Annotated in this window: 90 protein-coding genes and 1 tRNA gene (2 of these 91 cut by a window edge); 58 read left to right on the top strand and 33 right to left on the bottom strand. The window is 59.8% G+C overall.

What is annotated here, in order from left to right; genetic code table 11:
- Positions 1–771, top strand: the 3' portion of a protein-coding gene (locus GGR28_RS16490; RefSeq protein WP_183496923.1) for an ArnT family glycosyltransferase. It extends 726 nt beyond the left edge of the window; the window shows 771 of its 1,497 coding nt (coding positions 727–1,497); its start codon lies off the left edge, out of view; its stop codon occupies positions 769–771.
- A gap of 19 nt (positions 772–790) precedes the next feature.
- Here GGR28_RS16490 and GGR28_RS16485 read toward each other — a convergent pair whose 3' ends face one another.
- Both GGR28_RS16485 and GGR28_RS16480 read right to left on the bottom strand, forming a co-directional pair.
- Positions 791–2,746, bottom strand: a complete 1,956-nt coding sequence (locus tag GGR28_RS16485; protein ID WP_183496922.1) for a Na+/H+ antiporter NhaC family protein — start codon at positions 2,744–2,746, stop codon at positions 791–793.
- A gap of 28 nt (positions 2,747–2,774) precedes the next feature.
- Positions 2,775–4,601 (bottom strand): family 16 glycosylhydrolase, encoded by a 1,827-nt coding sequence (locus tag GGR28_RS16480; protein WP_183496921.1) that lies wholly within the window; start codon positions 4,599–4,601, stop codon positions 2,775–2,777.
- A 103-nt stretch (positions 4,602–4,704) separates the two neighbouring features.
- On the opposite strand from GGR28_RS16480, the gene GGR28_RS16475 reads away from it, so the two are divergent.
- The gene (locus tag GGR28_RS16475; RefSeq protein ID WP_183496920.1) at positions 4,705–6,933 is read left to right on the top strand and encodes a T9SS type A sorting domain-containing protein; all 2,229 of its coding nucleotides are present in this window, start codon (positions 4,705–4,707) and stop codon (positions 6,931–6,933) included.
- Between the two features lie 76 nt (positions 6,934–7,009).
- Positions 7,010–7,825, top strand: coding sequence for an N-acetylmuramic acid 6-phosphate etherase (gene murQ / locus GGR28_RS16470; protein ID WP_183496919.1), 816 nt, complete (start codon positions 7,010–7,012; stop codon positions 7,823–7,825).
- Here the strand turns inward: murQ and GGR28_RS16465 are convergent.
- From GGR28_RS16465 to GGR28_RS16450, 4 genes are read right to left on the bottom strand one after another with little or no spacing between them, the layout of a single operon-like run.
- Entirely contained in the window at positions 7,781–8,824 is a 1,044-nt protein-coding gene (locus GGR28_RS16465) for an alpha/beta hydrolase (RefSeq protein ID WP_183496918.1), read from the bottom strand. The genes murQ and GGR28_RS16465 overlap by 45 nt on opposite strands.
- 56 nt (positions 8,825–8,880) lie before the next feature.
- Positions 8,881–10,197 carry a cation:proton antiporter domain-containing protein gene (locus GGR28_RS16460; RefSeq protein ID WP_183496917.1) on the bottom strand — a complete coding sequence of 439 codons (1,317 nt, stop codon included), beginning with the start codon at positions 10,195–10,197 and terminating at the stop codon, positions 8,881–8,883.
- 21 nt (positions 10,198–10,218) lie between these two features.
- Positions 10,219–10,944 carry a hypothetical protein gene (locus tag GGR28_RS16455; protein ID WP_183496916.1) on the bottom strand — a complete coding sequence of 242 codons (726 nt, stop codon included), beginning with the start codon at positions 10,942–10,944 and terminating at the stop codon, positions 10,219–10,221.
- 6 nt (positions 10,945–10,950) lie between these two features.
- Positions 10,951–13,317, bottom strand: a complete 2,367-nt coding sequence (locus GGR28_RS16450) for an ATP-binding protein (RefSeq protein WP_183496915.1) — start codon at positions 13,315–13,317, stop codon at positions 10,951–10,953.
- 112 nt (positions 13,318–13,429) lie between these two features.
- Between GGR28_RS16450 and GGR28_RS16445 the strand changes: the two genes are divergently transcribed.
- The 3 genes from GGR28_RS16445 (at position 13,430) to GGR28_RS16435 (ending at position 16,872) form a co-directional block, all read left to right on the top strand.
- Complete coding sequence (locus GGR28_RS16445) at positions 13,430–13,885, top strand: Dabb family protein (RefSeq protein WP_183496914.1); 456 nt, start codon at positions 13,430–13,432, stop codon at positions 13,883–13,885.
- Between the two features lie 232 nt (positions 13,886–14,117).
- Positions 14,118–16,226, top strand: a complete 2,109-nt coding sequence (locus GGR28_RS16440) for a DUF1565 domain-containing protein (RefSeq protein ID WP_183496913.1) — start codon at positions 14,118–14,120, stop codon at positions 16,224–16,226.
- A 433-nt stretch (positions 16,227–16,659) separates the two neighbouring features.
- Positions 16,660–16,872, top strand: a complete 213-nt coding sequence (locus GGR28_RS16435) for a hypothetical protein (RefSeq protein ID WP_183496912.1) — start codon at positions 16,660–16,662, stop codon at positions 16,870–16,872.
- Between the two features lie 10 nt (positions 16,873–16,882).
- Here the strand turns inward: GGR28_RS16435 and GGR28_RS16430 are convergent, their stop codons facing one another.
- Entirely contained in the window at positions 16,883–17,620 is a 738-nt protein-coding gene (locus GGR28_RS16430; protein WP_183496911.1) for a DUF3891 family protein, read from the bottom strand.
- Positions 17,621–17,777: 157 nt separating this feature from the next.
- On the opposite strand from GGR28_RS16430, the gene GGR28_RS16425 reads away from it, so the two are divergent.
- From GGR28_RS16425 to GGR28_RS16355, 15 genes are all read left to right on the top strand, one after another.
- Positions 17,778–18,536 (top strand): bestrophin-like domain, encoded by a 759-nt coding sequence (locus GGR28_RS16425; protein ID WP_183496910.1) that lies wholly within the window; start codon positions 17,778–17,780, stop codon positions 18,534–18,536.
- 10 nt (positions 18,537–18,546) lie between these two features.
- Entirely contained in the window at positions 18,547–19,314 is a 768-nt protein-coding gene (locus tag GGR28_RS16420; RefSeq protein WP_221233924.1) for a bestrophin-like domain, read from the top strand.
- A gap of 79 nt (positions 19,315–19,393) precedes the next feature.
- Positions 19,394–20,458: an LLM class flavin-dependent oxidoreductase gene (locus GGR28_RS16415; protein ID WP_183496909.1), complete on the top strand. Its 1,065-nt coding sequence runs from the start codon at positions 19,394–19,396 to the stop codon at positions 20,456–20,458.
- A 23-nt stretch (positions 20,459–20,481) separates the two neighbouring features.
- Positions 20,482–23,217, top strand: coding sequence for an alpha-L-rhamnosidase (locus tag GGR28_RS16410; protein WP_183496908.1), 2,736 nt, complete (start codon positions 20,482–20,484; stop codon positions 23,215–23,217).
- A 62-nt stretch (positions 23,218–23,279) separates the two neighbouring features.
- Positions 23,280–25,211, top strand: coding sequence for a DUF6807 family protein (locus tag GGR28_RS16405; protein WP_183496907.1), 1,932 nt, complete (start codon positions 23,280–23,282; stop codon positions 25,209–25,211).
- A gap of 72 nt (positions 25,212–25,283) precedes the next feature.
- The gene (locus GGR28_RS16400; protein ID WP_183496906.1) at positions 25,284–26,678 is read left to right on the top strand and encodes a Gfo/Idh/MocA family protein; all 1,395 of its coding nucleotides are present in this window, start codon (positions 25,284–25,286) and stop codon (positions 26,676–26,678) included.
- Between the two features lie 47 nt (positions 26,679–26,725).
- A complete protein-coding gene (locus tag GGR28_RS16395) occupies positions 26,726–28,096 on the top strand; it encodes a putative oxidoreductase C-terminal domain-containing protein (RefSeq protein ID WP_183496905.1) in 1,371 nt (456 codons plus the stop codon).
- A 21-nt stretch (positions 28,097–28,117) separates the two neighbouring features.
- A complete protein-coding gene (locus tag GGR28_RS16390; RefSeq protein WP_183496904.1) occupies positions 28,118–29,626 on the top strand; it encodes a M20/M25/M40 family metallo-hydrolase in 1,509 nt (502 codons plus the stop codon).
- Between the two features lie 51 nt (positions 29,627–29,677).
- Positions 29,678–33,913: a hybrid sensor histidine kinase/response regulator transcription factor gene (locus GGR28_RS16385; RefSeq protein ID WP_183496903.1), complete on the top strand. Its 4,236-nt coding sequence runs from the start codon at positions 29,678–29,680 to the stop codon at positions 33,911–33,913.
- A 143-nt stretch (positions 33,914–34,056) separates the two neighbouring features.
- Positions 34,057–35,484, top strand: coding sequence for a glycoside hydrolase family 28 protein (locus GGR28_RS16380; protein WP_183496902.1), 1,428 nt, complete (start codon positions 34,057–34,059; stop codon positions 35,482–35,484).
- Positions 35,481–36,236, top strand: coding sequence for a rhamnogalacturonan acetylesterase (locus tag GGR28_RS16375; protein ID WP_183496901.1), 756 nt, complete (start codon positions 35,481–35,483; stop codon positions 36,234–36,236). The genes GGR28_RS16380 and GGR28_RS16375 overlap by 4 nt, the downstream gene beginning before the upstream one ends.
- Before the next feature lie 239 nt (positions 36,237–36,475).
- Positions 36,476–38,125 (top strand): UxaA family hydrolase, encoded by a 1,650-nt coding sequence (locus GGR28_RS16370; RefSeq protein ID WP_183496900.1) that lies wholly within the window; start codon positions 36,476–36,478, stop codon positions 38,123–38,125.
- Between the two features lie 31 nt (positions 38,126–38,156).
- Entirely contained in the window at positions 38,157–39,605 is a 1,449-nt protein-coding gene (locus GGR28_RS16365; RefSeq protein WP_183496899.1) for a tagaturonate reductase, read from the top strand.
- A 4-nt stretch (positions 39,606–39,609) separates the two neighbouring features.
- Complete coding sequence (locus GGR28_RS16360) at positions 39,610–40,509, top strand: alpha/beta hydrolase (RefSeq protein ID WP_183496898.1); 900 nt, start codon at positions 39,610–39,612, stop codon at positions 40,507–40,509.
- A 93-nt stretch (positions 40,510–40,602) separates the two neighbouring features.
- Complete coding sequence (locus GGR28_RS16355) at positions 40,603–41,559, top strand: alpha/beta hydrolase (protein ID WP_183496897.1); 957 nt, start codon at positions 40,603–40,605, stop codon at positions 41,557–41,559.
- Between the two features lie 115 nt (positions 41,560–41,674).
- Here the strand turns inward: GGR28_RS16355 and GGR28_RS16350 are convergent, their stop codons facing one another.
- Together GGR28_RS16350 and GGR28_RS16345 are read right to left on the bottom strand one after the other, a co-directional pair.
- On the bottom strand, positions 41,675–42,922 hold the full coding sequence (locus tag GGR28_RS16350; protein ID WP_183496896.1) for a glycoside hydrolase family 88/105 protein: 1,248 nt from the start codon (positions 42,920–42,922) through the stop codon (positions 41,675–41,677).
- 31 nt (positions 42,923–42,953) lie between these two features.
- Complete coding sequence (locus GGR28_RS16345; protein ID WP_183496895.1) at positions 42,954–44,261, bottom strand: DUF4861 domain-containing protein; 1,308 nt, start codon at positions 44,259–44,261, stop codon at positions 42,954–42,956.
- Between the two features lie 243 nt (positions 44,262–44,504).
- On the opposite strand from GGR28_RS16345, the gene GGR28_RS16340 reads away from it, so the two are divergent.
- The 8 genes from GGR28_RS16340 (at position 44,505) to GGR28_RS16305 (ending at position 54,154) form a co-directional block, all read left to right on the top strand.
- Positions 44,505–45,521 carry an MBL fold metallo-hydrolase gene (locus GGR28_RS16340; RefSeq protein ID WP_183496894.1) on the top strand — a complete coding sequence of 339 codons (1,017 nt, stop codon included), beginning with the start codon at positions 44,505–44,507 and terminating at the stop codon, positions 45,519–45,521.
- Positions 45,522–45,814: 293 nt separating this feature from the next.
- Positions 45,815–46,489: a tRNA (guanosine(37)-N1)-methyltransferase TrmD gene (gene trmD / locus GGR28_RS16335; RefSeq protein WP_183496893.1), complete on the top strand. Its 675-nt coding sequence runs from the start codon at positions 45,815–45,817 to the stop codon at positions 46,487–46,489.
- Between the two features lie 187 nt (positions 46,490–46,676).
- Entirely contained in the window at positions 46,677–48,722 is a 2,046-nt protein-coding gene (uvrB, locus tag GGR28_RS16330; protein ID WP_183496892.1) for an excinuclease ABC subunit UvrB, read from the top strand.
- Positions 48,723–48,836: 114 nt separating this feature from the next.
- Entirely contained in the window at positions 48,837–49,640 is an 804-nt protein-coding gene (locus GGR28_RS16325; RefSeq protein WP_183496891.1) for an EboA domain-containing protein, read from the top strand.
- A 26-nt stretch (positions 49,641–49,666) separates the two neighbouring features.
- A complete protein-coding gene (locus tag GGR28_RS16320) occupies positions 49,667–50,560 on the top strand; it encodes a TatD family hydrolase (protein WP_183496890.1) in 894 nt (297 codons plus the stop codon).
- Positions 50,561–50,588: 28 nt separating this feature from the next.
- A complete protein-coding gene (eboC, locus tag GGR28_RS16315; RefSeq protein ID WP_221233923.1) occupies positions 50,589–51,437 on the top strand; it encodes a UbiA-like protein EboC in 849 nt (282 codons plus the stop codon).
- 135 nt (positions 51,438–51,572) lie between these two features.
- Positions 51,573–52,766: a metabolite traffic protein EboE gene (eboE, locus tag GGR28_RS16310; protein WP_183496888.1), complete on the top strand. Its 1,194-nt coding sequence runs from the start codon at positions 51,573–51,575 to the stop codon at positions 52,764–52,766.
- A 14-nt stretch (positions 52,767–52,780) separates the two neighbouring features.
- Positions 52,781–54,154, top strand: coding sequence for an alkaline phosphatase family protein (locus tag GGR28_RS16305; protein ID WP_183496887.1), 1,374 nt, complete (start codon positions 52,781–52,783; stop codon positions 54,152–54,154).
- Here GGR28_RS16305 and GGR28_RS16300 read toward each other — a convergent pair.
- The 5 genes from GGR28_RS16300 to GGR28_RS16280 all read right to left on the bottom strand — a co-directional run bounded on the left by GGR28_RS16300 (position 54,151) and on the right by GGR28_RS16280 (position 63,131).
- A complete protein-coding gene (locus tag GGR28_RS16300) occupies positions 54,151–55,632 on the bottom strand; it encodes a glycerophosphodiester phosphodiesterase family protein (protein ID WP_183496886.1) in 1,482 nt (493 codons plus the stop codon). The genes GGR28_RS16305 and GGR28_RS16300 overlap by 4 nt on opposite strands.
- A gap of 78 nt (positions 55,633–55,710) precedes the next feature.
- A complete protein-coding gene (locus tag GGR28_RS16295; protein ID WP_246416795.1) occupies positions 55,711–57,309 on the bottom strand; it encodes a RagB/SusD family nutrient uptake outer membrane protein in 1,599 nt (532 codons plus the stop codon).
- 53 nt (positions 57,310–57,362) lie between these two features.
- Positions 57,363–60,326 (bottom strand): SusC/RagA family TonB-linked outer membrane protein, encoded by a 2,964-nt coding sequence (locus tag GGR28_RS16290; protein WP_183496885.1) that lies wholly within the window; start codon positions 60,324–60,326, stop codon positions 57,363–57,365.
- Between the two features lie 249 nt (positions 60,327–60,575).
- Positions 60,576–61,610, bottom strand: coding sequence for an oxygen-dependent tRNA uridine(34) hydroxylase TrhO (gene trhO, locus GGR28_RS16285; RefSeq protein ID WP_183496884.1), 1,035 nt, complete (start codon positions 61,608–61,610; stop codon positions 60,576–60,578).
- Positions 61,611–61,631: 21 nt separating this feature from the next.
- Positions 61,632–63,131 carry a DUF5691 domain-containing protein gene (locus tag GGR28_RS16280; RefSeq protein ID WP_183496883.1) on the bottom strand — a complete coding sequence of 500 codons (1,500 nt, stop codon included), beginning with the start codon at positions 63,129–63,131 and terminating at the stop codon, positions 61,632–61,634.
- Positions 63,132–63,253: 122 nt separating this feature from the next.
- Between GGR28_RS16280 and GGR28_RS16275 the strand changes: the two genes are divergently transcribed.
- Positions 63,254–63,700 carry a hypothetical protein gene (locus tag GGR28_RS16275; RefSeq protein WP_183496882.1) on the top strand — a complete coding sequence of 149 codons (447 nt, stop codon included), beginning with the start codon at positions 63,254–63,256 and terminating at the stop codon, positions 63,698–63,700.
- On the opposite strand, the gene GGR28_RS16270 is transcribed toward GGR28_RS16275, so the two are convergent.
- From GGR28_RS16270 to GGR28_RS16245, 6 genes are all read right to left on the bottom strand, one after another.
- Positions 63,697–64,278, bottom strand: a complete 582-nt coding sequence (locus GGR28_RS16270; RefSeq protein ID WP_183496881.1) for a hypothetical protein — start codon at positions 64,276–64,278, stop codon at positions 63,697–63,699. The two genes, GGR28_RS16275 and GGR28_RS16270, sit on opposite strands and share 4 nt — an antisense overlap.
- A gap of 31 nt (positions 64,279–64,309) precedes the next feature.
- Positions 64,310–65,029, bottom strand: a complete 720-nt coding sequence (gene msrA / locus GGR28_RS16265) for a peptide-methionine (S)-S-oxide reductase MsrA (RefSeq protein ID WP_183496880.1) — start codon at positions 65,027–65,029, stop codon at positions 64,310–64,312.
- A 78-nt stretch (positions 65,030–65,107) separates the two neighbouring features.
- Complete coding sequence (gene gpmI / locus GGR28_RS16260) at positions 65,108–66,646, bottom strand: 2,3-bisphosphoglycerate-independent phosphoglycerate mutase (RefSeq protein ID WP_183496879.1); 1,539 nt, start codon at positions 66,644–66,646, stop codon at positions 65,108–65,110.
- 59 nt (positions 66,647–66,705) lie between these two features.
- Entirely contained in the window at positions 66,706–67,449 is a 744-nt protein-coding gene (locus tag GGR28_RS16255) for a DUF92 domain-containing protein (RefSeq protein ID WP_183496878.1), read from the bottom strand.
- Positions 67,450–67,560: 111 nt separating this feature from the next.
- The gene (locus GGR28_RS16250) at positions 67,561–68,247 is read right to left on the bottom strand and encodes a hypothetical protein (protein ID WP_183496877.1); all 687 of its coding nucleotides are present in this window, start codon (positions 68,245–68,247) and stop codon (positions 67,561–67,563) included.
- 148 nt (positions 68,248–68,395) lie between these two features.
- Positions 68,396–69,022, bottom strand: coding sequence for a 50S ribosomal protein L25 (locus tag GGR28_RS16245; protein WP_183496876.1), 627 nt, complete (start codon positions 69,020–69,022; stop codon positions 68,396–68,398).
- Positions 69,023–69,211: 189 nt separating this feature from the next.
- Here GGR28_RS16245 and GGR28_RS16240 point away from each other — a divergent pair, with 189 nt between their 5' ends.
- The 5 genes from GGR28_RS16240 (at position 69,212) to GGR28_RS16220 (ending at position 75,083) form a co-directional block, all read left to right on the top strand.
- Complete coding sequence (locus GGR28_RS16240; protein WP_183496875.1) at positions 69,212–69,574, top strand: c-type cytochrome; 363 nt, start codon at positions 69,212–69,214, stop codon at positions 69,572–69,574.
- Between the two features lie 2 nt (positions 69,575–69,576).
- On the top strand, positions 69,577–70,674 hold the full coding sequence (locus GGR28_RS16235) for an anhydro-N-acetylmuramic acid kinase (protein ID WP_183496874.1): 1,098 nt from the start codon (positions 69,577–69,579) through the stop codon (positions 70,672–70,674).
- On the top strand, positions 70,664–71,695 hold the full coding sequence (locus GGR28_RS16230) for an NAD-dependent epimerase/dehydratase family protein (RefSeq protein WP_183496873.1): 1,032 nt from the start codon (positions 70,664–70,666) through the stop codon (positions 71,693–71,695). Before GGR28_RS16235 ends, GGR28_RS16230 begins: the two co-directional genes overlap by 11 nt.
- Positions 71,696–71,794: 99 nt before the next feature.
- The gene (locus tag GGR28_RS16225; protein ID WP_183496872.1) at positions 71,795–72,601 is read left to right on the top strand and encodes a UDP-2,3-diacylglucosamine diphosphatase; all 807 of its coding nucleotides are present in this window, start codon (positions 71,795–71,797) and stop codon (positions 72,599–72,601) included.
- A gap of 109 nt (positions 72,602–72,710) precedes the next feature.
- Positions 72,711–75,083 (top strand): alpha-ketoacid dehydrogenase subunit alpha/beta, encoded by a 2,373-nt coding sequence (locus tag GGR28_RS16220; protein ID WP_183496871.1) that lies wholly within the window; start codon positions 72,711–72,713, stop codon positions 75,081–75,083.
- A gap of 91 nt (positions 75,084–75,174) precedes the next feature.
- Here GGR28_RS16220 and GGR28_RS16215 read toward each other — a convergent pair whose 3' ends face one another.
- On the bottom strand, positions 75,175–76,233 hold the full coding sequence (locus tag GGR28_RS16215) for an App1 family protein (protein ID WP_183496870.1): 1,059 nt from the start codon (positions 76,231–76,233) through the stop codon (positions 75,175–75,177).
- A 235-nt stretch (positions 76,234–76,468) separates the two neighbouring features.
- On the opposite strand from GGR28_RS16215, the gene GGR28_RS16210 reads away from it, so the two are divergent.
- Together GGR28_RS16210 and GGR28_RS18910 are read left to right on the top strand one after the other, a co-directional pair.
- Positions 76,469–77,305 (top strand): lipid A deacylase LpxR family protein, encoded by an 837-nt coding sequence (locus GGR28_RS16210; RefSeq protein ID WP_183496869.1) that lies wholly within the window; start codon positions 76,469–76,471, stop codon positions 77,303–77,305.
- Positions 77,306–77,558: 253 nt separating this feature from the next.
- A complete protein-coding gene (locus GGR28_RS18910) occupies positions 77,559–79,775 on the top strand; it encodes a trypsin-like peptidase domain-containing protein (protein ID WP_221233922.1) in 2,217 nt (738 codons plus the stop codon).
- 6 nt (positions 79,776–79,781) lie between these two features.
- On the opposite strand, the gene ribA is transcribed toward GGR28_RS18910, so the two are convergent.
- The 4 genes from ribA to GGR28_RS16185 all read right to left on the bottom strand — a co-directional run bounded on the left by ribA (position 79,782) and on the right by GGR28_RS16185 (position 84,893).
- Complete coding sequence (gene ribA / locus GGR28_RS16200) at positions 79,782–80,414, bottom strand: GTP cyclohydrolase II (RefSeq protein WP_183496868.1); 633 nt, start codon at positions 80,412–80,414, stop codon at positions 79,782–79,784.
- Between the two features lie 137 nt (positions 80,415–80,551).
- The gene (locus GGR28_RS16195) at positions 80,552–82,975 is read right to left on the bottom strand and encodes a zinc-dependent metalloprotease (protein WP_183496867.1); all 2,424 of its coding nucleotides are present in this window, start codon (positions 82,973–82,975) and stop codon (positions 80,552–80,554) included.
- A gap of 137 nt (positions 82,976–83,112) precedes the next feature.
- A complete protein-coding gene (locus GGR28_RS16190) occupies positions 83,113–83,748 on the bottom strand; it encodes a peroxiredoxin (protein WP_183496866.1) in 636 nt (211 codons plus the stop codon).
- A gap of 62 nt (positions 83,749–83,810) precedes the next feature.
- Complete coding sequence (locus GGR28_RS16185; protein ID WP_183496865.1) at positions 83,811–84,893, bottom strand: phosphotriesterase family protein; 1,083 nt, start codon at positions 84,891–84,893, stop codon at positions 83,811–83,813.
- A gap of 94 nt (positions 84,894–84,987) precedes the next feature.
- Here GGR28_RS16185 and GGR28_RS16180 point away from each other — a divergent pair, with 94 nt between their 5' ends.
- Positions 84,988–85,779, top strand: a complete 792-nt coding sequence (locus GGR28_RS16180; protein ID WP_183496864.1) for a class I SAM-dependent methyltransferase — start codon at positions 84,988–84,990, stop codon at positions 85,777–85,779.
- A 44-nt stretch (positions 85,780–85,823) separates the two neighbouring features.
- Here the strand turns inward: GGR28_RS16180 and GGR28_RS16175 are convergent.
- Positions 85,824–85,897: transfer RNA gene (locus tag GGR28_RS16175), tRNA-Ala, on the bottom strand.
- A gap of 198 nt (positions 85,898–86,095) precedes the next feature.
- Here GGR28_RS16175 and GGR28_RS16170 point away from each other — a divergent pair.
- From GGR28_RS16170 to GGR28_RS16160, 3 genes are all read left to right on the top strand, one after another.
- The gene (locus tag GGR28_RS16170; RefSeq protein ID WP_221233921.1) at positions 86,096–86,566 is read left to right on the top strand and encodes a DUF1573 domain-containing protein; all 471 of its coding nucleotides are present in this window, start codon (positions 86,096–86,098) and stop codon (positions 86,564–86,566) included.
- A gap of 68 nt (positions 86,567–86,634) precedes the next feature.
- Entirely contained in the window at positions 86,635–87,219 is a 585-nt protein-coding gene (locus GGR28_RS16165) for a hypothetical protein (protein WP_183496863.1), read from the top strand.
- Entirely contained in the window at positions 87,219–88,016 is a 798-nt protein-coding gene (locus tag GGR28_RS16160; protein WP_183496862.1) for a LytTR family DNA-binding domain-containing protein, read from the top strand. Before GGR28_RS16165 ends, GGR28_RS16160 begins: the two co-directional genes overlap by 1 nt.
- Here the strand turns inward: GGR28_RS16160 and GGR28_RS16155 are convergent.
- Complete coding sequence (locus GGR28_RS16155) at positions 87,992–88,345, bottom strand: transmembrane 220 family protein (protein WP_183496861.1); 354 nt, start codon at positions 88,343–88,345, stop codon at positions 87,992–87,994. The genes GGR28_RS16160 and GGR28_RS16155 overlap by 25 nt on opposite strands.
- Before the next feature lie 28 nt (positions 88,346–88,373).
- On the opposite strand from GGR28_RS16155, the gene GGR28_RS16150 reads away from it, so the two are divergent.
- Entirely contained in the window at positions 88,374–89,285 is a 912-nt protein-coding gene (locus GGR28_RS16150; RefSeq protein ID WP_183496860.1) for an aldo/keto reductase, read from the top strand.
- A gap of 22 nt (positions 89,286–89,307) precedes the next feature.
- Here GGR28_RS16150 and GGR28_RS16145 read toward each other — a convergent pair whose 3' ends face one another.
- Entirely contained in the window at positions 89,308–90,534 is a 1,227-nt protein-coding gene (locus tag GGR28_RS16145) for a metallophosphoesterase (protein ID WP_183496859.1), read from the bottom strand.
- A 101-nt stretch (positions 90,535–90,635) separates the two neighbouring features.
- Here GGR28_RS16145 and GGR28_RS16140 point away from each other — a divergent pair, with 101 nt between their 5' ends.
- Entirely contained in the window at positions 90,636–91,391 is a 756-nt protein-coding gene (locus GGR28_RS16140) for a head GIN domain-containing protein (protein ID WP_183496858.1), read from the top strand.
- Positions 91,392–91,406: 15 nt separating this feature from the next.
- Here GGR28_RS16140 and priA read toward each other — a convergent pair whose 3' ends face one another.
- Complete coding sequence (gene priA, locus GGR28_RS16135) at positions 91,407–93,881, bottom strand: replication restart helicase PriA (protein ID WP_319936742.1); 2,475 nt, start codon at positions 93,879–93,881, stop codon at positions 91,407–91,409.
- Between the two features lie 131 nt (positions 93,882–94,012).
- Here priA and GGR28_RS16130 point away from each other — a divergent pair, with 131 nt between their 5' ends.
- The 10 genes from GGR28_RS16130 to GGR28_RS16085 all read left to right on the top strand — a co-directional run bounded on the left by GGR28_RS16130 (position 94,013) and on the right by GGR28_RS16085 (position 107,168).
- On the top strand, positions 94,013–94,516 hold the full coding sequence (locus tag GGR28_RS16130; protein ID WP_183496856.1) for a dihydrofolate reductase: 504 nt from the start codon (positions 94,013–94,015) through the stop codon (positions 94,514–94,516).
- A gap of 75 nt (positions 94,517–94,591) precedes the next feature.
- On the top strand, positions 94,592–95,935 hold the full coding sequence (locus GGR28_RS16125) for a DUF2851 family protein (protein ID WP_183496855.1): 1,344 nt from the start codon (positions 94,592–94,594) through the stop codon (positions 95,933–95,935).
- A 95-nt stretch (positions 95,936–96,030) separates the two neighbouring features.
- Positions 96,031–98,646, top strand: a complete 2,616-nt coding sequence (mutS, locus tag GGR28_RS16120; RefSeq protein ID WP_183497035.1) for a DNA mismatch repair protein MutS — start codon at positions 96,031–96,033, stop codon at positions 98,644–98,646.
- A 36-nt stretch (positions 98,647–98,682) separates the two neighbouring features.
- A complete protein-coding gene (locus GGR28_RS16115; RefSeq protein WP_183496854.1) occupies positions 98,683–100,128 on the top strand; it encodes a dihydrolipoyl dehydrogenase family protein in 1,446 nt (481 codons plus the stop codon).
- 24 nt (positions 100,129–100,152) lie between these two features.
- Positions 100,153–101,931, top strand: a complete 1,779-nt coding sequence (gene treZ, locus GGR28_RS16110; RefSeq protein ID WP_183496853.1) for a malto-oligosyltrehalose trehalohydrolase — start codon at positions 100,153–100,155, stop codon at positions 101,929–101,931.
- 19 nt (positions 101,932–101,950) lie between these two features.
- Positions 101,951–104,230 (top strand): malto-oligosyltrehalose synthase, encoded by a 2,280-nt coding sequence (gene treY / locus GGR28_RS16105; protein ID WP_183496852.1) that lies wholly within the window; start codon positions 101,951–101,953, stop codon positions 104,228–104,230.
- A 117-nt stretch (positions 104,231–104,347) separates the two neighbouring features.
- Positions 104,348–104,980, top strand: a complete 633-nt coding sequence (locus GGR28_RS16100; protein WP_183496851.1) for an outer membrane beta-barrel protein — start codon at positions 104,348–104,350, stop codon at positions 104,978–104,980.
- A gap of 85 nt (positions 104,981–105,065) precedes the next feature.
- Positions 105,066–105,635 carry an RNA polymerase sigma factor gene (locus tag GGR28_RS16095; protein ID WP_221233920.1) on the top strand — a complete coding sequence of 190 codons (570 nt, stop codon included), beginning with the start codon at positions 105,066–105,068 and terminating at the stop codon, positions 105,633–105,635.
- Positions 105,632–106,216, top strand: a complete 585-nt coding sequence (locus GGR28_RS16090) for a hypothetical protein (RefSeq protein WP_183496850.1) — start codon at positions 105,632–105,634, stop codon at positions 106,214–106,216. Before GGR28_RS16095 ends, GGR28_RS16090 begins: the two co-directional genes overlap by 4 nt.
- 25 nt (positions 106,217–106,241) lie before the next feature.
- Entirely contained in the window at positions 106,242–107,168 is a 927-nt protein-coding gene (locus GGR28_RS16085; RefSeq protein WP_183496849.1) for a DUF4097 family beta strand repeat-containing protein, read from the top strand.
- Between the two features lie 90 nt (positions 107,169–107,258).
- Here the strand turns inward: GGR28_RS16085 and GGR28_RS16080 are convergent, their stop codons facing one another.
- Entirely contained in the window at positions 107,259–107,984 is a 726-nt protein-coding gene (locus GGR28_RS16080) for a DUF697 domain-containing protein (RefSeq protein WP_183496848.1), read from the bottom strand.
- A 122-nt stretch (positions 107,985–108,106) separates the two neighbouring features.
- Here GGR28_RS16080 and GGR28_RS16075 point away from each other — a divergent pair, with 122 nt between their 5' ends.
- Positions 108,107–108,400 carry a hypothetical protein gene (locus GGR28_RS16075; protein WP_183496847.1) on the top strand — a complete coding sequence of 98 codons (294 nt, stop codon included), beginning with the start codon at positions 108,107–108,109 and terminating at the stop codon, positions 108,398–108,400.
- Here the strand turns inward: GGR28_RS16075 and surE are convergent.
- Positions 108,397–109,236, bottom strand: coding sequence for a 5'/3'-nucleotidase SurE (gene surE / locus GGR28_RS16070; RefSeq protein ID WP_183496846.1), 840 nt, complete (start codon positions 109,234–109,236; stop codon positions 108,397–108,399). The two genes, GGR28_RS16075 and surE, sit on opposite strands and share 4 nt — an antisense overlap.
- A 75-nt stretch (positions 109,237–109,311) precedes the next feature.
- On the opposite strand from surE, the gene GGR28_RS16065 reads away from it, so the two are divergent.
- Entirely contained in the window at positions 109,312–111,174 is a 1,863-nt protein-coding gene (locus GGR28_RS16065) for a tetratricopeptide repeat protein (RefSeq protein ID WP_183496845.1), read from the top strand.
- Here the strand turns inward: GGR28_RS16065 and GGR28_RS16060 are convergent.
- The gene (locus GGR28_RS16060; RefSeq protein ID WP_183496844.1) at positions 111,163–112,056 is read right to left on the bottom strand and encodes a DMT family transporter; all 894 of its coding nucleotides are present in this window, start codon (positions 112,054–112,056) and stop codon (positions 111,163–111,165) included. The genes GGR28_RS16065 and GGR28_RS16060 overlap by 12 nt on opposite strands.
- Positions 112,057–112,083: 27 nt before the next feature.
- Positions 112,084–112,614 carry a helix-turn-helix domain-containing protein gene (locus tag GGR28_RS16055; protein ID WP_183496843.1) on the bottom strand — a complete coding sequence of 177 codons (531 nt, stop codon included), beginning with the start codon at positions 112,612–112,614 and terminating at the stop codon, positions 112,084–112,086.
- A gap of 212 nt (positions 112,615–112,826) precedes the next feature.
- Here GGR28_RS16055 and GGR28_RS16050 point away from each other — a divergent pair, with 212 nt between their 5' ends.
- From GGR28_RS16050 to GGR28_RS16040, 3 genes are all read left to right on the top strand, one after another.
- Complete coding sequence (locus GGR28_RS16050; RefSeq protein WP_183496842.1) at positions 112,827–113,363, top strand: RNA polymerase sigma factor; 537 nt, start codon at positions 112,827–112,829, stop codon at positions 113,361–113,363.
- 292 nt (positions 113,364–113,655) lie between these two features.
- Positions 113,656–114,915: an NYN domain-containing protein gene (locus GGR28_RS16045; RefSeq protein WP_183496841.1), complete on the top strand. Its 1,260-nt coding sequence runs from the start codon at positions 113,656–113,658 to the stop codon at positions 114,913–114,915.
- A gap of 49 nt (positions 114,916–114,964) precedes the next feature.
- A protein-coding gene (locus tag GGR28_RS16040) for a pyridoxine 5'-phosphate synthase (protein WP_183496840.1) crosses the window boundary here: on the top strand, positions 114,965–115,343 show its 5' portion. The gene runs 338 nt beyond the window's last position; 379 of the gene's 717 nt are visible here — the first part of the coding sequence; the start codon lies at positions 114,965–114,967; its stop codon lies beyond the right edge, outside the window.

The raw sequence follows: 115,343 nt of genomic DNA, 5'->3' as shown, positions 1-115,343 counted from the left end.
TGGACGAGCAATCCGGTACTCTACGGGATTTTCGGTAGTACGAATACCCCCGAGCAGAATCTGGCCATTTTTCATCACTACTGGCGGCAGTACATCCCCTACGACCTCCTCTCGCCGGCAGTGTGGGTATTCTTCCTCCTGGGGATGTTTATTCCAGGTAAAAGGAACACGGAAGTTCCGTATGCCCGCTACGTATGGGCCCTTGCCATCATGACTCTGGTGTTCGTAATCCTGCAATGGAATACGATCACCTACGTCCACGACTATTACCTGCTGCCCCTATTACCCTGGATGTACATTGTGGTCGCAGCCGGGGCGAGTCGTTGGTGGGAGTGGACGGGAGGCGGCAGGTGGAAACAAATCGGTAGCGGACTCCTCGCAGCGGCCCTGGTTGCCGCTCCGGTGTATGCGTATTCGCTGCGGACACCACTGTGGTCGCAAAAAGCCAGCGCCTACTATCCGGTAATGCGTGATGTCTTCGCTCACCAAAAAGCGCTGCAGGAGGTGGTCGACGATGATGCCAAAGTGATCGTGCTCAACGATATTTCCGTCCACATATTTACCTGGCTGATCCGCAAGCGGGGCTACGTTTTTCACAGCGATGCGATGCGGCCCCGCTGGATCAATGACTTACACCAGAAGCAGGGGGTCGATTACCTCTACTCCAATTCCCGCAGGTTCGACCAGGATTCGATCGTGCAGACCTACCTTGATTCCCTGGTGCTCCAGGCCGGAGATATTCACGTGTACCGGATCGCCGACCGGAAGTAGTGATCGGAGTGAAAACCGCCTATAGGTCCATTTCCATTTTCTTCCCGAAGATCTTTACGACGAAGTAGAGGACGATTAGTCCGGCCGCCATCAGGGAAAGGCATACCGTCCACCCGCCTCCGAGCAAGGTGGATAGAAAGCCGCACAGCAGGGCAACGGTGCCCACCGTAAGTGCATAGGGCAGCTGGGTGCGGACGTGGTCGATGTGGTTGCAGTCCGAGGCAAGACTGGAGAGAATGGTGGTATCAGAAATCGGGGAGCAGTGATCGCCCAGTACGCTGGCCGCCAGCACGGTGCTGATGACGTTGTACAACAAACCGGCCGCGTCGGGCTCGTCCCAACCGGCCAACATCGCCACGGTCCAGGTCAGCGGTATAGCAATTGGGTACAGAATAGCCATCGTACTCCAACTACTGCCCGTACTGAAACTGACCACGGCGGCGAGTACGAAGATCACGGGTTGGAGGAAGTAGGGATTGAGCGCTTCCCCCAGCAACTCGATCAGGAAGGTGGCCGTGTGCAATTCCTCGGTCGTGAGGGCCAGTGCCCAGGCTAGGGTAAGGATCATTACGGCGGAAAACATGGCCTTGAAACCCGCGGTGAGGGAGCCGATCGTTTGCTCGACGTTCATGATACGCTGGGAGACGGTCAGTACGAGGGCCACGACCACGCCGCTCATGCTGGCCCAGAGCAGGGCGGTGTAGCTGTCGGCGGCCCCGATCGTGAGTCCGAGTTTGGCGAAGAAGCCTCCGTCCAGGGCGCTCCATACCGTGCCCCAGTCGTTGGTGTTCATCGGGGTATCGAGGGAGGCGGAAAGGCTGGTGAGTCCGGTATCGAGCAGGCCGATGATCGTCATGACCACCACCGTGAGCACGGGGATGGCGGCATTGCGGGCCCGCAGCGGCGCACCCGGTACGGGATCGAGGTCCTCCTGCTCGCTTACGGCGGCTTCTTCCGTACTTACTCGCTTCACCATACCGGTGGTGCGGGCACGCGTTTCGGCGGTGAACATGGGGCCGTAATCCCGGCGCTGGTAAATGAGGTACAGGATAAACACCAGGGTAAGGATGGGGTAGTAGCTGTACTTCAGCGATTCGATAAAGATGGCGTAGGGTGTCGTGCCGGCAAAGTGCTCCACTTGGTCGATGCCGTCGCCGATGTATCCCAATTCCGCTCCAATCCAGGTCGTAATAAAGGCGACCGAAGCCACGGGGGCAGCCGTTGAATCTACGATGTACGCCAGCTTCTCGCGACTGATGCGGAAACGGTCCGTGACCGAGCGCATCGTATTCCCGACAATCAGGGTATTGGCGTAATCGTCAAAAAATATCGCTACCCCGAGCAACCAGGTCACGAACTGACCGCGCCGCGGATTGGTCGCATACTTACTCATGCGGTGCACCACGCCCGCCATACCCCCGTTGCGGCTGATGATGGCCACCATGCCACCGATCATCAGGCTGAACACGATCACAGACAGGTGGCCGCTGTCGTTGAGCGCATTAATAATGTAGGTATCGATGGTCGCCAGCAGCGACTTAATCACCCCGAGGAAGAACTCGAACCGTAGTCCACCCGCAATGAATGCTCCCACCCAGATCCCCGCAAACAGGGAGATGATCACCTCCTTGAAGATGAGCGCCAGTCCGATCGCGATCAGCGGCGGGAAAATGGAAAGCCACAGCGGAATATGTCGCAAGCGTCCTTCCCCCATATCCTTGCTCAGGTGGTAAAGCTCGGTCTGTTTTCCCGACTTGATCAGTTGGATGCCGGGTTCCACTGCGAGTAGCACACCATCATCAATAGGAGTTGCCTCGACCACTTCGCCGTTCACCGTGAACCTTGCTCCTGCGTCCCCGCCCCGAATGACGATGCCCTGGTCGTTGGCGCTTACGTTTTCGAGCTGGGCGTGTAGTTGAGGGCTGCCCAGCGAACAGAGCAGGCAGACAAACAGGGTAAGCAACGGTTGGGGCATAGCGGGGGGTTGGCGAGGCCAATATACGCTACTCCTTTACGAAACGGACCGAGCCGGATGCGCTGCCCACGTTCAGGCGGGCGACGTAGAGTCCTGACGGCAGGCGATCTACGGGAAGTTGGAACGACTGCTCGCCCGCGGTCCGTTGCCCGTAATTCCGGCGCTCTACGAGGCGACCGTCGCGGGAGAAGATGTCGAGGGTAGCCGCTTCGGCCTGATCCAGGGTCAACCTCAGGGTGAGGAGATCGGTCACCGGGTTGGGTAGGGCCGCAAACTGGAGCAGGGGCCGCTGGGGGCTGAGGCCGTCGATGATGCGGGAAGAAGTGTAGATGTCCAGGTTATCAAACACGTAGGTACTGCCGGTATAGGAATTCGGGGCGAAGAGCAAAATCATTTTGCTGACGCTTCTGGCGGGGGCGCTGGCATCCGGCTGGTCCAGGAGTGTAAAGGTTAATCTTTCCCAGCTGTTCTGCACCGTGGTCGTGGCTTTGTACCGGCTGTGGCGACCCGTGGGGTAATTATCTCCCTGAGCGACCTCCGTTTCCAGCTGGAGCAGGATCTCGGTGCCGACCGGTGCGTCCGTGTAGAGATCCATGGAGAAGCGTGTTTCGTCCGTTACGAATCCATTCGCTCCCGTAAAACCGGTCAGGTTATAGACGAGCACATCGTACTGGGAACCGCCATCGCGGACGTAGCTGCCCACCCGGGCGGAGGCGTTCATTTCATTCGGAGCTGGATTGTCCGCCTCGGTGAGCGTACCCGTAGAAAAGTTGAAGGTGATCGCGGCTTCGTCGTCAAAGTTTTCCAGGCTGCTTTCCCGGAAGTATTCCGCACCGACGCTGACTTCCGTAGCAAGGGCCTGCGCGCCACAGTCGAGGGTAAACTCGGCGGTGACCATGCCGCCCATGGTTCCCCAGTCGACGGTAATTTCCGAAGTGCCCTGTCCGGACACGATGGTCGCTTCGGCGGGTACCGTCCAGTTGATCGTGGTGCCGGCCGGTACGCTGCCTACGGAGTACGTTTGTCCGGTAGCCCGATTCTCAACCGTGCGCGCACCGGTGAGGTGGGGGCGGTTTCCTCCGTACACCCGTACGTAATCCACCTCCATGGTAGTAGGGAAGTCGGATGCCGTAACGGCACCTCCCAGATTGCCGCCGACGGCCAGGTTGAGGATGAAGAAGAAATCCTGATCGAAGGGCCACTGCTGGGGGGAGACGTCGCTCCGGGTCTGAGTGGCGTAGAGTACCCCGTCCATGAACCAGTCGATGGTGTCCTTCCGCCACTCGATGGCAAATTCGTGGAACTCGTCGTACACGGGCTCTTCGAAGTCGATGGCGGTCGAGCGGTAGGAGTTGTTGGGCCAGGCCTGGCCGTAGTGAATGGTGCCCAGCACCTGGTTGGGTTCGTTGCCGACGTACTCCATGATGTCGATCTCGCCACTCTTGGGCCAGGTGCCGTAGACCTCATCGGTCGAGAGCATCCAGAAGGCGGGCCAGCTGCCGCGGGCGGAGGGCAGTTTGATGCGGGCCTCCATGCGGCCGTAGGTGAAGTCCTGCTTGTCGCGCGAGATGATGCGGCTGGAGGTGTAGTTGCTGCCACCCACTGTCTCGCGGCGGGCGGTGATCTTGAGGGTGCCGTCGCTGACTACGGCGTTGTCCCGTTGGTACGACTGCAATTCGTTGTTGCCCCAGCCGCAGAGGTTGCGGTCGCAGCCGTCGCCGATCTCGTACGTCCAGTTGTCGGTGTTGAGGGCGTCTCCATCGAATTCGTCCGACCAGACCAGTTCTGGGCACTGGGCAACTAGGGCGGAGGAGCTGAGGAGGGTGAGGATGAACGCAAGGTAGATGTGTTGCATGGGATGGTTTTGTGACACAGTCCCGCCAATTTAGCGCAATAAGGGCTCACCGGACAAACTAATCGCCATTGCGACGCTTAACTTGCGGTAGTCCCCATACGCCATGTTCAGACCGTTCCTGCTCCTTCTGCTATTCAGCGCCTCGCTTTCCGCTCAGTTCACCCTGCAACCCGCCTTTCCCCAAGTCACCGGCGCTGGGGGACAGGAGCTTCCCCTGGCCTGGCTCGGCGGCCTCAACGCACCCCAGTACAACAGCAGCGACCTCGACGGTGACGGACTGGCGGACCTGCTGCTCTTCGATCGCGCCGGCGATGCCCTGATCGCGCTGCGGGGCGACGGCAATGGTGGCTACACCCTTGCACCCGAGCTGACGGTCGGCTTCCCTACGGACCTGAACCACTGGTTGCTACTCCGCGATTACAACAACGACGGTGCCGATGACCTCATCACCTACTCCGCGGAGTTCGATGGCTTTCGGATATTTCGGGGTAGGAGAACGGACCAGGGCCTGCTCACCTTTCCTTCCGCACCGACCTACGCTGGACTTAGGTACCCCCTCGATAACGGAGGCACGACCCCCGTATTTATCACCGGAATAGATTATCCGGCCTTCGACGACCTCGACGGCGACGGTGACCTCGACCTCCTCACCTTCAGCGTGGGTGGAGGTTACGTGGAGCACTACCGGAACCAGAGCGTGGAACGGGGATTCGGGACCGATACGTTGATCTATACCCTGGAAAGCGAGTGCTGGGGAGGATTCTACGAAAGCGGACTTACACCGGAACTGGACCTGGGAACCGAGCCCGGCGAGTGCTACAGCAGCCTCAGTGGAAGTGCGCCGCCGGTCAAACCACGGCACGTAGGATCGACCATCCTCACCCTCGACGCCGACGGCAACGGGCTGAAGGACATCATGCTCGGCGACATCTCGTTCGAATACATCGTCCTCGGGCTGAACACGGGTACCCTCGACCAGGCATTCATTTCGGAGCAAGATCCCACCTGGCCGTCGCCCGGCGTCCCCGTCAACATCCCGTTCTTTCCTGCCGCTTATCACCTGGACATCGATCAAGACGGCCGCAGGGACCTGGTTGCTTCCCCCAGTCAGACCCTTAACGCCGAGGACATTAACGTAAGCTGGTACTACCGCAACGTTGGTACGGAGTCGGTGCCCCAATTTGAGTTTCAGGACAGCCAGCTGCTCGTAGGCCAGAGTATCGACCTGGGGACCGGTTCCCTGCCGGCGGTGTTCGACTACGACGGGGACGGCCGCCCGGATCTCGTGATCGGCAACAGCGAAGCGTACGGCCAAACGACCACCCTGAACAGTAAGCTGCGGCTCTTTCGCAACGTCACGCCACCGGGTGGGGAAACAGCCTTTGCGCTCATCGACGACGACTACCTGGGAATGAGCCGGTTCAGTACCACTACTTCGGCCTTCGCCCCCGCCTTCGGTGATCTCGACGGCGACGGCGATGTAGACGCCGTGGTGGGGGAGCGTTCCGGTCGACTGATCTACCTAGAAAATACCGCCGGCAGCGGGCAAGCCGCAACCTTTGCCGACCCGGTATTCAACTACGGGGAGCTGGACGCCGGTCAGTTGTCTAAGCCGGCCATCGCCGACCTCAACCGCGATGGACTCAATGATCTGATCGTGGGGGGCTTCGACGGGCGCATCCGTTTTTATCGCAACGTGGGGTCGGTGGGTGAGCCCCGCTTCGATCCTGATCCATCTGCCCCCGGAAATTTCCTCCAACTCGGCGGGATCAACACCAACGTACCGGGAAGCTCCACCGGCCACCCTACACCGGCCATCGTTACCTACGACGATCGTTTCGTCCTAATCACCGGTAATCGCGCCGGCACCCTGGAGGCTTATTCCTTTTCGGACTACACGACTGATTTTACCCTGCTCAGCGACACGGTAGCGGGCCTCGACGTAGGTGGTTTTTCCGCCCCCGCACCCGGTGATTTTGACGGCGACGGCTTACTTGAAATGATCGTCGGCAACCAGCGGGGCGGCGTCAGTTTTTATAGTACGGACTTGGTCGCCGAAAGGTCCACGGGCCTCCTCAATCCGGCTCCACCAGACTTCGTTTTTACTCTTTCTCCCAATCCAACTTCGGGCGTGCTCCGCGCATCAGATTTGCCGGGGACGCAGGTGCAGTGGATAAAAATTTATAGCAGTGTGGGTCAATTGCTCCGGACGTTCGATGCTGCGGGTCAGTCGGGGTATACGCTCGATCTCTCGTCAGTGACACCCGGGCTTTACCTCGTTGTGGTGGAGGGGGACGCGGGGAGAAGTGTGGCGCGGGTTGTTGCACATTGAAGCAGCGGGTCGGCTGAAGCCGACGCTACTGTGGGGGAGTTACCGTACTTTTCCCCCTTACCATTCCCCATCGACCATGAGCGACGCATCCTTTCAACGCATCACCGAGCAACCCGGGCCGTACCATCACCTTGAGACGCGTTCTTCCGGTGAATTGCTGGCATTGATCAACGAGCAGGATCGCCTGGTGGCGCCGGCCGTTGGAGACTGTATTCCCGAGCTGACCGTACTGGTGGAGGCTATTGTCGAACGCATGGAACGGGGAGGTCGTCTGTTCTACATCGGTGCCGGAACCAGTGGGCGACTGGGCGTACTCGATGCCAGTGAATGCCCGCCCACCTACGGAGTGCCCCCCGGAATGGTGATCGGGTTGATCGCCGGTGGAGACCGGGCCCTGCGGGATGCCGTAGAGGCCGCCGAAGACAGTGCCGGACAAGCTTGGACCGACCTGGCCATTCACACCCCGAACGCCGACGATACCCTCATCGGTATTGCCGCTTCGGGAACGACGCCCTACGTGATTGGCGGATTGAAAATGGCAAAGGCGGCAGGGTTGCTTACCGGTTGCGTGACCTGCAATCCAGGTGCGCCCGTTACGCAGGTCTGCGATCATCCCATCGTTGCCGCTGTGGGGCCGGAAGTGGTTACGGGGAGCACGCGGATGAAGTCCGGCACCGCTCAGAAACTGATCCTGAACATGATCACCACCACCGTGATGATCCGCCTGGGCCGGGTGCGCGATAACCGGATGGTAGACATGAAGCTGAGCAATGCCAAGTTGGTAGATCGCGGGACCAAAATGATCGTCGAATCGACCGGCTTACCGTACGAGGAGGCCCGACAGCGCTTACTCGACGCCGGGAGCGTGCGCGACGTAATCGATCGGATGTAGGGTTTCCATGGCGAGTACCTCGCGACAGAACTTGACCACCGCTTGCTGGGCGGCCTGCCAGTCTTCGGACTTTATGTCGCTTCCTACGAAGTGGGTCTTCGGGGTGGGGAGCGGCAGCAGTTCTTTCTCTGCAGTAGGCGTAGACAGTTGTTCGTGCACCTCGGGGTAGCTGGCCACCTCGACGTGCTCGTCTTTGACGAAGAAATTTTCCTTGTAAAATAGGGTCAGCACGGGGCAGCTCACTGCCGCAAAGGTTTCCGGCGTCATGGTCGTCTGAACGAGCACCTGAAGCTCCACCAGGGCTTCGGAGGGGTAGATGGTATCGAAGTACTGGGCGGCACCGGGTTCTTCGTGGCCGATCTTCTTGTTGCTGCCGAAGGAGGCCAGGTACGCCAACTCGTGTCCCCAGGGCGACATCAGCAGCGACGCGCCCGGCTGGTCGTCTTCCACGTTGGGTCCCATATTGATGAGCGCGTGAACCTGGTCCGGAAATTCCGCCGCCAGTTTAAGGGCCAGGGTGCCGCCCGTCGACGTGGACATCACGATGACCTTGCGCCCGATCGACTTACCGATGGCCAGGGCTTCAAGGGCGTCTTCCCACGCCCCTTCGGGAGTAAAATCGCGGAGGGCGGCCTCCTCCACCAGTCCGTGCCCCGACCAGCGGCCGAGAAAGACATTCGCTCCGAAAATTGCCGGGACGTTCACGTTCACGGGATAGCCGTCGCGGTAGCTACCCCCGAAGCCGTGGAGGTAAACGAAGGCATATTCGGTGACTGCCGGCTTGGCGTCGGCCCAAACGATGCGGGCCTGGTTATTGGGGCGGGTGGGGGCAGCGGTTTCCTTGCGGGCGATGTAGTCTTCGAGCAAGGCCGGCTGCTCGGGCACCTCGGGTAGGGTAGTGACGTAGGTTGGTACATCGATCTTCGGACCGAGGAAGTAGGTCGCAATGACAATGAGGACGATCCCGACGGCGATATAAATCATTTTAGCGGATGGCATAAGAATAGTTGAACGGAAGGCCGGTTTGCATTGCTCCTGCGCGCCCGCCCACCTGCTCACGCTTCTTTTTCAACCGGAGCCTCCAACAGGGTGGGGGCTTTCCAGCGTTCGTACCCGACCGGGGAGCTAGCAACTTTACGGATGGCGGAGGTGGTACGCTTTTTATCGGCTACCATGGCCAGGGTCATGATAAGGCTGGTGCCAATAATGATAAACAGCAGAATACCCGGCTCGAAGTTAGGAATATTGGCCTCGGTCGGGATCGCGTAGAACAGCAGCACGGTGATGAGTCCGCGAGGAGCAACAAACAGCTGCGGCAGGATATCGGTGCCGACGAAGATACGTAAAATGATGAACCGAATGAGGTAGATGCTCAGGATGATGAGCAGACTGACAATGGCCACGTCCACGCTCAGCAAGGATGCCAGCGAGATGGTGACGCCGAAGATCACGAAAAAGAAGGTGCGTACCACGAAGGCCGTCTCAATGGTGACCACGTGCAGTCCCTCGTAGATGTGCAAGGCTTTTTTGTAATTGAGCCACTTGCGTAAAGGCCCCTGAAAAAACAGCCGCATATTGGCGATCAACAGGCCGAAAATGAGCACGATGATCAGCGAAGACAGGTGGAGTTTCTTGCCGATGGCGTAAAGCAGCAGGAGCACGGCGATGAGCAAAAAGAGCTTGACGTGGCTTTTGATGTTTTGAAAGACCAGCACGATGGCGTAGCTGGCGAATAGGGAGACCACGATGGTAATGAGTACGTTACCCAGATAGGCCAGTCCGCCCGTACCGGTGTGTTCTACGACGTCCAGTGTTTCTCCGGCCGCCGGTGTGATGGGCAGCTGACTGGTCAGGAAATAGAATAGCATGATGCCGAGGATATCGGAAAAGGTGCTTTCGTAGATGTGGAATTCCTTCTTGTGCCCCTTCAGGCCCGTCACGCTGGGAATAATGATGGCGCTAGAAAGGATCGACAGCGGCGTAGCGTAGAGCCAGGCGCTCTGGGTGCTCATGCCGTCGATGAAGTACTCCAGGATGATGGCCGCTACCCAAGTGGAGGCGATGAGTCCCAGCAGGGCAACGGTGAGGGCTTTGCCGATAGCGAGGAATTTATCGCGTTCCAGTTTGAGCTCGAGGGCGGCTTCGAGCACGATCATGATCAGGCCGATGATGCCCAAAATTTCCAGGATGGGAAAAAAGTTCAGGTTGCCGTAACCAATTGCGTCCAGGCCGATCTTAATGATGATGCCGAGCACGATCAGCATCAGAACGGAGGGCACGTTGGTCCGCTTACTCACCTCTCCGAAGAAAAAGGACAGGATGATGATGACGGAGGCCTGAATAATGAGGAGGTAGGGATCTACTTGTTCCATGGGAAAGTGGTGGTGGGAGACTTAGCGTTTGGCGATGGTAGCGGGGTAGCCCCACTCGTTAAACAGGGTGAGCAACTCGGAGAGGTGCTTCTCTTCCCGGACGGATAGGCGGGCGTGGATGCGTTGCTGGTCCTTGCCCGCAAAGGCGAGGTCCGGCTTGAAACTGCGATCGAGATACGGGGTGGTCGTCAGCTGATCGGCCAGGTGGCGTAGGGGATGACTGATCCCTTCGGGATGGGGCATTTCGAGCTGGTAGTAGCCACCGATGTCCTTACCGGTGATGAGGGAAAAGCCCTCCGTCAGAAGCGTCGTATAGTTGATGAAGTGAAGTCCCTCACCCGTCTGTAGGTACAGCCCGATCCGCCCAATGCGGGAGATAACGCCCTTATGCCGATCCGTGCGCATGCGCTTCCCGACCCCGATGAGGGGATTGAAAAGCACGATGCGTCCGCTGAGGTAATCCCGTAGGCGCGAGAAGCCCGCCACTACTACGATTAACAGCAGCAATCCGTGCAGCAGGGGGTCGATGAAGACGAAGATGACGGTCAGCACGAGTGCGGTGAGCGGCTCATACAGCAAAAGGAAGGGCGCAATGATCCGGTAGGCACCGGCCCGGAAACCTTCGGCGCGTTTGGTCTTTTGCAGCCGGTCGCGAACCATCAGCAACAGGGCGTAGCTGCCGTAGAGGAGAAGCACGGCGAACAACAGGTCCGTCCAGCCAAAATGGGGTTGCAGCAAGGGAGTCACGGACGTTTATTTTGAGTAGGTGAGGTAGGCTTCGGTTTCGAGCATGCGACCGATGTCGTTGACCACACTTTCGGTGATCTCCAGGGTGCTGTCGTTGTTGCGGGTGATGAGTCCGATCCGGATCAGGCGTTGCAGGATGCTGCCGTAGCGATCGCCGTACGCCGGTCCGAAGAGTTTCCGCAGGCGGTAGTCACGGGTCCTTTTCTCCAGCAGGACGGTGGAGAGCAGGGTAGCGGTATCGGGAGAGAGAAAGGCCGGCAGTACGTACCGTTTTGCCTTCGGCTGGTACACGCGCTCCGCATCATACCGTTCGGTAAAGTAGGCCCAGCGATTGATCGTTTCACCTACGTTTCCGTCGGTCGACCGGTAGATCCGCTTCACCATCTGCCCAAAGGCTGTTTCGCTGATGGGCTCCCCCTCGGCGTCTACCATGATCTTGTGGGTAGCACCGTGGCGGATGAGCACCGCGCGCTGCATATCGTCCAGGGCAAATCGGTCAAGGTTAATTTCCGATTGAAAGACCCGATCGAGGTCCAGAAAGCGATCGAGGTGTTTGTACACTGCATTGGAGGTGGACACCAGGTAGAAGATGCGGGCCGAATAATCGTCGATGTGTTCTCCCAGGGCCCGGACATTTGCCGCCAGCGTATGGTCTTCGTCCCACCAGATTTCCAGGTCGTCGATCCACACCAGGGGCCGGGACTGTACGGTGTACTTCTCCACGAAGGATAGGGCTTCCGCCAGGTTGCCGGTGGTTTTAAGTCGGCGACCACCCACGGTTACGACGGAGAAGGGACGTAAGCGAATAGTGAGGGAGGGGAAGAAGCGATTGGTGATGAGTTCACCGAAGAGCGTCTTGCCCGCCAGGCGGTTGCCGGTGAGCATTACGGCACCCCGGAAGCCGACCTTCCAGTTGTCGATGATCTGGCGCAGGTGCTCGGTTTCGTTTTCCCGCCCCACCAGAAAGGACTCCCCGATGTATCCCTTGGTCATGAGGATATTGGTGTATGCGGCATTGTCCGGGGAGGCCGTGCGCTGGCGGATCACCCGTACCGTTCGTTCGCTGATGCTGAGTCGCTCCTCGCGGGCCGCGTCGCCCAGCAGTTTGCTGAGTCCGCTGACGTGGTCGGCCAGCCAGGTCCGGACGCCCGTTACCAGTCGCCCCTGTCGCCGGGTAAACACGTTGATGCCCGACTGTAGGGGGAGCGGCAGAAAACCGGGAACCGGTTGGTACACGGAGGTCAGGCGCAGGTTGGTGTCGATGAGACTTTCGATCCGCTTGCGGATTTCGGCGTAAACCTCCCGGCGCTGAGAGGTGCGTTGCTGAAAACTGCCGAAGGGCTGGGCGAGATCGGCGTTCTTAAAGGTTACGTCGTGGCCGGCCTTGACTTCGGTGGAGAGCAGGAGGGCCCGGTTGCGCACGTTCATGGTCGCTACGTTCAGTCCGTTGTTGGTCTGCTCGCTGAGTTCCCACAGTTCGTACAGCAGGGGCATGACTTCGGCCGATATCCACTGATCCGTGGCGCGGCGAAAGTTGACTTCCTTGTACTTCAGCATCCCGTCCTCGGAACTCACCGTCACCCGCTGTGATTCGCTGAGTTTGGCGATACTGGCGGTGACGGCATTGGTGAAGCGATCGAGCCGCGGTGGTGAGCCTTCCTCGGCAATGTAGTCATCGAGTTTGGCGGCGACAATGCCGGGGCGATCCGGATCGTGGTCTCCCTCGGTGATGAAGGTCGTAATCTCGCGGGCGCGCTCCAACGTTTTGGCCATGACCTCCTCGCTGGCCGAAACGCCGCGGCGCAGCAGCACGCGGAGCTCGTCGAACTGTTCGCTGAGCGAGGTCAGGTTTTGGTATTCTTCCAGCAACTCGGTGCTTTGTCGGCTGATTGTTTCCAGTTGATGGCGGTAGAGGGGCCAGGGGTTGTGCTGTAGTTTCCAGGCACGCAGTTGTCGGTTGCGTTGGTTCTCGTTGCGTAGGAGGGCCTCGTGCTGGGCCGTGAAATCCGCTTCCCATTCGCGCAGGGCATCGCCGAGGACGCGGCGCGACTGACGGTACAGGCTGGCAACCGGCTCCTTACCTGCCTGACCGTCCTTCACCTTGAGGGAGGCAACTTGCAACTGCAACTGCACGTCGCGGTACAGCATTAAAAAGCGTTTTGCTCGTTCGGCCCACACGAAATGGGTGAGGCGGCATTCCAGATCCGTAACATCTTCCTCTTCTCCGACCGGGCAGGCGTCCCCGCGGGCAATCATCGCACGGGCCATTTCGCCGGTCCAGCGGGCCAGTTCCTCGATGGGCGTGGAAGGGTCAAGTCCCGACACCGCCCGGTCGGCGGTTACTTGAAATGAAATCGGCAGATCAGCGGTCATGGTGGGCAAGATAGTGGAAAGCTCCCTGCTTCCCGCAACAGTTAAGGACGCGAACCGCCGATCCGGGGTTCGGTCCGTAGGTAAGGTGCTATATTGGTCAAAATGTAATACTATGTCTCCCTACGCTATTCTCCTTTTCACTTTGCTGATGCTCACCGTCTCCGGATGTCAGGAAGAAATGCCCCCACCCACGATGGAAACGCCCCCCGCCATGGAAGCTACCAACGAAGACCGTCCCGATAGTTTACTGCGACACGCCGTGTTCTTCTCCTTCAAGGAAACGGCCACCCCGGCACAGATCGATAGTGTGCAGCAGGCCTTCAGTGCGCTGCCCGGCCAGATCGACGCGATCCGCGATTACGAATGGGGGGTGAACAACAGCCCGGAAGGACTGAACAAGGGATTCACCCACGCTTTTTTCGTCACCTTCCACAGTGAAGCGGACCGCGAAACCTACCTGCCCCACCCGGCGCACATGGCCTTCGTAAAGGTGCTGGAGCCCCACCTCGAGGATGTCTTTGTCGTCGATTACTGGGCCCAGGTTGACGCTGCCCCCGGGCAGCGGTAGTACGATGCTGCCTCCCCCGATAGCTATCGGGGCGACAGTACAATGCTGCCTCCGGCAGCGCTGGAAGTGTACTCCACCTATATGTTCCGCGGCAGGATGCCACGAACCGCTAGCCCCGCGGCAGGATGCCACGAACCGGTACTTCCGCGGCAGGATGCCACGAACCGCCAAAAGCTTAACCCATATGTGTATCTACTAAGCACCTGCCGGCCCAGCGTTCTACATTGACGGCATGAAATACCTACTGACCCTCAGTTTTCTTTTGACTACGCTGGTTACCTTATTCGCTACCGACTACTACGTAGCTACCGATGGCGACGACGACAATCCCGGCACCCGGGAAGCACCCTTTCGGACCATTGCCAAGGCGTCCTCGGTTTTGCAGGCGGGAGATGTTTGCCTAATTCGGGGCGGCACTTACCGCGAAGTACTCTCACCGGTCAATGCCGGGACCGCGGCCGCACCCATCACCTACCGGGCATATGCGGAAGAGTCCGTCACCGTGTCCGCGACCGAAGCGATTACGGAATGGACTAAAACCGCGGACGACAACTATTATTCCGCCGCCGTATCCATGAAACTGGGCCGACTTGACAACCTGTACTTCAACGGAGAACGGATGGACCTCGCCCGCTGGCCGAACAACCTAGATCACGATCCCTACACCATCGATGCGAACCCGGTCACCGGAGGCACCGCCGGGAGCATCGACCTTTCCACAGCTCCTCCCGGCGACTGGAGCGGGGGCTACATCTGGTACCTCGGCGCCCACTCCGGTACCAGCTGGACGCGGGCCGTCACCAGCGTAGCGGGACAAACCGTCAATTTCGCGGCCGTGGACATCACTAAATGGCCCTTCAATCCCCACAATCCGACCCTCCTCCGCAACGGCAACCGGGGACGGGCCTACCTCATCGGGTCCCTGGCCGGTCTGGACCATCCCCGGGAGTGGCATTTCGATACGGCAACGAATACGCTCCGGTTCATTCCCCCCACCGGCGTGGATCCGGGTGCTGGCACCGCCGAGTATACGGCCCGCGAACAAACGATCCTGCTCGAGCAACCCCACATAAGGATCATCGGACTGAAAACATTCGGGGGGAAAGTGCACGTCAGGGCATCCGACTGCGTGATCGAAGACAATGTCATCACCCACGGACTACAGATGATCGACGAGCTCGACAATACCAGCGCTCAGGTGGGATCGGGCAGTGTGCATGTGCAGGCTTCCAATACCATTATCCGCAACAACCTGATCGAATACGGCTCTCACAACGGCATCTTCGTACAGGGATGGGGCGGCGTGTCCGATGTAGTGGTGGAGCAGAATGAAATTCATAATTTCAACACGGTGGGGATCCACGCCTCCCCGCTCCGGATCAATTGCGATCGTGCGGTCGTCACCCACAATACCCTCTATGCGACCGGTCGGGATGGCATTTATATGCCGGGATTAGAGACGGAATTCGCCTACAACGACGTCTACGATTGCATGCGGATCAACAACGACGGCGGCATGTACTACGTAGTCGGCAATGCCAACCGCAAGAACAGCTCCATCCACCACAATTGGTTCCACGATTCCCACGGTCCGGAATATGCCGACGGCCGCACCGCCGGAATCTACCTCGACAACAACAGCAAGGGGTATGCCATACACCACAATATGGTATGGAACATCAGTTGGTCGGCCGTGCAGATGAACTGGGACGCCTCCTACAACGACATCATCAACAACAGCTTTTACGCACCGGAATCGGCCATGGGCATCTGGCTGAACGGATATGTACAGAGTGACAACCGGGTCATTAATAATTTCAGCACCGTCGGCGATTGGGAGGGGCAAACCGAAACCAATAACCTTATCGTAAATACCAACCCCTTCGTAGATCGCGGCAGCCGGGATTTTAGGCCCGCACCAGGGTCTGACTTGATCGATGCCGGAATGGAGGTAGCGGGCTACACCGAAGAATACGTAGGAGCTTCCCCCGATATTGGCGCTTACGAGTCTGGCACGGACGCCTGGATTCCGGGAGCGGCTAGGGCCGGCGATGCGACGACCTCCCTGTTTTCGTCAGCTGCTATCCCCCGCATCAAAGTGTCCGTTTTCCCCAACCCCGCGGCTTCCGTAGTGTATGCCCAGCTTTACTCGGAGGGGGAAGGAAGTGGCCGGTGGATGCTTCTCGCGGCAGACGGGCGTACGGTTCGTAGGGGCATTCAGGCCTTTTACGGTGGCGTCAACCAAATTAAAATTGACGTAGCGGATTTGCCTTCCGGAACTTACGTACTGTCCGGCCGAATTCGTGAGGCGACCTTCTCTTCCAATATTTCAGTGAATTAGGCCGAGCCGTTTATATGGATACGCCAACACAAGTGATTGGGTTTCTCGGCTTCTCCTACCGAGGACGGCGGGGACGCAGGAGCAATAAATTATGTGAACAGCTAAAGAAAGGGGGGTAAATACTACTTTTTCTATTGTGTGCTGTGGTAAATATTCAAGGGAGTTATATCTTTCTGTCTCCATATATAGCATGAAATGGTCTGAAGACCGAGGTATTAACCACTTTGGTTCACGTCGAGGTCTGATAATACACAGGTGGGTAGAAGTAGCTGAGATAAACGCCCACTTCACTCTGCTGACGGCGTATCTTCGCCATTTAACTATGCGCAATGGTAATTGTAATGGTTACCATGACGCGCTTGTATGTTGCCGCACCTACTCATGTAACGGGCTCAGAGCGAAATACGCAGGCCGTTATTGAAATAAACCCTTAATGAAATTATTCTCTACCGTCGCCCTTGTTTTATCCGTGGTATTCCTGGTACTATGCGTTATTATCTACCTGAGTGGAAGCCAGGTAGTGGAAATCGGCGAGGTGATGCCATACGTCACCGTTTACGTACTTCTGAACCTTATTTATGCAATAGCCAGCATCGGATTTATGCGCAAATCGCGCCGCTGGCGAAGGGGAACCAGCCGGGGCTGACCCACCGTCGCTACTGCTCACATAAGTTCCAACTGCGCACCTCAGCCGGAGTGTCCGCGAGCTTTTTCCCCAACTCTTCTCCGCTCTTGAAGCTGAGCTGGTCCAGGACGAAGGATTCTACCGAAACGGAAAAGCTCGCTTCCTCAAATGGCCAGGGACGTACCACGACTTTGCGTGATTCATCTTCCTGGCGCAGAAAGATCGACTCGCCCATTGCGTCGTTTATTTCCAATTCGCGTCCCGGGGAGGGAGCCTCCTCGCCGCACAGGATAAGCGACAGGCGGTCGCAAAACCGCAACTTGCCGTAGGTAGTTTCCAGTAGATCCGCCGCCCAGGCCCGGGAATGAAGGATCTCCGTTCGCTTGGTAGAGATTTGGCGGAGCAATTTCTTTAAACGGGCGTCTACCGGTTGTCCGGAATACAGGAATTCAAAGTGACGGCCGATCAGCAGGCCGGTCCAGCCGTGTTTCCGGTAGGCATCTTTCATTAATCCTTCGGCCTGCTCGCTGCGCTGTGCCTCGCTTAGTTTCAGCAGGGTAAAATCCTTCGGTGCCCCCCGTTCCGTCAGGTAATCCCCCGCCGCAAAATCGAGCTGGTGATCGTCGTGTTGGGCGACGGCCAGAACGGTCGGCAGGGCGAGCTCCGGCGGCACGGTGGAGGGCAGGTGGGTATACAGCTCCGCGGCGAGTAGTCCGTGGGCGGGGTGGAGGGTGATGCGCCAGCCGGTGGGGTGGGGACGTACGAGCATATGATCCGGAAATTGCTGCGGCGGCGGAAAGGTTTCGGCCGTGTACCCGTAACCTAAAAGCCGGCCGGAATGATCGTTTTAGGCGGACTGAATCCCACACGGAATCGTGTTGTTACATCGGTCGGCCGGATTATCTTCGCCTCCCTAAACCGCCTGCATGTACAACCTCAACAGCGTCGTTATCGTCGCTATCCTGTTCTTTTTAATTATCGGAGCCGATGTTCTTGGACTCCGGCTGGGGCAGCGGGCACGGGATAAGTCAGACAGCGATGTGAAGTCACAAACCTCCGCCATTCAGGGAGGAATTATCGGTATGCTGGCGCTGATTCTGGGCTTTACCTTTAATATGTCGATTCAGCGCTACGACAGCCGGGCCGGCGCGGAAGTAGAGGAAGCCAACGCCATCGGTACGGCCGAGCTCCGCACTTCCCTGCTCCCCGAACCCTACGCTACCGAGGCGCAGTCTGCCATCGACGACTACATCGACCTCCGGCTGGAGAGCAGCCACATCGACCTCACGCGCGTATCCGAACGCAAAGCCCTGAATGCCCGCACCAACAAGCTCCAGCAGCGCATTTGGGACATCGGGGTAGCCGCGGCGGACGAAGCGCCCAACCCGGTACGGACGGGCTACTTCCTGACCGCCGTCAACGACATGATCGACGCTCAGGGTCGGCGACTGGACGTGCTCAACCGCCACGTGCCCCCGGCGATCTTTTACCTGCTCTTTATTTTCTTCATTGCTACCGGTGCGCTGATCGGCTACTCGACCGGTCTGGGAGAACGTCGCTCCCGCGTCCCCGCCCTAGTCCTTAATCTGCTGATCTGCCTGCTGGTGTTCATCATCATCGACCTCGACCGGCCCCGCCGCGGCGTCATCGAGGTGAAGCAGGACAGCATGGAAGCCCTCCGATAATTCACCTCCCATGGTCGATATGTATAGCCTGAACAGTGTTTTAATTGCGGTCATCCTATTTGTCCTCATCGTCATCGCCAATGAGCTGGGACTGCGGATGGGAGGATACTACCTCGATCGTTCGGACAGCGACGTCAAATCACAAACCTCCGCCATCCAGGGTGGGGTGCTCGGTCTGCTGGCCCTTATCCTGGGCTTTACCTTCAGCATGTCAATCCAGCGCTACGACGAGCGTTCCGGGGCCGAGGTGAACGAAGCCAACGCCATCGGTACCGCCGAGCTGCGGACCGCCCTGCTGCCGGAACCCTTCGACGGTCAGGCGCAAGTCGCCATCGACGAGTACATCGAACTGCGGCTCCGCAGCGCCGAAGTCGATCTTACCCACCGCGAAGAACGCAAAGCACTAAACCGGGAAACCTCCGCCCTGCAGCAGCGCATCTGGGACATCGGCGTAGCGGCCGCCGACGCCAATCCCAACCCCGTCAAGACCGGCTACTTCCTCCAGGCCGTCAACGAAATGATCGATGCCTACGGTAGCCGCATCGACGCCCTGCAACGCCACGTGCCCCCGGCGATTTTTTACCTGCTGTTCGTCTTTTTTATGAGTACGGGGGCGCTCATCGGGTATTCCACCGGACTGGGGGAACGTCGCTCCCGCGTCCCCGCCCTGGTGCTGAACCTGCTGATCTGCCTGTTGGTATTTATCATCATCGATCTGGACCGGCCCCGCCGCGGCATCATCCAGGTGCGGCAGGATAGCATGGAAGCGCTGCGGTAGCGGACGGCGGGACACCCAACCATTTCGGCGGCATATTGTATTCGTAGGCCCCGCCCGGGGCAGTCGAAACCCTACCGATATGTCTAGCAATCCTCCCCACCAACTCGCTTACTCCGTCCTCGAACTCGCCGCCGTCGCCGAGGGGGATCAACCGGCCGATACCTTCCGCAAAAGCCTGGAGCTGGCCCGCCACATCGAGCAACTCGGCTACACCCGCATGTGGGTATCGGAGCACCACAACATGGCCGGCGTTGCGAGTTCGGCCCCGACCATCCTGATCGGTTACCTGGCGGGCGGTACGACCACCCTGCGGGTAGGTTCCGGCGGCATCATGCTGCCCAATCACTCGCCGCTGGTCGTAGCCGAACAAATGGGCACCCTGGCCTCGCTCTACCCCAACCGAATCGATCTGGGGCTGGGACGCGCGCCGGGCACCGACCCGGTTGCCTCCCGGGCCATTCGCGGGCATCGTTTTGACGCGGCCCACGACTTCCCCCGCGATATTCAGCAACTGCAGACCTACTTTTCCGCCGAGAACCGAAGTAGCCAGGTACGCGCCATTCCCGGGGAGGGACTCGACGTGCCCATTTACATTCTCGGGTCCAGTACGGAAAGTGCGTATTTGGCGGGCCTGCTTGGTTTGCCCTATGCCTTCGCCAGTCACTTCGCTCCGGCGCAATTGCTACCCGCTCTGAAGCGGTACCGCGAAAACTTCCGGCCGTCCGCCGTCCTCTCCGAGCCTTACGTGATCGCCTGCGTGAACGTGGTGGCCGCCGATACGGACGCGGAAGCCAACCGGTTAGCGACTACCCTACAGCAGGCCTTTCTGGGGATCGTGACCGGCAAACGGCGACTGATGCAGCCCCCCGTCGACTCCATGGACGCACTCTGGTCGGAGGCCGAGCGGCAGTACGTCGGGCAGATGCTGTCCGCCTCATTCTTCGGAAGTAAAGCCACCCTGGAGGAAGACCTGCGCGAATTCACCAAGCTTACCCGGATCGACGAACTGATGGTGGCCTCCCATATTTTCGACCACGGCGCACGATTGCATTCGCATACCCTACTGGCGGAGGTGATGCAGGGCGTGAGGGTGCCGTTACAGGAAAGTACAGGACAGTTTACTAACGGCGGATCAATACCTTAGGGGGTTCACCATTGCACTCTCCTATGCGATTTTTGCTCCTTCTACTGTTTCTCGGTCTTGGCATCATCCATGCCCAGGACGTTTCCGTAACCAACCTCCGCTTCGAGCAGCAAGAAAATACCTTAGGGGTAGGGGAAATTCACCCCCGACTTAGCTGGCAATTGCAGTCCGATCAGCGCGACATCATGCAGACCGCCTACCAGATTAGGGTAGCGGCCAGTGAGGCGGATTTGGTCAGGGGGCGCAGGCTTATACATGACTCCGGAAAGGTCGATTCCGACGCTTCCGTGCTCGTTGATTACGCAGGACCGGCGGCGGGGTCGCGGGAGCAACGCGTATGGCAAGTCCGGGCCTGGACGGGTAGTGACCAGCCCACCGAATGGAGCCAACCGGCCCGGTGGGAAACCGGTTTGCTGGAACCCGCGGACTGGACCGCCGAATGGATCGAGCCCGACCTGACCGAAGCAGAAGACCGGTCCATGCCCGCCCCCCTCCTGCGCCGGGAATTTGACCTGGGTAACAACATCGTCTCCGCTCGGCTTTACATCACGGCCCACGGCGTGTACGAAGCAAAAATCAACGGCAAGCGGGTAGGGGACCTGCTCCTCACCCCGGGCTGGACGGTCTACGACGAGCGGCTGCAGTACCAGACCTACGACGTGACCGATCACCTCAGGAGCGGTCCGAACGCCATCGGCGTAGCCCTGGGCGACGGGTGGTACCGCGGCTACCTGGCCTGGGCCGACGCCCGCAATCACTACGGTACGAAACTGGGCCTGCTCGCCCAGCTCGAAGTAACCTACCGCAACGGCAAGACCGAGCGCATCACGACCGACGGCGACTGGCGGGCCGGCACCGGCGCGATCCGCAGCTCCGACATCTACAACGGGGAGGTGTACGACGCCCGCCGGGAGCAAAGCGGGTGGACGGAGCCCGGATTCAGCGCCGAAAACTGGGCCGGCGTACGGGTGGCGGACCACAGCAAGGAGATACTGGTGGCACCGGTCGGCCCCGGAGTGCGGGTCACCGAAACGCTCGATCCCGTAGAACTGATCGTAACTCCGGAGGGGGATACCGTACTCGACTTCAGCCAAAACCTGGTGGGGCGGGTCGCCTTTTCCGTGTCCGGACCGGCGGGAACCACAGTGACCGTAGAGCACGCCGAGGTTTTGGATAAGGAGGGCAACTTCTACACCACCAACCTGCGCGCCGCCAAGCAACGCATCGACTACACCCTGGCGGGCGGGGCCGAAGAAACCTTTCGGCCGCAGTTCACCTTTATGGGCTTCCGCTACATCCGGGTGAAGGGGTGGCCGGGCACGCTTTCCCCGGATCGGTTCACCGCCGAGGTCATCCACTCCGACATGAGGCCCACCGGCACCTTCACCTGTTCCGACTCGCTGATCAATCAGCTGCAGCGCAACATCCAGTGGGGGCAGCGGGGAAACTTCGTGGACGTCCCCACCGATTGTCCCCAGCGGGATGAGCGGCTCGGATGGACGGGCGACGCCCAGGCGTTCGCCCGCACCGCTACCTTTAATTACGACGTCTCCGGATTTTTTCAGAAGTGGCTGAAGGACCTCGCGGCCGATCAGTTGGAATCGGGCTCCGTGCCCTTCGTCATCCCCCACGTACTCGGAGCGAATGCCGCCGGCGCGGCCGGGTGGGCCGACGTAGCGACGATCGCCCCCTGGACGATGTACCTGGCCTACGGCGACCGGCGCATTCTCGAAGAGCAATACCCTAGTATGCAGGCGTGGGTGGGGTATATGGAGGAAAAGGCCGGCGAAAGTATGCTCTGGAATACGGGCTTTCACTTCGGCGACTGGCTCTTCTACTCCGCCAACGACGACAACGACGGCCGCTCGGCGGTAACCGATAAATACCTCATCGCCCAATCCTTCTTCGTCTACTCCACCGACCTGTTGGCCCGGACCGCGGAAATACTGGGAAAAACAGCGGACGCCACCCGCTACCGGGAACTGGCCAAACAACTGCGGGAGGCCTACCTCCACGAGTACGTCACTCCGGGCGGCCGACTCGTCAGCAGCACCCAGACGGCCTACGTGCTCGCCCTGCACTTCGACATTCTTCCGGAAGATCTGCGGGAGCAGGCCGCGCGGCGCCTGGTAGAAAATGTCCGCTCCTACGGCCACCTCACCACGGGTTTTTTGGGTACGCCCTACTTGCTGGAAGTGCTTACCCGCTTCGGCTACCTCGACGATGCCTACCAACTGCTGGAGCGGAAGGAATACCCCTCCTGGCTCTATCCCGTCACCCGGGGCGCTACGACCATCTGGGAGCGGTGGGACGGCATCAAGCCCGACTCTACCTTCCAGGCCATCACCATGAATTCCTTCAACCATTATGCCTACGGGGCGGTGGGCGACTGGCTCTACCGGACCGTAGCCGGACTGGATACCGATGCAAGCGAACCGGGCTACCGACGGTTGAAGTTGCGTCCCCGGCCCGGCGGCAGCCTGACCGACGCCACCGCCGAACTGCTTACCCCCTACGGTCCCGCCGCCAGCGGATGGCAACTGTCCGATGCCGGCCTGACGGTCAACATCACCGTCCCACCGAACACGACGGCTGAGCTCGTGCTACCCGACGCTACGGCGGAGCGGGTTGAACTGGATGGTGAACTACTTACCGGTGGGAACGGGGTCCACGAGGTGCAGCAAACGGATAAGAACGTTACGGTTCTATTGGGTTCCGGCAGCTACCGGTTTTTCGTGCCAACGGCTCTGGGTAAGTGACGAACGTTAACGAATGAATGGTTTTTCCTACTTTGGTCTGCTCCAACACCTACTCGTCGAGAATGCATCAACATATTTTTTCCCTTGCCCTTTTGGGAAGCGTCACCCTGATGGGACAATCCGTCACCCCAACCTTCTCGGCCTCTGCCGGTGCGTACGACCGCACGGATACTCCGCTGTGCACCGAAGTGCCGGACAGCCTCTGGTCCAATCGCGCCACCCTGACCCTGTACGAGGTCACGGACGGGGAAGACAAAGCGGTGACCGCCCAGTGGGATAATCGCCAGTTGTGTTGGATCATGACCGGGTCGACACCAGCCGGTACATCGCGGAACTACCAACTTCGCCAGGCTTCCGTGACTTCCCCTGCTCCTGCGTTCACCGCCCAGAATGAGGACGGGGCCGTACGATTTGCCGTGAACGGGAGGGAAGTAATGACCTACCAGTACGCCCCCGCCGCGGTACCCGACGGCGTGGATCCGATCTTTTCGCGGGGCGGCTACCTTCACCCGCTGCTCTCGCCGAGCGGCGATACCCTTTCCCGCATTCAGCCACCCGACCACTACCACCACTACGGCGTGTGGAATCCCTGGACGCATACCGAATTCAGGGGTAAGGAGCTGGACTTCTGGAACCTGGTGCGCGGACACGGAACGGTGGAAGCACAGGGTGTGAGTGAAGTGACGGACGGCAACGTCCAGGCCGGACTGACCGCCCGCCACGCTTACCTGGCCTACCGCGACAGTGCCGTGGCCGAAAATCCCGAACAACTGCTGGAAGAGACGCTCGATCTGCGCGTACTGCCGGCAGACGACGACAACTACCTGGTCGACTACACCACCAGGCAGACGAACATCACCGGCGAACCCTTCACCGTAAAGGCCTACCGCTACCAGGGCTTCGGCTACCGCGGGCGGGCCAGCTGGAACGACGACAACGTCGAGCTGCTCACGAGCGGGGGCAAGAATAAATCCGACGGTAACGCGACCCGTGCGCGGTGGATGAAGGTCGAAGGCCCCACGGAACACGGCCGCTCGGGCATCCTCTTCATGACCCACCCCGGCAACTACAACTTTCCCGAGCAGATTCGCATCTGGCCCACCGGGGCGAACGGGGGAAAGGAGAACGTCTTCGTTAATTTTAATCCGGCCCAGGACCGCGATTACGTCATGCGACCCGGCGGCACTTACCAACTTAAGTACCGCATGCTCGTCTACGACGGCCAACTCGACACCACGACCGCCAACCGCTACTGGCAGGACTTTGCCCATCCCCCGCGGGTGCGGTGGAACGATGATAATGGTCTGGCGGGTGCGCGGGTACTGCTGTATACCAAGAACGGCAAGGGCTTCGTGCACGACAACATTCCGGCCAGCATCGTGGCCATCGAGCAGATGGGTAAGGACAATGGCTTCGAGGTAGTCGCCACCGACGACCCGGGCATGTTCACTCCCGATGGACTGGAAGAATTCGACGTGCTGGTATTTTCGAATACCAACAACGACATCTTCGACACCCCGGAACAGGAGCAAGCCTTCAAATCGTACATCGAGGCGGGTGGTGGCTTCGTGGGCATTCACTCCGCCTGCGGCTCGGAGCGCGACTGGCCCTGGTTCTGGCGCAATCTGGGCGGCAAGTTTCACCGCCACGCCAAACGGCAGGATTTCGATGTGCTGGTAGTGGATTCCGATCACCCCTCCACCGACTTCCTGCCCGCCACCTGGCACATCAGGGACGATGAATGCTATTACCTCAAGCAGCTCAATCCCGCCATCCACGTACTGCTCGCCGCCGACCTCGGCACCGTCGATGACGAGGAAGGTAAAACCACCTACCCGGCCGACACCTTCGGCAGCACCTTCCCCACCTCCTGGTACCACACCACCGACGGTGGGCGCCAGTGGTACACCTCCCTCGGTCACCGCATCGAGCACTACTCCGACCCCCAGTTCCTCCGGCACATCCTCGGCGGTATCCGCTGGGCCGCGGAGTAATTCATTCCCTCTCCCCCTCAATCCCTCTCTCCTTTAATCCTTCTCTCCCCTCGTCCCCTCAATCCCTGTCCTATGAATCGTCGATCCGCCATCAAAAAATCTCTCCTAGCCACGGCCGCCACCGTCGCTTTTCCCACCATTGTTCCTGCCTCCGTACTCGGTAAGAACGCGCCCAGCAACAAGCTGCACATCGCCCAGATCGGCTTCGGCCGCATCGCCCGGGGGCATGATCTTCCCGAGACGATGAAGAACGATATGGCGCGGGTCGTCGCCGTTTGTGACGTGGACAGTAAGCGCAAGGAACTCGGCAAAGCCTACATCGAGCAGTACTACCGCGAGAACAAGGGCAGCGATAAGTTCATCGACGTGAAGATGTACGACGACTACCGGGAGTTGCTCGCCAGTCCCGACATCGACGGCGTCATCATCAGCACTCCGGACCACTGGCACGCCCAGCCCGCCATCGAGGCCGCGCTGGCCGGGAAGGACATTTACCTGCAGAAGCCCACCTCCCTCACCGTGGCGGAGGGACGGATGATGAGCGACATCGTTCACCGTTCCGGAGTAGTGTTCCAGCTCGGCAGCCAGCAGCGTTCGACCGACCCGTGGCCCCAATTTCGGCGCGCCTGCGAGCTGGTCCGTAACGGACGCATCGGTAAGATCGAGCGGGTAGAGATCGGCCTGCCCAGCGACCCGGCGGGCGGAGACCCGACGCCCATGCCCGTCCCCGAAAACCTGAACTACGACATGTGGCTCGGCCGCACGCCCTACGTCCCCTACACCCTGGAAAGAGTGCACCCGCAGGACGATTTTTCCCGTCCCGGCTGGCTGCGCTGCGAGCAGTTCGGCGCCGGTATGATTACGGGCTGGGGGGTACACCACATCGATATCGCCCACTGGGGCATGGGCACGGAATTTACCGGTCCGATCGAACTGGAAGCCACGGCCGAGTTTCCGACTGAGGGCCTGTGGACCGTCCACGGACCCTACCACGTCGAGAGCAAGTACGCCAACGGAGCCACCATGATCATCGACGGAGAACTGCCCAACGGCATCCACTTTTACGGAACGGACGGGGACATCTTCGTATCCCGTGGCAACGTCGCCGTCACGGCCAACGACCCGGACTTCGGCAACTCACCCGCCTTCAAGACCTCGCTCGATAAGGGGCAGCTCGAAATCGGTGAAGACGACATCCGGCTTTACGACAGTCCCGAACAGCACCGAAACTGGCTCGAGTGTATGAAGTCGCGCGAACTGACCATCTCCCCCGCCGAGGTGGCCCACCGCTCCTGCACCGCCTGCCTGATCTCCCACATTGCTATGAAGGTGCCCGGTAAACTCCACTGGGACCCCATCAACGAGCGATTTAAAGATAACGACGCCGCCAACCGGATGCTGTCGCGGTCGCAGCGCTATCCCTACGGCTACGAAAACATCCCCGTGTTGGCCGGCAATGCGCGCTAAGTAAAGACCGTCCTGTAGTTCCCGACGATAACCGACAAACTCCCACCGTGAGAATATTCCCCCTATTTATCCTGACCACCATCATGGGCTGTGCTTCCTCCAATCCACCGGCCAACGATCCGACGACCACCGGCTTCCGGGGCGGTGCCGGTGAGGTCAAACTCATCACCCTGGATCCCGGCCACTTCCACGCCGGACTGGTGCAGAAAAAGATGTACGAGCAAGTCGATCCGACGGTGCACGTCTACGCTCCCCCCGGCGACGACGTGCAGCAACACCTCGGCCGCATCGAACGCTACAACTCGGGAGACAATCCGACCGCCTGGAAGGAGGAAGTGTACACCGGACCGGATTACCTGGACCGCATGCTAGCCGACCGCGCCGGCAACGTGGTGGTGCTGTCCGGCAACAACGGCCGCAAAACGGAGTACATCGAGGCCGCCGTCGACAACGGCCTGAACGTGCTGGCCGATAAGCCCATGGTGATCGATCCGGCGGAATACGACCTACTAAAGTCCACCCTGGAGGAAGCGGAGGAAAAGGGCCTGCTCGTCTACGACATCATGACCGAGCGCTTCGAGATCACGACGATGCTGCAGCGGGCGCTATCCCAGCAGCCCGAGCTATTCGGCGAACTGGTGAAGGGGTCGGTCGACGAGCCCGCCATCAGCAAGGAGAGTGTGCACCACTTCAGTAAGGAGGTTTCCGGTGCGCCGCTCATCCGGCCGGCCTGGTTCTTCGACGTGGAGCAGCAGGGCGAGGGAATCGTGGATGTAGCCACTCACCTGGTCGACCTGATCCTGTGGGAAACCTTTCCCGATCAGCCCATCGGAGTCGAAGACGTGGAAGTGGTAAGGGCCCGGCGCTGGGCGACCGAAATGGACCTCGGTCAGTTCTCCCACGTGACGGGATTGAGTGAATTCCCCGATTACCTGCGGCCGCGCATGAAGGGCGACAAGCTCGAAGTCTTCGCCAATGGCGAGATCGACTTCACCGTGCGCGGCGTACACGGTAAGGCCTCCGTGATCTGGAATTACGAAGCCCCTCCCGGTGCCGCCGATACCCACTACTCGATCATGCGGGGCACGAAGGCCAATCTGGTCATCCGCCAGGACGCCGCCCAGAAATATACCCCGACGCTGTACGTCGAGCCGGTAGGGGCACTAACGGAGGAAGTCTTGAAGGCCGCAATCGAAGAGCTGCAGGACCAGTTTCCCGGTATTGCCTACCGCGGGGCCGACTCGGGTTACGAGATCACGGTGCCAGCGGATCTCCGCACCGGCCACGAGGACCACTTCGGGCAGGTCACGGAACAGTACCTGAAGTACCTGATCGACGGAAAAATACCCGAATGGGAGCGGACGAATATGCTTACGAAGTACTTTGTGACCACCGAGGCTTATAAGATGAGCCGTTAATCGTTAGTCCCAAACCAACCTATGCGTTACTTCAGCCTGCTTTTACTCTGTGTTCTCTGCTCCCGCGTCCCCGCCCAAACCTCCGCCCTCTACGAGCGCACGCTGAGTAGTCTGCCGCAGTTCATCGACTTCCTATCCCTGTCCAACGACGCCCACATCGAAGGGCAACTGGAACCGAACCTGCAGTGGCTGGAACGGGAATACAGTAAGCGGGGATTTACCACCCAACGGCTACCCAACGAAGGCATTGACCTGCTGCTGCTCGGCTTCCCGGCCGAAGATGCAAATGCCGAAACGGTACTCTTTTACGGCCACGTGGACGGCCAGCCCGTCGACCCCAGCAAGTGGGTGCTTGCGCCGCCCTTCAACCCCGTCTACGGAACCATGGCGGTGGATGAGGCCGGCAGCATCCAGTACGAAAACGCGGAACTGACCGCGCGACCCGACACCAGCGACGTACGGCTTTTCGCCCGCTCCAGCAGCGACGCCAAGGCTCCGATCATGATGTTCCTGGTGGCCTGGGATCAGATGATCGCCGACGGAAAACGCCCGGCGTATCACGTAAAATTCATCGTCGATCCGATGGAGGAAGGGAGTAGTCCCGACCTGCCCGGCGCCGTCGAAACCCACCGGGAGGCCCTCGCCGCCGACCACCTAGTGATCCTCGACGGACCCGTACACGCGATCAACGAGCCGACCCTGGTGGGGGGAGCCCGGGGAATCGCGACCGCCCGACTGACGGTTTACGGTCCGCGGCTGCCCCAGCACAGCGGACACTACGGGAACTACGCGCCCAATCCGGCCCTGCGCCTAGCCCAGTTGCTGGGTTCCATGAAGGACCAGCAGGGGCGGGTCACGATCGCCGGCTACTACGACGGCATCGAGCTGGACGAAGCTACCCGCGAAATGATGGCCGGCGTACCCGACGATCCGCGGCAGATCCGGGAGGCCATCGGATTCAGTGAGCCCGACGGGGTGGGGGAGAACCTACAGGAGGCTCTGCAGTACCCTAGTCTCAATATCCGGGGCATGTCGAGCGGCTGGGTGGGCAGCGCGGCGCGTACCATCATTCCCGCCACCGCGGTAGCCAACCTGGATCTGCGACTCGTGAAGGAAAGCGACGGCGACCGGCTGCTCGAATTGGTGGAGCAGCACATCAAGAATCAGGGCTTTCACCTCATCCCCGACGGGCGTGAACCGACCGATCAGGAACGGCTCGACTACCCCCGACTGGCCAGCTTCAGCGGGCGGAGCGAGTACGGCGCCTTCCGCACTGACCTGAACGGACCGACCGGCACCTGGCTGCAGCGGGCCCTGACCAATACTTTCGGTGAGCCGCCGGTACTGGTCCGCACCATGGGTGGCTCGGTTCCGATCGCGCCCTTCGTCAACACCCTCGACGTACCCGCCATCGTACTGCCACTCGTTAATCCGGATAACAATCAGCACAGTCCGAACGAGAATATTCGTCTCAGCAACTACTTCCGGGGGGTAGAAAGCCTGTACGGGGTGCTCGGCACCGGGCTGTAGCCTTACGGCCGGGTGCGTTATCTTGCTTTTTCGGGCTTCATTCGATCGAACATGCACCAACGTTATTCTCCGTGCGGATTTTCCGTCGCTTCGCTCACCGTCATGGGAGAGCGGCGGGGACGCAGGTGCGGTGAAAGTTGGCAGAAAAGCAAGCTGTTGGGAATACTGCTCCTTGCACTGATCGGCCTCTCGGGGAATTTGCTGAACGCCGCCGATCCATATTTTCCCCAAACCGTAAATCCGCTTTCGGAAGCGTGGCGCTGGCGGCAATTTCCCGAGCTGGACGGTGCCGGCGTTCGCTGCATCGTGGAGACTCCCGACCGGAGGGTGTTCGTGGGGGGCAGCGAGGGGGTGATGGAGTACGACGGCTACGGGTGGACGATCCACCGCGAAGCGGGTAGCCCGACCGAAGCTCCCGTAGATCAGTTGCTGGTGACCCGCGCCGGATCGGTCTACGCGGCCAGTCAACGGGGCATATATCGCTACGACGGTACCCGGTGGGAGACGCTGCTAGCCACTTCCGACGAGTTCTCCTTCCTCTCCCTCAGTGAAATGGGGGACGGCAGCGTAGTGGCCAGTTCCACCCAGGGATTTATTCACCTACAACTCGACGGCGGGCTGACCTTTTTTACCTCCGCATCCCGGATAGAAGCGCTGCGGGCTTCCTTTCCCGGGGCACGCTGGATCGCGCTTCCGGCCGCGGTACTCAGTGAAGCCGGTGACTTTCGCGACGGTTCCGATGCGTTGGAGGATAGTAAGGGAAACGTTTGGTTTGCCGTTTCTACAGAATTGGAGGTAGGCAAACTGTTACGGTTCCGCTGGTCCTCCGTGCGGGCGGACGGCCTGAGCGACTTTACGGTGACGGAGAGCGGTCCCGATCTAATGATTGGTGAAGAACAGCGATTGCTGGAGGCAGCCGACGGGAGGATCTGGGTCATCAATTCGAGCTCCGACCGGGGGATCCTGGTGTACGATGGCAAGGAGTGGGAGACCATATACCTGAATCGTCGCTTCGGGGGCGATGAGTACATGACGGACATCGTGCAATCGGACGACGGCATCATCTGGGTGAGCACCATCGCCAAGCTCTTTGCCTACTTCCCCGGCGGCAACTGGGAGATGTACAAGGCTCCTCAGTATCCCATTCCGGCCAACCGGGTCATCCTGCAGCGCAACGGCCGCGGTCAGCTGTGGCTGGCCGGCTATAAGTCTAAGTTGCTCCTGCTCGATCTGTCCTACGACCGCTGGCTTACCTATGCGGGGCTCAGCTTTCAGTTTGCCGATGGTGCCGGTGAGGAGTGGTTCGTCGCACACGATAATCGGGTGGTGCGGAGGATCGGCGACCGGTGGACGGCCTACGGAAGCGCCGACGGCCTCATGGATACTCCCGTCGGGCTGCTGCACACGACTCACGGACAGATTTGGGCGGCGGGATCGCACCGGGGCCGGGCTGCTACGGCACGCTGGCGCGACGGCCGGTGGGAAATGCACCGCCACCCGACCCTGTCCTGGGGCATCGATTACCGCGCCATGTTCGAGGCCAGCGACGGTACCCTGTGGTTCGGGGGCAGCGTGGACGCACGGCCGCAGGATGGGTTTACCAGCGGATTGTTGCAGCTGCCCGATCCGCTGGATGACGAGCTGAACTGGATCCAGCATCCCACTGGGACGAACGGGTTGACGCAGGCGAACGTGTACGGTATCGGGGAATCGCCCGATGGCCGCATCTGGATCGGGGGAAGCAGGTTGCTCTTCTACGACGGCGAACGATGGGAACCCGCCGCGGACGAACGGCTACGCCAGTACGTCAATTGCCTGCACAGCACCCCGGACCGGCTACTGGTGGGTTCCCGCTACTACGGTCTGTTCGTGTATGACGGAACGACCTGGTCCAACTACACCACCGCCGACGGCCTTACGGGCAACACCATCATCAGCATCGATGCCCTGTCCGACTCCATTACCCTGGTCGCTACCGAAAACGGAACGTGTGCCTTCGACGGATCTTCCTGGACGCGCAACTTCTTTCCGGAGCAACTCGACGTCGACTTCGAGGGGGGAACCATCCGCCACACCGACGAGTACATCTGGATCGACCACGTATCGCGCAACTGGAAGCGACAGGCACTGAACGGTAGCCGCCTGAGCAGCGACCAGTACGATTTTTATTCGACCCGTTACCGGCCCTCCCGGACCCCGCCGGAGACGTCCATTGCCTTCTATACGGAGCGAGTACCGGCGGATGGAAACGGCATCGTTTCCTGGTCGGGAAAGGACTACTTCGGGAAGACCAGGAAAGAGCACCTTACGTATTCCTACCGGTTGGACGGGGGCGACTGGATGCCCTTCTCTCCCGCCGAAGAATTTGCCTTCACCGATCTGGGCCACGGACCGCACCGCATTGAGGTGAAGACCCGGGACCTCGATTTTAACGTAGATCCGACCCCGGCCGTGGTAAACTTCGAGGTGCTGGCCCCGGTCTGGAAGCAAGCGTGGTTCCTGGGCCTGATGTTGCTGTTTCTGCTCACCTTCGGCCTTTACGAGTACCGGGTGCACCGCAAGAACGCCAAACTGGAAACCGTCAACGTCTCCCTGCAGGACCGCAATGAGGAGATTCGCCAGCAGCGCGATCAGCTCGAGGGGCTGGTGGGGCAACTCGAAAACCTTTCTAAAGCCAAGTTGGGCTTCTTCACCAACATTTCGCACGAGTTGCGAACGCCGCTGACCCTGATCCTGGGGCCGATCGACCAACTCGTGCGGGAACAGGATCGCTTATCGCCTTCACGCCGCCAGCAGTTGCAGGTGATCGTACAGCGAAACGCCAGACGCCTTCTGGCACTGATCGACCAACTGCTCGAGATTCGCCGCATCGAACAGAGTGCGCTGGAGATCAAGCTCAGCGACGTCAAGCTCGCCGAGTACCTCGGCAGCATCACCGAACTCTTCGAAGACCTTGCCCTGCAGCGGGATATTTTTCTTGAATACAGCCATCACGGCGAGGACACCTTCGTTGCCCTCGATGTCGATAAGGTGGAAAAGATTCTGGCCAATCTGTTGTCCAATGCCTTCCGCCACACCCCGCCGGGCGGCAGTATTCGGGTAAGTCTGACGACCGTTACGGCTGAGGCGGTCGGACTAAGTGGGTTTTACGACAAGTACGTTGAGATTCAGGTGGAAGACACCGGGAGCGGCATTAGTGAGGATAAGATCGCGCTCATTTTCGACAAGTACTTTACCTCGCCCAGCGGGGCGTCTACGGAGTCGGGTACCGGCATTGGCCTCAGTTACACGAAGGATCTCATCTACCTCATGCAGGGCGACATTCGGGTCAGTAGCACTCCGGGTCAGGGATCCCGCTTTACGGTCTACCTACCCTTCGTTCCGGGTCGTCCCGTCGATCACTCGTCGGAGCCATCCGGTGGGCCGAGCCTGTCGGCCATCCGCCAGGAAACCGCCATGCTGCTCAGCGGTTACCAGGAATCGGAACGGGAGGGGGAGGATGCGGCGGCAGAGGTCGACGATCAGGCGCGGACGGTACTCGTCGTGGAGGATAATCCGGACATGCTTCAGTTCCTGGCGCAGCTGTTACAGGACAAATACCGGGTGGTGACCGCCGTAAACGGAAAGGAGGGGCTGCAGCTGGCCCGCCAGCAGTCCATCGACTTGGTGGTCAGCGACGTGATGATGGGGGAGATGGACGGCGTCACGCTGTGTCACCAACTGAAGGACAATCTCGCGACCAGCCACATTCCCGTCGTCCTACTGACCGCCAGGGTGCTTGATGAGAACAAAGCCTCCGGGTATTCGCGGGGGGCGGACGACTACATTACGAAGCCGTTCAACCCGGAACTGCTGCTGCTCCGCATCGAGAACCTGCTGGAGCAACGCCGCCGGTTGCGGGAGAAGTTTAACCTGGATTTTCAGCTTACCCCGGAGTCGGAAGTGGTACCCTCCCCGGACGAGGAATTCATGAGTCGGCTGGTTGGGCTGCTGCAGGAGAACGTCTCCGAATCCGACTTCAACGTCAAGGCCATGTGCAAGGCGATGCACCTGAGCCACATGCACTTCATCCGCAAGGTGAAGCAGCTCACCGGCAAAAAGCCCATTGATCTGCTCAAGTCTTACCGCATGAAAAAGGCCAAGGAGCTCCTGGCCCAGAACAGCCTCACCATCGCCGAAGTGGCCTACCGGGTGGGGTTTGATCTGCCGAATTCATTCAGCCGTACCTTCAAGAAGGAGTTTAACATCACCCCCAGCCAGTACGTACAGCAACAGCAGGAAGCGTAGCACGCCATGTGAATTTGGGCTACACGAATGATGATCGGTGCTGGGCACATCCGGCCGCTTCCCGGCTATATTTGGGGTATGCCGGCAAGTGGCGCTTTGTCCGGTTAGCCCGCTTTATTTTTCGCTACAGACGATCGTGTACCATGACTAAATTTTCGTGCGGCCTTGCCGCCCTGCTGCTGTTACTTCATTGCCAATCCGCTCCGGCAACGGGAGGGGAGGGAACCGCCACGGTAGCCGACCCCTGGGCGGGAATGGAGCAGATCCTAGAGGACATTCAACCCCCCGAGTTTCCGGACCGCACCTTTAATATCGCCGCCTCCGGCGCGGTAGCGGACGGGAGAACGGATGTACTTCCCGCGATCCGTAGGGCGATTGACAGCTGTTCCGCGGCCGGCGGCGGTCGGGTCCTCGTCCCGGCGGGTGAGTGGTTCGTGAAGGGGCCCATTCATTTGCAGAGCAACGTCGACTTTCACGTTTCTGATGGAGCTACCGTGAAATTTAGTACCGTCCCCGAGGATTACCTGCCCGCCGTGCACACGCGCTGGGAGGGGGTCGAGACCTACAATTACAGTCCGCTGATCTACGCCTACGAAGCCGAAAACATCGCCATCACCGGCACCGGTACCCTCGACGGCCAGGCCAGCAACGACAACTGGTGGCCCTGGTCCGGATCCGACCGCTACGGCTGGCGGGAGGGAATGCCCAGTCAGGCCGACGAGAGCAGCCGGCCCCGACTCTTTGAATGGAACACCCGCGAAGTACCGCTGGAGGAAAGGCGTTTTGCGGGCATTAGCTACCTACGCCCAAATTTTGTACAGCCTTACAAGTGTAAAAACATCCTGATCGAGGGGGTCACCATCCGCAATTCTCCCATGTGGGTGTTGCATCCTACGCTGAGCGAGAACATTACCATCCAGAATGTGCGCGTAATCAGCCACGGCCCCAACAGCGACGGCTGCGACCCCGAAAGTTGTAAGAACGTCCTGATCAAGGAGTGCTACTTCGATACCGGCGACGACTGCATTGCCCTTAAGTCGGGCCGCAACCAGGACGGCCGCAACAGCAAACGTCCCATCGAGAACGTGGTAATTCAGGATTGTGAGATGAAGGACGGCCACGGCGGGGTGGTCATCGGTAGCGAGGTAAGCGGGGGTGCCCGGAACATCTACGCCGAAAACTGCGTGATGGACAGCCCGAATCTCGACCGCGCAATCCGGGTCAAGACCAACAAGGTCCGTGGGGGTACCATCGAAAACCTTTACTTCCGCAACATCACCGTCGGTGAGGTAAAGGAAGCGGTTGTGAGAATCAATATGCGCTACTCCATTTTTTCCGATACGAGCCAAGTGTTTGTTCCTACGGTCCGCAACATCTTCATCGAAAACGTGACCGCGGAAAAGAGTCAGTATGGTCTCCTGCTCGAAGGGTACAGCCCCGATCATCCCATCACCGGCGTACGGCTCGACAACTGCCGCTTCGATGGAGTGGAGGACGGCAACAAGATTGAATACGTCGATGAGCTCGTACTGCGGGAGGTGTACATCAATGAAGAAAAGGTAGCTAAATGAGGCCGCGAATAATCACGATCGTGCTGGCTTCCCTCCTACTCTCCGCTTGTCACCGACCGCCGGACGGAGCACCCACCGTATTCCTGGTCGGCGATTCCACCATGGCCGAGAAGCGGGCCGACCGCCGCCCCGAAACCGGATGGGGAGAGATGCTGTCCGAATTCCTGGACGGACCGACGATCGAAAACCACGCCCAGAACGGGCGGAGCACCAAGTCATTCCGCGCCGAAGGCCGCTGGCAAACCGTCCTGGACGGAATTGCGGCGGGTGATTACGTATTCATCCAGTTCGGACACAACGACAGCAAGACCGCATCCAGTAGCTACAGCACACCGGAAGAATTCGAAACCAACCTGATCGCTTTCGTGAAAGAGGTACGGGAGCGGGGCGGACAGCCGGTGCTGCTCACGCCGGTCGTCCGCAGGAAATTTAATCCCGATGGAGTTTTGCAACGCACCCACGGCGGATACCCCGCCGCCGTCAGCCGCGCGGCCAGTGCCACCGCTACGCCCCTCATCGACATGACCGAAAAGAGCCGTAACCTGGTTGCTACCTACGGGGATCCCGCGTCACGCGAACTGTACCTGTGGCTGAGTCCGGGGGCCAACGAGAACTATCCGGACGGCGTAGAGGACGATACCCATTTTTCACCGAAGGGTGGCCGCGAGATGGCCAGACTGGTGGCGGACGGCATACGGGAAGTGCGCCTTCCCTTACGACACTATCTGGTTAGGAATGCGCTCGCCGAATAAGCTCCGATCCTTGATCAAATTACCATTTATCTGCACTGCATGGTTCTAGTGATCACTCTCCACTATCCCGCAACCGGGAGCGAAGCACGGTCCGGATCGTTGTATACGCTAGCGATAAGCGTGATCTTAACCCGAATCAGCCGGTGCCGAACGTCCGAATCCGGCAGAAGCCATTCCTTCCCGACCAATTACCTTTATCCACAACCCAGACGGCTGGAATTCACCAAGAAGCGTACACCATGGCAGAGGTCCTGAAAATTCACCCCCTAGACAACGTCATCGTCGCCCTGCGCGACTTTCGGGCCGGCGAGGTGATCGAGGCCAGTCCCGAACCGATCGTCTTCCTCGAGGACGTCGCGACGAAGCATAAATTTGCCGAGCGCGACTTCGGGGCCGGAGAGATCATCACCATGTACGGCGTCACGGTCGGCAAGACCCTACAGCCCGTGCCGCGGGGGACGCGCATCAGCACCGAAAACGTGGTGCACGCCTCCAGCGAATACTCAGTAGGGGAGCGGCGAAATCAGTGGGACGCCCCCGACGTTTCCGCCTTCACCGGCCGCACCTTCGACGGGTATCACCGGGCCGACGGGCGGGTGGGTACCCGCAACTACTGGCTGGTCATCCCACTGGTCTTCTGTGAGAACCGCAACATCGAAGTGATCAAATCGGCCATGCTGGAAAAGCTCGGTTACGTTACCGACAAGGCCTTTAGCGTCGACGTCGACTCCCTCATTCAACAGTACCGCAGCGGTTCGACGACGGAGGAGATCATGCAGACCGACATTCTCCGCTCGGGCGACCAGCTCCAACGCAACCGGGTGTTTCCCAACGTCGACGGCATCAAGTTCCTGACCCACCAGGGCGGTTGCGGGGGCATTCGACGGGACTCCGAGAGCCTCTGTCGCCTACTGGCCGGCTACCTCAGCAATCCGAACGTGGCGGGCGGGACCGTCCTCAGCCTGGGTTGTCAGAACGCGCAGGCCGGGTTTCTGCAGGAGGCCCTCGATCGCATCAGCCCCAACTTCAGCAAACCCCTCTACATCCTGGAGCAGCAGGACAGCACCTCCGAACGCGACTTCATTGCGGAAGCGGTGAAGGCGACCTTCGCTGGACTGATGCAGGCCGATCAATGTGTCCGCGAGCCCGCCGCACTGAGTCACCTGACGCTGGGACTGGAGTGCGGCGGCTCCGATGGCTTTTCCGGCATCTCCGCCAACCCAGCCCTGGGCTATACCTCCGATCTGCTCGTTACGCTGGGGGGGAAAGCGATTCTGTCCGAATTTCCCGAACTCAACGGGGTAGAGCAGGAGCTGGTCAATCGCTGCGTGACCGATGCCGGCGCCGAAAAGTTTGCCCGCCTCATGCGCAGCTACTCTAAACGGGCGGAGGAAGTAGGTTCGGCCTTCTCCATGAACCCCTCGCCGGGCAACATCCGGGACGGGCTCATTACCGACGCCATGAAGTCGGCCGGTGCCGCCAAGAAGGGAGGGACCTCTCCCGTAGTCGACGTACTCGACTACACCGAACCCGCCGTAACGCCCGGACTCAACCTGCTCTGCACCCCCGGCAACGACGTTGAAAGCACGACCGGCCTGGCCGGATCCGGAGCCAACCTCATTGTCTTCACTACCGGACTCGGCACGCCCACCGGCAACCCCATCGCGCCCACCGTCAAAATGGCGAGCAATACGAAACTGGCCGAACGGATGTCCGACATCATCGACATCAACGCCGGCACCGTCATTTCGGGAGAGGATACCATTCAGAGTAAGGGGGAAGAACTGCTCGAACTGCTTATTCAAATCGCCAGCGGCCGACGCCTCACCCGGGCCGAAAAACTGGGGCAGGACGACTTTATTCCCTGGAAGCGGGGCGTCTCCCTCTAACCGCCACCTTTTGACTCACCCACCCCAACGTATGACATCTCTCAACCGACAAACTGCCAACGTCTCTCCCGCACCCACCGAACGCGTATTACAATTCGGCGGCGGCAACTTCCTGCGCGGCTTTGCCGACTGGATCATCGAAGTCTACAACCGGCAAAACGAGCAGCAGCTGGGCGTCGTAGTTGCAAATAACTCCGACCGTGAGATCTACCGCAAGTGGCGGGAGCAGGACGGGCTATACCATGTCCTGACCAAGGGCATCAAGGACGGCGAGCTCGTCGACCGCCACGACCTGATCACCAATATCAGCCGCGTCCTCGGCCTGGATCGCGACTGGGGCACCTTCCTCCAGACGGCGGAAAATCCCACCATGCGCTACGTGATTTCCAACACGACCGAAGCCGGCATCCGCTTCTCTCCGGACGATAAGGTGGATGATGCTCCCCCGGCTGAATTTCCCGCCAAGCTCACCCGCTGGTTGCACCGCCGCTACGAACACTTCGACGGGGCGGAAGAACGGGCTTGCGTTATACTGCCCATGGAATTGATCGTCGATAACGGCACCGTCCTGCGCGATAAGGTGCTGGACTACGCCCGTCACTGGGGCCTGCCGGAGGGATTCGGCCGGTGGGTAACGGAAAGCTGTGTATTCTGCAATACCCTGGTCGACCGTATCGTACCCGGCGTGGGCAAAGAGGAAACGACGGCAGCCGAGGAAGCGGTAGGCTACAACGACGCGGCCATCACCCAGGGAGAGCCCTACCACCTGCTGGCCATCGAGGCACCGGCGGCGGTCCGAAAAGAATTACCCCTCGATCGGCTCGGCCTGAATATCGTCTACACCGATGACCTGACCCCCTACCGCCGCAGCAAAGTGAGTGTGCTGAATGGCGCCCACACCACGATGGTGCCGGTCGGCTTTCTCTGCGGTCGGGAAACGGTGCGGGAGACGCTGGAGGACAAGCTCACGGGTGCCTACGTACGCGGGGCGGTCTTCGAGGAGATCCTACCCACCCTCGACCTGCCCGGCGTCGACCTGCAGCAATTCGCCCGCGATGTACTCGACCGTTTCCGCAATCCCTTCATCCACCACCAACTGCTGAGCATTTCCCTCAACTCCGTGAGCAAGTTCCGGGAGCGGGTCCTACCGACCATCCTGGCGTACCACGAGCAGCGTGGCGAGTGGCCACCCCGGCTGGTGCTTACGCTGGCCGCCCTCATCCGGTTTTACCGGGGGGACCATCAGGACGGTGATATTCCACTCAGGGACGACGCGTGGGCCATCGAGTTTTTGCAGTCGTCCTGGACCGAGCACGACGGCAGCATGGAAACGCTTGCCCGTAGGGTGCTCGGCTGGGAGCGCGCCTGGGGCCGGGACCTATCCGGGTACGACGGCCTCCACCGGATGCTGGCGAACTACCTTGCCCTGATCGAGCGTCAGGGGATGCCGGCGGCGGTTGCCCACAGTAATATATCTTAGGCCCATGCTCCGAATACTTCTTTGCTCCCTCGCTCTGGGAATGTCCAGCCTTATGTCCGCACAACTGACCAGTCCGCTGTACCCCGGTGAGATTCCGAACGCCCGCAACGTAGCCGATCCCGAAACCACGGAAGAGCGGGAGGTGGGCGGCCGCATCATCGCTAAGGTGGCGGTTCCCGAACTGACGGCCTACCTGCCCGAGCACCCCAACGGCAAGGCGGTCGTCATCTGTCCGGGGGGCGGCTACGGCGTTCTGGCCTTCGAAAAGGAGGGCAGCTGGGTAGCCGAGCGGTTGAATCAGGACAGCATTACGGCCTTCGTCCTTAAGTACCGCATCCCGCAGGACGCGACCAACGTCGACAAATCCCTCGCCCCCCTGATGGACGCCCAGCAGGCCATCCGCACGGTCCGCAAGAAGGCCCGGGAATACGGGATCGACCCCCGCCAGATCGGTATTATGGGCTTCTCTGCCGGCGGTCACCTGGCGGCAACGGCGGCGACCCAATTCGATCGCGTGGCCGACGCCGGTGAGACGGACACGACCTCCGTACGCCCGGATTTTGTTGCCCTGCTTTACCCCGTAATCAGTTTCGACGATTCGATCACCCACCTGGGTTCCCGCAACAACTTGGTCGGGGAAAACGCCACGGAATCGGACATTCTGCGCTTTTCCGCCGAGCGCCGGGTGACTTCGGATAGCCCGCCCGCTTTTCTGGTCCACGCGGCCGACGACCGGGCCGTACCCGTAGAAAACAGCCTGGCCTACTACCGCAGCTGCCTCGATCACGGGGTGCCCGTCGAGATGCACCTTTACGCCGCCGGCGGCCACGGATTCGGCATGTACAACACAACGACGCCCGACGACTGGGTGGAACGCTTTACCAATTGGCTCCGCACGTTGTAACTTCCGTTGCACCTGCGTCCCCGCCAAAAGTTGTTGCGTAATTGGGCGGGTGCGCGGGTCCCGTATCCTTCCGTAAAAGCAAGCAAATCAGGTATGAAAGCGCTGCCGTTCCTTCTCCTGTTGCTATGCTCCGGACTCCTGGCGCAGCCTGGTTACCACCCGCGGGATACCAGCTATTCCATCCATTCCTCCTACGAAAAGATCCGGAAAAGCTATCCGGAGGTGCAGCCGGTCTACCCCTGGATGCCGGATGGCGTAGTTGCGGATACCAACCTGGTGTACTTCACCGTGGGGAACGACCGGGACCTCCACCTCGACGTATACCGCAAGCCGGAAGATACCCTCCGCCCGGGCATACTCATGATCCACGGCGGGGGATGGACGACCGGCTCCAAGGAAAACCTGACCTCCATGGCACAACAATTAGCGGGGAGGGGCTACGTGACCGTGACGCCGGAGTACCGCCTGAGTGCCGAGGCACGCTATCCGGCCGGCGTGCAGGACCTAAAACAGGCCGTAAAGTGGATGCGGGCCCACGCGGAGGAGTACGGGATCGATACCAACCGCATTGCCGCATACGGCTGCTCGGCGGGTGGGCATCTGGCTTCGTTGCTGGGGGTGACGAACGGTCCGCTGCTGTACGATACGATCGGTCCGTGGAGTGAATATTCGGCCGACGTGCAGGCGGTTTTAAACATCGACGGCATTGTCTCTTTTATTCACCCGGAGGCGAAACCGGAGTGGACGGGCCGTTCGGCCAATGCCTGGCTGGGGGAATTTACCAGGACCTACGCCCTGTGGCGGGAGGCATCCCCCCTCGAATATGCGGGAAAAACGACGCCGCCCTTCCTGTTCGTAAATAGCTCCCACCCCCGGTTTCACGCCGGGCGGCAGGAGCTGATTAAAATACTCGATCAAAGTAAAATCTATAGCGAAGTGCATACCCTGGCGGATTCACCGCACGCATTCTGGCTATTGCACCCGTGGTTCGTACCCACCCTGGAATATGCGGCGGGATTTTTACGGCGGGTCTTCCCGGAGGAGCCCTGAAAACTACGCTTACAAAGGAAGGGGAAAAGGGCCGCAGAACCCCCTAAATACACTATGCACGTTTTCACGGAAGCGGTGCAGAAAACAACTTCGGGGTGGATGGGGTAGGAATACTTTAGCGTTTCGATGATCTATTCTCCCGTTCAAACTCGAGGCTGGCGCGCATGAACGGACCGATGCCCTTTGGGTCGTTGTCGCGGACCGGTTCGCTGATGTAGTACTCAAAGGATCCGTCGCGGTAGGGGTCTCCGCCCAGTCCGGCAACCGAGCAGCCGTCGGTGAGGTGTACTTCACCATTGGGGTCTACGCGGATGAAGGTGTTGAGGATGCCTTCGTAGCTCTCCCGGGCCGTTTGCCGGTATTTTTCGTCGAGGTACCCCTCATTTGCGCCCTTGATCATGGCGTAGACGAACATGCAGGAGGCGGTAGACTCCAGATAATTGCCCTCCCGTTCGGGCAGATCGATCACCTGCCACCAGGTGTGGGTCTCAGCATCCCGCACCGCCAGTACTGCTACGAGGGTACGGTCGAGGATGGCAATGAGCTCAGCGCGCCGGGGGTGATCCTGGGGTAGGAAATCCAGCACGTCCACCAGGCCCATTACGTACCAGCCGATGGCGCGGCCCCAGAAGTGCGGGGAGGTGCCGGTTTGGGGGTCGGACCAACGTTGCAGCCGGCTTTCGTCCCAGCCGTGGTAGAGCAATCCGGTCTCGGGGTCCCGCATCTTCGCTTCCGCCAAAATGAATTGGTCGGCGATGTGGTCGAAGGCCTCCGGGCGGTCGAACTGCTTGGCGTATTCGGCCTGGAAGGGTTCGCCCATGAAGAAGCCGTCCAGCCAGATTTGCCAGGGGTAGCGCAGTTTGTGCCAGTAGCCTCCCTCGGTGGTGCGGGGTTGCCAGTCAAGTTGGCGCATCAGGGTTTCTGCGGCGGTACGGTACTTTTCTTCGCCGGTGGCTGCGTAAAGCTGCAGTAGCAAAGGCCCGGGGGCGACGTGGTCGATGTTGAACTTGGTGATGTCGTAGTCGCGGATGCTGCCGTCGGCCGCGATCATGGTGTCGCCGTAGGAGCGGGCGTAGGCGAGGAAGCGGGGGTCTTCGTGCTGTAGTCCGACCTCTACGACGGATTGCAGGACCAGTCCGAGGGTATAATTCCACCGGGGGCTATCCTGAAAGTCGTTCATCCAGGCTTCGGGAGCGCGCTGTATGATGCTGAGGGCCATTCGTTCCGACCAGGGCCGGTCGGTGGGGACCGAATCTCGTTCCTGCTGTATGGAAGTGGTAGCCAAGCCGGTCGTCCCCGCGGTAAGGAGCAGGACTAGCGCAAGGAGGAAGGGGAGTGCGGTGGTGGGTTTGTGTAACGTCATAGGAATGAAATTGCGCAGGACGGTGATCGAATTAGCGGGCGGGGAAGGTGACGGTGAGGGGGTGATTGAGCCGGGACAGCTGCACTTCGAGGTAGGCGACAAAGGCTTCGCGGGTGCGTATCGGCTGGGTGTCTTGCTCCCAGGTGGCGAGGAAGTAGTACGTCAGTCGTTGATTATCCGGACGTAGGACCACTACGTGGCTGTGCTCGTCCGCGGTCACCTCTTGTTCCGCAGCGGTGTGGTAGATAACGGCCAGGCCCAGGAGGTCGCCGGCCAGGCTCTGGGGTCCCCAGGTAGCCAGGTAGGACCATTCGCCGGACTGACCCGCGATTAGCTCACCCTCCTCCAGCTTTACGATGCCGGTGGCCAGGTTGTCGAGGGGTTCGCTGAGGTGTACGTCGTGCCGGGTGAGCCGGCTACCGGCCAGGATCGAAAGTTCTGAAACTACGTCGGTTGTCCGGTCGCCCACCTTCCAGCCGTGATAGCGGGTGCGGATCCGGCTTTCTACCGGGCCGTTGGCTACGATGGTTGCCGAAACGGAATCGGTTTCTTCTACGCGCAAGGCCCGTCCTTCGTGCCAGGTGGCCAGCGAGCCTACGCCGAGGGCTTTGCCTACTTTCAGTACATCCATACCCCAATCGGAGGCTTCGTGGTAGGAATCGAAGCCATCCTGTCCGACGTCCTGCAGCACCATGGCGGTGGTTTTTTTCCCGAATACATCGGTGGCGTTGCGCCAGTCGAGGTAAAAGCGGTAGCCCACCAGGTCCGATTCCCAGCCCGGGCCCTCGTAGCGGAGGTACCAGGAGTGATCCGTGTGTTCGGGCGGTACGGACAGGGAGTCTACGTTGGTAAAGGTGCCGTCGAGGTACTCCCGGTCCTGCCACCGGCCACCGACCTTATGCGACAGCTCGGCCTGGGTTCGTTTGGGAAAGGAGGGTGCCGCCTCTCCCTCGCGCAGGGGGCGGACGGTGACTTGCCGCTGTTCTCCGGCAGCCAGGTCGAGTAGGAGTACGTAGCGGTCGGTGTGGCCGTCGCGGGTATCGTCCAGTGCCTGGAAGGTTACGTCCTTTCCGTCGGTGGTAAAGCGGAGGGGAGTGTCGGCCGTACCCCCCGTATGCTCCAGCAGTGTACCGGCTGCGATGGTGATCGCGCCGTCGGTGCGGTTGCGTTCGAGGTCGTTCTTCACCGCAATCGTGACGTCCTGAGCCTGTAGGAAGAGCGGTGTGGCAACGAGTAGATATAGACAAATGATCGGGTACGTTCGCATGGGTTTGATCGACATTAAGCGGTGACTGTGGTCTACACGGTGGCCCGCGGTGAGCAGGTGGGGGATTTCCATCCCAGGCTGCCGTTTCGGATTGAATCCAAATATAGCGGCGCCGGTAGCGGGGGGTAATCGCAGAAATTCACATCACGTAGGCCTTATTTCACTTAGTGGTGCTTAGGGCCGTTTCGGGGGCGGTGAGCCTTTGCGATCGGACGGTCCGGTAAAATCGCGAGCTGGGGTGGTCAACTTATCGCCACCTAGTTTCTTTGCATTTACCGAACTACCCTGCACCCGCGTCCCCGCCCTATGGCAACGATGGAATACCTGCTTAATCCAACCCTCCCCGTTCACCCTTCCCAGGCCGGTCAGTGGCGGGGCAATCCTATTATCGGAAAGGAATTTCAGTACCTCCGCCAGCCGTTCCGGCCGAAGTACAGCCGGCTCATGCGGATGCTGGTGATGCCCAATCCGCAGCGCACGGAAAAGAAGGCCGATCAGTGGACGCCGCGGGTGAGTGAGGACGTCGAATACCTCGCCGACCGGAACCGCGACTGGATCGTCTGGCTCGGTCACGCCTGCTACCTCATGCAACTCAACGGGCTGCGGTACCTGACCGATCCCCAGCTGCGGGACATTCGGATGGCACCGCGGCGTGTTTTTCCCCCCTTCGATTACGAACAGCTGCGGGGCGTGGACTACCTGCTGCTGAGTCACGATCACCGCGACCACGTGGACGAGCGCTGCATCCGGGCCATCACCAAAAACAACGACATCCGCAAAATCTTGTGTCCGCTGCGGATGTCCAGCGTGATCGGCGGCTGGGTCGGCGATACCGTCATTGAGGAGGCGGCCTGGTTTCAGCGCTACGATTTGGCGGGAACGGGGGTCGACATTCACTTTCTGCCAAGTCGGCACTGGTGCCGGCGGGGCTTGCGCGATTTCAATCGGGTGCTGTGGGGAAGTTTTATGATCGAGACCGGCGGCGGGGGCGCGGGTGCCAGGAAAATCTACTTCGGCGGCGACAGCGGGTATACCCCATACTGGGAGGAGATCGGTCAGATGTTTCCCGGCATCGACCTGGCCATGCTCGGGATCGGCGCCTACATGCCGGAGTACGTGATGCGGGAGGTGCACGCCAATCCGGCCGAGGCCTTTACCGGTTACCGCGATCTTCAGGCGCAGTACTGGTGGCCCATGCACCACGGCACCTACGACCTGAGCAACGAGCCGCCGGCCGAGCCGATCCTGTGGGCGACCAAGCTGATGGGCAAGCACGGGTTGGGGGATCGGTTGGTGCAGCCGGCGGTGAATGAGCCGTGGTGGTTTGGGTAGCGGTCCGACCGCTTAAGCCGTCGGACGGGGTGACCCCGTCGGTGGTTTCAACTGGTGGACGGGGTGTGGGGGTATAGCGGTTGGACGGGGTGCACCGGTTGGACGGGTGGTACCGGTTGGACGGGGTACCCCCGTTGGACCGCTGTAGTGATTTCCAGTCTACTGTGGGTGGAATGAAGTTAAATGTTGAAAAAATGTCGGGGGGCAGCCAAAAAGAGCTCAGCGCGTTGACCTTCATCGTGTTCTTCCGGTCCCGACCCCAGGCAGTAGTTTTGCACCAACGTTTTTCAGCCATGCACATCGATATTATCTCTACCGTACCCGAACTGCTCGAGAGCCCGCTCTCCCACAGCATCATGCAGCGGGCGAAGGACAAAGGGCTGCTGACCGTAAACGTGCACGACCTGCGGCCCTACGGTCTAGGGAAACACAACAGCGTCGATGATTACCAATTCGGGGGCGGTGCTGGCATGGTCATGCGCTGCGAACCCCTGGCCGCGCTGATCGACGAACTGAAAAGCCGGCGTACCTACGACGAAATCATCTACCTCACCCCCGACGGCGAACGCTTCGCTCAGCGGCGGGCCAACCGATTGTCACTACAGAACAACCTGCTCATGATCTGCGGCCACTACAAAGGCATCGACGAGCGCATTCGTGAAGAGTACGTCACCCTGGAGCTCAGCATTGGCGACTATGTACTGTCCGGCGGAGAACTGGCTGCGGCGGTTGTGGTCGATAGCATCGGTCGCCTCCTCCCGGGCGTCATCGGCGACGAAACCAGCGCGCTCACCGATACCTTTCAGGACGACCTGCTGGCCCCACCGGTGTACACCCGTCCGGCCGAGTGGCGGGGTAGGGAGGTGCCGGCTATTTTACTGAGTGGGAACACGGGGGCCATTGAGGAGTGGCGGGAGGAGCGGGCCCTGGAGCGGACGGAGGAGCGGCGGCCAGATTTGCTGGGGTAAATAGAACTTTTTAAACGCTACTCAGCAAGTCCGTTGCACTAAAGAAAACCCTTCTGTTAACCGATGTTACTACCCCGGGATTTGAGCTTAAAAGTATACTTCTGTTTGGGGTTGCCTATTACCCGGGGCCACGATCAACCCTTCACCGTTTAATCCGGTTCCCATTCAGTCCGTAACCCCCACTGCCATGGCCTTTAAGCTCAAGTCCAAATTCTCTCCAACCGGCGACCAGCCACAGGCCATCGAAAAGCTGGTAGCCGGCGTAGAAGAGGGGGAGCGCGGACAAGTACTGCTCGGAGTCACCGGCTCGGGAAAAACCTTCACGATGGCCAACGCCATTGCGCAGTTGAACCGGCCAACGCTCGTCCTGACCCACAACAAGACCCTGACGGCCCAACTCTACGGAGAATTCACCGAATTCTTCCCCGACAACGCGGTGGAGTACTTCGTGAGCTACTACGACTACTACCAGCCGGAAGCCTACATTTCAACTTCCGATACCTTCATCGAGAAGGACCTCGCGATCAACGAGGAAGTCGACAAACTTCGGCTTCGTGCTACGTCCAATCTGCTCAGCGGCCGCCGCGACATCATCATCGTCGCATCCGTCAGCTGCATCTACGGTATGGGCAATCCGGAAGATTATAAGTCCGGTATCATCCGCCTGGAGGTAGGACAAACCAAGAGCCGCAACGGATTCCTCTACGACCTGGTCGACAGCCTATATAGCCGCACCGAGACCGACTTCCGCCGTGCCACCTTCCGCGTCCGGGGCGATACGGTCGACATCAACCTCCCCTACGTAGAATTCGGCTACCGGGTGGTCTTCTTCGGGGATGAGATCGAAACCATCGAAAAGATCGAGATCGAATCCGGTAAGCGCATCGAAACCATGCGCAACGCCGCCATCTTTCCCGCCAACCTCTACGTCGCCCCCAAGGAACGCCTCAACAGCATCATCCGAAACATTGAAGACGAACTGTACGAGCAGGAACGCTACTTTGAACGCGAAGGCCGGCTGCTGGAAGCCAAGCGCATCCACGAGCGCACCAGCTTCGATCTGGAGATGATGCGGGAATTAGGATACTGCAACGGGGTCGAAAACTACAGCCGCTTCTTTGACGGTCGCCGGCCGGGAACGCGCCCGTTCTGTTTGCTGGATTACTTCCCCGACGACTTCCTCATGATCATTGACGAAAGCCACGTCACCATCCCCCAGGTAAGGGGCATGTTCGGTGGCGACCGGGCCCGCAAGCTCTCGCTGGTCAACTTTGGTTTCCGCCTGCCCTCGGCGATGGACAACCGTCCCCTCAACTTCACGGAATTCGAAAGCCTGATCAACCAGGTCGTTTACGTATCCGCCACGCCGGGTGACTACGAACTCGAACAGACCGGGGGAGAGATTGTAGAGCAGCTCATCCGTCCCACTGGACTGCTCGACCCACCCATCGAGGTCCGACCCAGCCTCAACCAGATCGACGACCTGATGGAGGAGATCGACGAGCGCCGCAAGGTGAATGAGCGAGTGTTGGTCACGACCCTCACCAAACGCATGAGCGAGGAACTGACCAGCTACTTCGCCAATATGAGCATCAAGGTCCGCTACATTCACTCGGAAGTGGATACGATGGAACGGGTAGAAATTCTGCGTGACCTCCGCCTCGGCGAGTTCGATGTGCTGGTGGGGGTAAACCTATTACGGGAAGGACTCGACCTCCCGGAAGTATCCCTGGTCGCGATCCTCGATGCCGACAAGGAAGGGTTCCTCCGCAACGAAAGAAGCCTCACCCAGACTGCCGGTCGTGCCGCGCGCAATAGCAACGGACTGGTCATCATGTACGCCGACGTAATCACCGACTCGATGCGCCGCACCATCGACGAGACCAACCGCCGGCGCGCCATCCAGCTGGCCTACAACGAGGAGAACGACATTACTCCGACCACGATGGCCAAAACCCGCGACGAGATCATCAATCGGAGTACCATCCTCGACATCCGGGGCAAGAACGGCAAACGCGCTTACGTGGAGCAAACCCAGCCCAGCCTCGCCGCCGATCCCGTACTCCAGCACATGACGCGCGACCAGCTTGAACTAGCCATTCAGGAAGCGGAACGAAAAATGAAGAAGGCCGCGAAGGAGCTCGACTTCATGAGTGCCGCCCAGTATCGCGACGAGGTCTTCGCCCTGAAGGCCCAGCTAAAGATAGGGGGAATGATGGTGAAGGAGAACTAGGGGGGGCGACGGTCTTGAATCCCGCAATCCTTTTTAATTCAGCCGATTCTTCGTACACTGTCCATCGATTAAACGTACTCACCGGCTCACTCAGGGTGTTGTCAACCTCGCTACATGCATCATACCCTCCACCATATCCTCCAGAAGCACCTTCCCGCGGAATCCTTCCAGTGGCTGGAGTCTAAGCTTTCTACCCTCAACCAGGATTTTAAACCGCGCTCCTTCTACCTGGCCTTCGGTGCGTGTCCCCGCTTCGTCGGAAAGGACGAAATGACCTTCAGCGAGTCCGCCCTCAGCGGCCTCAATGTCGCTTACCCAAACTTCAGCGCCACCGACTGGACCACCGACCAACTGGCCCGCATTCTGCTGATGACGTCCCTCCCCACGGAGACCAACAACAAGGTGCTCGACAACCTCTTCGCTACCGCTGACTACCGCGAGCTCATCGCACTTTATAAGGGACTCTACTTCCTGAAAAACGCCGCCGACTTCGTCCCCCGCACCCGCGAAGGACTCCGCACCAACATGGTCGGCGTATTCGATGCCATCGCCCTCGAAAATCCCTATCCCGCTCGCTACCTTTCCGAAGACGCCTGGAACCACATGGTGCTCAAGGCCATGTTCATGGACCGCCCCATGTACCGCATCTACCGCATCGAAGAGCGCAAAAATGCGAAGCTCGCCGACATCTTTCTCGACTATGCCGAAGAACGCCGCAGCGCCCACCGCCCCGTCAGCCCCGAACTCTGGCGCTTCATCGACGGATTTCTCAGCTCCCGCGCCCGCGCCGCCCTGGAGTTGACCGCCAAAGAAGGCACCCCCCTCGAAAAATCCGCCGCCCACAAAGCCCTCCACCCAAACGCCGAATCCCCCTCCTGGAACGAAATCGGCCGCCAGGCCACCCAACCAACGAACTAACTGACTAACGAACTAACCCCCCACCCGTGCAATTCATCGACCCCCACGTACACATGGTTTCCCGCACCACCGACGACTACGAGGCCATGCGCGCCGCAGGCGTCGTTGCCCTGATCGAACCCGCCTTCTGGCTCGGCCAGCCGCGCACGGAAGTCGGCAGCTTCAAGGACTACTTCAGCACCCTGGTAGGCTGGGAACGCTTTCGCTCTTCCCAGTTCGGCATTCGCCACTACTGCACAATGGGCCTGAATTCTAAGGAAGCCAACAACGAGCCGCTCGCGGAAGCTGTCATGGAACTGCTCCCCCTTTACGCCACCAAGGAAGGAGTAGTGGCCATCGGAGAGATCGGGTATGACGACCAGACCGCCGCCGAAGACAAGTACTTCCGCCTACAGATCGAACTGGCCCTGGAGCTCGACTTGCCCATCCTCATCCATACCCCCCACCGCGATAAGAAAAACGGCACCTACCGGAGCATGGACGTTCTGGAAGAACACGGCTGCGACCCCACCAAGGTCATCATCGACCACTGCAATGAAGAGACCGCCAAGGAAGTGCTCGACCGCGGCTACTGGACGGCCTTCACCATCTACCCCGGCACCAAAATGGGCAACGAACGCATGGTCGACCTCATGAAACACTACGGCCCGGAACGAATCATCGTCGACAGCTCGGCCGACTGGGGCATCAGCGACCCGCTTTCCGTACCAAAGACCGCCGCCCTCATGCTCCAACGCGGCATCCCGGAAGAAGACGTAAAGCTGGTCACCTACGGCAACGCCCTCACCGCCTACGGACAAAGCGGACAAATGAAAGAATCCGACTGGCTCGACGCCCCCGACATCGACCGCGACCAGCTCTTCAGCGGCAACAGCGTCCTGCGCAATGGCCGCAAAACCGACAACATCATTGAGAACTAGCGTGGCTCTACGACCCTACCTTACCCTGATGCGCCCGGCCAACCTCGTGACGGCCGTCGCGGACATTCTCGCCGGAGCCAGCGTAGCCGCCGCCGTTACCGGAGCGATAGACCATCAGGTCGGCTGGCTCGCCCTGGCCACCATCGGACTCTACGGCGGCGGCGTAGTCTTCAACGACGTGTTCGATGTAGATCTCGACCGCATCGAACGACCCGAACGTGCCCTCCCTAGTGGCCGCGTATCGATTGCCAGCGCCGTATTCCTGGGGGGCATGCTGCTGTTTATGGGCATCATCATCTCCGCCCTGGTGTCCGGAACAAGCGGAGCAATCGCCATCATCGTAGCTGCCCTCGCCCTCACGTACGACAAAAAAGCAAAGCATCACCCCGTTTTCGGACCGCTCGTCATGGGCCTTTGCCGGGGCGTTAACCTGCTGCTCGGCGTAAGCCTAAGTATCGTAGCACTCCAAACATACTGGTGGCTGGCCTTCATTCCCATTGTCTTCATTGCCGCCATCACCCTCACGAGTAGGGGAGAGGTGGGTGGCAACAACCGCGCTTCCATCCGGCTCGCCCTTTCCCTGGATGTCCTGGTTGCCCTTACCTTGCTGCTCATCCCCCGGTTCACCGCGGCCAATTTCTTGCCCCTGTTCCCCTTTTTCCTGCTCTGGTTCGGCATGAACGTCCACGCAAAACTCACCGCCATCCGCGACAACCGACCCGACCTGATCAAGCGCGCCGTCAAAACCGGGGTCGTATCCCTCATCCCCCTCAACGCCTGCCTGACCGCCGCCTTCCTGGGCATCCCGGCCGGTTTGATGGTGCTGCTCCTGCTTCCCGTATCGCTGGGCCTTGCCCGCTATTTCGCCGTTACCTAGTTGTGGGTTGGTGATTTGTTGGGCTGTTGGGTTGCCCGCATTGCATGCGTTACATTCTCCAGCCCACGAGCGCACCGAGCATCCCCACAACCCAACAACTAAAAACCCAACAACCCAACAACTACTCCCCCCAAAATGCACCTCCCCCCCCACGGTCACCTCACCTACTGCACCAACATCCACCCCGGTGAAACCTGGACGGAGGTAAAGGAAAGTCTGCGGCATGTCCTGGCGGTAAAGGAGAAACTGACCGGCGGCAAGGCCTTCGGCATCGGACTAAGGCTATCGGCGGTGGCAGCCCGACAACTCTCCGAACCGACGGCACTGGCCGACTTCAAGCACTGGCTGGCGAACCACGACTGCTACGTCTTCACCATGAACGGCTTCCCCTACGGCGGCTTTCACGGCGAGGCGGTGAAGGACCAGGTGCACACCCCCGACTGGAGCACCCGCGCCCGCGTCGATTACACCAAACAGCTCTTCGATATCCTGGCCGAACTCCTTCCGGAGGGCATGGACGGCGGCGTTTCCACCTCCCCCCTTTCCTACAAACCGTGGCTGGCAAATCTGGGCGGCGGCGCGCAGGAGCAAAGAACCTCCCAAATGGACAGCCATGTGCTCGAAGTGATTGATCACCTGGCCGCCATCTATGCGCACACTGGAAAAGACCTCCACCTCGACATTGAGCCCGAACCAGACGGTCTGCTCGAAAACAGCACGGAGTTCCTCGACTTTTACGACCGTATGCTGGCGAACGGCAATGAGAACCAGGTCCGTCGCCACCTGGCCATCTGCTACGATGTGTGCCACTTCGCGGTAGGCTACGAAGCTCCCGCCGACGTACTGAATAAGCTACAGAACGCAGGCATCCGCATCGGTCGCCTTCAAATTAGCGCGGCGCTGAAGGCTGACCTGACTGATGACCGGCAAGCGGTACACGACAGCCTCCTGCCCTACGACGAACCCACCTACCTGCACCAGGCCGCCCTGCGGCGGAGCGATGGTTCGGTCGACCAATTTCCGGACCTGGCCCCGGCCCTGGAAGTCATGGCTGACCCGGAATACCGGGAACTGCGCACCCACTTCCACGTTCCAATCTACGCCGACCGCTACGGTGTGCTGGAATCCACTAACGATGCCATCCGCGACTCCCTACGTATCTGGAACGCCGCACCCTACACCCCCCACCTCGAAGTAGAAACCTACACCTGGGACGTACTCCCCGATCACCAGCGCCTGTCCCTCACCGACTCGATCGTCCGCGAACTACAGTGGGTAATGGATCAACTGTCTAAATCCGCGCCTAATCCGCGCCCTAAATCCGCGTAATCCGCGGTGAGCCCATGCAACAAGTAGCCATCATCGACATCGTAGGCCTGAGCGCCGACCTCATCGGAGAAGACACCCCCTTCCTGAAACAGTGGTCCGCCGGCCGCAAGGTGACCACCGTCGACCCCGCCCTGCCCGCCGTAACCACCACGGCACAGACCAGCTACCTCACCGGCAAATACCCCCGCGACCACGGCATCGTCGCCAACGGCTGGCTCTTCCGCGACGAGCAGGAGATCAAACTGTGGCGTCAGAGCAACCACTTGGTCAAGTCGCCGAAAATCTGGGAGGTTGCCCGCGAGCGCGACCCCTCCTTCACCGTCGCCAATATGTTCTGGTGGTACAATATGTACTCCTCGGTAGACTACTGCGTCACCCCGCGCCCCCAGTATCTGGCCGACGGTCGCAAAATGCCCGACTGCTACAGCTATCCGATGGACCTGCGGGAGCGACTGCAAAAAGAACTCGGCACCTTCCCCCTATTCTCCTTCTGGGGCCCGCGCACCAACATCGTCAGCAGCCGCTGGATCGCCGATGCCGCCATGCGGGTGTACGACTGGCACCAACCCACGATGAACTTGGTCTACCTGCCGCACCTCGACTACAACCTCCAGCGTTACGGACAGGACCACCCCTCCGTCCGCCAGGACCTGCGCGAGATCGACGGAGTAGTTAAAGACCTTATCGAATTCTACGAGGGCAACGGCGTAGAAGTCATGGTACTCTCGGAGTACGGCATCACCAACGTCGACCGCCCCGTCCACATCAACCGCATCCTCCGCGAAGCCGGCCTGATCAGCGTCCGCGAAGAACGGGGTACGGAACTCCTCGATGTCGGTACCTGCCGGGCCGTCGCCATGGCCGACCACCAGATCGCGCACATTTACATCAAAGATCCGGCGGACATCCCCCACGTACGTGCATTGCTCCAACGCGTACCCGGCATTGGACAACTACTCGACGAAGAGGGAAAGAAACTCCATAAAATCGACCACCCCCGCTCCGGAGAACTGGTCGCCGTGGCCGACGACCGCAGCTGGTTTACCTACTATTACTGGCTCGACGATGCCCGCGCCCCGGACTATGCCCGCACGGTAGACATCCACAAAAAACCCGGTTACGACCCGGTAGAGATGTTCCTTGACCCCGAGAAAAAGCTACTCATTCCCCGCATCGCGCTCAAAGTAGCCGGTAAGAAACTCGGCTTCCGTACATTGATGGACGTGGTGCCCCTGAACGCGGATCTGGTAAAGGGCTCCCACGGTTTCCTCGGCGGAAAGGACGGCGACAAGCCGGTATTCATCAGTGCCATGGATACGCCGGACCGGCTCGCCGCACCCGAAGTATTCGACTGGTTGCTGCGGGGTACCTTTCCGGAAAATAGCTAGTCCAGCGCCCGCACCCGATCGGGGTAGTTGGTAATAAAGCCGTCGACCCCGAGATCGCGCAGACGGCGCATATCGGCCTTTTCGTTGACCGTCCAGGCGTTCACAAGCAAGCCGGCGGCGTGTATGGCGTCGACCGATTCCTTGGTCAGTCCGCCGTGGTAGGCATTGATTGCGATTGCTCCGACCTCCTGAGCCACCGCAAGGGCGTCTAGGGGGTTTCCGTGGGGCAGAATGGCAATGTCGATATCGGGGGAAAGCTCCCGCATGCGTTTTAGCTCGTCGTGGCGGAAACTGGAGATCTGAAAATCTTCGATCTTCCAGCCGTGGTTGTCGATGAACTCCCGGATAAGCTCGTAGGTGCCCTCGGCGGTATTGGCGCCCTTTAGCTCGACGTTGATCATCATGCGCTTATCGACCAGCATCAGCACGTCCCGCAGCCGGGGAATCTTGTAAGCGCCGGCCAACATTACCTGGTTGAGATCTTCCAGGGTGTAGTCCTCGATCTTGCCCTCGGTATCGGAGAGTCGCTTGAGGTCGGAATCGTGGTGCACGACGATGGTCCCGTCCTTAAGGCGCCATACGTCCAGCTCCGTCATTTCGGCTCCTAGCTCAATCGCCTTCTGAAAGGCAGGCAGACTGTTCTCTACGGCATGGCCGCTTGCCCCGCGGTGGGCAACGATCAGGGGGCGGGGACACAGGTCCAGTGAAGCCACAACGGCAAAGTGGTCGGAGGGATAGCGCCCGTCTACGGCATCGGTCAGGGTCGCAAACTTCCTTACCCGGATGCCGGGAGAGACCATGATGTAATCAATACGTCGTTCGGCGGGAGTGGCGTGGTCGAAGCCGGTGAAAGTCCCGCTGGGTCCGAGACGAACGGGCGCTGCCGCGTAGGCATCGACGAGCGAATCGGTGAGCGTCTGGATGGCTGCGGTTTCCGGAGTGAGGTTAAGGTCACCGGTGAGCACGACGGGCAGGTTTTGCTGATTCAGGGAATCCATCATCTGCGTGATCAGGCGGGCACTCTCGACCCGGGCTTGCTCGCCGCGGTGGTCGAAGTGGGTGTTGAAGGCCATAAATTCCTGACCGCTCGTCCGATCGCGGAAACGCCCGTAAGTGACGATCCGCGGCAGGGCGGCATCCCAACCGACTGAGGCTACGGCATCCGGGGTGGGGGAGAGCCAGAAGGTCCCTCCCTCCTCCACGCTGAATTTCCGTCGGTCGTAGAAGAGCGCGGAATATTCTCCGGCGTCGCCGCCCTCACGGCCCTCGCCGATCACGGCGTAGGGGGTCAGCTTTTCCTTCAGGTAGGCCAACTGGTCGGGTAGCACTTCCTGGGTGCCGATGATGTCCGGGGCGTGAAACAACACCTGGCTGACGAGAAACTCCCGCCGGTTGGGCCAGGCATTCTCTCCGTCGCTGGCAACATTCAGACGGATGTTGTAGGACATCACCTCCAGGGGCGCTTGCTCTTTATCCATAGTACACGGGACCTGCGCGCCCGCCCAAGTACTTAGCATAATGAGGGCAAGAAGAAATGGATATTGCATAGGGTTGCGTTAGTAGCCTTCGTTCTGTGGATAGTTGGGGCCCAGCAGCTGAATTTCCGCCTCCGGGATGAAGATGTTCTGCTGGATCGGCGTGATGCGTTCGCGGGCGATGCTCTGCAGGTTGTCGTTGCCGGCGTGGTCCATGATGTATTCGACCAGGACGCCCATGCGCTTAAGGGTGAACCAGCGCTGACCCTCGAAGAAAAGTTCGCGGGCGCGCTCGTCGAGGATAACCTCCTGGTTGATCTCATTCACGGGGGCGGCACCGGCGCGGGTACGGATGGCATTGAGGCGCTCCAGTGCCGTATCGGTATTGCCCTGCCGCATGTGGGCTTCGGCGGAGATGAGGTAGGTTTCGGCCAGGCGGTAGACCATGATGTTTTTGATGGTGTTCGCCTCGTTCGGATCTGCGTCCCGCTGCTGGAACTTAAGCACGCCGGGGTTAAGGGTTTTGTAGTACTGGCGGAAGTTGTTGGGGTCCTCGCTATCCCGGTCGTAAATGTCGATCGTGTCTCCGATCTGTACGCCCGGCGGTAGGGTGGCCGGATCGTTATAGCGGTACCGGCTGATCATGTAGGTCCCATCGTCGCGGGTGTCGTTGGGGTCTTCGGCCAGCAAGTCGACCAGGTAGTTGTTGGGTACGAGCAGCGATGCACCGCGGCCACCGTTCTCACTGGACCGTACGACGCCCGGAATCTCCAGGTAGTTAGCGACGAGGTTGAAGTGAATCTGGTTGCGGGTGCCGCCCCCGATGACGCCGTCTTCGAATTGAATGGCGAAGAGGGTTTCGGAGTGGTTCAGGTCGCCGGCGAATACATCACCGGTATTGGAAAGAAGGGAGTAGCTGCCTTCGTTGATGACCGCATCCGACTGGGCAATGGCCTCGGTCCAGTCGCTCTGCCACATGGCTACCTTAGCCTTGAGGTGGCGGGCGGAGGCCTGGGTCCAGCGGCCGAAATCCGGCGTGGTCCATTCTAGATTATTGATCGCGAAATCAAGATCGGCATTGATGAGGGCAAAGATCTCTTCGGGGCTGCTCTTGTCCTGGGGAACGTCGAAGGCATTTTCCGGAGAGGTCGGTTCGGTGGTGATGAAGATGTTGTTGAACATCCGGTAGAGCGTGAAGTAAGCATTGGCGCGCATGGTCCGGGCTTCACCGAGGATCTGGTTCTTGCGGTCCAGATCGCTATCCTCGAAAGCAACGGTCTCGGCCGCGGCAATGATGGCATTGGCCCGGTCGACGACCCGGTAGTAGTTGCGCCAGTAGTGGCTGTAGCCGCCCTGTCCGCCGGTGGTGAGGTCACGGCCCCAGCCCAGGCGGGCGTAAAGCGCGATTTCGCCGGCCCGGCCCAGGGTCAGGTCCGACTTGGCCTGCATGATCAGGGCGCGGTGGTCGTTGTTGCCGGCGCCCGACTCAATGTAGGCGCGGTTGAGGGCGTACAGTCCGACCACGGCGTCCTCCAGGCCCTCGGGCGTACTGTAGAGGTAGTCCACGGACGTTTCGGAGAGGAGCTCGTCTTCGAGGAATTCCTGACACGAGGTAACAAAAAAGAGGAGGGGAAGTAACCAACATGCGGACCTTCCAATATGCATGAATTCTTTTTTCATAAGGCTATTCTTTGGCCCCGACCTGCGGCCGGGTGCTTATTCTTATTGATAGTTTAGAAGCCGACCTTGAGGCCGAACGTATATCCCTTCGCATCCGGAAATGCCCCGGGATTTACTTCCGGACTGTACGATTTGTACTCGGTGTCGGTAAACAGGTTGGTGCCCGTAGCGTACACTTTGATGCTGCCCAGCCCGATCTGGCTCACGGTTGCAGTGGGAATGGTGTAGCCCAGCGTGAGGGTGCGCAAGCGCATGTAGCTGGCGTCCTTAACGGCGAGGGGAAAGAGGTTGGAAGGGGTATTGGGACGGGGACGGGGGAAGTCGTTGCTCGGGTTCTCCGGCGTGTAGTAATTGACCCGGATGCCGTTGCGGGCGCCCTGAAGCGTTCCACCCAGATTGAAATCGGCCAGGTAGGGATTGAGTTTGAGGGCTCCGCTGACGAAGTACAGGTCGGCCAGGAGGTCGAATCCCTTCCAGGCCACCGTGGTGTTAAGCGAACCGTACCAGTCGGGGTTCTCCCGGAATATCTGGAGGTCCAGGTCGGTGATCATGTTGTCGCCGTTCAGGTCGACGACCCGCACGTCGCCGGGAATTGCGTCCGGCTGGGCGGAATTAGCGATGTCGTCGTCGGCCTGGAAGATTCCGTCGAACACCCGCTGGCGGATGTTGTCGATGGGCTCCCCGATGAAGAGGCCCTGGGACACGAAGTCGATGGGCTCTCCGTTCTCGTCTGTCGAGCCGTCGAGGCTGATGATCTCGTTGCGGTTGGTCGACCAGATCGCCCCGACGTTCCACCGGAGATTTTCGTTGCGGATCACGTCGTAGCTAAGGCTGAGTTCCACGCCCCGGTTCTCTACTTCGCCGATGTTGAAGCGGGTGACCGTGAAGCCGGTCGTGCCCGCCAGGGCGCGATCGAGGAGGAAATCGGTCGTACTGGATTTGTAGTATTCCGCCGTACCCAACAGGCGGTTGTTCCAGAAGCCGAAGTCGATGCCGGCATTCAGGGTGGTGGTGGTTTCCCACTTCAGGTTGGGGTTGGGCAGACGGGTGAGGGGAGCAAATCCGCCGGCCGTGACGCCGCCGAAGGTGTAGGGGAGGTCGTCGGCCACACCCAGCGATTGGGACGGATTGATACCTTCGTTGCCCGTAGAGCCGTAGCTGACCCGCAGTTTAAGCTGGGTAACCGCGGCGATGTTGCTCAAAAACGGTTCCTGGTGCATTTTCCAGGCCAGGGCGGCGGCGGGGAAATAGCCCCACTTGTTGTTTTCGGCAAACACGCTCGAGCCGTCGGCCCGCATGGTGAGGGTAAGCAGGTAGCGGTCGTTCAGGTTGTACCGGACCCGCCCGAGGAAGGACACCAGCCGTCGACGGCTTACGTTGCGGCTGTTCTCTCTCACCTCGGTGGCGTTGCCGTTGAAGCCCAGGGCATCGTTGGGGAAGCCGGACTTGGTGATGCTGGTTTCCTCCGTATTGCGCTGGTTGGTGGCCTGTACGAAGAGCAGGTCCAGCTTGTTGTTTTCGTTGATCTCGGGGGAGTAGTTGACGATGTTCTCCAGCAGGTATTCCCGGTAAAAGGTGGTACCTAAGGTTGCCAGTCCCTGGATGTCAGCGTCCCCTTCCGAGTGCAGGGAAGAGCGGTAGATGCCCTGGTCCGCCGCCCGGTTGCGGAAGAAGGAATTGAGTTTGTAGCTCAGGCCGGGGAAGAATTCGTAGTTGCCCACGAAGTTGAGATCGATCAGCGTGGTCTCGGTCTGGTTGTCCGATTCGCGGATGTTCCACAGGGGGTTGACCGTCGTGCTGCCCTCACCGAGGGGGAACTTGGCAAGGTCGCCGTTCTCATCGAAGGGCCGGGCCAGAGGGGAGATGTTGATGAAATTGAGGGAGCTCGACTCATTGTTCTGCTGGCTCTTCTGGAAGTTTACGTTACCCTGCAGCGAAATCCGGTCGGTAACGCGTTGGTCGACGTTCATCCGAATGGCGCCGCGCTTGTAGCCGGAAGTCGGGATCAGGCCGTCCTGATCGAAGTAGTTCAGGCTCGTGTACACCTTGGTGTTTTCGCCGCCGCCCGTTAGGGTCAGTGAGTGGCTCTGGATCACCGCGTCTTCCAGCACGAGGTCTTCCCAGTCTACGTAGTCGCCGTCCCGGAGGGTCTGCAGTTCCTGGGGCTCGAAGATGATCTCGTCGTCCAGGTACATGTCGTTGTTGTCCGTACGCTGGGCTTCGCGGCGGAGCTGGGCGAACTCCTCTCCGTTGTAGAGGTCGAAGTTCTTGGTCAGCTGCTGTATGGTGGCGTAGCCGTGGTAGTTGACCTGTAGTTTGCCTTCCTTACCGCGGCGGGTGGTGATGAGGATCACCCCGTTGGCCGCCCGGGCGCCGTAGATGGCCTGACTGGAAGCGTCCTTCAGGACTTCGATGGAGACGATGTCTTCCGGAGCCACGTCGTTGATGTTATCGTAGGGAACGCCGTCGACGATGATCAGCGGATCGTTTCCGACCAGGGAGACCTTTCCCCGAATCACGATGTTGGAGGTGCCGCCGGGCCGGGGGTCGGCCAAGTTGACCTGTACGCCGGGTGCCCGACCGCGCAGCATTTCCGCGACGTTGGTGGTCGGAATGGCGGTCGCCTCATCTACGTCGACACTGGCAACGGAGCCTACCACGTCGCTTTTTTGTACCGTGCCGTAGCCGACAACGACTACTTCATCGAGCAGGTTCTGGTTGGTGGCCAGGGTGATCGTCATCGGGCCGGGAGTGATGGCTACTTCGCGGGTGACGTAGCCCAGGTAAGAAACGACCAAGGTGTTGGCCGCTTCGGGTACGCTAAGCTGAAAATTGCCCTCTATGTCCGTTACCGTTCCGGTAGTGGTATTCTTAACCTGAACCGTAGCAGCAATCAGGGGGGTATTTTCGGAATCTACAACCTGTCCTAAAACGGTGCGCTGGGCGCTAAGGCTGCCTAGGGATAATAGAAGGACGCACAGACCCATCAGGGGCCTGAGTAAATAACTAAGCTTCATATACAGGTGATTTTGAAAAGACTGTTTTGCACATCGACACATTAGCGATCTAGCCTGCTGCAATGGTTGTCAAGGAAGACAAATTTCCAGCGTGCCTCCTTCAACTGACCGCAACACACAGCACGGCAAGTTGAAATTTTGCGCTAAGTTAAGCTAAAGTTAACTCAGGGTTAAGCGTTTTTAGAAAATTGTACCTTTAAAGACACTGAGTAACAATCACTTATGGTGTAGGTACATTTATGTCGTCACTCAATTCTTGCCGGACCTTAACATTGCCTTCCCGTAACGCTGCCCGTTGAACAGGATGGTGGAGGTCCGTTGCGCCCGCTCTTCTTCCGGGAGGCGATTAAAATCCCTGCATTCCGCTGAGCAGCAATCGTCGTAGGTTGCGGCACACGCTTCGCACTGCACGAAGAGGATGTGGCAGGCGGTATTGGCGCAGTCGAGCTGTCGATCGCTTGGCCGACCGCACTGGTGGCAGCAACTCACCACGTCCTCGGTAATGCGCTCGCCCAGTCGTTCGTCGAACACGAAGTTCTTACCGATGTACTTCGTCACCAGCCCCTCCCGTTCGCACTGGCGCGCGTACTCAATGATGCCGCCGTCGACCATGCTCACCCGCTCGAATCCCCGGTGCAGGTAGTAGGCACTAGCCTTCTCACAGCGGATGCCCCCGGTGCAGTACATCACGATCTCTCGGTCTTTCTTGTCCTCCAGCAGCTCCTCGACCACGGGCAGGATATCGCGAAAGTTGGTCACCTCGGGCCGGATCGCCCCCCGGAAGTAGCCGACCTCGCTCTCGTAGTGGTTGCGCATGTCCACTACCAGGGTATCCTCCCGGTCCAGTAGCTCATTCACTTCCCGGGCACTGAGGTGACGCCCGCGCTTGGTAACGTCGAAGGTGTCGTCGTCGAGTCCGTCGGCTACGATCTTGGGCCGGACCTTAACGATGAGCTTAAGGAAGGATTTTGCCTCGGCCTCGATGGCGATATTCAGGCGGGTACCGTCCAGAAAGGTGACGCTATACAGCACCTCCCGAAAGGCGTCCAGTTTGGAAGCCGGCACCGAAAGCTGTCCGTTGATCCCTTCCGTAGCAATGTAGATCCGACCCAGCACACCTAGTTCCGACCACCGGGCGTAGCATTCGTCACGGAACGCCTGCGGATCGTCGATCCGGGCGTAGCGGTAGAACGAAAGGGTAGTGCGGGGTTCCGTTTCGGCGTCGAGCCGGGCCCGTAACTCCTCCTTCGAGAGCAGGTTGCGTAGTTCGTGATTCCCATTCATAAGCGGCCGCAAAGATACGAATTAGCTCCGGCGGAGCTCCCGCCGGAAGGCCGTGGTTTGCAACATGGCCGTCGCCAGCTTACCAAATGCGTCGTAGCGCTCCGTGGCGGCGTGCAGTTGCTGCCGCAGCCAGGGGAAGATGTCGGGATGCAGCAGCGGCGTCGCCAGTTTCCAGTGCAGTCCCAGATCGCGCTGGGTCGCGTAGTCGAGCTGACGGCTCCGCAGGTCGTCGAGTAACCGGTTTATCATCGCTTTCGAAAGCCGCTCCGACCAGTGGGAACGCCGGCTCAGGGCCAGTAGGCGGGGCATCCCACGCAGCCTTAGGGCATCCGACTGGTCGGTCAGCAATTTACCGTAGAGTCGCTCGAACGTCGCCTCGGGCAGCTGTCGGATAAGTTCTACGGCGAGGTCGGCGGGAAATTTCACCTGATGCTCTCGCAACAGAAAATCTACGAACACTACCTTTTCATCCAGGTCCGGAAAGGCGACAATCGCCCGGCCCACCGCCCGCAACTGCAGTGGCTTCAGCGAGAGCCAGAAGGTAGCCGGTTTCATACTAGTCAGCTTCTCCCACGTTCGCGGCGGCATAATTTCCAGTAGCCACTGGTCTACGGTTTGCGGAGTCTTCACCCCGCCGTAGCGCTCCAGCACTTCACGCGCTTCCTCCGTACTTACTGCCTGCCGGATATCCCCCCGCGGACCGATGATTTCAGTTGCCAGGCGATCAAGATCCTCCATGGTCGACTCCTCTCCCGCAGCCGCCAGCAGTTCGGTCAGCGTACGTCTTACCCCCTTGCGTTTCGGAGCCAGCTGTTCGAGCAACCACGAATGATCGGCCGCCGTCAGGTTTACGCGCATACCCTCCAGCAGTACTTTTTGGTTTCGCGGACTCTGCCCGGACCAAATTTTCGCCAGTGCTTCCCGCGCGGCATTCGCATCCACCGACCGCCACCGCGCCAGTAGGTTGGCCCGTTGCGCGGGTTGGTCCACGATTCTCCAGGCCTTCTGGAAGTCGTAGCCGGGAACCAGGCCTTCCCACTCCGGATTTTGGGCGGCCAGCCATGTGCCCCGCATTCCGCCGGCACGGACGTACTTTTTTGCGCGGTTGAAATCGTCGTTCACCAGGGCGGCGGCGCGCAGGAGCAGTGCGGGTAGAAGGGGCGCAGGGACGTAGGTATCACGCTCAAGCACAAGGTCAACCCCTTCGTCGAGCAGCTCGGAATACGTGCCCCCCAGGATGAGCTGTAGTCCGCGCGCAAGTTTCGCTCCGGGCGCTGTTCGAGACTCCTCGGCTACAGCATCGCTGCCTCCGGTAACCAAGAGTGTCTGTTGCGGTTGCAGTCTCTCTATCCGTTCCCGAATCGCCAGCGCCGCCAGGAGACGTTCGGCTTCGTCGGCCGTGGGGTCGGTTGCACCGAGTTCGTCGATCCAGTCAGAAACTTCTGCGGACAATCCCCGGCGGGCCGTCCCCAGGGTGACGGCGTGCAGTAAGTCGGTGTAGGGGGGAGGGGGCACGGGCACGGTCCGCAAAGTAGTGCGGGCGACCATTCCCTCCTCAACGCGGAAGCAGAAAATTGCGTTAATTCACCATCGCGGCCCACCAAAACACGCTGCCCCGTCTTCTTACCCCCGATCCCGCCGCGATGAGAGCCATCCTTTTTCTGTTTTTTCTTTTCCCGCTATTGCTTACTGCCCAGACCTCCCTCGACGGTCTCTGGGAAGGAACGATGACCGTCGGCGGAATCTATTCCAATGAGGCACTCCCCATGCAACTGTACATCACTACCGAGGGCAGCAAGGTCACGGGACGCAGTTACGTTACCCTTCCCAACGGCAAGGTGCTGAGAATGGACCTGAGCGGGTACTATTACGGCGACCGCTCCCTCTCCCTGGTGGAGGTTTCCTTTACTGGTGATGAGGACAATGCCATCATGCCCGAATTCAACCGCCAGTACCAGATCGTGTACAAGCCCGACATCTGGGACAGCGAATTGCGGGGCTACTGGCAGGAGGTGAGCGACTTTACCTTCAGCAACACCCGCCGCCGCGGCAGAATGCTGCTGCGCAAGCAGAAGAAAGAGCGCGCTTAGTACACCCGCCGGGTGTCGGTCTGCAGCAATCCCTCGATCGCTTCGTGTACCCGCCGGGGCTTCTGGGGCCGCCAGTTCAGGCTGTTCAGGTGCTCACCAAAGCGGATGTATTTGTCCAGCCCCGCATCGTTCATTTCGTCCCGCACGTGGTCGAGTACGTTGAGCATCGCGATCCAGCCCTTAGCATCTACGATTTCCTGGTACCACTCATCGTAATAGTCATCGGCGTCGGAGTGGAAATTAAGTACCCCCTCCATGATCAGGATGTACTGGGTGATGCCCTCCGCCACCAGGTAGTCGATCAGCTCCCGCTTCAGGTGCATCGAATCGTTGTGCAGCGCATCGTTCCATTCGCCGATGAATTCGATGATGGCGTAGTGCTCCTCATAGTCAACGAATAAGACCTTCAGGTAAAGCGTCTCCGCACCGAACTCGTCCCACTGGGGGTGCAGCAGGTAATTATACACCCGGTTCGAATAGCTAAACTCGCTGTACTGCCGTCCAAAAAAGGGAGAGGCGGAATCGTCTTCGGCGCGGTAATTGTCACGCCACTGGAAATGGGGCTCGATATCGTGCATTGCTAGGGAAATTGGTCGGGGTCCGCCCGCTTTACTTCAGGTATTCTGGCTTGAGCAGGTCACGAAACTCCTTCATCACCTTATCCACCTTCGGCTTGCTTACGCCCTGCACGTAGCCCTGATTCGGGTTGTTGGGGTTTTCGTAATAATCCTGGTGGTAGGGTTCGGCGACCCAGAACTTGATGGGATCCTCGATGGTGGTGGCAATGGGCTGGCTGAATTTGCCGCTGTCGTTTAGTGCCGCGATCTTGGCCTCGGCGGCCTGCCGCTGCGCGTCATTGAGCGGGAAAATGGCCGAGCGGTACTGCGGTCCGATGTCTGGTCCCTGACGATTCAACTGGGTGGGGTCGTGGGCAACGAAGAAGATGTCGAGGAGTTTATCGTAAGTAATGACCTCGGGATCATAGTACACCACAATGGCCTCCGCATGGCCACTCGATTTGGTATTACTGTCCTCGTAGGTAGGATTCTCGAGCTCACCGCCGGCATACCCGCTGTATACGTCCGCCACACCCTTGATGCGGGTAAATGAGGCCTCCGTGCACCAGAAGCAACCGCCGGCGAAGTAGGCCTTTTCGGAATCCGGATACTTAGCATCGAGGGCCTCGATACTGATACCGCCCGCAAGCTGCTCGTCGCCGGGCTGGGCGTCGGTTTGCGCGCCGGGAGTGGCATCGGATGTAGTAGTCCGTTGGCTATCGCAAGAAGTCAGGCCACCCATTAGGAATAGCGCAAGGAGAAGGTGTTTCATGGTCGTTTGGTTCGTTATGTTTCTGCAAACACACTCGTCGGACGTTTGGTTATCGAATCCGACTCCCCCTCCCCAAGATTACCGCAGTAAGCTAATTCCCGTCATTTCCCGCGGCTGGGGGATGCCCATTAATTGCAGCAGGGTAGGGGCTACGTCGCCCAATTTCCCACCGGGACGCAGTCTCACGGTATCGGCATTCGGGCCTACGTACACCACCGGTACCGGATTAGTTGTATGCGCAGTATTGACGCTGCCGTCCTCGTTGATCATTACGTCGCTGTTGCCGTGATCGGCCAGTACGATGCAGTGGTAACCAGCTGCTTCGGCGGCAGCGAGTAGTTTTCCCAGGCATTCGTCCACCGCTTCGGCGGCCCGAATGGCGGCATCCCAGTTTCCGGTATGGCCGACCATGTCGGTATTGGCGTAGTTCAGACAGATGAAGTCGGGCGCGCTGGCCTCGATGTCCCGGATGGCGGCATCGGTCACGGCATACACGCTCATTTCCGGCTTCTGGTCGTAGGTTTCTACGTCGCGCGGGGAGTCGATCAGGATGCGGTGCTCACCGGGGAATTGATCCTCCTGTCCCCCGCTGAAAAAGAAGGTGACGTGGGCGTACTTTTCGGTTTCCGCAATCCTAAGCTGGGTTTTTCCGGCCTCGCTGACCACCTGCCCCATGGTTTTCGACAGGTCGTCGGGCGTGAAGAGTACCTCGACGTTGGTGTACTTTTCGTCGTACAGCGTCAGACACAGGTAGCGCAAATCCGGAATCCGGTGCATGTCCTGATCGGGAAAATCTTCCTGCGTCAGGGCCCGGGTGATCTGCCGCGGCCGGTCGGTGCGGAAGTTGAAGCACATGACCACGTCCCCTGGCTCGATCTTGGCTACCGGTTCATCTGCGGCATCGGTCAGGATGAGCGGGTGTAGAAACTCGTCGGTCGTCCCCTTGTCGTACTCGGCCTGAATATCGGCCAGCACGTTCTTGGTCTTCTGGCCGCGACCGTCGACCATGGCGTGGTAGGCTTCCGCAATACGCTCCCAGCGGGTGTCGCGGTCCATGGCGTAAAAGCGCCCGGTAACGGTAGCCAACTTGGTCGGCTGATCCTTAATGTGGTCGAGTAGGGTAGCAATGAATCCCTTTCCCGACGTAGGCGCTACGTCCCGGCCGTCGGTAAAGGCATGCACGTATACCCGCTCGTTGCCGGCCTGCACTGCAATGTCGGTCAGGCGAAGCAGGTGGTTGATGTGACTATGTACCCCCCCGTCGCTGACCAATCCCATCAGGTGAAACGCCTTACCGTTCTCGCGGGCGTAGCGCAGGGCATTCTGCAACTTGGGCAGCTGTTGTAGTTCCCCGTCCCGGATGGCCTTGTTGATGCGGGCAAAACTCTGGTAGACCACCCGACCGGCCCCGAGATTGAGGTGACCGACTTCCGAATTCCCCATCTGCCCTTCCGGCAGACCAACGTCCTCTCCGTAGGTGATCAGCGTGGAGTGCGGCTTATCGCGGTAAATCCGGTCGAAGTTCGGCGTGTACGCCTGTGCCAGGGCATCCGCTTCCGGACGTTGCCCCAGTCCCCAACCATCCAGAATTACGAGTAAGCTTTTAGCGGCGTCCATCACGTTGTCATTTTGCCGCGAAGGTAGAATGTTTTGGCGGGGACGCAGGAGCAAGCCAATTAAAAAGCCAGCAATGCCACCACCACACTCACCGCGATCGCAAGCAGATTCACCAAGTCATTGGTCATCCAGTTGTAACCGCTGCTCAGCCTACTGCCGGCCCGCCGAGTATCGCTCAGCCCCCGCTCGGGGTGATCGTATCTCGCCTGCAGCCCGGCCCCCAGTAAGGAATCTAGGAGCATACCAAAGAAACCAACCGCGGCGATCCTAAGCACCACAGTTGTATCGGCATTGGCAAGCAGTAAAAAAGCCAGCATTGCCACCGACGCAGCACCCGCGGCCCCGCCCAGCGTACCCGCCACGCTCACCCCACCACTCAGCCCCGGCGGCACCCGCCGCAGGCGCAGTATATCGTACGTAGGCTGCCGAAAATACTTGCCAATCTCACTCGCCCATGTATCTGAACTCGCCACCGCCATGGTCACCAACATAAGCTCCTGCGGTCCACCCAGCAGTGCCAGCAGTCCATATATACCCCCATTACACAGCACCTGCACCAAGTCCCGCGGCTGCTTGTCCTTAGCGTCCCCTGCCTCCAATTCAACCGGCAATAACCTCCCGATCAAACCACTACTCAAAAAGAACACAAAAAGCGGCAACAGCCACTCCACCCCGGCACAATAAGCCACCACCACCCCAATCACCACCGCAGCCAGCGCACCCCCCACCGTCAAACTACCCCGCCACCACGTCACCACCCCAAAGGTCACCGCACCCACCCCCAAAATCACCCATCCTACCATACCACCTACCCTACTAAACTACTACCCCCTAAAGTACTACCGTACTACCCCCTAAACTACTACCCTACTAAACTACTACCATACTACCCCCTAAACTACTACCCCCTACTCCTACCCCTTAGCAATCCGCTTCTGCTCCATATTACTATCGTAAATACAGTACGCATCATACTTCGCCCGGTCCGTTTCCGCCCAGATGTCCTTGCCGATGTCGCAGACAACGATGAGCTCGTCGTAGATCAGGTTGCCGAGATCGATACGACTTTCAACGCTGATGTCCCGATCGGCGACCTTATCCTGCTGGATGTTCATAGCAAGTTCGAAGGCCTGACAGGCTTTGGCGAGGCGTTCGAGGTGGCTTTCGTTGAGACCGGTATCGGCCAGAAAATCCCACTGGGCACGGGCCACCCGGATGACCCGCCGGCCGCAGAAGAGCAGCTGCGCGTCGGTCATATCGCCGATCTTCGCCGTGCCGAACTTGCGGTAGCGCCCGGTCCGGTTGCTGTAGGCCATCCGTACGCGCGTCATGACGGAGCGAATAGCATGGCGCAGTTTCTCGGCGGCGTCGTACTTCTTGTCGGTTACCACCATCTGATCGCCAAGCAATTCGTCGTCGTGGGGCATTTCGACGAAGCGCTTACAGCGGTCGTGGAATCCCTTCAGTCGGTGACCGTCGTACTGGTAGCCGTCCTTGAATCGGTCGAGGTCGCGTTTGGCTAGCCGGATGCTGTCCATGGCCATTTGGTAGAGGTCGGCGTCGGGGAAGTTGTACTTCCGGTTGACTTTTTGCTTCTTCATTGGGTGTGGCGGTCAGTAAGTGCCACCAAAAATAGGGTAGCCCATGAAATAAAACAAATTGTGTTTGTAGTCAGCCGGCGAACAAACGGGAAAAGGGCAAACATCCTGATGATGCTTGCCCTTTTCGAACCTACAGTGAGTCGAAACTCTATTCCTCGGCTGCTGCCTTGGGAGCCTTCTTGGCTTCCTTCTCGCTGGCCTTCTTCTCGGCCGTAGCGGCGGAGCGCAGGGCGCGGGGCACTTCTACCGTAGCGATGGGCTGCCCACCGGGGTTCTGAATTTCCACGCCTTCCATGGGATCGAGATCGCGAACGCGGATGCTCTGTCCGAGCTCCAGCTTGCTGATGTCCAGCGTCAGGCTGTCTACGAGGTGCTTGGGCGTGGTTTTGATTTTAATGCGGCGAACCGACTGCTGCAGTTTACCCCCACCGCGAACGCCGGGGCTGGTACCGGTAAATGTTACGGGAACCTCGACCTTGATGGGGCGACCATCCTCGAGGGCGAGGAAGTCAACGTGGCGAAGCTGATCGGTGACCGGATGGAACTGGTATTCCTTGATGATGGCGCGGTGAGACTCGCCGCCGACGTTCACGTCAGCGAGCTTGAACTCGGCGGTGTAGATGAGGTCGCGCAGGTCCAGGGCCTTTACGGTGAAGTGAACGGGGTCGCCCTTGCCATAAAGCACGGCGGGTACCAAGCCTTCACGGCGGGTTTCCTTTGACGACTTCTTGCCGAGGTTCTCACGGATCTCGCCGTTTACAGTTATAGTTTCCATACGTTGATACTTTCGCGCGGTTTCGCTTAGGGCCCGCAAAGATAGGAAGTTATTGCGGGCTGGGAAACCATTGTGGCCAAAAAGTTTCTAGCGCTTCCGAATTGCAACAATGTGGGCGCGGCAGGATTGTATATAGGTGGGCTTACCTTACCTTTCCCGCTACAATTCTCCACAACGTAATTTCAGACCATGAAAAGGCTCTTCCCCCTGATGTTTATCGCCCTGATCGTTCTCGCCTGTGGCGGCGGTGAGGACACCACCCCCACGGAAGCTCCCGGCACGACCCCGCCGGTAGCCAAAGCGCAGGATATCGACGCGAAAAAGATCTGGAAGATCCGCTGTATCGCCTGCCATGGCCTCTACGGCGATATGGGAACCAATGGCGCAGCAAACCTTCAGGAAGCCACCAGCGATCTGGCCTACCGCATCAACATCATCACCAACGGTAGCGAAAACGGCGTCATGACCGCCTTCGGAGAGATACTCAGCGAGGAAGAGATCGAAGCCATGGCGAAGTACACCATGTCCTTCAACAAAGCGCTGGAACAGTAAGCTTGGCTACCACCCGGCATACCGTCCTCGGCATCATGTCGGGGAGTTCGCTCGACGGCATCGACCTGGCCGTCTGCGAATTCTCCCTGTCGTCGGGCGATCCCCGGCCGATCGCGGAGTGGTCGATCACCGCGGCCACCACGGACCCCTACCCACCGGAGTGGAAGGAACGACTACAGTCGTCCGATTCCCTGTCGGGGCGAGAGCTCTGGCGGTTGCACTCAGACCTGGGCCGGTACGTAGGCGATCGCGCCGCCGCATTCCTGAAAAAACATGAGGTGTACCCCTTGCTGGCGGGCTACCACGGCCATACGGTCTTCCACGAGCCCGGCGCGGGATTCAGCGTGCAACTTGGCGACGGTGCCCAACTCGCCGCCAGGGTGGGCCTTCCGGTAGTAACCGAGCTGCGGAGTGCTGACGTGGCCGCCGGAGGACAGGGGGCACCCCTCGCACCGGTCGCCGATCACCACCTGTTTCCCGACCATTCCCTTTTTCTCAACCTCGGGGGCATCGCCAATTTCAGCGTACGCCAGGCCGAAGGCACCTTCACCGCCGGTGACGTAAGCGGTTGCTGCCAGATCCTCGACCGCCTGGCCCAATTGAACGGGGCGCCCTACGACGCCGGCGGTAAACTGGCTCGCTCCGGAACATTTCTGCCCGAACTGGCGGCGAACATCGACGCACTGCCGTACCACGCCCGTCCTTACCCAAAATCACTCAGCAACCAATGGGTCGTAGAAACACTTTGGCCCCTGCTTCGCGATCACCCGACTCCAGTCACCGACCGTCTGGCCACCTTCACCCGCTGGCTGGCCAGCCGCATCGCAAAGGACTTGCGTGAGGTGTCGGGCGGGAACGCGGGAGCAGACCTCCTGATAACCGGCGGGGGAGCGCACAACAAGTACTTGCTGGAGTGCATCCGGGAAGGCGCTCCGGAACTCAACTTTGCACCGACCGAAGATAAAATGACGGCGGATTTTAAGGAAGCCGCCCTGGTCGCCCTCTGCGCCCTCTTCCGCCGCGAAGGGATTTCCAATAGTCTAGCTTCGGCAACCGGTGCCGCTGCGGATACCGTCAACGGCGCGTTGTATGCAGCCTGATCTTTTACTGACCGGGGGCACCGGCTTTATCGGTTACTATTTAGCCCATACCCTGGCTGCGGCCGGTCGACCCTTCATCGCCCTGGTCCGTCCGACTTCCGATGCTTCCACCCTGCGCGAACTGGGGGAGTGGTGCACCCTCGTAGAGGGGGACGTCACCGACCCCAATAGCCTGCTGGATGCACTGAGCGGAATATCGACCGTAATACACGCCGCCGCCTGCGTATCCTACCAGTCGGGCGACGAGGAGAAGATGCTCCACGTCAACGGCGAAGGGACGGCCAACCTGGTCAATATGATGCTGGAAGCCGGCACGGAACGCCTCATCCACCTCAGTTCTGTCGCCGCACTGAACCGCACCAATGGCGGTCAAGTCACCAAGATCACCGACCGCTGGCCCCTGGAGGAGCCGAATACCAGCTACGCCCGCTCAAAGTTCGCCGCCGAACGGGAAGTATGGCGCGGACAGGCTGAAGGGCTCTCCGTCGCCGCCTTATATCCCGCCACCGTCCTGGGTGCGGGCGACTGGAGCGGCAGCAACACCCCCGCCCTCTGGAGACGCGCCAGCAGCGGCAGCCGCATCTACCCCCTCGGCACCACGGGTTTCGTCGACGTCCGGGACGTGGTCCGCGGCATCCTCACCCTCCTCGACCGCCGCATCGACCGCGATCGCCTCCTCCTCTCCGCCGCCAACCACAGCTGGAAGGACATCCTCACCTCGATCGCCCGCAGCATCGACGCACCACCCCCCACCTACGCCATGCCCGGCTGGCAGTCGGCCCTCCTCTGGCCCCTGGAAAGCCTCCGGGCAAAAATCACCGACACCACCCCCCTCATCACCCGCGAAACCCACCGACAACTACAGTCCTCCTTCACCTACGACGGCTCCGATTACCCCACCGTCACCGGCAACCCTTACCTTCCCCTCGACCGCACCATCCGGGAGATCGGCCAGGCCTTCCACCTCAGCAAAACCATGGGCAACCACCTCCCCCCAACCTACCTCCCCCTCCTCCACTAACCCTCAACCCCTCAATCCCTCAATCCCTCCCTCCCCTCAACCCCGCAATCCCTCCCTCCCCTCAATCCCTCCTCCCCCTCAATCCCTCATTCCCCTCCCATGCCCACCTTCTTCGCATCCGACTTCCACCTCGGCGTAGACGCTCGCTGCAGCAGCCGCGAACGCGAGCTACGGATCGTCCGGTGGTTGGATCACTGCGTGGCGGAGCAAGCGGAGGCCATCTACCTCGTAGGCGATTTGTTTGAGTTTTGGTTCGAGTGGAAACGCTCCGTGCCGCGGGGCTACGTGCGGTTTTTGGGCAAGCTGGCCGAGATCACGGATCGGGGCATTCCCATCCACGTCTTCACCGGAAACCACGACATGTGGATGGAAGATTACCTGCCGCAGGAAACCGGGGTCGTCCTGCACCGCGATCCCGTCGTGCACACGATTTACGGGAAGCGCGTGCTGATCGGCCACGGCGACGGACTCGGACCAGGCGACCACGGCTACAAGCGATTAAAAAAGGTGATGAATGCTCCCTGGGCAAAGTGGCTCTACGGACGGCTGCACCCAAATCTGGCCATGCACCTGGCACTCTTCTTCAGCCACCAGAGCCGGGAAAGCCAGGGGCCGGAGGCCGCCTTCCTGGGACCGGAAGGGGAGTGGCTCGTCGCCTACTGCGAACGTAAATTGGCCCAGGATCCCGCACTGGACTATTGCATTTTTGGCCACCGCCACATTCCGATCGACTTTACGCTTTCCAACGGCAGCACCCGCTACCTCAATCTGGGTGAATGGTTGTTCGAGTGCACTTACCTACGTATGGATGCCGAAAGCGCCTCGCTGCTTCGGTGGACTTCCCATGCTCCCGCCCCAATAGCTATCGGGGCCGGCCCGGATGTAGCGGTAAACCGGAAATCGTAAAATATCGTTACCTTCGCAAAGGTCGGATTGCCTGAATACCGGCCAGATTTTGACGTGTTACCCTGACCAAATTATCGGCTCACCACCGTAAATACTAAACCACCTTGCTTTGCCCCTAAAAGATCCTGAGCTTACCACGGCGGACTTCCGGAAAATTCCGGAATCTGACTTCGAGCGCGCCCTGAAGGACTACTACATCTGTCGCGTTAGCAGGGAGTTGAGCAACATCATTCGCAAAGACGTCCTCAGCGGACGTGCAAAATTCGGCGTAAGCGACGACGGCAAAGAACTTTATCAGGTAGCCATGGCCCGGGCCGTACGGGACGGCGACTGGCGGGCCGACTACTACCGCGGCCACACCCTCCTGCTGACCCTCGATATGGCCACGCCGGAGCAGTTGCTGGCCCAGCTCTATTCCGACGAAAACCACGACCCCTTCAGCGGCGGCCGGCAAATGGGCGGCCACTACGCCAACGCAACGATCGACGGCGACGGCAACTGGCTCGATGCCACCCAGCGACTGAACCTCAGCAGCGCCACTTCCCCCACGGCCGGACAAATGGCCCGGGGTTTCGGACTCGCCTACGCCTCCAAGGTCTACCGCCGGGACGAACGACTCCCCGCCCGCCTGCACTCCGATGAAGGCAACGAGATCGCGTGGACGGAAATCGGCGACGCATCCACCTCCGAAGGGATTTTCTGGGAAACGATGAACGCCGCCGGCGTGACCGGAGTACCGATGGTCTGCACCGTTGTAGATGACGGATACGGCATTTCGGTGCCCGTCGACCTGCAGACCACCAAGGGCAGCATCAGCGCCGCCATGGCCGGACTCAAACGCGAAGAAGGGACCAATGGAATCGATATTTACCGGGTCGAGGGATGGGACTATCCCGCCCTGATCGACCTCTTCCCCGAAGTGGCGCGTCAGGTACGGAAGAACCACCGCACGGCCCTGATCCACATCCGCGAACTGACCCAGCCGAACGGCCACAGCACCAGCGGCAGCCACGAACGCTACAAAAGCGCCGAGCGGCTGGCGTGGGAGAAAAAGTGGGACTGCCTAGCCCAATTCCGCCACTACCTGCTGGCAACGGGCATCGCCGAAGCCAGTGAGCTGGACGAGCTAGACAAGAAGGCCAAAAAGGTAGTTGCCGCCGCCCGCAAAAGTGCCTGGGAAAATATCCAGGCGCCGCGCCGCGCCCGCCGGGAAAAACTGCTGTCGCTCCTCCCCACCAACGGGCACCGCTCCTCCGAGCTGGACCGTTTTGCGGAGGAAGTCACCAAAATGGCGGAGCCCCTGCTGTCGAACCTGATCGATGCGGTACGCCACCTGCGCTTTGAGATCGGCGCGGACCAACTGCCCCGGCCCCTCGCCGAATGGCTGCGCGACGCCCGGCGTGAACTGGCCGAGAGTAAGGGAAGCAACCTCCTTAGCAATACGCCCCAGTCGCCCCTCCGTCTTGGCGCGGTGGAGCCCCACTATCCGGAAAAACCTAAATCGGTACCCGGCTACGAGATCCTGCAGCACTTCTTCGCCGCCAAATTCGAGCAGCGCCCGGAGCTCTTCGCCTTCGGGGAAGACGTGGGGGAGATCGGCGATGTCAACCAGGGCTTTGCCGGTCTGCAGGAACGCTTCGGCAAACACCGCGTTTTCGATACCGGCATCCGCGAGTGGACCATCGTAGGCCAGGCAATGGGAATGGCCATGCGCGGCTTACGCCCGATCGCCGAGATCCAGTACCTCGACTACATCTTCTACGCTCTACCGATGCTTACCGACGACGTAGCCACCCTACGCTGGCGCAGCAACGGCATGCAGGCCTGTCCGCTCATCATTCGCACCCGCGGTCACCGCCTGGAGGGAGTGTGGCACAGCGGCTCCTACCTCTCGCCCCTGATCGGAAGCCTGCGCGGAATGCACCTCTGCGTCCCCCGCAACATGGTACAGGCCGCCGGCATGTACAATACCTTGCTGGAAGGCGACGATCCGGCCGTCGTGATCGAAGTCCTCAATGCCTACCGCCTCCGGGAGAACGAACCCGAAAACCTGGCTGAATTCCGCGTACCCCTCGGCGTGCCGGAATTATTACGGCCGGGTACCGACCTCACCATCGTCACCTACGGCGCCTGCGTCCGCGTTTGCCTCGAAGCTGCCGAACGTCTGGCCGCAGGAGGAATCGAGGCCGAAGTGATCGACCTACAGACCCTGCTCCCCTTCGATCTCGAACACCGACTCGTAGGCCACCTCGCCAAGACCAACCGCCTGCTTATCGTCGACGAAGACATGCCGGGCGGCGCCTCCGCCTACATCGAGCGCCAGATCATCGAAGAGCAGAAGGGCTTCAACTTACTCGATGCCCCGGTCCGCACCCTCACCGCGGCCGTCCACCGCCCCGCCTACGCCGACGACGGCAACTACGCCAGCAAACCCCAGGTAATGGACGTCGTCGAAGCCGCCCAGGCCCTGGCAGCTTTCTAAGTCACGTTTGCAGCGGCAGAAAATCCGCGTCAATCCGCGAAAAAATCTGCCAAAATCTGCGTTAAAAAAATCCTGAAGGCGAAGCCGTGACCTACTGGATCCACCCCTCCATCCGCGCATGCGCCGCCGCCTCCTCGTAACTCCCCACCAGCTTCACGTTGATGTTGCTGATGTCTTCAATGAGGTCCTCGATCCGTTGTGCCCGTAGCTCGTGCTGCACGTCCCGGATATAAATACACAGGATGCGTTCGGGATTGTTCCGGGCAGCCTCCAGGTAGATATCGGTGTCCGCCTCCCCGCTGTCGCCTAGTAAGATAAATGGCAGGTGAGGGTAGGTCGACAAGATCTTATCCACCATATCCGCCTTGTGCGTTTTGTAGGAAGTAACTGTATCCTCGGCCGGCAGCCCGAAATCGCGCAGCATGATCGGCCCCCGGGGCAGGTGGTTGATGTGCAGAAAATCGAGCAGGAGGTCGTACAGGTTCCAGGGGCTATTGCTGACGTAAAAGAAAGGATTGAAGCCCTCCGCATCCGGTCCCCCCTGCAGCGCCAAATAAAAGTCTGACACCCCCTCGAAGGCCCGGCGGTTGCTGGCGTTTTTGAGCAGGGTGTGCATCATCGCCTTCAGCTTAAAGCGGCTGGTCACGTCGGTCTTCAGGATGGTATCGTCGATGTCGCTGATGATTCCAAACTCCGCTTCGCGGGGTAGGATCACGTCGGAGTGGCTTACATAATCCACTCTGCCGTCCAGGGGCGTCTCGATCACGCGTACGGTCGCTTCCTGCCACAGTTCATCGTCGAGTTTGGGGGCTTCGTCCGGGTCACAGGCGTGCTCGATGTAGAAATAGCCCTCGCTGTCGGTCGTGCGCTCGAAGGTGTGTCCTCCCCAGGTGATTTCCACCTTCGCGTCGTTGATCTCACGGCTGTTGAAGCGCTTGAAGTTGTTGACGATGTTGTGCCACAGCTGGTCGCGTTCGTTGCGGGCGATGCCGCGGTCGCGCAGTACCCGTCCGGTGAGGTACAGAAAATCCGGCCGGCCGAAGCCGATGTAGTTGGCGACGTCGATGGGTTTATCGTGGCCCCAGCGCAGGCGGTCGACGAGGTTGTCCCACTCGCGGTGGAGGTCCTTGGAGAGTTTGGTGAGGGGCATGTATTTGCTTTGGTTTGCGGAGGCAAAGGTGCGCTTTACGAAGTTTTTCGTTGCGCCTTTGTTCACTCGGGCGGGAGCAGGGTGTTTCTTGGTTGACCGCAGATTGGGCGCGGATTTAATTCGCGGATTGTCGCAGATTAGGGGGAAAGCGGCAAACGTAAAATCTCCGCCCATCCCAAATTCGTAACTCTACGGGATGGTGTGGAAAGGAATTTTTGCCGTAGCTCTGATGTGGATGTCGTTACCGCTTCTTACCCAGGAGGCGGACAGCCATTTCGTCCGACTCACCTACGCCAACGATTATTTTACGGCGACGGATTACTATTTCACCCAGGGCATTCGGCTGGAGTACGGTCGCCGGCACCGTCGCTTTTTCGTAGCGCAGGAGGGGTATACGCCTACGAGCATTCGGGCGGACCAAATTTTGGTGGGTGATCGTCCCTACGCGGGCGCATTGTTTATCGGTTACGGTATGGCGGACCGGGCGGCGGGGCGCGGGTGCAATGCTTGTGATGAGGCGCAATATTCTTGGGAAATAAGCCTCGGTGTGATCGGCCCCGCTTCGCTGGCTGCGGCCGAGCAGAAGTGGATTCACCGGCAGACGGGCAACGTGGAGCCCCGGGGGTGGAAGTACCAGATCGAGAATGACCTTCTACTGAACGCAAAGCTTCAATTGGCACAGCCCCTAGTGACCGCGAGGCACTTCAGTGTTCGGGGAGTAGCTGCTACTGAGGTGGGGACGTATCGCATTCACACTGAGTTTTCGTTACCTACCGAAGTAGGATGGCTACCCACCGCAGCTCGCAAGGGTGGGACCTGGCTTTATTTCCGACCCGCGTTCCGGCTGGTTGGCTACGATGCTACGCTACAGGGCGGAATCTTTAATGGCGGTCGGAGTCCCTATACCTTAGTGGGCAGTCAGCTAAGTCGAATGGTCGGGACCGTGACGGGGGGCGTTCACTTTGGGGTAGCGGGCATCTCGGTGGACTTTTCCCACACCTATCTGAGTAAGGAATTCCAAAGTGGACGCTCGCATGCCTGGGGGACGGTGGTGCTCGGCTATTCGTGGTGAGACGTTTCTTTTTTTAACTCAGATGGAGCGCGGATTTAATTCGTTGAAAGACGCGGATACGAGGGTTGGAGTCATTGCCCCCCTCCGCCCCCCCCCGATAGCTATCGGGGCTATCGGGGCTATCCGAGCTACCGGGGATGCCCGTAAAATTTTCTGACAGCCGAGCGTAACGGCATACCGTCCGGGGACATAAAACCTCACCGAGCCCTGTCGTATGGGGAACCTACACCTATCACCCACAATGCTTAGCACTATGAAAAAGAAGGAGAAGACCCCCAGGAACGACATGCCGCAGGAAGAAATGGGGGGCGATCCACACCAGGAAAACCGCGACCCGATGGCCCAGTCCGATATGTCCGACGGCAGCACGGAAGAAATGCAGGACGGAAACACGTCGAGTGAAGAGATGCCCGATCCCAATGCCCCCACTTCCACTGCCGATACCTCCGCGGACGACATGCCCGCCGATGACATGATGGGTGCGGATTCGGGTGCAGAGCGGTTGATCAGTACCAGGGCGAAACTGCCGGTGGCCTTCAGCAGCAAGCACGACCAGTTGTTTCCTCCCATGCCCGTCTCTGCCGGAAGCGGGGGCGACGTAATGGAAATGATGGCACGCAGCGAAATTTCGTACGCCGAGTTACTCGAAAGTCAGTGCGGCAATACCGATGATTCCCAACCGGTAGAGCAGTACGACGGCACCCTGGGCGTCACGACGGCCTTCGTGGGACAACACCAGCGGCCGGTCGGTCAGCTTCAGTGGAACACCAATCTTGCCACCATCTATACCAATCCCGGTAACGTTGCAGGAGTGCGGTGGTGTACGGGTACGCTGATTAGCAACGACCTGTTCATCACCGCCGGCCACTGCTTCGATCAGAATGCCGGTACCTGGCAGCTTCCCCGAATCAACGGTACGAACACCGTCATCTCGTCGGCCGAGATTGCTTCGGTGATGCACGTCAACTTCAATTACCAGGTCGATCCGTCCAACAATCCGCGGATAGAGCAGGAATTTCCCATCCTCGACCTCCTCGAGTACCGATTGGGTGGGCTGGACTACGCCATCGTCCGCCTCGGTGGTAACCCGGGAGCCACCTTCGGCCAGACGGAGGTGTCGGACGTAGATGCGACGGAATCGGAAATGATCTGCATCATCGGACACCCGGCCGGACTGCCCAAGCGGATCGAGGCCGGCCCCGTCACCGATCTCCACGGCAATCAGATCGGCTACAACGACATCGATACCTTGGGCGGCAACTCGGGATCGGGTATCCTGCAGGCATCGACCGGGCGAATCGTAGGCATCCACACGAATGGGGGGTGCACTGCTTCGGACCCCAATCCCGATGCCAACCACAACCACGGCGTACGAATTTCTTCCATCCGCCGGCAATCCCCGATCCTTCAGAATTTAGGCGCTTCCCGACCCTCCTCCGGACCGGTGGTAGCGTGGGGCGCAAATCGCCTGGATGCCTTCGTCATCGGCACCAACTCGGCGCTCTACCACAAGTGGTGGAACGGTTCGGCCTGGGGACCATCGGTTTCCGGTTACGAAGCCATGGGCGGAACGATCATAGGCCGGGCGGAAGCCGTCGCCTGGGGCCCCAATCGCCTGGACGTCTTCGTGATCGGCACCAACTCGGCGCTCTACCATAAGTGGTGGAACGGCTCCGCCTGGGGGCCCTCCCTGACCGGCTACGAAGCCATGGGCGGTACCATCATCGGTCACCCACGGGCCGTTGCCTGGGGCCCGAACCGACTCGACGTCTTCGTCATCGGCACCAACTCGGGACTCTATCACAAGTGGTGGAACGGCTCCGCCTGGGGACCCTCCCTGACCGGCTACGAGTCCATGGGCGGCAAAATTATCGGCGACCCCGAGGTTGTTTCCTGGGGACCGAACCGCCTGGACGTCTTCGTCATCGGCACCAACTCGGCGCTCTACCACAAGTGGTGGAACGGTTCGGCCTGGGGGCCCTCCCTGACGGGCTACGAAGCTATGGGCGGCACCATCATTGGTCAGCCGCGGGCTGTTGCCTGGGGCCCGAACCGCCTAGATGTCTTTGTAATTGGTACCGACGCTGCCCTTTACCACAAGTGGTGGAACGGCTCCAGCTGGGGCCCTTCCCTGACCGGCTACGAGTTCATGGGCGGCAAAATAATCGGTGACCCCGAGGTCGTTTCCTGGGGCCCGAACCGCCTGGATATCTTTGTAATCGGGACCGACTCTGCCCTTTACCACAAGTGGTGGAACGGTTCCAGCTGGGGTCCTTCCCTGACCGGCTACGAATCGCTCGGCGGCACGATCATCGGTCAGCCGCGAGTAGTCTCCTGGGGCCCGAACCGACTGGACATCTTCGTCATCGGCACCGATTCGGCGCTGTACCATAAGTGGTGGAACGGCTCCGCCTGGGGACCCTCAAAACTCGGTTGGGAAAAGCTGGGTGGCGTAATCACCAGATTCTAACCAAAGCTACTTCAACCAGTGGCCCATTCCGACCAGCTTGGTCTTTAGATAGGCCTCGCTTTCCTGAACCGGGGGAACGATGATCGGTAGTCGCCGCACCACCTCAATGGGGCCCTCGTCGAAGGAGTCGACCTTGAGGGGATTATTGGTGAGCAGCTGGATCTTACGGATGCCCAGATCCCGCAGGATGCCCTGGGCAACACCGTAGTGGCGGCCGTCCACCTCCAGTCCGAGGTGAATATTGGCCTCGATGGTGTCGAAGCCCTGATCCTGTAGTTGGTAGGCCTTCAGCTTATTAATAATGCCGATGCCGCGCCCTTCCTGTCGCAAGTAAATGACGACGCCCTTACCGGCCTGAACCATTCGCAGGGAGCGATCGAGTTGCTCGCCGCAGTCGCAACGCATGGAGCCGAACAGGTCGCCTGTAATGCACTCGGAGTGCAGCCGCACGATCACTTCGCTGTTGGGGTCCATTTCGGGGTGCACCAGGGCCAGGTGCGGGGTATAGTCTTCCGCATCGCCGGCGTAGGCGACCATACGGAAGGTGCCGTAGGGGGTCGGTATGAGTGCTTCGGCGCGGCGGGTAGCGTCGGAGATTTCGGACGGTGGAAGTAGAATGGGGTCGCCGTGCTCGGGCATAAGGTCGGGATCGAGGTTATCGTGTTAGGGTAACGCCTGGAGGCACGGGGGGTTGTATCAATGCTTTTTCCAAACGCAAGCCGCCCGTATCCGGCGGGGCGGATACGGGCGGCTTGCTCAACAAGACGGTAGGGCAATTACTTCCCCGTCATCGCCTCCAGTCCGGTAAGCGCCACGCGGATGTGCTGGTCGAGCTCACCGCGGTGACCCTGTACCAGCAGATCGTCGTTCTGCTTGCCGGCGGCCAGCTGGCGCTGGATCTGGTTGAGGTTGGCGCGCACTCCGGCCTTTACGTCGGCGGTTGCTTCCTCGTTGGTGAGGAGCTTGGTCAGCGTTTCCACGTAAGCGGCCTGGAGCGTCCGTCCGTAGCTGCTGTTCGTGTTGGCGGGGGTGAAGACGCCGGAGCGGGTGTCATTCATCAGGTCCATGATGCCGTAGGCATTGGCGTCGCGGGACCGCTGCTCCACCAGTCGGTTCAAACGATCGTCGTTCATCAGAGTACGCAGGGCACTGGCCTGTAGTCCGGCGATCTTTTCGGCTACGCCGGTAGCGGAGATACGTTGCAGGATGTTTTCGTCGATCAGCCACTCGGGAGTGGTGAAGATCTGCTCGTTGATGAATTTCACGGCGGCCTGCTGCTTTTCCTTGCTCAGGGTTTCGTACACGACTTTGTTTTCGTCGCTGCTCCGTTGCCACTCATACACCGAGCCGACATTGCTGGCAACGTGACCGGTATAGCGACGTAGCTGTCCGACCACGTTGTCGTACACTTCCTCCAGGTTGTCGAAGTACTTGCCGTCTTCGGCCATCCATTCCGGTAGCTTGGGGACGATGCGCTTCAGGTTGGCGATGCCGAGGGTGGAAGCGAGTACGGCATCATCACCGATGTCTTCGGTCTGGGCGCTGGCGTCGTAACCGGCGCGGGTCTGGCGACCATAACGGTAGCGGGGATCGTCGGCCTTCTCCTTGATCATGGCGTTGAGGATTTCGTGATCTTCAGCCACGGAGCCGGCTTCGGGAATGGGCAGGTAACCGTAGCGGATGGCGTAGTAGTCGTACACGCCGATCTTGGGCATGAGGCCAACGCCTTCGTCCTCCGGCTGCGCGACGTAGTTAAAGCGGGCGTAATCCATGATGCTGGGCGCCACGCCGTTCTCCTGTACGAAGCCGGGTGTGCGTAGTTGCTCGACGGTGTAGGCCGGACTGCTACCCATATTGTGGGGCAATCCCAGCGTATGTCCCACCTCGTGGGCGGAGACGAAGCGAATTAGCTTACCCATCACCTCCCGCTCAAATTTGGGGGTACGTGCCTCGGGATTCACGGCGGCAGTCTGGATTAGGTACCAGTTGCGCAACAGGTTCATCACGTTGTGGTACCAAATGATGTCGCTCTCGAGGATCTCACCCGTACGGGGGTCGTGAACGTGGGGTCCCATGGCATTCTGGATGTCGGTAGTCACGTAGCGGATCACGCTGTATCGGACATCCTCCGGGCTCCAGTCGGGATCTTCCGCCTTCGTGGGAGCGTCCTTGGCCATGATGGCGTTCTTCAGACCGATGGCCTCGAAGGCCTGCTGCCAGTCGTCAACGCCCTGCTTGATGTAGGGCACCCATTCGGTCGGAGTAGCGGGATCGATATAGTAAACGATCGGCTTCTTCACGTCGACCAGTTCGCCGCGCTCCCAGGCTTCCATGTCTACCGGCTCCAGGCGCCAGCGGGTGATGAAACGCTGCTTCTCGGCGCGCTGGGCATCGAGGCCGTAGTTGGTTTGCTCGATGCTGAAGTAGCCCACCCGGGGGTCGTACTGCCGCGGCGTCATTTTCTCGGCGGGCAGCAGAATAAAGCTCTGGTTCATCTCCACGGAAAGCGTACCGGTGACCTGATTATCGGGCAGCTTGTCGCCCTTGTAGGTCAGCACATGTCGCACTTCCACGTTTCCGGGGAAGGACTTGACGGACATGATCAGGCTGCGGTCCTTGTCCAGCCCTTTGATGCCGAAGTTCTTACGGTCATCGTCGTCAATCGCGCCGATCATCGGCTCGTCGTTGGTGAAGAAGGGGGTCACATCGAAAACCACCGAGCTGCTGTCCTTACCGTAGGCCTTCACGTCGAAGGTGGCTACGATGGGCTCGAAGTTGTTGTTCCTGACCGACTGGTACACCGGCAGGTCTTCACTGGCCACGCTATTGTAGCTGACGCTGCGCAGGAGCACTTTCTCACCGTGCTTCTGCCACCGCACGACTTGCTGGGGCCGGCTACGCATTCCCGCACCGCCGAAGTTCAATCCCTTCACGTGTCCGCTGATGCGGCTTACGATCAGGATCTCCTGGTTCATCAGGGCAAGGGGCAGTTCAAAGTAGGTCTTGCCTTCCTTCTCGATCACGTCAAAAAGGCCGGTCTGGGCCTTAGCGTCTTTCAACAGATCTTTATAGGCGTTCTTGTCTTTTTTCTTGTCGTCGGATTTTTCCGTCTTCTCGCCGTCCTCCTGCGCGTACAGGGTATTCAGGGCGGGTGCGCAGGTGCAGAGAAAAAAGGTTAAAAGCAGAGTAAGTTGGTTCATGTAGGATTGGTTGGGGATGGAGGTAATTAGTACGGTAGTCTGTTAGTCGGGTAGTACGTTAGTCTGTTAGTAGTGCAGTACGCGTTTAAAGTACTAACCCCCTAAACGACTAACGTACTAAACGACTACCGTACTACCTACCGATTCGGTTGTGGTGTCGTGCGCAGGTAAGAGCGTATCTCCTTATGCCCCTTCGGGAACTTGTCGGGGATGTCTTCGGTGGCGATGCTGGGACTTACGACTACGTCTTCGCCGTCTTTCCAGTCAACGGGGGTGGCGACGCTGTAGTTGTCGGTGAGCTGGAGGCTGTCGAGTACGCGGAGGATCTCCTGGAAGTTGCGGCCGGTGGAGGGCGGGTAGGTGAGGGTGAGGCGGACCTTGCGGTTGGGGTCGATGATGTACACGGAGCGGACGGTGAATTTATCGTCGGCTTCGGGGTGGATCATGTCGTAGGCAACGGCCACCTTGCGGTCGTGGTCGGCGATGATGGGGAAGTTCATCGTGACGTTCTGGGTGTCTTCGATGTCCTTTACCCAGCCCCTGTGGCTCTCGAGGTCGTCGACGCTCAGGGCGATCACCTTTGCGTTGCGTTGTTCGAACTGTTCCTTCAGCTGGGCGGTGCGGCCGAGCTCGGTGGTGCAGACGGGGGTGTAGTCGCTGGGGTGGCTGTACAGTACGACCCACTGGTCGCCGGCCCAGTCGTAAAAGTTGATGTCGCCCTCGGTGGTCTGGGCATCGAAATTGGGTGCGGTTTCTCCTAAGCGTAATGGCATGGCTGGATGGTGTTGGTGTGAAGTATGTTAACGCGGGAGCCGCCGGTGGGTTGAACGCTCGCTTAGTCCAGCAACTGTCGGGAAAGGGTGAAATAGCGGGCGGGATTGTCGACGGTGAGGACAGTGATCTCGGCGGGAGAGAGCCCGTGAGCCCGCAGTAGGGGCAGGAAGCTATTGGAGATGATGTCCATCGGCCGTCTCACCGTGCCTTCGGGCGGGAAACTGCTGCCGTCGTGGCTGATGATCACCCGGCCGAGCAAGTCCGCTTCCCGGAGCGCAAGGAGGTGGTTCAGGTGGCGGTCAAGGGTGTCGCTGCCCTGCATTCGGCCGTTTGCGAAGTAGGGTGTTTTGATGCCATCCAGACTGATCCAGGCTCCCCGGCGGGCGACTTCGATGAGGTCCTGGGCGTCGGGGGTGTTCTGGGCGTGGGTCCAGGTCCAGGCACCGGGGGCAACGCCTTCCTCCACCAGTAGGTCGAGTTGTTGGCGGGCGGCGGGGGCATTGTCGCCGGTGTGGGCCTTGATGGTCAATCCGGTGGCGCGGTGGGTGAGGGCGGCGGCGCGCACGAGTTTGGCGTCGATGGGGGAGAGGGGTCCACCGTCGACCGCGACCTTGATGAAGCCAGGCCGTATGCCAGTACCTCCGATGCCGTCGGCAAATTCCGCGATCCACCGCTCCGCAATCTCCTCCGCGCTAAGCCGGTAAGCCTCCTCCGGAACGTAACGATCGTCCGCGGCCCCGTACCAGCCCGTGTTGGTGAGAAGGTGAAGTCCGGATGCCTCCGATAATTTTCGCAACAATGCCGGCGCGCGACCGAAGGAGTAAGCCGTACAGTCGGCCACCGCCCCTACGCCCAGTTCCCGGAGATACGTGAGATAGGGTACGACTTCCTCAACCATCGCCGCTTCATCGTACTCCGGTGGCTCAACCGGGTCGATCCCGAAGCGCGACAGTACGTGCTCGTGCGGCAGGCAGAATCCGAGCTCCTCCGGAGCGATGGGGCCATTAACGGTCATGACCTGTCCCGCCGCTTGCTTTCCGCTGCCCCACGGAACGTCACCAGGCCCGGGTAGTCCCATGCCGGCCCCAACGGTCAGTACGGCACATGATTTAATAAATGACCTTCTGGTGGGTGAGCTTGGCATGAGTGAAGATTGGGTGTAATCGATGTAATTTACGAACGTCCTTTCATTGCACCTGCGCCCCCGATAGCTATCGTGGCCGTCTAATATTTATACGATGGACGATTACCTCAGCCACAACCGCGCCCACTGGAACGCCCGCACGCCCGCCCACCTGCAGAGCGATTTTTACGACGTGGAGGGCTGGCTGGCGGGGAAGGATAGCCTGCGCGAAATCGAACTGGCCCTGCTTCCCGCCGACCTGACCGGCCTGCGCCTCCTCCACCTGCAGTGCCACTTCGGTCAGGATACGCTGTCACTGGCCCGCCGCGGTGCGATCGTTACTGGTGTTGATTTGAGCAACGCCGCCATCGCTGCCGCCCGGGATCTTGCCGAACGGGCCGGCCTGGATGCCCGCTTTATTTGCTGCGACTTGTACAGCCTGCCCGACCACCTGGACGAGACCTTCGACCTGGTCTTCACCAGCTACGGCACCATCGGCTGGCTGCCGGATATCGGTCGCTGGGCGGAGATCGTGCGTCGCTACCTTAGACCGGACGGCACCTTCGTCTTTGCCGAATTTCATCCCTTCGTGTGGCTGTGGAATGAAGATCGCACCGCTATCCAATACGGCTACTTCGGCGGGCAGCCCATCGTGGAGGACGTCGAGGGCAGCTACACCGATAAAAGCGAAGGGGTAAGGGGCAAAATGATCAGCTGGGACCACCCGGTCAGTTCCGTGATCGGGGCGCTGCTCGAACGGGGGCTACGGCTGGAAACGTTTGAAGAGTACGACTACGCACCCTACGATTGCTTTCCCGATACAGTCAGAGTAGGGGAGCAGCGGTGGCAACTGAAGCAGCTGCCGGGCCTGATCCCGCTGACCTACGCCCTGCGGATGAGGGGGTAAACGAACAACGCCCCCGGGACCGAAGTACCGAGGGCGTCGAGGGGTGGAGAATACCGGAGTCGAACCGGTGACCTCTTGCATGCCATGCAAGCGCTCTAGCCAGCTGAGCTAATCCCCCATTGCTGTCTTAGCGGTCGCAAAGATACGTGCACCCGGGGCAAATCTCAAAGCCGTCCCCCCAAAAGTTTTTACATCACTTTAACAAGAGCACACCCGTACCTAAATCATCTTTTGCGGCGTTGTGACGTTGTATTGCCGGCCGGCGGTAGTGATTGCCCGCCCCGCCGTATCTTACACCCGAGAAAAATCAACGAACATGATGCGTATTTTCACCCTCCTCGCGCTCTTTTCCTGCTTGTCCTTTGCCGTGACCGCACAGGAAGCCGTCCCGGCCGGAGAAGAGATGGCCGCCGCCGCTACCGCCGGCATGACCTTCGAGCAAACCGAGATCGACTACGGAACCATCGAGCAAAACGCCGATCCCTACCGGGTCTTTACTTTCACGAATACCGGTACCGAGCCGCTGATCATCACCAACGCCGTCGGCTCCTGCGGTTGTACCGTCCCGTCCTACAGCAAGGCACCCGTCGCTCCCGGTGAAACCGGTGAAGTGAAGGTTCGCTACGCCACCGACCGGCTTGGCAAGTTCCGCAAGCGCGTTACCCTGACCACCAACGTCAGCAAGGAGCCCATCGTGCTCACCATCATGGGGGAAGTACTCGACAAGCCCGCCCAGCCCGAGGCCGTACCCGCCGGTGACGCCGGAATGTTCAACAACGGAAACTAAGTAGCCCACCCGGTTACGGTAAAATGCCCCCTTCCGCTCGCGGAAGGGGGCATTTTTTATATTTGGGCATGGATTACCGCCAGAAAAGTCTCCGCAACCTCGCCGCGCGCAACGGGTACCAGTTCCTACCCGACGACGACCACGGGCTGCACCGCCAGCTGGAGGGATTTCGGCTGGCCGACCGGGGCCGCAACAACACCATTTCCAATATTCTGCGCATTCAGCAGGGACTGCTGGATCATGACGTCCACATCTTCGATTACCACTACACGGAGTACGCCAGTAAGCACCCCGTTTACCAGACCGTGCTCTTCCTGCAGAGCCAGCGGCTCGTACTCCCCGAGCTGTGCCTCCAACCCGAAACCCTAGTACATAAACTGGGCGAGCTGTTCGGGATCCACGACATCGACTTCGTCCGCTACCCCAAGTTCAGCAAGCAGTACCGACTCACCGGCGACGATGAGCACTTCATTCGCCACCACTTCAACGACCAGGTACTTAACTACTTTACCCTCAACAAGGGCTGGTCGCTGGAGGGCGTCGGCTACTACCTGCTGCTCTACAAACGGGGCCTACTGCTCCCCCCCGAGGAGATCGAGCCCCTGTACCGCAAAGCACTGGAAGTAAGCACCCTTTTCTCTACGGTCGGCTGATGCAACGTCGCAACCCCTTTCGCCGCCCTTTCCCCGACAGAACCTTTGGCCGGTCGGTCGTGCTGGGCCACGTCCGGACTGCCGCATTCGTCTTTGTTGCCCTGCTGTTTCTCTTTCCGGTGCCCCGCGCCCTAGCTTACGGATTGGTCACCTTCGCGATTGCCGTGACCTACAGCTACCTGACCGAACGGCTTGGGGTACAACGAACGGGGCGGCAGTGGACCATGGCGCGCTGGACACTTGACCAGGCGGTGCTGCTGCTACTGGTCTCCGCGGCCTGTTTTTTGCTGTACAACTATACCGTCGGCTGGACGGTCCTCAACCTCAGGGTCTTCCTCTACATTTCCCTGCCCACGGTGCTGGTGGGCCTGCTGCCCATTGTCTTTAGCGGGGTGGCCGTACAGTTGCGGGCGGAAGGGGAGAACCAGCGTTTGGCCGTCGGGCTGCAACCCTACCTGCTGAGGAAAGCACCGCCATCTACCGATGAAGCAATTCATTTGGGCGGGGTCGCGGGTGCGGAGGTCGTTCCGCAAAGCATAGCTTATGGGACGGCAATCTCAGCGAAAGCCACACGTATTTATACCGATACGGGAGAACAAAACCTACCGCTTACGCTGGTGGAGGTCGTCGATCTCCTCGCTTCCTACGGCCTTGTCCAGTGCCACATCCGGTACCTGGTCAATCCGGCAAAAGCCGGTGCTGTTGCGGCCGATGCGCAGGGGGTATGGATACACTTCTCCGGACTCGACGCTGCGGTTCCGGTGGGCCGGACCTACCTGGGTAACTTAAAGGCGTAAACGCCCAGCGTTATGCTGGTGATCAGCAGGCCGAAAAATTCCCGGGTCAGTTCGATGTGGGGCGACTCGGCCGTCATCTGGCCGGCGATGGTGGGCATCCCCTCACCGATCCAGGTGAGGAGATCGGGTAGGAGGGTAGCCATCCAGATCACCGCAACGGCGAGGCCGGCGTAAACCAACCACCGTGGCGGCCGCGAGAAGGCCCACCAACCGGCGACGACTGCCACCGTACCGTACATCGCTATCCAGGCGGGCCAGTCCGGGTCGTTCAGTTGCCAAAAAGCAAAGAGGGCAAAAAGCAGGGCTACTACCAGGTGGAAATATCTCATATCAATCGGTTGTCGTAAAATTACGCCAATGAACGCAGCACAACGCACCCTTAGTCCTGACGGACCCCAACTCTCCGAAATTGTCGCCGGCACCATGACCTGGGGCGAGTGGGGAGCCAACTACGATACCACCACCATTGCCGATCTGATCGGTCACTGCCTCGACCTGGGCATCACCACCTTCGACCACGCCGACATCTACGGCGACTACACGACCGAGGAAGCCTTCGGCAAGGCCCTCAGTCAGTATGGTTCCAGCGCCCGCGATCAGATCCAGCTCGTCACGAAGTGTGGCATTCAGCTCATTACCGCCAACCGTTCCGCTACCCGGGTGACCCACTACGACAGCAGCCGGGACCACATCATCGCCTCCGCCGAGCGCAGCCTGCAGAACTTGCATACGGATTACCTGGACCTGCTACTCGTTCACCGCCCGGATCCGCTGATGGACCCCGAGGAGATCGCCGCAGCCTTTGCCGAGCTCAAACAATCCGGCAAGGTGCGCTACTTCGGTGTCAGCAACTTTACGCCGAGCCAGTTCGATCTGCTGAACGCCCACGCCGATCTGGTCACCAATCAGGTCGAATGCCACCCGCTTCACTCCGATCCCTTCTTCGACGGGACCTACGATCAGTGTCAGCACCACAGCCTGCGCCCCATGGTATGGAGCCCGCTCGGCGGCAGTGCTTACTTCAAGGGGGAGGGCACCAACGTACTTCGCCTACGCGAAAAGGTCAAAGAGATTGGGACTCACTACGGCGTTGACGAAGACGTCATCCTACTTGCCTGGTGCCGCAAGCATCCCACCCGGCCCATTCCCGTGATCGGCACGACGAAAAAGGAGCGAATCTCACAGGCAGTACGGGCTCTGGATATCGACCTTGACCGCCAGGAGTGGTTCGAAATTCTGGAGGCCGGACGGGGACACCGGGTGGCGTGAGTTGACGGTGCGCCGGAAGAGACTAGGCTTTTGTTAGAGTAAGGACGGTCACCTCGGGCAGGATGCCCACGCGACCGGGATATCCGAGAAAGCCGAGGCCACGATTTACGTACAGCGACTGGGTGCCCTTACGGTAAAGACCGGCCCACTGGTCGTATACGTACTGGGCGGGGGACCACTGGAAGCCGGGAATATCTACCCCGAACTGGAAGCCGTGGGTGTGACCGCTGAGGGTAAGGTCGATGTCCGGATAATCGGGGCGGACGAGGGCGTCCCAGCTGGTGGGATCGTGGCTGAGGAGGACCTTGCAGTCGCAGTCGTCGGTGCCGGCCACGGCGGTATCGAGGTGGCCGTATTTGGGAAAGCGCAGCACGGCCGACCAGTTTTCGATACCAATGATGGCTAGGCGGTGGCCGTTGATGTCGATTTTGCGGTGTTCGTCGCGGAGCAGGTCCCAGCCGAGACGGGCGTGGATGTCGTAGAGCTGCTCCATGTTGGCGACTTTCGCGGCTTCGTCGGGCCACTGGACGTAGTCGCCGTAGTCGTGGTTGCCCAGGGTGCTGTACACCCCGTACTTACCCTTTATCTCCTTGAAGATGTCGACGTAGGGAAGCATTTCCTCGGAGCGGTTATTGACCAAATCACCGGTGAAAACAACGATGTCCCCTTCTTCCTGATTGATCATGCGCACTGCGTCGTGGAGGGGGGAGGAGCGCGTCCAGCTGCCGGAGTGCATGTCGCTGATCTGGACGATCTTGACGCCCTCCAGTCCGTCGGGCAGGTCCTTGACCGGAACATTTACGGCAAACCGACGGTAGCGGTAGGCGTTGCGGACCATGCCATAGGTGAGGGTTACCAGCGGCACGCCACCGGCCACGAGGGCAGCCTTGCTCAGGAAGCGGCTGCGGGAAACGTCGCGGTCCGTGACCGGGCTTACTTTATCCATTATCCACTTGCCCCCCCGCCGCAGGTCGTCGATCAGCAGGAAGATCACCACCGGCACTTTGCTCAGGTATAGAATGAAGACCGCGGCCCGGGAATACGTCTTGGCGAAATTCGACCAGGACTCCGTCACTTCGAAAACGTTCAGGAAGATAAAGGCGAAGGAGGCCACGGCGAGCGTCCAGTAAATTGCGGCTCCGGCCGTGCGCACGCCCCGGCTGTAGAGCGACAACCAATTGCGAAGGGCAAGAAAGGCGTAACCGTCGAGCACCAGCATCAGCGCGAGCAAAAAAATCAGTCTAGACATGGTGGCAGTAACAAAGCGCAGAAAAAAAAGATGCCCGGACCGTGCAACCGGACCGTCACAAGGACGTCCTTTGGTGCGTAATCAACCCTCAATCGACAGCTATGAAAAACCTGACCTTCCTACTCTTCCTCCTGCTCACGACGCTGCCTCTGGCCGCCCAGGTCGAGGTAAACAACGGCGGCTGGATGGACCGCTGGACCGGCGAACGCGTCAAGGGCAACGGCGACCTTATCACCCAGGAACGGGATATAGACGGCTTCACCGGGATCAAGTCCTGCTGTTCGTTCAAGGTGGAACTGGCGCAGAGCGACGACTTCAGCGTGCGGGTCGAAGCCGAGAGCAACCTACAGGAGTTTATCGTCACCGAAGTGCGCGGTAAAACCCTGCACATCAAGTACAGCGACGACGCCAATTTCAAGTCGACCGAGGATATTCGGGTCTACGTATCCCTCCCCCTGCTCGAGGGGATCGATGCGTCCAGCAGCTCCCGGGTGCGGGGCACGACGCCCTTCCGCGGCGATGAACTCGACCTCGACGTGAGCAGCTCGGCCGACATCAGCGTCGACTTCTCCGGCAGTCGGGTCAACCTCGACGCCAGCAGCTCCGGCAGCATCGAAGTCCGGGGTACCGCCAGCCGGGTCACCGCGGACGCAAGCAGTGCCAGCAGCATCGACGCCAGCGACCTGGAGGCGGAAGACGGCGTGGCCGACGTAAGCAGCGCCGCCAGCATTAAACTACGCACCACCAAGACCCTGCGGGCGGACGCCAGTTCCGCCGGCTCCGTTCACTATTCCGGAAATCCCCAGGATGTGATCACCGACACCAGCAGCGCCGGACGGGTAAGGAGCAGCAACTAACCTTTGCTCTAGTAATCAGTAGGGGTCCACATCAATCACCACCCTGACTCCGGTGAGTCCCTGCGTCTGTCCCAATTTATCGGTTGCCCGCCGAAGGAGGTCCTTCACCCGCCGCATCTCTCCGGCACTGGGCGGGAAGCGCACGACCATATCCTGTAGGTAATAGGTGCGCAGCCGGGCCACGCTGGGTTCGAAGGGGCCCTCGAGCCGGTCGCCCAGGCTGTGGGCCAGCCAGGTTCCCATGAGTTTTGCCGCTTCCTCGACCGTGTTGCGGCGGGTGTGCCGCAGCTGTATCCGGATCATTTTACGGTAGGGGGGAAAGTGTAGGCCCGACCGGTGGCCCGCCTCCCGCTGAATAAAATTGTCGTAATCCGCCGCCAGCACGTCGGTGAGTACCGGATGGTTGCCCTCGTGGGCCTGGATGACGACCTTGCCCCGGCGGTCCCGGCGCCCGGCCCGCCCGGCTACCTGCAGCATCAGCTGGAAGGCCCGCTCGTCGGCCCGAAAATCGGGAAAACGCAGCAGCTGGTCGGCACTGATCACGCCCACCAGTCCGACCCGCTCGAAGTCGAGCCCCTTGGTCACCATCTGGGTACCGACCAGGATGTCCAGTTCCCCCACCTCGAACTTTTCGATGAGCTTGCCCAGTGCGTGCTTGCCGCGGGTGGTGTCGAGGTCCATGCGGGCGATCCGGGCATCCGGCAGGAAAATTTTGAGCTCGTCCTCGATCTTTTCGGTGCCCGTGCCGCTGAGCTTGAGCTGCAACTCGCCGCAGGCCGGACAACTTTCCGGGGGTGCCGTCACGTAGCCGCAGCAGTGACAGCGCAAGCGGTGCTGGTACTTGTGGTAGGTGAGGCTCACGTCGCAGTTGACGCACTGCACGGTGTATTCGCAGGTCGGACAGAAGTAGACCGGCGCGAATCCCCGGCGGTTCTGAAACAGAATGACCTGCTCGCCACGCTCGATGGTTCGGCGCATTTCGGCCAGCAGGGTAGGGGTGAAAAAAGGATGATGCATCCCCTTTTCGTCCGTTTCCCGGCTGTCAGCGATCACGACCTCCGGCGGGGCGATGCCACCGAAGCGCTCGGTCATGCGTACCAGCCCGTACTTTCCGGCGGCGGCATTTTCCCAGCTTTCCAGGCTCGGGGTGGCACTGCCGAGGATGGCCCGGGCCCCGTGCTGGTGAGCGAGGTACATCGCCACGTCGCGGCCGTTGTAGCGCGGACTCGGATCGTGTTGTTTAAAGGAAGGATCGTGCTCCTCGTCGACGACCACCAGCCCCAGATTCGTGAAGGGCAGGAAGAGGGCCGAACGGGGACCCACGACGGAAGTTTTTCCCGACAGCACCGCTTTCCATATCTCCACCCGCTCCATATTATTGAGCCGGCTGTGGTAGACCATGATCCGGTCGCCGAGCACCCGTTGCAATCGCTTAATGATCTGGCCGGTCAGGGCGATTTCGGGCAGGAGGTACAGCACCTGTTGGTCGGCCGCGATGGCTTCTTGCATTAGCTCCAGATAAACCCGGGTCTTGCCACTGCTGGTTACGCCATGGATGAGAGCTGGTTTCCCCAATTCATGGCACCTGCGTACCCCGCCCAGTGCTTCCCGTTGTTGAGCGCTGAGTTCGCCGGCCTCGGCGGTGGCTTCTTCCCCCCCGATGCGGCTGATCTCCCGGTCGTAGAACTCGAAGATCTCCTTCTTGACCATTGCCTTAATGACGGCGTCGGAGGCACCCGTGCGCTTGCTCAGGTCGGTGCGACGGACGTAGGGCTGGGTGCGGCTGTACTGCATGAATTCGAGCAGTACGGCCGTCTGTTTTTCCGACCGCGATACCTTGTCGAAGGCCGCGATCCGTTCGGCTTCGGTGCGGCACTGCGGGCTGAAGCGGACGCACTTTACCTCCAGCGCTTTGTAGCGATCGGTCATCTCCTCCTTAGGGAAGATTACGTGGCGGTCTAGTAGGCTGCGGATGACCGGGTAGACCGTTTTGCGCTGCAGGATGTCACGGATGTTCTTGAGCGACAGTTCCGACTGCAGCGTGAGCGCCTCCACGACCAGGTACTCGTCTTCGTCGAGCTGGGTCACGTCGTCGCTGAACATCGGTCCCAGGGTAATGATGGTTTCGCTGGCCATTTTCAGGTGGCTGGGCAGGCCGGCGGTCATCACCTCGCCGAGGGTGCAGCAGTAGTATTCGGCCATCCAGTCCCAGAGCTCCAACTGCCGGATCGTGAGTAGGGGCTCCAAGTCGATGACGCTCAGGATCGGCTTCGTTTTGAAGTTGGGCTGCTTGCCGTGCATCCGCCTGATGATGCCGGCGTAGTGCTTGTTTTTGCTGAATTGGACCTCCACGCGCTGGCCTTCCCGTAGCTGTCCGACAAACTCCTCGGGCACGGCGTAGGTGTAGGTGCGGGCCAGCGACAGGGGCAGGATTACGTCGGCATAGACGGTGCCGCGGTCGGTCGTGTCGTCAGAAGCAGTTCGTGTCACCGGGGAGTTTACCATAATTTGTTGCAAATATACGTTTGATTCCGGCCCTGCGGACTTTTTCGGCTGCCGCCCTTACATTACTTTTGGGCGGGTACGCGGGAGCAATGTCGTTTCCGTCAGCCAAGTTTACCATGAAGCTCTCAGCTATCGTCGCTACCGACCGTCGGAATACCATTGGCAAGAACGGTGAAATTCCCTGGTACCTGCCCGCCGACTTGCGGTACTTCAAGCGGACGACGCTGGGCCATCCCGTAGTGATGGGGCGCAAGACCTTCCGCAGCATCGGCATCCCCCTGCCGGGACGCACGAACATCGTACTGACCCGCGACCCCTTCTTCACGGCTTCGGGAGTGGTGGTGGTGCACAGCGTACGCGAGGCCCTGGCCCACCCGGCCGTGACCGAAGCCGACGAAACATTTATCGTTGGTGGCGGCGACATTTACACCGCTACGCTGCCCCTGGTCACCACTGTTTACCGCACCATTGTGGGAACGGATATTCCGGACGGTGACGCGTTCTTTCCGGAACTGCCCCCCACCGAATGGCGCGAAGTCTGGAGCGAAGCCCACCGGCCCGACAAAAAAAACGCACTCGCTTACCGCTACTCCCGGTTGGAACGGTACGCCGAAAAATAAATAAACAAAAAGTTGCATTTTATTTTTTTGGGTACGTAATTGCAAACATATTGTTTGTGATAACCACCAGAGAAAATGAAAGAAGATTTCCTCCACTACCTGTGGCGGCTGGCCCGTTTCGACCTGCGCGATCTCCGCACGACGGAAGGGGAGCCCATTACCATTCAGCAGTTCGGTACCCATAATTCCAATGCCGGCCCGGATTTTGACGACGCCCGTATTCAGATCGGGGGGTTGCAGTGGGCCGGCAGGGTCGAAATGCACCTTTACAGCAGGGAGTGGTACGACCACGGCCACGATACGGATCCCGCCTACGACGGCGTCATTCTCCACGTCGTGCTGGAAGAGGACCGTCCGGTGTACCGCACCGACGGCAGCCGCATTCCCTGCCTCGAACTCCGCGACCGAATCCCCGCCGGCGTCCGCAACAGCTACTGGCGCTTGATGCACAACGAGTACTGGGTGCCCTGCCAGACGCAACTGCAGTACGCAAGCGACGGAATCCGGACAGTCTGGCTGCAACGCATACTGGCCGAGCGGCTGACCCGGCGGGGAGAGGAATTTGCCGCACTGCTGCAATCCTGCGACCGCGACTGGGAGGAAGCCTTTTACCGATCCGTGGCTCGCGCCATGGGTGGAAAGGTGAACGGCGAGGCGATGCAGATGCTTGCCACCTCTCTTCCCCTGCGGATCATACTGAGGCACAAGCACAGTCTGCTGCAGTTGGAAGCCTTATTGTTCGGCCAGTCAGGCTTGCTACCCGACGAAGCGGACGGAGAGGCGGCTTACCTGACGCAACTGCGCAGGGAATACGCGCTGCTCCGGGTGAAGCATGACCTGCGACCGATCCCCGCAACCGCGTGGCGATTCCTGCGGATGCGCCCCAACAATTTTCCAACGGTGCGCATCGCCCAGCTGGCCTGTCTGTACTATCGCAGCGGACAGCTCTTCGGCAAGGCGCTGGCCGCGGCAAATGAGCGGGAACTGCGCAACATGTTTGACGTGAGTCTCAGCAATTACTGGCGTACCCATTACCGTTTCGGCACGCCTGCGGATGCGAGCGACCGCCGACTGGGGGAGCAGGCCGTGCGGTCCATTCTCATCAACGCCGTGGTTCCGGCCTACTTTACTTACGGACGGCTGCGGTCGGACCAGCGCTACCACGACCGCTCCATCGAGCTGCTCGAGGCCCTGCCACCGGAGCGCAACCAAGTGGTCAAGAAGTGGCGCGAACTGGGCTGGGCGGCTGCGGATGCCGGAGAAAGTCAGGCACTGCTGGAACTCAAAAAGAATTACTGCGACGCGACCCGGTGCACCAGCTGCACCATCGGCTGCCGCATAATGGGGCGCTCCGACCCGGGGGCGGCACCGCTGCTTACGGTCAATGAGGAGGCCCGGGCGTACCGACTGGCCGGATAGTTCGGGGCGGCCTGCCCGCTTTTCTTACCTTCGCCCTTCCGTAAAATTCGTCTTCTCCCGTGGCCAAAAGCAAGTCCAAAAAAGTGACGCCCCTGATGGCGCAGTACAATCAGGTGAAAGCCAAACACCCGGACGCCCTGCTGCTCTACCGGGTCGGGGACTTCTACGAAACCTTCGGCGAAGACGCGGTTAAAACGGCCCAGGTACTCGGCATCACGCTCACCAGCCGTAACAATGGGGGCAGCGACGTGGAGCTGGCGGGCTTTCCCTACCACAGCGTCGATATGTACCTGCCGCGACTGGTGCGGGCCGGCTACCGGGTAGCCATCTGCGAACAACTGGAGAAACCGTCTAAGGACAAGAAAATCGTGAAGCGGGGCGTGACGGAGATCGTGACCCCCGGCCTGGCGGTCGACGACCAGTTGCTCGTGCACAACAGCAATAACTTCCTGGCGTGTGTGGTCTTCGGTCGGGGAAAGAACGCCCCCTGCGGACTCAGTCTGCTCGACCTCAGTACCGGAGAATTTTTGGTCGCGGAAGGACCGGAAGATTACATCGACAAACTCCTCCAGAGCTTCCAGCCTAAAGAAGTGGTAGTGGGCAAGGACCGGCGCAAGAATTTCGAGCGGGTGTTCGGCGACCGCTTTTACCTAACGCCGCTCGATGAATGGGTCTTTACGACCGACTACACCGACGAGAAGTTGCTCAAACAGTTCAAAGCCGCCAGCCTGAAGGGCTTTGGGGTGGAGGATCTACGGGTGGCACGCATCGCCGCCGGTGCCGCGCTGCACTACCTCGAAACGACCGAGAACCGGAACCTGAAACACATCAACCGCATCGGTCGGCTGGCCAGCGAGCGCTACGTATGGTTGGATCGCTTCACCATCCGCAACCTGGAATTGATCCATAGCCCCCACGACCACGGGGTTTCCCTGATTCACATTCTGGATAAGACGGTCACCCCGATGGGGGGAAGGCTGCTGCGCAAGTGGGTCGTGCTGCCGCTGAAGGACATTAAGGAGATCCGCGGGCGGCACGAGGCGGTGCGTACGTTCGTGGAAAGCCCCGGCCTGCTTCAGGACCTAAATGCTTCCCTACAGCAGATCGGTGACGTAGAGCGGCTTATCTCCAAGGTGCCTTTGGGCAAGGTGAATCCCCGGGAGATACGGGCACTCAGTACCGCCCTCTGCGCGATGGGACCCATCCGCGACCTCCTACAGGATTCAACGAGCAAGGTGCTAAGGACGCTGGCGGACCGACTCGATCCCCTGCCCGGCGTTTGTGACGAGATCGAAAACCGGATCCGGAAGGAGCCCGCCGTCAACCTGAATAAGGGGGGCGTCATTGCCGACGGCTTCGACGAGGAACTGGATGAGTTGCGCGACATCACCCGCAACAGCAAGAACCGGCTGGCCGCCATTCAGCAGCGGGAAGCCGAGCGGACGGGAATCAGCAGCCTGAAAATCGGCTTCAACAACGTCTTCGGCTACTACCTCGAAGTAACGAACAAGCACAAAAACAGCGTCCCGGCGGAGTGGACCCGCAAGCAAACCCTGACCAACGCCGAGCGCTACATCACCGAAGAACTGAAGGTACTGGAGGACAAGATCCTCAACGCCGAAGACAAAATTCTGCAGCGGGAAGAGCAACTGTACGAAGCACTGGTGATGTGGTTGCAGGATTACATCGCCCCGGTCCAGCGCAATGCCGCCCTCCTGGCCCGTATGGACTGTCTGCTCTCCTTTGCCAAAGTAGCCAACCGGTCTCGCTATACTGAACCGCAAATGGACGACAGCCAGGACATTGAGATCGAGCAGGGACGGCACCCCGTCATCGAGCGTCAGTTGCAGGTGGGGGAGCAATACGTTCCTAACAACGTTCGACTCGATCCCAACGATCAGCAGATCATCATGATCACCGGCCCGAATATGGCGGGTAAGTCGGCCCTGCTTCGGCAGACCGCCCTCATCTGCCTGCTGGCCCAGATGGGTAGTTTCGTGCCGGCCGAGCGGGCGCGGATCGGTATCGTCGACCGGGTATTTACGCGGGTGGGTGCCAGCGACAACATCAGCAGCGGAGAATCCACTTTCATGGTAGAGATGAACGAGACGGCCTCGATCATGAACAACATCACCGACCGCAGCCTCATTTTGCTCGATGAGATCGGTCGGGGCACGAGCACCTTCGACGGCATTTCGATCGCCTGGGCCATCGCCGAATACCTACACAACAACGGTCGGGCGCGCCCCAAGACCCTCTTTGCCACCCACTATCACGAACTCAACGAGCTGGCGGGGAGTCTGAGCCGGATCCACAACTACTCCATTGCCATCAAGGAGCACGGCAACCGGATCATTTTCCTGCGCAAACTGGTGCCGGGCGGAAGCCAGCATAGCTTTGGTATTCACGTGGCCCAGATGGCGGGCATGCCCGCCTCCATCGTGGATCGCGCCGGTAGTATCCTGGCCCAGCTGGAGCAACAGCACCTGACGGAAGCTTACGAACCGCAGGAAGGTCACCCGGTCACCCGCCCCCCCGCCACCACCCAACTCAGCGCGGAGGCCATGCAGCTGAGCATTTTCGAAGCCAGCGATCCCACGGCGGGCCGCCTGCGGGAGTTGCTCGACAACGTCAGCATCAACAATATGACCCCGATCGAATGTATGCTCAAGCTGCAGGAGCTGAAGGAGATTGCCGAGGCGGCCGATTAGAGCAAACAATTGTCCCGGTAGGTCGCTTGTGCAAGTATGGCAAATTACACCCACGATCTGATCGTGATCGGCGCCGGGTCTGGCGGACTCGGAGCCGCGGGCTTCGGCGGAGCGATCGGGCTCAACGTAGCACTGATCGACCGGACGGAAAAGAACTTTGGTGGCGACTGCCTGAACTACGGCTGCGTGCCAAGCAAAGCCCTGTTGCACGTCGCGGCTCAGTTTGCGGGGGCCCGCGCGGCGGAAAAATTCGGGCTGCGGACCGAGGGGAAGGCAGACTTCAAACGGGTCATGCAGTACATCCACGAGCGGCAGGACATCATCCGCAAGCACGAGTCCCCCGATTACCTGAGCGAAGAATACGGGCTCGACTGCCACATCGGAGAGGCCATGCTCACCGGTCCCCGGGAAGTGACGGTGAACGGGCAAAAATTATCCGCCCCCCGCATCGTACTGGCAACGGGATCGAAACCCGGCCACATGTCCGTCCCCGGATCGGAGCTGGTGAAGCAGTACGACAACGAATCCGTCTTCACCGAGCTAGATGAGTTGCCCGAAAAACTGCTCATCGTCGGAGGCGGCCCCAACGCCTGTGAGATGGCGCAGGCCTTCCGACGGCTCGGCAGCGAAGTGACCGTGCTGAACCGTGGTGAGCGAATTTTGGACAAGGACCCCGCGGAAGCCGCAGCCGTACTACAACGAAAACTCGATGGCGAGGGCGTAGATATTCGCCACCAGACCGAGATCAAGCGATTCAAGGACGAGCGCACCGCCGTCCTCGTCCAGGACGGTGCGCCCGCCGGCGAAGTGGAGTTCACCCACCTGATCGTCGCCATCGGTCGGCGGGTAACGACGAAGGGACTGGGGCTGGAACTGGCCGGAGTGCACACGAAGGAGGGTAAGATCGTAGTGGACGACTACTACCGCACATCCAATAAAGCCATCTTCGCCGTAGGCGATGCCTACGGCCAGGAGATGTTCAGCCACGGCGCGGAGAAGCACAACACCGACCTGTGGACCAACCTGCTCAGTCCCATCGACCGCAAGCACAAGCTGCAACACTTCAGCTGGGTGACCTTCACCGATCCGGAGGTAGCAACCTTCGGACTCACCCCCCGGCAACTGGAAGAGCAGGGCATCGACTACGAAACGGTGCAGCAGTCCTTTGACCACGACGACCGGGCCGTAGCGGCTGATTACCGGGACTCGGTGCTGATCCTCTACATCGCCAAGACCTCCTTCGGAAGCGGAAAATTGCTCGGTGGCACCATGGCCGCCCCGGGGGCCGGGGAAATGATTCAGGAACTGTTGTTGTTGAATATGCTCGATCTCGATTACGGGAAGCTGACCAATAAGCTGTACGCTTACCCCGTCGGAAGCCGCATCAACCAGAAGCCCGCCCGGGACCGTGCCCAGCAACGGCTCCTCTCCCCGCTCAGCAAGCGGGCGCTGCAAATCGCCTATCGGCTGCAAAATCGCTAAGGCGGCACAATTACTTACGTACCCATGTCAGAATTTCCAAGCTTTCCCTACCTCCCCCTGGGCCCCCTGCCGATGGATGCATCCGGCAATCGGCGCTTCCGCATTTGGGCGCCATCCGTCAAGAAACTGCAACTGGCCCTCCTGACGGCGGACCGTCCAAGGGTGCACGAGATGAAGCAGGAAGGGGATGGATACCTGCTCTCCGAACCGCTTACCGTCCCGGCCGGCACCCGCTACGGCTACTACCGCAACGGAAAGCACGATAAGCTTTATCCCGATCCCGCCAGTCGCTACCAACCCGAGGGGGTACATGGTCCCAGCGAGGTGATCGACCTTGAGACCGTCGGCACTACCGACTGGCGCGGAAGGGGCCTCGCCGGGGGGGCAATCTACGAACTACACGTAGGCACCTTCACTCCGGAAGGCACCTTTCGGGCCGCCACCGACCGGCTGGATTACCTGCAGGACCTTGGGGTGAACATCCTGGAGATCATGCCGCTGAACCAGACGCCGGGCGACCGCAACTGGGGCTACGACGGCGTATTGCCCTTTGCCCTCTTTCGGGCCTACGGAAGACCGGAAGACCTGCGCGATTTCATCAAAGCCGCCCACGGCCGGGGAATTGCCGTGCTCATTGATGTGATCTACAATCACCTCGGACCGGAAGGAAACTACCTGCCTAAGTTTTTCCCCGTCTTTACCGAGCAACACCACACGCCCTGGGGGTCGGCCATCAACTTCGACGACCGGCAGGCCGACGGAGTGAGAAACTACTGGCTGCAGAATGTGCGCCTGTGGCTGGAGGAATACGGCGCCGACGGACTGCGCATCGATGCGGTCCACGCCATCAAGGATTACTCCGCCGAACATTTCCTGGAGTCGCTCTCGACCGTAGCCGACGAGATCGGTCAGCGGCAGAATCGCGAAATGATCCTCATTGCCGAGTGCGACCTTAACGCCCCGCGGTACATCCTTCCCCGCGAACGGGGAGGCTACGGCATGAGCGGACAGTGGGTCGATGAGTTTCACCACGCCCTGCACGCCGTCGTGACCGGAGAAAGCCGTGGATACTATGAGGATTTTGGCCAAGTCGAGCACCTGGCCAAGGCCCTGCGCGACGGCTACGTCTACACCGGACAGTATTCCCCTCACCGCCAGCGCAACTTCGGCGTGCCCCCCCGCTCCGATCTGTTTCCGGCCCAGTTCGTCGTGTTTCTCCAGAATCACGATCAGGTGGGAAACCGCATGATCGGCGACCGCCTCAGCGAAAACATTCCCGAAGACAAGTACCTGCTGGCCGCCGCTACCTACCTGCTCTCCCCCTTTACGCCCCTGATCTTCATGGGGGAGGAATACGGCGAGCGCAACCGATTTCCCTACTTCGTACACCACGGCGACGACGGGCTCATCGAGGCGGTCCGCAGGGGGCGCGCCGCCGAGTTTGCCGCCTTCCAGCACGAAGGGCATACCGTACCCGATCCCCAGGCGAAGGAAACCTTCCAGTCTGCCAAATTGAGCTGGGAGAAAAATGCCAGGGTCGCCGAGCTTTACCGTACCGCCCTGCACCTGCGCGCCGCCGCCCCGACCGACTACACCTTTGCCGACATCAGCGTCGATCAGGCCGGCACCCTGATCACCTGGACCGTCGCCGGAAGCCCCTACCTCCACTGCGCCAACTTCGGCGACGCCGCACTTACGGTTGAAGTGCCCGGCCGGATCCTGCTCCAGACCAACGGAGCCACCCGTACGGACCGACACCTCCACCTACCGGCCTGGGGATTTGCCACCCTCGCTACCCAATAATTACCCGTACTTCCCAACTATGAACACCTACCGCATTCAATTTCACGCCGGTTTCAGGGTGGTCGACCTGATCGCTATTTTGGACTACCTCCAGGAACTCGGCATCGACACCGTGTACGGAAGTCCCATTCTGACGGCCAACCGCGGCAGCACCCACGGCTACGACGTGACCGATCCGGCAACCCTTAACCCGGAAGTCTCCACCGAAGCCGACTGGCAGCGACTGCACGTCGCCCTCCACGAACGGAACATGAAGTACATGCAGGACATTGTACCCAACCATACGGCCCTGAGTCCGGAGAACGTCTGGTTCAGTACCGTCGTCGGGGAGGGAAAAAACGGGCGCTTCGCCAACCACTTCGACATCGACTGGGACCACCCCCGCATGCCCGGCCGCATGATGCTCCCCGTGCTCGGCGACGATCCCGACACGGTGCGCGAACAGGGACAGCTGCAGGAATACCGGGGCGGAGTAAAAATCTACGACAAGTACTGGGAAGCCCCGGATGCGGACCGGAATGCGACGTCCGAAGAAACCACCCACGTGGAGCCCGTCCACTGGCAGACGGTCACCGACTACATCAACTACCGGCGCTTCTTTACCGTCAACGAACTGATCGGTATGCGCACGGAAGACCGGCAGGTGTACGACGACCTGCACGAGCGCACCTTCGCCGACGTCAGGAACGGCTACATTCAGCACCTGCGCGTGGACCACGTAGACGGGCTACTCGATCCCACCACCTACCTGCAGCGGCTGCGTGAGTCGGTCGGTCCCGACGTCGGAATCTACGTCGAAAAGATCCTCGAGCCGGGGGAGCAACTGCCCGACGACTGGCCGGTCGACGGTACCACCGGTTACGATTTCCTGGCAGAGGTAAACCGGCTGCTGACCAACGAGGACAGCAACAACAGCTTCAGCGACCTGTACGAACAGTTCACCGACGAACCGCTGCCGGACTACAACGAACTCGTTTTTCAAAACAAGCTGATGCTCGTCCGGGAACACTTCGGCGGCGAGCTGGATAATCTGGTGCGCCGTTGGGAGCCGCTGCTGACCGATGAGCTTCGCGACGGCTTCCGGGAGACGCTCGCCCACTGGCTGGCGGCCTTTCCGGTGTACCGCATCTATCCGGCCGGCGGCCAACTGACGGACCACGAACTGGGATTGTGCATGGAAGCCGCTACTGCAGTAACGGAATACGCTCCTAAACTGGGTCGGTCGGTGCTCACTTTCGTCAACTGGCTGGCGCACCAGGATTTCTCCGGCGACTCCCTGGAATACCTCCAACGGACCCAGCAACTGAGCGGACCGCTGATGGCCAAGGGCGTAGAGGACACTACCTTCTATCAATTCTGGCGGCAGGCGCATCTTAATGAGGTAGGCAGCTCGGCGGCTCCCGGCGATCACGTTCCGGTGCGGGCCTTCCACGACTTTGTCCTCGAACGGCCCCGCAGCAGCATGAACGCCACGGCTACCCACGACACCAAACGGGGGGAGGACGGACGGGCGTTCCTACAGGCCCTGACTTTTTTTCCGGGAGAGTGGCAGGGTTTCGTGCAGCACGCCCTTGCTACCATCGATCGGGGAGAGGTGCGCCCCCGCGGCCTGTACCTGGTGCTCCAGAGCCTCGTGGCCGGTTACCCCTTACATAAGTCCGCCGCCGACGCCGACCTGCGCAACCGGTTGCATGCCTACCTCGAAAAGGCCGTGCGGGAGGGTAAGGAAATGAGCGACTGGGCCGCCCCGAACCTAGCGTATGAGGAGCGTCTGAAGATGCTGGCCGACCAAATCCTGGACGACGACGGACTGCGTACCGAACTGGAGCAACTGCTCCGGAAAATATGGCCGCAAACCCGGCACAACAGTTTCGCGCAGCTCATCCTGAAGTGTACCGTACCGGGAAATCCGGATGTGTACCAGGGCACCGAGAGTTGGGACCTCAGCTTCGTGGACCCCGACAACCGCCGACCGGTGGATTACGGCAAACGGCAGTCCTGGCTCGAATCGGAAGCGAAGGATAAGTACGATCCCATCCGCAAAGCTCACCTTCTGCGCTTGTTGCTGCAATTCCGTCTCGACCACGCCGAGTTTTTCACTTCCGCCGACTACCAACCCATTTCGGAGGGCGACAACGTGTTGGCCTTCCGGCGCAGCCACGGGGGGCAGCAGCTCATCGTCAAAATTGCCAAACGGGCGGGTACGCAGGTGCAACGTCCACAGGAAGCAGCCATGCGCCGGGTGGTCACCGACGATTACGGGAGCGGCCTCGGCGTTTGGTTCGGAGTTGCGGGCTGACGGGTACGCCAGGGTAACGATGGTCCGGGCCGCGACATAGATTAAGCGAGTCTTAACACCTCGGATACAATTGACGCTGCGCTTTGATCGCTTTAGCCATAACCAACCCACTTTGCCATGAATTACCGAAACGCCCTTATTCTTCCCCTGCTCTTGCTTAGTGTTTGTTCGTTTGCCCAGATCGAATTCGGCCTCAAGGCCGGACTGGCCACCGAGTCGCTACAGAACGAAGAGTTCAGCTTCAGCCGCGAAGGTCGGCAGGACCTGAAATTCGCACTCGAGGACGCCGACTACGGCTTCCAATTCGGTGCCCTGCTACGCCTGCCCCTCACCGCCAGCCTCACCCTGCAGCCCGAAGTGACGCTCAACAGCGCACGGACGACCTTCCGGGCCGACGATCCGGACTCTGGCGTATCCGAAGTATTCAAGGAGCGGTACAACGACGTGAACGTACCGGTACTGCTGAGCTACAAACTGGCTTTCCTGCGGCTGAATGCCGGTCCCGTGGGCCACTTTTTCGTTTCTAGCACCAGTGACCTGAAGGCAGACGGCGGCGTCGACCGCGCCTTCGAGACATTTAACCTCGGTTACGCCCTGGGCGGTTCCATTGACATCGGGCCCCTGACGGTTGACGTACGCTACGACGGAAATTTTGCCAACTACGGAGAGACCTTCACCTTCCGCGGCGAAGAGATCGACATCGACCAGTCCCCCAAGCGGTGGATCGGATCGATAGCCTACCGGTTCTAGGGCTTGGACCCATTCTCACTTTTTACAACTTCAGGACCAACCTTTCCGCGACTAATGGGCTCCCTAAACCAGAGCCCATTAGTTTATGATTGGACAGCCGAAAATCCGGGACGCCACCCGCTTAATTCCCCCCGCGCGGATGACGGAAGCAGAACTTATCGCCGCCTGTCGCCGGCAGGACCGCCGCGCGCAAAAAGAACTGTACGACCGTTACAGCCGGGCCATGTACACGGCCTGTTACCGCATCTGCGGCGACTTCGACCTGGCTAACGACGCCCTGCAGGAAGGTTTCCTGAAGGTCTTTCAGAAGCTGCATACCTTTCGGGAGGAGTCAACCATCGGGGCCTGGATGAAGGTCGTCATCGTGCGTACGGCACTCAACCGCCTGCGCCGCAAACCACGCTACGAAGAACTGCCCCTGCACCACGCGGAGGAGGAACTCGACTGGGGACACACCCCCCTGGATACCGAGTACCTGGAACGCGCCATCCAGCGGTTGCCGGACGGTTACCGCGCCGTGTTCGTCCTGATCGAAGTAGAAGGGTACAAACACCAGGAGGTGGCGGACATGCTCGGAATTACCGTCGGGACCAGCAAAAGTCAGCTGTTCCACGCCAAGAAGAAATTACGCGACTACCTAAAGGCCTACGTATGAAAGAGAAGCACTACGACCGCCTGCGTGCCGCCCTCGATCGGCTACCGGACTACGCGCCGCCCGCTTCCGCGTGGAAGGGAATTTCCCGGGAGCTTTCCCCAGTGAGCAGGCTCAACGAGAAGTTGCCTACCTACGCCCCGCCGCCCGCGGTCTGGAACGCCGTGAGTCACGAACTCGCGAAGTCCCCTGCACCGGCAACCCGCCTCCGCCAGTTGAGACCCAAGCTCATCGCGGCCGCGGCGGCCGTTGCCCTGATCGTCACCGCGGGAATCGGCTACGCCAACTACGACGCCGGACCCAAAATCTCCTACGCCTACGCCCAGGAAGCCAATCCCGTAGCCGTAAGTGCCGACTGGGACGACGACGAGGCCAGTTTCGACCGCGCCCGCCAGGAAGTGGAGCAACGCAACGAACCCCGCCTGAACAACCTCGGCCACGAACTCGACGAACTCACCTCCGCACGGGAAGAAGTCAAGGCCATGCTGGTCGCTTACGGTTCCGATCCCTCGGTCGTCCGGCAACTGGCCGAAATCGAGCGAGAACGCGACGACGTTTACCGGCGCATCATTGTCGAGCTTTAGGTCTTCATTTGTAAAGTCAGCCCCCTTGTCCAAAACCACTTTCTCCTTGCTTTTCCTGCTGTTGGCCGGCTCCTGCGTCCGCGCCCAAACGGATATGCGGGAAGTGGTTACCAAAACCATCGAGGACACCTACGTTTATTCCGCCGGTAGCGAACTCGCCGTAGAGGGGGAGAAGGCCGAAATCTTCGTAGAAACCTGGAGCAAGCAGCAGATCAGCGTACGGGTAGTAATGGCCGCCCGCCACCCCCGGCTGGAAACGGCAAAGTCGGACCTCGAAAACCTGGAGTTCATCACCGAGGTGGCCGGAAAGAAAATCTTCCTGAAGAACCGACGACAGGACAAGACGCTCCAACCCGAAAGCGAGCTCACCGTGGCCTACTACATCACCCTGCCGGAAGAGTGCCCCGTGTACCTCAAAAGCCACTTTGGCGGTGCCACGATCAGCAACCTCCGGAACCGACTGCGCATCAACGGCGAATTCTCGGCCATCAACATCGATAACGTACAGGGCCTGCTCGACATCCGCACCCGCTTCGGCGACATCACCGGGGAAAAGATCGACGGCAACGTGGTCATCAACGCGCGCCGGTCCGACATCAACCTGCTCGACGTGGGCGGCACCTTTACCATTAACGCCCAGTACGGAGAGCTCAAGCTAAGCCCGAACGTCAACATGCGCGACCTGCGCATCAACGCCGACAAGAGCGACGTCTACATCTACGAACCCATCGGGGGCGAGGGACTGGCCTACGAGCTTTCGAGCAACAACGGGGAAATGAGCCTGCCCGACAACCGCCGCCTCACCGAACTGGAACGCACCAGCGAGTGGCGCCGCATCCAGATCGTACCCAACACCGAACGCAGCGGCACCATCTCGGCAAGCGTCACCTTCGGCAACCTCTACCTGGCCAAGCAACAGCGTGCCCTGGAATCCCGCCCCACGCGCTTCTAAATCCGCGAAATCTGCGAAGCAATCCGTTCAAATCTGCGTTCCAAAACCAGTCGCGCAGCGACCCTACCCTCAGCGTGCAACGCTTCGACCTTAACTCCCGATGATCCGCTTCTTCATCGCCTGAAACTCCTCCTCCGTGATCACGTTCTGGGCCTTCATCTCGGCCAGCTCGCGGATCTTGCGGATGTTGTCCTCCGCTTCGGCAACTGTTTCCTGTTTGCGCGTGGAGGGAGGGGGTGGGGGAGTGGTAGCCGCCTCGGGCCGGGGAGCGGGGGGCGGGGGTACGATTTCCTCAGCCTGCTCCTGCTTCCACTGCTTGGCGACGTTCTTGCCCTTTTCGAACTTCTCGTTGTACATCTTCTTCAGGCGATCGGTATCGAAGTCGAGGAAGGTGCCGCCGGAACCGAAGTGCTTCTTGAAAACCTCCCCAAGGGCGTAGGTACTCGCGCCGTTCAGAATGGCCGTGGTAACGCCTCCAATCACGGTACCGATGCCGGGGATCAATTTGATCAGGCTGCGCGCACCGGCCTTGGTCATGGCGCTGGTGGTGAGGGAGGTCACGAGGGCCTTGCCCTGGGTTTCGGCAAAGTCAATCCCGTACACCCGGCAGAGTTGGCGGATCATGTCGAGCTGCAGGGCCGAAACCGCGAATACATCGGCGATGGGCAGGGGGACGATGTAGCTAGCCCCCATGCTCCAGATGACGTGATTGCGAATGACGGTACTGGCGTGGGCGTCCTTGTCGGTCGTATTCTCGGGATTCATGATGGAATCTTTAAGCGTCTTTTTGGCGTAGTCGGTTATCTTCTTGCGCATAGTGGGTTAACGCACGGTGAAAGCCTAAGTTAAAGACTAGTGCGCATTCATCGACGGGCGGCGGGTCGGTGCGGATGAACGACGGCGGCGGCCGGGTCGTTGTAGGTGGAAAGCTCCCCCGTATGATCCCCCGCAACGATCACTTCTGGATCGGCCTGGCCGTTTCCGTCTTTGTCACCGTCGTCGCTTACGCCCTCTTTCTTCAACTCGGCGACTATTTTTCGGCCGGCACCGGACGCAGCATAGTCTTTCGTCCCCGCACGCTCGCACTGCTGGCCATCTGCATCAACGTACTGCCCATGAACGTCTTCCGTCGCACCTACCGTACGCGCAGCATGAAGGGGCTTATGGTGGGGGTCATGATCCTCGCGGTAGCCTGGTTCGTGTACTACGGACAGGCGCTGCTGGACGGCTAGAACTGCTCCAACTGCTGCTCGCGGCTTACTTCATCTTCGCTGTATTCCAGGCCTTCCGGCTGCAGGCTTCCCTCGATGGTCTGGAGACTTGCCAGCGCCCGGTGATTGGTCAGGTCGTGGACGCTCGGCACCAGGGATACGTAGCCGTGCTCGAGGGCGTAGGCGTCGGTATCGGTCCGCTCGTCTTCGTTAACGAAGCGGCCGGTCAGCCAGTAATACGGGCGGCCGCGCGGGTCCTCATTGTGAGTATATTCTTCCACCCAGCGAGCTTCAGCCTGGCGGCAAACGCGGAGTCCCTTGATCTGCTCCGCCGGCAGGTCGGGGATGTTCACGTTAAACAGGCTGCCGTCGGCCATTCCGTTGGTCAGGACAAATTCTACCAGGTGGCGCACGTAGGGGAGGCAAACGCTAAAATCGGCATCCGCCCGGTAATTCAGGAAGCTGAAGCCGATGCTGGGGATTCCCTCCAGACTGGCTTCCATCGCCGCGGAAAGCGTGCCGGAATACAGAATGTTGATGGCTGCGTTGCTGCCGTGATTGATGCCCGAAAGGCAGAGGTCGGGGGTGCGGCCGGCCAGCAGGACGCTCTTGGCAAGTTTCACGCAGTCGACCGGTGTGCCGCTGCATTCGTAGGCCTCCACGTCCGGCCCGAGCGCTTCGCTTTCCCGCACGAAAATCGGGACGCTGATCGTGATGGCGTGTCCCTGGGCCGACTGGGGGCTGTCCGGTGCCACGACGAGCACGTCACCGAATTCCTGGGCTACGTTTACGAGGGCGGCGATGCCACCGGCGGTAATTCCGTCGTCGTTGGTTACTAAGATCAGGGGTCGGGACATGGCTTGGGGTTATACGTCCCTTCCAACGGTGCAGCGGCGGTTTGGGTTGCCGGCGGGGGCTGCTATATTCGCCGGATGTCCGGCAATCCGCATTGGTACCAAGGCCCCTCGCTGCAGGCGGCTGTGCTTTTCGTGTTCAGTTGCTTGCTCTACGCGAACACCCTGGGGCACGACTTCGCCCTCGACGACGCGATCGTCATTACCGACAACTCCGTCGTTCAGCGGGGCGTGGCGGGCTGGGGCGACCTGTTTACCCACGATTCCTTTTACGGTTTTTTCGACGAGCAGGAGCGCAACGCGCTGGTGACCGGCGGACGGTACCGGCCCCTTACCCTCGCGATGTTTTCGCTCGAGCAGGCGGTGAGCTCCGGACCCTTTTTGCACCATTTATTGAACGTACTCTGCTACGGTCTGCTGGTCGTAGTGATGTTTGCCGTGCTGCGCCGGCTGGGTGGTCCCTGGTGGTTGGCCGTGGGGGTTTCCGCCCTGTTTGCCGCCCATCCGCTACACACCGAGGCCGTGGCAAACATCAAGGGGCGGGATGAAATTATCGCACTACTCGGGGCGCTGGGAGCGACCTATTTTCTGCTGCGCAGCGCGGAGGAGGATCGGTTCCGGGGCGGGGTCGCGGGTGCGGGGATGTTTCTACTGGGCTGCCTGGCGAAGGAGAATGCCATCACCTTCGTCGCCGTCATTCCCCTGCTGGTGTTTGTCTTCGTAGGCAGGGGCTACCGGCATCTGATCCCATTGCTGGTGGCGGCCGCCGGTTATCTCCTCCTGCGGCAGAGCATAGTCGGAATAGGCGGCGGCGAACCTCCGCTGGAATGGATGAATAATCCCTTCCTGCGGCAGGTGAACGGGGGGTGGCAACCACTGACGTTCTTCGAGCGTCAGCCCACCGTACTCTACACCTTACTGATTTACCTGAAGTTGCTCTTCGTGCCTACGGGCCTGGTCCACGACTATTACCCGGCAGCTATCGAACTGCGGGGGTGGGGCGATCCGCTGGTGTGGCTCAGCTTGTTTGTCCACTTAGCCTTGCTCATTTGGGGGGCACTGCACCTGCGCTCCCGCCATAAAATTGCGGCGACGGGTGTGTTGATTTACCTATTGACGCTGTCCGTGGTGAGTAACGTGGTGTTCAATGTGGGGACCTTTATGAGCGAACGGTTTCTTTTCATGCCTTCCTTCGGCTTTGCGATTGCGGTGGGGGGGATTATTGCGGTGGGTGCCCGGTGGTTTCGTCACCTGCCGTGGGTGCTACCGGTCGTGGTTGTCGTGTATTCCGGACTGACCCTTGCCCGCAATCCGGTGTGGAAGGACAACTTCACCCTCTTTACCACCGACGTGCAGCGCCAACCGAACAGTGCTAAACTGCGCAACGCCGCCGGAGGGGTGCGGCTCGATCGCTACCAGTCGCTGGACGAAAGTCGGCAAGCAGCTCAACAAAAGCTGTTGCGGGATGCGCTGACCGACCTTAACGAAGCCCTGCGCATCCATCCGAGTTACCGGAACGCCTTTCTGCTGCGGGGCAACGCTCACCTGCTGTTAAACGACTACGCGGCGGCCATTCGCGATTACGATCGCGCGCTTCAGCTCAGTGCGGATGACGCGGACGTGCGCAACAACCTCGTGATCGCGCTGCAGCGGGCGGGCCGGGCGGCGGGGGAGGAGCGACAGGATTTCGCCGCTGCCCTCGGCTACCTTCAGCGGGCCGATCAACTGCGCCCCGGCGACTACGAAACCCTACGGCTGCTCGGTATCGCCAGTGGAATGAGCGGAAAACTTACGGAGGCGGCCGAGTATTTCCGACGCGCCGTATCGATACTGCCCGACAATGCCGGCGCGGTAAGAAATTACGGTACGGCCCTGTACCAATTAGGGCGAACCGAGGAGGCTCGGGTGTTATATGAGCGGGCGGACCGTCTAGAGCAGTAACCTTCTGGCGCGACGACGCACGAACCGCATGGCCGCCGTATAACCGAACACGGCCACCAGGATCAGCAGCGTGCCCCAGTAAAAATTGGGACTGAGCTCCTGAGCATCGTCTAGCAGGAAGTAGGCCAGAAAAATGCCGTAGACGGGCTCCATGTTTACCGTGAGGTTGGAGGCAAAAGCGGAAAGCTTGCTAAGGGCGCGCAGGGATAAAAAGAACGTAAGCGTTGTACAAATCAGGGCCAGGACGAGGAGGTAAAACCAATCGGTAGGGCTGGGCCAGAACCGCTCGCCACCGAGAGAATACAGGAAGGGGGCCAGGAAGAGTGTAGCCGCACCCAATTCTATAAAGGTGATGCGCAGGGGGTCGCTGCTGCCGATGTACTTCTTGTTGAGGGAGGTAAATACCGAAACGAGGGCGGCGGAGAGTAGGCCTACGGCGATGCCGACATTCATGCCCGCATCCACCCCGTCGACGATCAGCCAGATGCCGGGGAGGATGAATATGCCGAGAAGCAGTTCGTACCAGACGAAGCGCCGCCCGACGATGAGTGGCTCCAGCAAGCTCGAAAACAGGGAGGTCGTGGCCATACAGACCAGCGCGATGCTGGCGTTGGCGAGTTTGATCGCGCCGTAGAAGGTCACCCAGTGCAGGGCCACGATGACGCCGATGCCCGCCAGCAACAGAAAGCGGCGCAAACCGACCTCCCGGACCATGCGGGTGATCCGAACGAAAAAAATCAGGCTGAGACTGGTAAGTAAGACCCTCCACCAGACCAGGGTGAGGGCGGAGAGCTGGATGAGGTCGCCGAGTATAGCAGTGAAGCCCCAGAGGAACACGGCGAGGTGGAGCTCAACGTAAGCCCGCTGTTCGGTATAAGCCATTGTGGCAGGAACTGTCAGGGTGTCGGCCTAGCTGCACTGACGGCCAAGCTCGTCGAGGAGATTACGGTGCTCCTTCATCAACTGATTGCTGAGTTCGAGGAGCTGTAGGTACTGGGCGGAGTAGATTTCCGCTTCCTTGCACGGCTTATCGAGGGTGGCGCGCTTGTATTCGAATAGATGGTGGGATGAGTCGATGAGTCCGCCTAATTCGTTGCATCGTTCGCGGTAGCTCGCGAAGCGTTCCCTACGGTCGTTCCGTTCGTCGTGGTGGGTGCTGCGGGCCAGGGCCAACTCAGTTGGGTCATTGAAGTCGCGACGGGTGAAATCGCGCGTCGTGATGTCGAACAGGTTGCTGATCCTGAGCAGTTTACAGATGCTAGGCTCGGCGCATCCGCTTTCGTAGCTGGCGATGTTGCCGCGATTGAGGCCTACTTTCTCCGCTAGCTCCGTTTGTGACCAGCCCGCTTGTTTGCGCAATAGGCGCAGGTTGGAGGCGATGAAGTTCGGCAGATTGCCTGGCCTGGCGGGCGGCGGCAAAACGGAGTCCTTGGTATTCATACGTATCTCGTGAGCTGATGTTTCTAGTTTACAATTCGGTGACGATTATGGTTGGGCAGTTGTCAAATTTTTTTACCCTATGGTCGATTTTTATGGCCCTTTGGTACGAAACTTGTACATAATGGGGCCATAATGGCCGGTAGGTATTTGCTTAATGTCCCCGTAGGGGTTAATTTTGTAAATATTTTTTACAGGCCGCAAATCAAATGAAGATGACAGCTACCAAGCAGCAACAAAAAGATATACAAGATTTACTTTCTACGATTACCAATAGCCTCCGCGCCTTTAGTCTGAAACTTACGGGCAACATGAATGATGCCGAAGATCTCTACCAGGATACGGCCCTTCGCATCATGACAAATGCGGAAAAGTATAATCCGGGTACTAATTTCAAGGCCTGGGCAGTTACCATCATGCGTAATATTTTTATCAACAACTACCGCAAGAAGGTGCGCCGCAACTTAATCATCGACCAGACCCCGAATAACTACTACATCAACAGTGGGAACAAGACCGTTGTAAACGATGGAGAAAGTGAGGTCACCTTTAACGAGCTACAGGAGCTCGTAGATCGCCTACCCGATGATTTTCGGGTGCCGTTTCTCATGGCCTACCAGGGTTATAAGTACGACGAGATCGCCGAACAACTCGGCAGTCCGCTGGGTACTATCAAGTCCCGCATCTTCTTTGCCCGTAAGAAATTGCAGAAGATGTACGAAGAAGTCATGCGGGAGCGCAGCGTAGCATAATTAATATTGTGCGGAAGTTGACTGCTTGAGCAATTATGTGCAACTTTGCACCTTATCTTGCTTATATATTCCTGCAGAGGGAGGTTTTTCGGTATTAGGCCGACGTTCCCCTTACAGACTTTTTTACTGTCTCTGCCTATACACTATGAACGAATAAGACCCGCTTTTTTGCCAGTTTGTCCGCTAAGCTTTATGCTTTCGACCATCCATCTCTGCCACAGTACGCAAGCCGTACATCGGGCAGATGGGCTGTTGTATAGCGACGGACGGCAGGGTTAACATTTCAGTATCCATGCTCGATAGCCTAGCTATTTTTTGGGACTTCGCACAGCTTCACGATGCTTTGCTGAATGCCGCCAACAACGGAAACCCTTCCCGCATTTCCGCTTCCATGCCCCAGCCAGAGGTAGTGGATGTTAACTGTTTGCTTCAATACTTCGACGATTTAGGCAGGGTTGTTGTCAACCGTGCCTATGCCGATTGGCGCCAACTGGGCAGCTACGGTGACGTGCTGAGCGAGTCGGCTATCGACCTGACCCAGCTGTTCCCAAACAAGCTCGGCAATCCGGTGGTCAACCGCCGTCTGATCGCCGATGTGATCGACTACCTGCAGTCGCCGGATGCGGCCACCACCATTATGATCATCGGGGGTGGCAGCGAGTACCGCCAGCTGCGTCAGATCGTCCACGACCGGGGGGGTAAACTACTCGGTATCGGAGTAGAAGCGGTTTCCGATGATTTCTGGATTGAAAGCTGCGATGATTTTTACTTCTACCACCGGCTGGGTTGCCAAAAATTATATACAGGATCGTCGAGCGACATCGACCTGAACGTAAAGAGTGCCCGTGAGCTGCTGTCCATAGCCATGAATCAACTGGCCCGTTACTACGGTACGGAATGGATCCAGCAGGTACGCATCAAGCCGGCCATCATACGTCAGGAACCTGGGTTTGACGAAAGTCTGCTGGGGTACGAGGCCTTCAGTCACTTTTTGCGCGACCAGTCGGACATCCTCGATCGGCGCCACCGGGAGGGTGAACAGGAACCGGAGTATCGCCTGGTCGGTGGCACCGTAGAGATACCCGAATCTACCCGCCAACCCGCACCGGAACAGTTGGCAAGCTTCTATCTCCGGGTTGCCGGTCAACAGGGTATCCGAATGCCTGACCCCGTGATTATGTGGGAAGGCATCGACGTCTACGCCGGTTTTTTAGCGGATGATATCTCCTTTGCGTCCTTCTCCGACATCGATCACGAATGCCTACGGCTGTTGCGGGAGGATTTCCCCAAACTCTCCATGACGGAGGTTAAAAAGGTGCGGCAGGTCCTCTTTAAGTGCTTCTTGTTCCGCCCCTCCGTCGACGATACGATCGGCTTTCACGATGAGGTTACCGGTCTGGAGGACATTGAAGACCGGTATTTTCAGCTGATGCTTGCCCGGATCGGAAACAACCTCGACGAACCGCTCGACTACACCGCCCTTTCGCTCGCCCTGACGGGCAACCCGGATCAGGCGGATCGCCTGCAGGCGCTGGACAACGAAGAAGAGTAGGGGAGAGGCATTCTGAGATTCGTAATTTTCCCCAAACTCATTCTCTCCCATGCCACGTCTGTCCGTCAATCTCAATAAGGTAGCCCTAATTCGCAATAGCCGCGGCGCCAACTTCCCCGACTTGATCAGGGTAGCGCTCGACTGCGAACGATACGGCGCCGAGGGCATCACGATCCACCCCCGACCGGATCAGCGACACGCCAAATATGCCGATGTAGAGGCACTGAAGGAAGTGGTCACTACGGAGCTGAACATTGAAGGGTATCCGACCGAAAAATTCTTGAAGGTTGTGCTGGAGGCTCGGCCCGATCAGGTTACCCTGGTCCCCGACGAGCCCGGTCAGCTTACGAGCGATCATGGTTGGGATACTGTGGGTCGGGCTACTGAGCTCAGTCGCATCATTGGCCGCCTGAAAAATGCCGGCATCC

This window comes from Neolewinella aquimaris, from assembly GCF_014197245.1.
Lineage (GTDB): Bacteria > Bacteroidota > Bacteroidia > Chitinophagales > Saprospiraceae > Neolewinella > Neolewinella aquimaris.
Note: the sequence above shows the minus strand (reverse complement) of the source record. Positions and strands in the feature narration are given on the sequence as shown.

What these genes read in the sequence shown, in the direction of transcription:
- GGR28_RS16485 (WP_183496922.1), bottom strand. Translation starts at nt 2,746, where the DNA reads ATGCCCCAACCGTTGCTTACCCTGTTTGTCTGCCTGCTCTGTTCGCTG.
- GGR28_RS16480 (WP_183496921.1), bottom strand. Translation starts at nt 4,601, where the DNA reads ATGCAACACATCTACCTTGCGTTCATCCTCACCCTCCTCAGCTCCTCC.
- GGR28_RS16475 (WP_183496920.1), top strand. Translation starts at nt 4,705, where the DNA reads ATGTTCAGACCGTTCCTGCTCCTTCTGCTATTCAGCGCCTCGCTTTCC.
- murQ (WP_183496919.1), top strand. Translation starts at nt 7,010, where the DNA reads ATGAGCGACGCATCCTTTCAACGCATCACCGAGCAACCCGGGCCGTAC.
- GGR28_RS16465 (WP_183496918.1), bottom strand. Translation starts at nt 8,824, where the DNA reads ATGCCATCCGCTAAAATGATTTATATCGCCGTCGGGATCGTCCTCATT.
- GGR28_RS16460 (WP_183496917.1), bottom strand. Translation starts at nt 10,197, where the DNA reads ATGGAACAAGTAGATCCCTACCTCCTCATTATTCAGGCCTCCGTCATC.
- GGR28_RS16450 (WP_183496915.1), bottom strand. Translation starts at nt 13,317, where the DNA reads ATGACCGCTGATCTGCCGATTTCATTTCAAGTAACCGCCGACCGGGCG.
- GGR28_RS16445 (WP_183496914.1), top strand. Translation starts at nt 13,430, where the DNA reads ATGTCTCCCTACGCTATTCTCCTTTTCACTTTGCTGATGCTCACCGTC.
- GGR28_RS16440 (WP_183496913.1), top strand. Translation starts at nt 14,118, where the DNA reads ATGAAATACCTACTGACCCTCAGTTTTCTTTTGACTACGCTGGTTACC.
- GGR28_RS16435 (WP_183496912.1), top strand. Translation starts at nt 16,660, where the DNA reads ATGAAATTATTCTCTACCGTCGCCCTTGTTTTATCCGTGGTATTCCTG.
- GGR28_RS16430 (WP_183496911.1), bottom strand. Translation starts at nt 17,620, where the DNA reads ATGCTCGTACGTCCCCACCCCACCGGCTGGCGCATCACCCTCCACCCC.
- GGR28_RS16425 (WP_183496910.1), top strand. Translation starts at nt 17,778, where the DNA reads ATGTACAACCTCAACAGCGTCGTTATCGTCGCTATCCTGTTCTTTTTA.
- GGR28_RS16420 (WP_221233924.1), top strand. Translation starts at nt 18,547, where the DNA reads ATGGTCGATATGTATAGCCTGAACAGTGTTTTAATTGCGGTCATCCTA.
- GGR28_RS16415 (WP_183496909.1), top strand. Translation starts at nt 19,394, where the DNA reads ATGTCTAGCAATCCTCCCCACCAACTCGCTTACTCCGTCCTCGAACTC.
- GGR28_RS16410 (WP_183496908.1), top strand. Translation starts at nt 20,482, where the DNA reads ATGCGATTTTTGCTCCTTCTACTGTTTCTCGGTCTTGGCATCATCCAT.
- GGR28_RS16405 (WP_183496907.1), top strand. Translation starts at nt 23,280, where the DNA reads ATGCATCAACATATTTTTTCCCTTGCCCTTTTGGGAAGCGTCACCCTG.
- GGR28_RS16400 (WP_183496906.1), top strand. Translation starts at nt 25,284, where the DNA reads ATGAATCGTCGATCCGCCATCAAAAAATCTCTCCTAGCCACGGCCGCC.
- GGR28_RS16390 (WP_183496904.1), top strand. Translation starts at nt 28,118, where the DNA reads ATGCGTTACTTCAGCCTGCTTTTACTCTGTGTTCTCTGCTCCCGCGTC.
- GGR28_RS16385 (WP_183496903.1), top strand. Translation starts at nt 29,678, where the DNA reads ATGCACCAACGTTATTCTCCGTGCGGATTTTCCGTCGCTTCGCTCACC.
- GGR28_RS16380 (WP_183496902.1), top strand. Translation starts at nt 34,057, where the DNA reads ATGACTAAATTTTCGTGCGGCCTTGCCGCCCTGCTGCTGTTACTTCAT.
- GGR28_RS16375 (WP_183496901.1), top strand. Translation starts at nt 35,481, where the DNA reads ATGAGGCCGCGAATAATCACGATCGTGCTGGCTTCCCTCCTACTCTCC.
- GGR28_RS16370 (WP_183496900.1), top strand. Translation starts at nt 36,476, where the DNA reads ATGGCAGAGGTCCTGAAAATTCACCCCCTAGACAACGTCATCGTCGCC.
- GGR28_RS16365 (WP_183496899.1), top strand. Translation starts at nt 38,157, where the DNA reads ATGACATCTCTCAACCGACAAACTGCCAACGTCTCTCCCGCACCCACC.
- GGR28_RS16360 (WP_183496898.1), top strand. Translation starts at nt 39,610, where the DNA reads ATGCTCCGAATACTTCTTTGCTCCCTCGCTCTGGGAATGTCCAGCCTT.
- GGR28_RS16355 (WP_183496897.1), top strand. Translation starts at nt 40,603, where the DNA reads ATGAAAGCGCTGCCGTTCCTTCTCCTGTTGCTATGCTCCGGACTCCTG.
- GGR28_RS16350 (WP_183496896.1), bottom strand. Translation starts at nt 42,922, where the DNA reads ATGACGTTACACAAACCCACCACCGCACTCCCCTTCCTCCTTGCGCTA.
- GGR28_RS16345 (WP_183496895.1), bottom strand. Translation starts at nt 44,261, where the DNA reads ATGGAAATCCCCCACCTGCTCACCGCGGGCCACCGTGTAGACCACAGT.
- GGR28_RS16340 (WP_183496894.1), top strand. Translation starts at nt 44,505, where the DNA reads ATGGAATACCTGCTTAATCCAACCCTCCCCGTTCACCCTTCCCAGGCC.
- trmD (WP_183496893.1), top strand. Translation starts at nt 45,815, where the DNA reads ATGCACATCGATATTATCTCTACCGTACCCGAACTGCTCGAGAGCCCG.
- uvrB (WP_183496892.1), top strand. Translation starts at nt 46,677, where the DNA reads ATGGCCTTTAAGCTCAAGTCCAAATTCTCTCCAACCGGCGACCAGCCA.
- GGR28_RS16325 (WP_183496891.1), top strand. Translation starts at nt 48,837, where the DNA reads ATGCATCATACCCTCCACCATATCCTCCAGAAGCACCTTCCCGCGGAA.
- eboC (WP_221233923.1), top strand. Translation starts at nt 50,589, where the DNA reads ATGCGCCCGGCCAACCTCGTGACGGCCGTCGCGGACATTCTCGCCGGA.
- eboE (WP_183496888.1), top strand. Translation starts at nt 51,573, where the DNA reads ATGCACCTCCCCCCCCACGGTCACCTCACCTACTGCACCAACATCCAC.
- GGR28_RS16305 (WP_183496887.1), top strand. Translation starts at nt 52,781, where the DNA reads ATGCAACAAGTAGCCATCATCGACATCGTAGGCCTGAGCGCCGACCTC.
- GGR28_RS16300 (WP_183496886.1), bottom strand. Translation starts at nt 55,632, where the DNA reads ATGGATAAAGAGCAAGCGCCCCTGGAGGTGATGTCCTACAACATCCGT.
- GGR28_RS16295 (WP_246416795.1), bottom strand. Translation starts at nt 57,309, where the DNA reads ATGAAAAAAGAATTCATGCATATTGGAAGGTCCGCATGTTGGTTACTT.
- GGR28_RS16290 (WP_183496885.1), bottom strand. Translation starts at nt 60,326, where the DNA reads ATGAAGCTTAGTTATTTACTCAGGCCCCTGATGGGTCTGTGCGTCCTT.
- trhO (WP_183496884.1), bottom strand. Translation starts at nt 61,610, where the DNA reads ATGAATGGGAATCACGAACTACGCAACCTGCTCTCGAAGGAGGAGTTA.
- GGR28_RS16275 (WP_183496882.1), top strand. Translation starts at nt 63,254, where the DNA reads ATGAGAGCCATCCTTTTTCTGTTTTTTCTTTTCCCGCTATTGCTTACT.
- GGR28_RS16270 (WP_183496881.1), bottom strand. Translation starts at nt 64,278, where the DNA reads ATGCACGATATCGAGCCCCATTTCCAGTGGCGTGACAATTACCGCGCC.
- msrA (WP_183496880.1), bottom strand. Translation starts at nt 65,029, where the DNA reads ATGAAACACCTTCTCCTTGCGCTATTCCTAATGGGTGGCCTGACTTCT.
- gpmI (WP_183496879.1), bottom strand. Translation starts at nt 66,646, where the DNA reads ATGGACGCCGCTAAAAGCTTACTCGTAATTCTGGATGGTTGGGGACTG.
- GGR28_RS16255 (WP_183496878.1), bottom strand. Translation starts at nt 67,449, where the DNA reads ATGGTAGGATGGGTGATTTTGGGGGTGGGTGCGGTGACCTTTGGGGTG.
- GGR28_RS16250 (WP_183496877.1), bottom strand. Translation starts at nt 68,247, where the DNA reads ATGAAGAAGCAAAAAGTCAACCGGAAGTACAACTTCCCCGACGCCGAC.
- GGR28_RS16245 (WP_183496876.1), bottom strand. Translation starts at nt 69,022, where the DNA reads ATGGAAACTATAACTGTAAACGGCGAGATCCGTGAGAACCTCGGCAAG.
- GGR28_RS16240 (WP_183496875.1), top strand. Translation starts at nt 69,212, where the DNA reads ATGAAAAGGCTCTTCCCCCTGATGTTTATCGCCCTGATCGTTCTCGCC.
- GGR28_RS16230 (WP_183496873.1), top strand. Translation starts at nt 70,664, where the DNA reads ATGCAGCCTGATCTTTTACTGACCGGGGGCACCGGCTTTATCGGTTAC.
- GGR28_RS16225 (WP_183496872.1), top strand. Translation starts at nt 71,795, where the DNA reads ATGCCCACCTTCTTCGCATCCGACTTCCACCTCGGCGTAGACGCTCGC.
- GGR28_RS16215 (WP_183496870.1), bottom strand. Translation starts at nt 76,233, where the DNA reads ATGCCCCTCACCAAACTCTCCAAGGACCTCCACCGCGAGTGGGACAAC.
- GGR28_RS16210 (WP_183496869.1), top strand. Translation starts at nt 76,469, where the DNA reads ATGTCGTTACCGCTTCTTACCCAGGAGGCGGACAGCCATTTCGTCCGA.
- GGR28_RS18910 (WP_221233922.1), top strand. Translation starts at nt 77,559, where the DNA reads ATGAAAAAGAAGGAGAAGACCCCCAGGAACGACATGCCGCAGGAAGAA.
- ribA (WP_183496868.1), bottom strand. Translation starts at nt 80,414, where the DNA reads ATGCCCGAGCACGGCGACCCCATTCTACTTCCACCGTCCGAAATCTCC.
- GGR28_RS16195 (WP_183496867.1), bottom strand. Translation starts at nt 82,975, where the DNA reads ATGAACCAACTTACTCTGCTTTTAACCTTTTTTCTCTGCACCTGCGCA.
- GGR28_RS16190 (WP_183496866.1), bottom strand. Translation starts at nt 83,748, where the DNA reads ATGCCATTACGCTTAGGAGAAACCGCACCCAATTTCGATGCCCAGACC.
- GGR28_RS16185 (WP_183496865.1), bottom strand. Translation starts at nt 84,893, where the DNA reads ATGCCAAGCTCACCCACCAGAAGGTCATTTATTAAATCATGTGCCGTA.
- GGR28_RS16180 (WP_183496864.1), top strand. Translation starts at nt 84,988, where the DNA reads ATGGACGATTACCTCAGCCACAACCGCGCCCACTGGAACGCCCGCACG.
- GGR28_RS16170 (WP_221233921.1), top strand. Translation starts at nt 86,096, where the DNA reads ATGATGCGTATTTTCACCCTCCTCGCGCTCTTTTCCTGCTTGTCCTTT.
- GGR28_RS16165 (WP_183496863.1), top strand. Translation starts at nt 86,635, where the DNA reads ATGGATTACCGCCAGAAAAGTCTCCGCAACCTCGCCGCGCGCAACGGG.
- GGR28_RS16160 (WP_183496862.1), top strand. Translation starts at nt 87,219, where the DNA reads ATGCAACGTCGCAACCCCTTTCGCCGCCCTTTCCCCGACAGAACCTTT.
- GGR28_RS16155 (WP_183496861.1), bottom strand. Translation starts at nt 88,345, where the DNA reads ATGAGATATTTCCACCTGGTAGTAGCCCTGCTTTTTGCCCTCTTTGCT.
- GGR28_RS16150 (WP_183496860.1), top strand. Translation starts at nt 88,374, where the DNA reads ATGAACGCAGCACAACGCACCCTTAGTCCTGACGGACCCCAACTCTCC.
- GGR28_RS16145 (WP_183496859.1), bottom strand. Translation starts at nt 90,534, where the DNA reads ATGTCTAGACTGATTTTTTTGCTCGCGCTGATGCTGGTGCTCGACGGT.
- GGR28_RS16140 (WP_183496858.1), top strand. Translation starts at nt 90,636, where the DNA reads ATGAAAAACCTGACCTTCCTACTCTTCCTCCTGCTCACGACGCTGCCT.
- GGR28_RS16130 (WP_183496856.1), top strand. Translation starts at nt 94,013, where the DNA reads ATGAAGCTCTCAGCTATCGTCGCTACCGACCGTCGGAATACCATTGGC.
- GGR28_RS16125 (WP_183496855.1), top strand. Translation starts at nt 94,592, where the DNA reads ATGAAAGAAGATTTCCTCCACTACCTGTGGCGGCTGGCCCGTTTCGAC.
- mutS (WP_183497035.1), top strand. Translation starts at nt 96,031, where the DNA reads ATGGCGCAGTACAATCAGGTGAAAGCCAAACACCCGGACGCCCTGCTG.
- GGR28_RS16115 (WP_183496854.1), top strand. Translation starts at nt 98,683, where the DNA reads ATGGCAAATTACACCCACGATCTGATCGTGATCGGCGCCGGGTCTGGC.
- treZ (WP_183496853.1), top strand. Translation starts at nt 100,153, where the DNA reads ATGTCAGAATTTCCAAGCTTTCCCTACCTCCCCCTGGGCCCCCTGCCG.
- treY (WP_183496852.1), top strand. Translation starts at nt 101,951, where the DNA reads ATGAACACCTACCGCATTCAATTTCACGCCGGTTTCAGGGTGGTCGAC.
- GGR28_RS16100 (WP_183496851.1), top strand. Translation starts at nt 104,348, where the DNA reads ATGAATTACCGAAACGCCCTTATTCTTCCCCTGCTCTTGCTTAGTGTT.
- GGR28_RS16095 (WP_221233920.1), top strand. Translation starts at nt 105,066, where the DNA reads ATGATTGGACAGCCGAAAATCCGGGACGCCACCCGCTTAATTCCCCCC.
- GGR28_RS16090 (WP_183496850.1), top strand. Translation starts at nt 105,632, where the DNA reads ATGAAAGAGAAGCACTACGACCGCCTGCGTGCCGCCCTCGATCGGCTA.
- GGR28_RS16080 (WP_183496848.1), bottom strand. Translation starts at nt 107,984, where the DNA reads ATGCGCAAGAAGATAACCGACTACGCCAAAAAGACGCTTAAAGATTCC.
- GGR28_RS16075 (WP_183496847.1), top strand. Translation starts at nt 108,107, where the DNA reads ATGATCCCCCGCAACGATCACTTCTGGATCGGCCTGGCCGTTTCCGTC.
- surE (WP_183496846.1), bottom strand. Translation starts at nt 109,236, where the DNA reads ATGTCCCGACCCCTGATCTTAGTAACCAACGACGACGGAATTACCGCC.
- GGR28_RS16065 (WP_183496845.1), top strand. Translation starts at nt 109,312, where the DNA reads ATGTCCGGCAATCCGCATTGGTACCAAGGCCCCTCGCTGCAGGCGGCT.
- GGR28_RS16060 (WP_183496844.1), bottom strand. Translation starts at nt 112,056, where the DNA reads ATGGCTTATACCGAACAGCGGGCTTACGTTGAGCTCCACCTCGCCGTG.
- GGR28_RS16055 (WP_183496843.1), bottom strand. Translation starts at nt 112,614, where the DNA reads ATGAATACCAAGGACTCCGTTTTGCCGCCGCCCGCCAGGCCAGGCAAT.
- GGR28_RS16050 (WP_183496842.1), top strand. Translation starts at nt 112,827, where the DNA reads ATGACAGCTACCAAGCAGCAACAAAAAGATATACAAGATTTACTTTCT.
- GGR28_RS16045 (WP_183496841.1), top strand. Translation starts at nt 113,656, where the DNA reads ATGCTCGATAGCCTAGCTATTTTTTGGGACTTCGCACAGCTTCACGAT.